Raw genomic sequence first — 112671 nt, 5'->3', positions numbered from 1 at the left:
GTTCGCATTCGCCCTCCAGTGCGTCGACGATCAGGCCATGCGGCTCAGCCGGGGTGCCAAGCACGACGATCGGCAACTCGGACGCGGCTGGCGCCGCGTCGCCACCCAGCAACTCGTTGGCCGCCAGCAGGCCGACGGCGCGGCCATTCAGCGAGACATGGCTGCGCCCCTCCAGCTGTGCAATCCGATCTGAGGCGACGCGCGCCGTGCACACCAAGCGGCTCAGTGGCAGCGCGTAAGCGGCCCCGCCTATACGCACGCGCAGTGCACGCAGCACCGACAACGCCAGCGGCAGCTGCAGCAGGAAGCGACATCCCGCCTTGGGTGTGCTGCTGACGCGCACATTGCCGCCAACGCGGCGCGCCAGCGACTGCACTGCATCCAGTCCCACGCCGCGCCCCGATACCTGACTGAGTTGCTCGCGCAGGCTGAAACCTGGCAGAAACAGGAACTCCAGCAGCTCCGGTTCAGACATGCTGCTGGCAAGGGCCTCGGTGCTGAGGCCGCGCCGCACGATGGACCGGCGCAGTGCGGCCAGGTCGATGCCTGCACCGTCATCGCTGACGCTGATGTGCAGAAGGCCGCCAACATGGCGCGCCTCCACCTGCACCAGACCCTCGGCGGCCTTGCCGCAAGCCAGGCGTTGCTCGGGAAGCTCGAGCCCATGGTCCAGAGCGTTGCCCAGCAGATGCGCCAGGGGGGCCTCCAACTGCTCAAGCAAATCGCGATCCACGCTGGTGTTGCTGCCCAGTATCTCGAGCCTGACCTGCTTGCCCAGCGAACGTGCCAACTCACGCACCATTCTTGGCAGGTTCTGCACCCCATCGGCAAAGGGGCGCATGCGGCAGTCCAGTGCCTGCTCGTACAGGCGGCGCGCCAGATCGCCGCTGCGCTGTTGCAGCGCCTGCTGCTCTTGCTGCTGGGCAGCCAGCGTCAGTGCGCTCTCGCTTAGTAGCTGCTGCATGCCCAGCAGGGCCCTTGTCAGCTCGGGCGAGGCCGGACCCTGGGTGCGCAGGCCCTGCGCCAGCTCGGCAAGGCCGCGTCCCAAAGCCTGCTGCTGCCGCTTGAGGCGCTGCAGCCCGGTGCCCAGCGAGCGCATGCGGCGTGCTTCGACCCGGGCCTCACCGGCCAGACTCAGCATCCGCCGCAGTTGCTCGGCGTTGACGCGCAGCACGCGCGCCTCGGCGGCAGCAGCGACCGTCGTAATCGGTTCGAGTTCGGGCAGCACCACGGTTCGATCGGGCGTGCCGCTGCCAGCCGCCTGCACGGCCTTTTGATAGGCCAGTGCCTGCGCATGATCGGCCTGGGCCCAGGCCGCCAGCGCCAGCTCGTCCAGCGCGCCGAGTGACTGCAGCAGATCAAGCCCGCGCAGCAGCAGATCGATCTCCGACTGGCCCAGCCGTCGCGTGCCGCCTTGTGCGGCTACTAACAGCTCCTCCATCTGGTGTGCAATCGTAACGCCGGCGTCCAGCCCTACGATGCGCGCCGCGCCCTTGAGCGAGTGTGCGGCACGCATGCAGGCGGCCAGCGGATCGGCCGCATCGGGCTGGCGTTCCAGCCGCAAGAGCCCCTCGGTGAGCACCTGGGCCTGGCTCTGCAATTCCATACGGAACAGCTCGAGCATGGAGTAGGCACCCAGCTCGCTCATGCCAGTGCCTCGTGCATGCGTGTCAGCAATATGGCCGGATCCAGCAGCCCTATGCTGATTTGGCGCCAGCTCAGCAGGCCCTGCGCGAAGGGTGCAGGACTATGGGCCAGATGGACCGGCAGGGCTTGCAGGTCGGCGTCGGCGTGGCGCAGCACGCCCAGCACCTCATCGACGCGGCAGGCCAGACGGCCCTGCTCGGCGTTCAGTATCAACAGCCTGGCAAGGCGCGCTGGCGCAACGGCTCCGGTCTGCAGCGTGAGCAGTCGCGCCAGGGCCAGGCACGGCAGCAGCTCGCCGCGCACATTGCACAAACCCTGCAGTGCACCATTGCGCCGGTGCGGCAAGGGGTGGATGTCGCGATCTTCCACCACCTCGGTAATGCAGTGCACTGGCAGAGCCAGGCATTCAGCCGCGATGCGAAAAGCCAGCACGGCACGCAACTGGTTGTTGGCCGGGCCGACGGCAGGCGCTGCCAGTTGAGCGCTTCTGTGCTCGCGATAGCCGCTGGGCGCAGGGCGTGCCAGGCGGGTATGCGCCGCATTGGCGTAGCTGGGGCAGTTGCGGCAGTGCACATGCACCGTCAGCTCCTTGCAGCTGCGGTCACCGGCAATGCCGATGCGTTGCCAGCAATATTCCATGGCAGCGCTCATGGTGCCGCCGCCCGGCGCGCCCGCAGCAGTTGTAGGCGCTGTTCGGCGCGCGCGGCTGCGGCATCACCGCGTGCGCGCAACTGCAGCACCAGCTGCGTCAGGGCTGGCTCATGCTCGGGGTTCAGGTAGAGCGCCTTGCGCAAGCAATCCAGGGCGGCATCTGCCTCGCCATCGGCGGCCGTGATCACGGCCAGCAATTGCCAGGCATCGGCATGGTTCGCCTGGGACTGCAGCAGGCGCTCGCAAAGCTGTCGCGCCAATGCCAGCTGACCGGCATTGGCGGCGGCGGTGGCGGCCTCCAGGCTTGCGGGCTGGGTTGGCAGGCTTGCTGCTGGCAATGTTGGCGCCGCTGCAAGCCTTGCTGCGGCAGGTGGCGGCCTCATGGTACGTGCCTGCGGCGTGGCCAGCACCACAGGTGGGGGCATGGCTTGGGGGTGCATGGCTGGCCGCGCTAAGGGCGCGTGCGGCCGGCTACGCTGAAAGGCAAACACGCCCGCCAACTCCCGGGTCTGGAAATGCTGGCGGGAGGGCAAGGCGGTTTCGGCAGGTGCGAGGAACAGCAGCCCATCCTCTTTCAACAGGGCGTGCAGGCGCTGCAACAGGCGCTGCTGCGCTTCGGGGCGAAGGTAGATCAGCAGATTGCGGCAGAACACCATGTCGTATGGCGGCTCGCCAGCGAGCAGCTGTGCGTCCAGCAAATTGCCATGCCGCCAACGCACTTGGCGGCGTATTTCGTCCTTGAGCCGCAGGCGTAACTGCTGCCTCGCCTGCGACGGCAGCGTTTCGAAGTGGCGGGCGCAGAATGCGGCGTCACAGCCGCGCAGGGCGTTGGGCCCGTATTCAGCCATTTGCGCACGCGCCAGGGCGGCCTGACTGATGTCAACGCCGTCGATGCTGAAGTCCTGCGCTGCCAGTCCGGCATCGAACAGCGCGATCGCCATGCTGTGCGGCTCTTCGCCAGCGGCACAGGGCAGGCTGGCCAGACGCAGCGGTGGGCCTGCGTGCCGGCGACGTTGCACGGCCAGGCGCCCGAGTGCGGCCAGTGCCTCGGGGTCGCGCATGAACCAGCTCTCCGCCACCACCGTCAGCTCCACCAGGGCCTGGAGTTCAAGCTCGCTGTGCTGCAACAGCTCCCAATACGCCCGGTGGTCGCTTGCGCCGCAGACACTCATGCGCTGCGTGACAAAACCTCGCAGGGTGGCCGAACTCATCACGCCAGCGTCCAGGCCCAGGCGCTGACGCAGCAGGGCTTCGGCCTGGGCCAGTGCCTTGTTCATGACAGGGCCGGCGCTGCAAACAGGCTGTCCAGCATTGCTTCGGGCAGCAGCCCTTGCAAGCTGACGCGCTGTACCAGTTCGCCCCCGGGCAGGCTGGCCAGCTCGCCCAGCCATGGCGCGCCGCGCAACTGGGCGGCACCGAACGCACCATCTTCCAGGCGCAGGGTGTCGGTGGCCTGCTCCACCAGCAAAGCCAGCCGGCGTGATGGCGGGCCCAGCTGCACCAGCAGCATGCGCGTGCTCAGCAACTCTGCCGCCGGGCGCCCCAGCGCCAGCATGCACAGATCCAGCACCGGCACCGACCGCCCGCGCAGATTGCAAAGGCCGGCGACGGGTGCCGGCGCATCGGGCCAGGCCCTCAGTAGCAGCATGGGCAGGACTTCCAGCACCTGGCATGCCGCCAGCACATAGCGGTCGGGGCCGAGTCTGAAGCTCAGGTACAGCATGGTCGGACGGACGGCGCGGGCCTGTTTCAGGCATGTAACTTGAAGCGCGACACGCCGTTGCGCAACCCCTGCGCGACACCGTCCAGGCTCTGTATCGCCTGCTCGGACTGCGAGAGTGCTTGCACCGTCTGACGCGCCGCCTCGCCCAGTTGGGTCAGGGCCTGGCTGATCTGGCCTGCGCCGTCCGTTTGAGTCTGCATGCCATTGTTGACACTGTCAAAACGCGGCGCCAGCGCCTGTGCCTGCTGGATGATTTCGCCCAGCTGGGCGCTCACATGTGCGGCCTCTTGGGTTCCGCGGCGCACCTCGTCGGCGAACTTGTCCATGCCCATCACGCTGGCGGACACCGCCGACTGGATCTCCTTGACCATCTGCTCGATGTCCTCGCTGGCAATCGCGCTCTGATCCGCCAGGCGGCGCACCTCGGTGGCGACCACCGCGAAACCGCGTCCGAACTCGCCCGCTTTCTCGGCCTCGATCGCCGCATTGAGGGAGAGCAAATTGGTCTGATCGGCCACCTTGGTGATGGTCGTGACGACCATGCCGATATTGGCGGCGCGTTCATTCAGCACCGTTAGCCGGGCATTGATGGCCTCGGTGGCGTTCATCACACCATGCATGCTGGCCTCCATGCGCGCCAGGCTGGCATGTCCTCCGCCGGCGAGTGCGGCGCTCTGCTCGGCCGCGTGCGCCAGCTCCTTGACGGTCTGCAGCAGGCCATGCGCGGTGTTGGCGATTTGATTCGAGGTAGCAGCGATTTCGCTGGTGGTGGCAGCCACTTCAACGGCGGTGGCCTGTTGTTGGCGCGTTGTGGCGGCAATCTCAACAATCGAGCTGCCGACATGCATGCTGGACTGCTGGATTTGCCCGACCAGGGCTGCCAGCTCGTCGCTCATGCGATTGAAGCCCTTGGCGAGCGTGCCGAACTCATCGCTGCGGTTGGCCGCAAGGCGCTGGCTGAAATCACCCTGGCGAATCGCGTCCAGCGCCAGCAGGACTTCCTGCATCGGCCGGCTGATGGCACTGAGCAGCCACCAGCCCATCAGCAGCGCAGCGCCGGCGCTGATGAGGGCCACCATGCCGATTTCCTGCTGCGTGTTGGCCACCTGCTCGCGGATCTGGCCCATGCTGCGCTTGGCCTCGCGGTCATTAAGGTCCAGCAATGCCTTGAGCTGCTGGTACAGGGCGTTCTGGGCATGTTCCTGCTCCGTCACGATGGCTGCGACGGCAGCATCGCCCGCCTTGTCGGTGAGTAGCTTGCTCAGGGTGTTGTTGAGCTCCTGGACCTTCTGACCGGTGTCCTGGACAGCAGCGAACACCCGCCGATCTTCTTCCAGGGTGATGGTCTTGGCGTAAGCCTCGCTCACCTGCTGGCGTTCCTGCCTGAGCGCGCTCAGACGCTCCTGCAGATTGCGGCGTTCTTCGCCACTCTTGGCGACTCGCATCTGCAGGCTCAGCACCTGCTCCTCGCGCCAGCGTGCACGCAGTGCGGCACCTTGACGTAGGCCGGCAATGGAATCCTTCTCGACCTTGGCGGTCTCCGCCGAAACCTGCAGCAGATGCCAATGCGTCAGGCCGCCCAGCAGGGCAATCAGCGCCAGCAGGAAACCGAAACTCGCGGCGATGCGCAGGCGCAGGGTCCAGGTTCTCATTCGGCAACTCCCTTTTGATGAGGGGAGTTTAGCGGCGAGCTGGCCCGGCCAAGGGTGCGAAACGGGAGAACTAGCCCTGCTGTTTCTCCCCGCCAACGTTCTTCAAACCGCCAGCAACTCCACCTCGAACAGCAGCGTGGCATTGGGCGGGATCACGCCGCCGGCGCCGCGCGCGCCATAGCCCAGCTCGGCCGGGATCACCAGCATGCGGGTACCGCCCACCTTCATGCCCTGCACGCCCTCGTCCCAGCCACGGATCACCTGGCCCTGGTCCAGATGGAAGCGGAAGGGATCGCCGCGGTCCTTGCTGGAATCGAACTTCTTGCCGCGCAGGCCGTTCTTGTAGAGCCAGCCGGTGTAGTGCACGGTGACGCGCTGGCCGGACTTGGCCTCGGCGCCTTCGCCCAGGGTCACGTCCTGGAACTGCAGGCCGGAGGCGGTGCTTTGCAGCTCCAGGCTGAGCTCGGTGTCGCCGCCCGCGAGGGCCAGCAGTTCCACCTCGAACATCAGCGTGGCATTGGGCGGAATCACGCCGCCGGCGCCGCGCGCGCCATAGCCCAGCTCGGGCGGGATCACCAGCACGCGCGTGCCGCCGATCTTCATGCCCTGCACGCCCTCGTCCCAGCCGCGTATCACCATGCCGCCGTCCAGCTCGAACTGGAAGGGGTCCTTGCGGTCCTTGCTGGAATCAAACTTGGCACCCTTGATGCCGTCCTTGTAGAGCCAGCCGGTGTAGTGCACGGTGACGTCCTGGCCGGGCTTGGCTTCGGCGCCGCTGCCGGTCACGGTGTCTTCGTATTGCAGGCCGCTGGGGGTGGTGTTCATGTCATGTCCTTTGCTGCGGAGGCCGGCATCATGCCATCAAACCGGCCCTACTTGGCGGTAAGGCCAGGCGGCCACGCCTTCGGCCAGGGCCTCGGACAGGCTGGCGGCCTGCAGTTGCAGGCCCAGCGGCAGGGCGGCGGCCTTGAGCGCGCGCAGCGGGTCGCTCAGGTCTGCGGGCAGGGCGCCATTCTGCTTGGAGAGCTTCTCGCCGTTCGCGCCCAGCAGCAGCGGGGTGTGCAGGTAGGCGGGCCGCGGGTAGCCCAGCAGTTGCTGCAGGCGGATCTGACGCGGCGTGTTGTCGGCCAGGTCCTCGCCGCGCACCACATGGCTGACGCCTTGCTCGGCGTCGTCCACCACCACCGCGAGCTGGTAGGCCCAGAGGCCGTCGGCGCGCTTGAGCACGAAATCGCCCACGCTATGGGTCAGGTCTTGCCTTTGCGCGCCCATGCGGCGGTCCTGCCAGGCTATCAGCAGTGCGCTGTCATCGTCGCCGAGGCCGGCGCTGCTGCGCAGCCGCCAGGCGCGCGGCGCGCGGCCCTGGGTGCCAGCGCGGCAGGTGCCGGGGTAGACCAGCTCGGCATGGCGCGGCCGGCCCAGGCTGGCCGCGGCGATGTCCTTGCGCGAGCAGGCGCAGCCATAGACCCAGCCCGCCGCCTCCAGCCTGGCCAGGGCCCGCGCATACAGCGCGCCGCGCTGCGATTGCCAGACCGGCGCCGCATCGGGCAGCAGGCCCAGGCGGGCCAGCTGGGCGAGGATCTGTTGGTCGGCGCCAGGCACGCAGCGTGGCAGGTCGACGTCCTCGATGCGCACCAGCCAGCGCCCGCCATGGGCGCGCGCGTCCAGCCAGCTGGCCAGCGCCGCCACCAGCGAGCCGGCATGCAAGAGGCCGGTGGGCGAGGGCGCGAAACGTCCCACGTAGCGTCCCACGTAGCTTCCCACATAGCGTCCCACATAGTGGAGGCTCACAGCAGCAGGCCCTCATGCTGCTCCAGCAAGGCGCGGCGCGTGGTGTCGCCCTGCAGCTGCTGCAGCCACCAGGCCAGGGCCTTGGGCGGTGGCTGACCGCCCGACCCGGCCTGGCGCCAGGCATAGTGCAGCGGGAATAGGCGGCGCTGCTGGTAGGTGCGCTTGTGCACCAGCCGGCCGGCCTCGATATGGCGGCGCACCATGGGTGCGGGCAGGGCGCCGCAGCCCAGGCCGCGCAGCATCGCCTCCAGCTTGGCGACCATCGAGGGCATGGTCAGCACCTCCTGACCGGGCATCACGCCCACCGTGATGGGCTCCATGCTGCGGGCGGTGTCGGCCACGGTGACGATGCGGTGCTCGGCCATGGTGGCAGCCGAGAGGGGTTCGGGCAGATTCGCCAATGGGTGATGCGGCGCGACGCAGAACATCATCTCCATCTCACCCAGCGGAGCACTCACCACCGCGCTGCCGGGCGCCTGGGCCGAGGTGCCGATGGCCAGGTCGGCCTGGCCTGACATCAGCGCCTCCCAGGTGCCGGCCATCACCTCCACGCGCAGCTTGAGCCGCGTGGGCGGCGCGCCGCCCCCGGGCAGGCGCTGGGCATAAAAGGCCTCCATCAGGTCGAACAGGGCGCGGCGGGCAATCGCATCGTCGATCGCGATGGTGAGCTCGCTTTCCCAGCCGGTGGCGATGCGGCGCACGCGATTCGCCACCGCGTCCATTTCCTGCAGCAGGCGGCGGCCCTCGCTGAGCAACTCCTGGCCGGCCGCGGTGAGCTGGGCCTGGCGCGAGCTGCGGTCGAACAGCAGCACGTCCAGCGCTTCTTCCAGCTGGCGCACGCTATACGTCAGGGCCGAGGGCACCTTGCCGATTTCGCGCGCGGCGGCGGCAAAGCTGCCGGTGCGGGCGATGCTGTCCATCATGGCGAGGGCTTCGGGGGTGAGGACGCGGCGTTTGTCTGACTGGGCCATGGTTTCATCTTATTTGAACGCTGGCTTCAAGGCCGTACCGTGCTGCCGCATGACTGCCACTCCTACAGTGGGGGCCAGGAGATCACCCAGCATGATTGAACTGATCAGGTCTTGCGAACGCGGCCATGCCGACCACGGCTGGCTGAAGAGCCATCACAGCTTCTCGTTCGCCGATTACCACGACCCGCGCCGCATGGGCTTCGGTGCGCTGCGCGTCATCAACGAGGACCGCATCGCCCCGGGCACCGGCTTTGGCACGCATGGCCATCGCGATATGGAGATCATCAGCTATGTGCTGGCCGGCGAGCTGGCGCACCGCGACAGCACCGACGCCGCCCGCACCGGCGTGCTGCGAGCCGGCGATGTGCAGCGCATGAGCGCCGGCAGCGGCGTGATGCACAGCGAGTTCAATCATGCCAGCGACAGCGCCACGCATTTCCTGCAGATCTGGATACAGCCCGATGTGCGCGGCGTGGCGCCCAGCTACGAGCAGATCCATGTGCCGGCCGAGCAAAAGCGTGGCCGCCTGCGGCTGCTGGCCTCGCCAGACGGGGATGAAGGCTCGCTGCACATGCATGCCGACGCCAGGCTCTATGCCGGCCTGTTTGATGGCAGCGAGGCCGCGCAGCTGAGCTTGAACGCCGCGTGCCTGGCCTATGTGCACCTGGTGCGCGGCGAGCTGACGGTGAACGGCCAGGCCCTGAAGGCCGGTGATGCGCTGCAGCTCAGCGCCGAAACGCAGCTCAGCCTGGGGCAGGGGCGGGACGCTGAGGTGCTGGTGTTCGAGCTCGCCGTGTAGGCGGCTGGGCGGGTCTGTTGTTAGGCCGCTGTTCAGAACGCTGGTGTTGACGTGACTAAGCGCCAAAGCGCGGGTGCCAGTGGAAAGAGCACGAAGATCGAGACGATGAAGCCTACGCAGAGCGTGATCGCCAAGAAGCCGTAGATCGCGTGCGCCCGCGCCTGCCGCTTGGCCGCCGTACCACGCAGCACAGCGGTCTTGACGAGTACAAGGTAGCCGACCGGCGGAAACACGGCAGCACGTCTGATGCGCGCGGACATCACCCAGAACCAAGCGGCAAGGGCCACACTGCAAACCAGGACTATCGCCAATACGCAGGCAACCACGAGGGCGAATCGCTGCTCTTGCAGGCTGGTGGTGGCAGCGCTGGCGATCCATGAACGAGCGGTCGGAAAGGCCCAGCGTTGCGACAAGTACTCGATGGCAATGGGCAGGGCGAGCAGGATTGCGAGAACCAGGAAGTCGATCTTGCCAGGCCGAACATGTTCAACCGGTGTGGAGGGCGGTGTTGCGGCTTTCACAATGGCTTTCCACTTGCTTGTGGTCGCGGATCAATGCAGCGAGCAGCTTGTTGTCTCGATGTGCGGGCGCTGGCCATCGCAGTCACGGGGCGCCGACGCAGCGGCCTTAGCCCGGCAGCGAGACCGCGTCCAGCAGCTCGCTCTCGATCTGCAGCTGCAGCTTGTTCTGCTGCAGCGCGGCGCCGTCCACCAAAAAGGTGTCCTCCACGCGTTCGCCCAGGGTGGAGATCTTGGCGAGCTGCAGATTGATGTGGTGGCGCGCCAGCACGCGCGCGATCGCGTAGAGCAGGCCGGCGCGGTCGCTGCTGCTGATCGAGAGCAGCCAATGTTGGGCGCGCTCGTCGGGACGTAGCGTCACGCGCGGGGTGAAGGGGAAGGACTTGACGCGACGCGACAGGCGCCCGCGGCGCGGCTCGGGCAGCGGGCCGGTGGCCGCCAGCGCCTGCGCCAGCTTGGACTCGACCAGCGAGACCAGATCACGGTGGTGCAGCTCCTGGTCCGGCGAGATGATTTGAAAAGTGTCGAGCGCAAAGCCCTGGCGCGTGGTGTGGACCTTGGCATCCAGGATGTTGAAACCGGCGCTGTCGAAATAGCCGCAGATGCGTGCAAACAAGTCCTGCTGGTCGGGCGCATAGACCAGCACCTGCAGGCCTTCGCCCACCGGCGAGGGGCGCGCGCGCACGATCGGCACGCTGCTGTGCACATGGCGCCATAGCGAGCGCGCATGCCAGGCCAGGTCGCTGGCATCGTGGCGGGCGAAGTAGCTGACCGTGAGCGTTTCCCACAAGGGTCCCTCGGTGCCCGGCAGCATGGAACGCAGGGCCAGGTCTTGCCTGGCCTCCTGCTTGCGCGCCTCGATCTCGACGTCCATGCTCACGCGCGCGCCGCCCAGCGCGCGCAGGCTCAGGCGGTAGAGGTCTTCCAGCAGCTTGCCCTTCCAGGCGTTCCAGACCTTGGGGCTGGTGCCGCGGATGTCGGCCACGGTCAGCAGATAGAGCGCGGTGAGGTGGCGCGCGTCGCCCATCTTGCCGGCGAAGGCCTCGATCACTTCGGGGGCGGAGAGATCCTCCTTCTGCGCCACGCGCGACAGCGTCAGGTGATGCTGCACCAGGAACTGCACCAGCTCGGCATCCGCCTTGGCCAGGCCATGCTCGCGGCAGAAGCGCCGCACCTCGCGTGCGCCCAGCTCGGAGTGGTCGCCGCCGCGGCCCTTGGCAACGTCGTGGAAGATCGCGGCGATATAGAGCAGCCAGGGCTTCTCGAACTGGGCCGCCAGCTGCGAGCAAAAGGCGTACTCATGCGCATGCTCGGGGATGAAGAAGCGCCGCACATTGCGCAGCACCATCAGGATGTGCTGGTCCACCGTGTAGACGTGGAACAGGTCGTGCTGCATCTGGCCGACGATGCGGCGGAACACCCACAGATAGCGCCCCAGCACCGAGGTCTGGTTCATGAGCCGGAAGGCGTGCGTCTGGCCCTCGGGCTGCTGCAGGATGCGCAAAAAGGTGGCGCGGTTCACCGGGTCGCGCCGGAAGGCGCTGTTCATCAGCTCGCGCGCGTTGTAGAGCGCACGCAGGGTGCGTGCCGACAGGCCGTTGATGCCGGGCGTGGCCTGGTAGACCACAAAGGTCTCCAGGATGGCATGGGGGTCGCGCTCGTAGAGGTCGTCGCTGGCCACCTCCAGCATGCCGGCGCGGTCCAGAAAGCGCGCGTCGATGCGGCGCATCGGCGCGTTCTGCGAGCCGTTCACCTGCTCTTCCAGGTTCAGCAAGAGGATCTGGTTGAGCTGGCTCACCGCCTTGGCGGCCCAGTAGTAGCGCCGCATCAGCACCTCGGAGGCGCGCTGGGCACGGCTGGCCTGGTAGCCGAAGCTCTCGGCCACGGCGTTCTGCAGGTCGAACACCAGGCGGTCCTCGCGCCGGCCCGCCACCACATGCAGGCGCGCGCGTATCAGCTTGAGCACGCCCTCGTTGCGTTGCAGCTGGCGGCTCTCGAAGGGCGTGATCAGGCCCTTGGCGGCCAGCTGGGTCCAGGTCTTGCCCAGGCCGGCGGCACGCGCGATCCAGATCAGCAATTGCAGGTCGCGCAGCCCGCCCGGGCTTTCCTTGCAGTTGGGCTCCAGCGCGTAGGGGGTCTCGTCGTACTTGGTGTGGCGCTGGCGCATCTCCAGCACCTTGGCGCGCAGAAAGGCGCGGGCGTCCATGGCCGCCGCGATGCGCTGCTCGAACTGCTTGAACAGCGGCTTGGCACCGGCCAGTAGGCGCGCTTCCAGCAGCGCGGTCTGCACCGTCACGTCGCCGGCGGCCTCGCTGACGCAATCGTCCACCGTGCGCACCGAGGAGCCAATCTCCAGGCCGATGTCCCAGCAGGCGGTGATGAAGGCCTCGATGCTGGCCTTCAGCGGCCCCGGCTGGTAGGGCTCCAGCCCCTCGGGCAGCAGCAGCAGCACGTCGACATCGGAGTAGGGAAACAGCTCGCCGCGGCCATAGCCGCCCACCGCGGCAAGCGCCGCGCCCGCGGGCAGGCCGGCCTGGCGCCACAGGGTCTGCAGGGTGGCGTCGACATGGCGCGCCAGTTTGCGCATCAGGCCGGCGGCGGCCCCCACGGTGGGCTCGGCGTCGCGGAAGGCCTGCAGCAGGCCGGTCTTGCCGGTCTTGAAGTGCTGCCTGAGTTCGGCAATGCCTATTTCAGGCATGACGCTCATGGGTGTCAGCCGGTGATGAAGGCGGGCGGCGGCGGGCTGCCGGCCGAGAGCGTCATGACCTCGTAGCCGGTCTCGGTCACCACCAGGGTGTGCTCCCATTGCGCGGACAGTGAGCGGTCCTTGGTGACGATGGTCCAGCCATCGCCCATCTCGCGGATCTCGCGGCGGCCGGCGTTGATCATGGGCTCGATGGTGAACACCATGCCGGGCACCAGTTCCTCCAGCGTGCCGGGGCGGCCATAGTGCAGCACCTGCGGCTCTTCATGGAACTTCTGGCCTATGCCATGGCCGCAGAACTCGCGCACGATGGCAAAGCCGGCGTTCTCGGCAAAGGTCTGGATGGCATGGCCGATATCGCCCAGGCGCGCGCCCGGCTTGACCTTGGCAATGCCGCGCCACATCGCCTCGTAGGTGAAGGCGCACAGGCGCTTGGCGGCGATCGAGCCCTCGCCGACGATGAACATGCGGCTGGTGTCGCCATGCCAGCCGTCCTTGATGACGGTGACGTCGATATTGACGATGTCGCCGTTCTTCAGCGGCCGGTCGTTCGGGATGCCATGGCAGACCTGATGGTTGATCGAGGTGCAGATGGACTTGGGGTAGGGCGTGTAGCCCGGTGGGCAGTAGTTCAGCGGCGCCGGAATGCCCTGCTGGACGTTCACGATGTGATCGTAGGCGAGGCGGTCGAGTTGGTCGGTGGTGATGCCGGGCTTCACATGGGGGGTGAGCATGTCCAGCACTTCGGAGGCCAGGCGGCCCGCCACGCGCATCGCGGCGATATCCGCCGCGGACTTGAGGGTGATCGTCATAGCCCGAATCTTAATCGGCCCAGCTCACCACCCCCGTCCAGGCGGTGGCCAAGACCACGATGCCAAAAGCGATGCGGTACCAGGCAAAGGGCACGAAGGTATGGCTGGAGATGTAGCGCAAGAGCCAGCGCACGCAGATCCAGGCGCTCACGAAGGACAGCAGCAGGCCCACGCCGAACAGCGGCAGGTCGGCCATGCTCAGCAGGGCGCGTTCCTTGTAGAGGCTGTAGACGCCCGCACCGATCAGGGTGGGCATGGCGAGGAAGAAGGAGTAGTCGGTGGCGGCCTTGCGCGACAGGCCCAAGAGCATGCCGCCGATGATGGTGGCGCCCGAGCGGCTGGTGCCGGGGATCATGGCCAGGCATTGCACCAGGCCCACCTTGAGTGCGTCCAGCGGGCCCATGCCGTCCACCTCATGGATACGCACCGCAGCCTGCGGCCGCTTCTCGGCCCACAGAATGATGAAGCCGCCCAGGATGAAGGTGCTGGCCACCACCGTGGGCGTGAACAGATGCGCCTTGATGGCCTTGCCGAACAAGAGGCCCAGCACCACCGCGGGCAGGAAGCCGATCGCCACGTTCAGCACGAAGCGGCGCGCGCGCACATCGTGCCCCAAGCCGGCGGCGGTAGCGGCCAGGCGCTGCCAGTAGACCAGGATGACGGCAAAGATCGCGCCGGTCTGGATGGCGATGTCGAAGACCTTGCTCTTGGCGTCGCTGAAGCCCAGCAGCGAGCCGGTCAGTATCAGGTGTCCGGTGGACGAGATCGGCAGGAATTCGGTCAGGCCCTCGACGATCCCCATGATCGCGGCCTTGAACAACAGCATGGCGTCCACGCGCACTCCAGATTGAGAAGCAGGGGCGCGATGATAGCCGGGGCAATGGAGGTGGCCGCCGTCTGGCGTCAGTCTTGACCCGCCGGAACGCGCCGCCTACATTACTGACCGGTCAGTCAGTATGAGCCCATGGCCAGTTCCAGCCCCTCGCCCCGTCAGCGCCGCAAGCAAGCCCGCCCGCAGGAACTGCTGGATGCGGCACTGAGCCTGTTCGTCGAGAAGGGCTACGCGGCCACGCGTTCGGAGGAGGTGGCGGCGCGTGCCGGCGTGTCCAAGGGCACGCTCTACCTCTACTACCCGTCCAAGCAAGAGCTGTTCAAGGCGATGGTGCGCGCCAGCCTGGCCTCGCCGATCGCCGAGAGCATGGCCGTGGCGGCGCAGTACCGTGGCAGCATGGCCAGCCTGTTGCGCACCCTGATGGCGGATTGGTGGGCGCGCATCGGCATGAGCCCGGCCGGCGGCATCACCAAGATCATGATGGCCGAGGCGCGCAACTTCCCCGAGTTGGCGCAGTTCTATGTCGACGAGGTGATACGGCCCACCCAGGAATTGCTGGCCGGCCTGCTGGCCAAGGGCGTGGCCAGCGGCGAATTCCGTCCGGTGCCGGTCGAGCACGCGGTGCATGTGCTGATCGCGCCGATGCTGCATCTCGTGTTACACCAGCACTCCTTTGGCGCCTGTGCCCTGCATGGCCCGCCGCTGGATGCCAAGGCGGTGCTGGAGGTGCAGCTGGACCTGGTGTTGCGCGGCCTGCTGGCGTCGCCGCGCTGATGCCAATCGATCAAAACAATCCCGCGGAGACGAACGCATGAAGAGCAAGCTTGGGTGGAAGATTGCTGTGCCGTTGCTGGCCCTGCTCATCGTGGGCGGCCTGGCTGCCAGCTATCTCAAGGGCAAGCGTGCCGCGCAGGCCGTGGCGCCCAAGTCCGCCACGGTGCTTGAGCTGGGCGCGCTGGATGTCGTCACCCTGCAGCCGCAGCGTTTCGCGCGCGGCCTGGCGATCTCGGGCAGCCTGCGCGCGGTGGACCAGGCGCTGCTGAAGGCCAAGGTGGCCGCCGAGCTGAAGAGCCTGACGGTGCGTGAGGGCGATGCGGTGCGCGCCGGCCAATTGCTGGGCCAGCTCGACGCCACCGAATTCGAATGGCGCCTGCGCCAGGCCGAGCAGAGCGCGCTGGCCGCCAAGGCCCAGCTGGACATCGCCAGCCGCAGTGCCTCCAACAACCGCGCCCTGGTGGGGCAGGGCTTCATCTCCTCGACGGCGCTGGAGGCGGCGCAGTCCAGCGAGGCCAATGCCAAGGCCAATCTGCTGGCGGCCGAGGCGGCCGTGGAGCTGGCACGCAAGGCGCTGGCGGACACCAGGCTGCTGGCGCCGATTGCGGGCCAGGTCTCGCAACGCCTGGCCCAGCCGGGCGAGCGCGTGGCGGTGGACGGCCGCATCCTGGAAATCGTCGACCTCGCGCGGCTGGAACTTGAGGCGGCGCTGCCGGCCGAGCAGGCCACCGGCCTCAAGGTCGGCGCGCCGGCCTCGCTGCAGGTGGAGGGCCTGGCCGCGCCGGTGCAGGCCCAGGTGGTGCGCATCAGCCCGAGCGCCCAGGCGGGCTCGCGCGCGGTGCTGGCCTATCTGCGCTTGGCCGGCCAGCCGGGCCTGCGCCACGGCATGTTCGCGCGTGGCCGCCTGGTGCTGGAAGAACGCGAGGCGCTGGCCCTGCCGACGGCGGCGGTGCGGATGGACCGTGCCCAGCCCTATGTGCTGCTGGCCGACGCCGGAAAGGTGCGCGCACAGCCGGTGCAACTGGGGGCTGCCGGCGAGCTGGACGGTGGCGTGCCGGCGCTGGAGCTGCGCGGCGGCCTGGCGGCCGGTGCCCAGGTGCTGACGGCCGCGGCCGGCCCTATCGCCGAGGGCAGCCTAGTGCGCGTGGCGCCCACGGCCAACTCTGCCGCCAGCGGCGCGGCGCGCTGAGCGCGGGACCCGACCATGTGGTTCACCCGCATCTCCATCCAGAACCCGGTGATGGCCGTGATGGTCATGCTCGCCTTCGTGGTGCTGGGCCTGTTCAGCTACCAGCGCCTGGCAGTCGACCAGTTCCCGAATATCGACCTGCCCACCGTGGTGGTGGCGATGGACTATCCCGGCGCCTCGCCCGAGATCGTCGAGGCCGAGGTCACCAAGAAGATCGAGGAGGCCGTCAACACGGTGGCCGGCATCAGCTCGCTGTACTCGCGCTCCTACGAGGGCACGGCGGTGGTGATCATCGAGTTCAACCTCGATATCGACGGCCGCAAGGCCGCCGAGGACGTGCGCGAGAAGGTGGCGCTGATACGCCCGCTGCTGCGCGACGAGGTCAAGGAGCCACGCATCTCGCGCTTTGATCCGCAGAGCGCACCGGTGTTCAACGTGGCCCTGTTGTCCGAGGACGGCAAGACCAGCACCCAGGACCTCACCACCTGGGCCACCCAGGTGCTGCAAAAACGCCTGGAGAACGTGCGCGGCGTGGGCTCGGTGCAGGTGGTGGGTGGCCTGCAGCGCCAGATCCAGCTCTTCCTCAAGCCCCAGGCCATGGAGGCGCTGGGCGTGGGCGTGGACCAGGTGCTGGCCGCGGTGCGCAGCGAGAACCAGGAACTGCCGATGGGCAATCTGCGCTCGCGCGAGCAGGAACGCGTGGTGCAGATCAATGCGCGGCTCAAGCGCCCCGAGGACTTCCGCGACATCGTGGTGGCGCGCAAGGCGGGCACCTCGGGTGTGGTGCCGATCAAGCTCTGGCAGGTGGCCGAGGTGGTGGACGGGCCGCAGGAGGTCGAGAGCCTGGCGCTCTACAACGGCCAGCGCACTGTGCTGCTGTCGGTGCAGAAGAGCCAGGGCGAGAACACCATCGCGGTGGTCGACGGGCTGATGGCGGCGCTCAAGGACGCGCAAGGCCTGACCCCCAAGGGCGTGAGGCTGGAGGTGAACCGCGACAACTCGCGCGCGGTGCGCGTCTCGGTGGCCAACGTCAAGCGCACCCTGTTCGAGGGCGCGGCGCTGACGGTGCTGATCGTGTTCCTGTTCCTGAACAGCTGGCGCTCCACCGTCATCACCGGCCTGACCCTGCCGATCGCGCTGATCGGCACCTTTTTGTTCATGTACCTGTTCGGCTTCACCATCAACAACATCACCATGATGGCGCTCTCGCTGTGCGTGGGCCTGTTGATCGACGATGCCATCGTGGTGCGCGAGAACATCGTGCGCCATGTGGCGATGGGGGTGAGCCCGCGCCAGGCGGCGTTGGACGGGACGGAGGAGATCGGCCTGGCGGTGCTGGCCACCACGCTGTCCATCGTCGCGGTGTTCCTGCCCATCGGCTTCATGGGCGGCATCGTCGGCAAGTTCTTCCACGAGTTCGGCATCACCATCGTCGCCGCGGTGCTGATCTCGATGTTCGTGAGCTTCACGCTGGACCCGATGCTGTCCAGCGTCTGGCACGATCCCCATGCCGGTCATTCCGGCCATGGCGCGCCCGAGGAAGGGCCGCTGAGCCTGTACGACCGCACGGTGGGACGCGTCACCGGGCAGTTTGACCGGCTGACGCTGTGGCTCTCGGACGTCTACCAGCTGATCCTGGCCTGGTCGCTGCGCCACAAGGGCAAGACCCTGCTGATCGCGCTCTCGACCCTGCTGCTGAGCTTTGTGCTGCTGGGCGGGGTGGGCAAGGAGTTCGTGCCCAAGGCCGACCTCTCCGAGACCCAGGTGAACTTCTACACCCCGGTGGGCTCATCGCTGGAGGTGACCGAGGCACGCGCCAAGCAGATCGACGCGCTGCTGCGCGCCATGCCCGAGGTGCGCTACACCGTCACCACCATCAACAGCGGCTTTGCCGCCGGCAAGATTTACGGCTCCATCTACGTGCGCCTGGTGGATCGCAAGGACAGGCAGCGCAGCGTGGCCGATCTCGCCACGCCGCTGCGCGAGAAGCTCGCCGCCATTCCGGGCATCACCGTCACCAATATCGGCCAGACCGATCTGGGCGGCGGCAAGAGCCTGCAGTTCTCGATCCAGGGCTCGGACCTGAAGGAACTGGAGCGCATCGCCAAGCGCGTTACCGAGAAGCTGCGCCAGGTGCCCGGCCTGGTGGACCTGGACAGCACGCTCAAGCCCAACAAGCCCACCGTCTCGGTGGAGGTGAGGCGCGACGCCGCCGCCGATGTGGGCCTGAACGTGAACGCGCTGGCGAGTTCGCTGCGCACCCTGGTGGCCGGCACCACGGTGGGCAACTGGCGCGCCCCGGACGGCGAGAACTACGACGTCATCGTGCGCCTGCCGCCCCAGCAGCGCGACAGCCTGGCCGATCTGCAAGACCTACCCCTCAATGTGGCGGCCGCCAGCGACGGCTCGGCGCGCGTGGTGCGGCTGGCCCAGGTGGCCGACATCCTGCCCTCCACCGGACCCAACCAGATCAACCGGCGCGACATGAACCGCGAGATCACCATCGACGGCAATGCCCTGGGGCGCAGTTCGGGCGAGGTTTCGGCCGACATCCAGAAGATCCTGCAGGAAAGCGACTTCCCGCCCGGCTACCGCTATGCCTTCGGCGGCTCGACCAAGAACATGAACGAGAGCTTCCAGTACGCGGTGGGCGCGCTGAGCCTGGCCATCATCTTCATCTACATGATTCTGGCCAGCCAGTTCAAGAGCTTCCTGCAGCCGCTGGCGCTGATGAGTTCGCTGCCGCTGACCCTGATCGGCGTGATCCTGGCGCTGCTGCTGTTCCGCTCCACGCTGAATATGTTCAGCGTCATCGGCATCGTCATGCTGATGGGCCTGGTGACCAAGAACGCCATCCTGCTGATCGACTTCGCGATCCGCTCGCGCGAGGGCGAGCATGGCCATGGCGTGGATGCCGAGCCGATGAGCCGCGATGCCGCGCTGCTGCACGCCGCGCGGGTGCGGCTGCGCCCCATCCTGATGACGACGCTGGCGATGGTGTTCGGCATGGTGCCGCTGGCCTTTGCGCTCTCGGAGGGCTCGGAGCAGCGCGCGCCGATGGGGCAGGCGGTGATCGGCGGTGTCATCACCTCATCGCTGCTGACCCTGGTGGTGGTGCCGGTGATCTACTGCTACCTGGACGATCTGTCGCAGTGGGCCAGGCGCAAATGGTCGCGCGGCATGACCGATGGCAATAGCGCAGCGCGCGCCGGGAAATAGAATCGCGCCGGAAGATTTGAGCCAAGGATGAGCATGAACTACGAACAAGCCCGCTTCAACATGATCGAACAGCAGATCCGGCCCTGGAATGTGCTGGACCAGGATGTGCTGGATTTGCTGGCCGCGGTGAAGCGCGAGGACTTTGTGCCCGCTGCCTGCCGCGCCATGGCCTTCTCCGACACCGAGCTGCCGCTGGGCGAGGGCCGCTTCACGCTGGCCCCGCGCGTGGAAGCGCGCCTGCTGCAGGAGCTGAAGGTGGCGCGGCATGAGAAGGTGCTGGAGGTCGGCACCGGCAGCGGTTTTGTCGCTGCCCTGCTGGGGCACCGCGCGGCACGCGTGGTGACGCTGGAGTCCAACCCCGCGCTGGCGCGTCAGGCGGCCGAGAACCTGCGCCGCGCCGGCCTCAGCAATGTCACGGTGCGCGAAGCGGCCGGCGCCCAAGGCCTGGTCGGCGAGGCGCCGTTCGACGCCATCCTGCTGTCGGGTTCGGTGGCCGAGGTGCGCGCGGCCCTGCTGGCGCAGCTGAAGCTGGGCGGGCGCCTGCTCGCCATCGTGGGCGAGGAACCGGTGATGCGCGCCACCCTCACTACCCGGGTGGGCGAGCAGGAGTACAAGAGCGTCGAACTGTTCGACACCGTAGCGCCGCGCCTGCCGGGCTTCGAAGCGGCCTCGGCCTTTGTGTTTTGATGGCGCCGGCGCGGCCCATCGTTGCCAATCGCCATCACGGCCTGCGAAGTCTGCAAGTCGTCGCATTTCTTAAGCCTTCGGGCCTGGATAGAGTCTATAAACTCGCCGGCGGCATCAAGGCCGGGTCTTGCGAGCAAGACCGCTGGATGCCTAGACATTGATACGAAGAACCCGCCCCGCCAGGGGATCCAACTATGCTGCAAGGAAGCGTCATGCCTGCTGACCGTGACAACAAGTCGAACAAGGCGCGCACCGCAATGCGCCTGAGCACCCTCGCCATGGCGCTTGGCCTCATCGGCGCGGGCGTGCAGGCACAGAGCCTGAACGAGCTGTATGACGCGGCGCGCGCCTACGACGCCAGCTATCTGGCCGCGCGCGCGCAGGCAGAGTCGGCGCAGTACAAGGCCGCGCAGGCCGATGCGCTGGCAAGGCCCAGCCTGGGCCTGGGCGCTTCCGCAACGCACCAGCGCGTTGATCCGCCCAACGGCGGCAATGTCAATTCCAACACCTTGCAGGCCGGGCTGAAGGGCAGCTATGCGCTCTACAACCGCGGCAACGCGCTCTCCATCGATCAGGCCCGGCGCGCCCTGGGCGTGGCGCAGGCGGATCTGGAGTCGGCCGAGCAGGACCTGATCTTCCGCGTGGCCCAGGCCTATTTCGACGTGCTGGCGGCCCGCGACACGCTGGCCACCACGCGTGCCAACAAGACGGCCATCAGCGAGCAACTGGCCTCGGCCAAGCGCAATTTCGAGGTCGGCACGGCCACCATCACCGACACGCGTGAGGCACAGGCCAAGTACGACCTGGCCACGGCGCAGGAACTGGCGGCCGACAACGATCTGCGCGTCAAGCGCGTCACGCTGGACCAGATCGTCGGTCGTGTGGGGGTGGAGCCCAAGCCCCTGGCGGTGCCGGTGGCCCTGCCGGCGCTGCCGTCCACCAATGTGGATACCTGGGTGGCGCAGGCCGACGAGCAGCATCCCGGCGTGCGCAAGGCGCGCCTGGGCCTGGAGCTGGCGCAGCTGGAGACGCAGAAGGCCAAGGCCGCCGAAGGGGTGACGGTGGACCTGAACGGCAGCCTGGGCGCGCAGAACCTGCACAACAACCTGAGCGGCATGGCCGCCATCCAGTCGGGCGTGGGCACGAGCAAGAACGCTTCGCTGGGCGTCACCGTGAGCTTCCCGCTCTATACCGGCGGTGCGACGCAGAACCGCATCAAGGAGACCCTCAAGCTGGAGGAGAAGTCGCGCAACGATCTGGACTATGCGCGACGCCTGGTGTCCGAGAAGACCAAGAGCACATTCTTCCGCTGGCAGTCCAGCATGGCCCAGGTGAAGGCCTATGAGGCCGCGGAGTCGTCCAGCAAGCTGGCCCTGGAAGCCACCCAGCTGGGCTACAAGGTCGGTGTGCGTGTCAACCTGGACGTACTGAATGCCCAGACCCAGCTCTACAGCACCCAGCAGAACCTGGCCAAGGCGCGCTACGACACCGTGCTGCTGAGCCTGGGCCTGCGCCAGGCCGCCGGCCAGCTGCGGCCCGACGATGTGGCCGCGGTGAACCAGCTGCTCGCCAAGTAAGCCGGGCCGCGCCCCGCTCAGCCGTCACGGCCGCCGGCCCTGGCGGTTTTTTCATGCTTGGGCGCGGGCGCGGGCTCGGTTGGGGTCAGGTCTTGCCAGGCCGGCCGCAGCGGCGCGTGCTCGCGCAGGCTGCGCAGGATGATGGCTGTGGAGGTCTCGGAGAGCGCGCAGTAGCGCTGCAGCACCTGCTCCAGATGCGCCACGTCGCGCACCGCGATCTCCAGGATCCAGCTGTCCTCGCCGGTGACGTTGTAGGCGGTCAGCACCTCGGGGCTGGCCTCGATGGCGCGGCGCATGCGCGGCTCGTCGCAGCGGCCCACGCGTATCACGCCGCGGATCGCATAACCCAGCTTGGCGCTGTCCACCACCGCACGGTAGCCGGTAATGACGCCCAGCGCTTCCAGCTTGCGCACCCGCTCGGTGACGGCGGGCTGCGAGAGAAACACGCGCCGGCCCAGCTCGGCCATGCTCAGGCGGGCGTCCGCCTGCAGTTCGGCAAGAATGCGGCTGTCATGGTGGTCCAGGTCATTGATCATGAGTTCAAAGGCAATATGGCTAAATTTCCATGAAGTTTAAGGAAAGTTCGCGCTGAAGTCTTGAAGATTGCATTCATGGGCGCGGCCTGTTTGCTTAGCATTTGGGCCATGAATCAAACCGCAAGCCTGCCCGCCGGCACGGGCCTCAGCCCGCGCATCCTGGCCTGCCTGGCCGCCACCTGGCTGGTCTGGGGCTCGACCTACCTGGCCATCAAATACGCGCTGCTGAGCTTCCCGCCCTTTTTCCAGATGGGCTCGCGCTTTCTGGTCGCGGGCCTGGTGCTGGCGCTCTGGATGCGCGGCCGTGGCGCACCCTGGCCGAAACCGCGCCAGTGGCTCAATGCCGCGGTGGTGGGCGGGCTGATGCTGGGCGGTGGCATGGGCGGCACGGCCACCGCGGAGCAAAGCGTGGGCTCGGGCCTGGTGGTGGCCTTCATCGCGGTGATGCCCCTGATGATCGCGGCGCTGAACCTGTTGTGGCGCGTGATTCCCTCGCGCATGGAACTGGCCGGCATCGCGGTGGGGCTGGTGGGCGTGCTGATGCTGACGCTGGGCCAGGGCTTCGGCGCCTCGCCGGCCGGCCTGCTGGCGATCACCACCGCATGCGCCTGCTGGGCGGTCGGCAGCGTGCTGTCGCAGCGTGTGCTGCCGCTGGCGCCGGGTGCGATGGGCTTCGCCAGCGAGATGCTGGCGGGCGGCCTGGTGCTGATGCTGCTGAGCCTGGGCAGCGGCGAAACGCTGAGCCAGCCGCTGCGTGCCGAGGCGGTGCTGGCCTGGAGCTATCTGGTGGTGTTCGGCTCGCTGATCGCCTTCAACGCCTACATGCTGCTGCTGGCCGAGGCCTCGGCCGCGCTGGCGTCCAGTTATTCCTTCGTCAACCCGGTGATCGCGATGCTGCTGGGGGTGGCGGTGGCGGGCGAGGTCATCAGCGCGTTTGAATGGCTGGCGGCGCTGGTGGTGCTGGTGGGGGTGGTGCTCTTGCTGGTGGGGCGGCGGCGCTGAGCGGCGCCCCTCCCGATCGGAGAGAATGCCGGGCGCCTTCACTCCGCCCGCCCATGCTCTATCTGCTTTCTCCCGCCAAGTCGCTCGATTACGAAACCCCGGTGCCCGCGGCCATCGCCAAGCTGGCGACCCAGCCGCAATTCGTGCCCGAGGCCCAGGCCTTGATCGATCTGCTGCGCCCCAAGAGTGCGGCCGAGGTGGGCGAGTTGATGGATCTCTCACCGGCGCTTTCCGAGTTGAACGTGGCACGCTACGCGGCCTGGACGCCGGCGTTCACGCCCGCCAACAGCAAGCCCTGCGTGCTGGCCTTCAACGGCGATGTCTACGACGGCCTGCAGGCGCGCAGCCTAGTCGCGGCGGATCTGCGCTGGGCCCAGCAGCACCTGGCCATCCTCTCGGGCCTCTACGGCGTGCTGCGTCCGCTCGACCTGATGCAGCCCTACCGGCTGGAGATGGGGACAGGTCTTGCCAACCCGCGCGGCCGCAATCTCTACGCCTTTTGGGGCGAGCGCCTGGCCGAGCATCTGAACCAGCGCGCCGCGGCCGAGCAGGTGCCGGTGATCGTCAACCTGGCCTCGCAGGAGTACTTCAGGGCGGCCGACCGGCCCAGCCTCAAGCCGCGCATGATCGAGTGCCAGTTCGAGGACTGGAAGAACGGCAAGTACAAGGTCATCAGCTTTTTTGCCAAGCGTGCGCGCGGGTTGATGGCGCGTTATGCGATCACCGAGCGCATCGACCGGCCCGAGGGCCTGTGCAACTTCGCGGCCGATGGCTATCGCTTCGATGCCGCCGGATCCACGCCCGAGCGCTTGTTGTTCCGCCGCCGCGTCGAGTAGCCTGCGCTTTGGGCAGAATGTCCGCCCATGAGTACGCAACAAACCATCACCGGCGAACTGCGGCGCTGGATTCAGGATCATGCGCAGGCGGGCACGGCGCGCGCGACGATTCTGCAGTCGATGTGCGCTAGCGGCTGGTCGCAAAGCGTGGCCTTGCAGGCCCTGGCCGAGACCCTGGACGGCGCCTCGCCCGAGCTGCCGCCGCCCTCGCCGGTGCCCGAGCCCGATCTGCGCGGCGCGCCGGCCGAGATCCAGCTGAGCGACCGGCGCGTGCAGGTGCTGCTGCGCGTCGAGCATCCGCGCGTGGTGGTGTTCGGCGGTCTGCTCTCGCATGAGGAATGCGACGCCATGGTGGCGGCGGCCACCCGGCGGCTGGCACGCTCGGAGACCGTGGCCAACGACAAGGATGGCAGCGAGGTCAACGCCGCCCGTACCAGCGAGGGCATGTTCTTCGAGCGCGCCGAGAACGAGGTCTGCGCCCGAGTGGAGGCGCGCATTGCCGAGCTGCTGCACTGGCCGGTAGAAAACGGCGAAGGCTTGCAGGTGCTGCATTACCGCGCTGGCGCCGAGTACCTGCCGCATTACGACTACTTCGACCCCGCCCATGCCAGCACGCCGGCGATCCTGGCGCGCGGCGGCCAGCGGGTCGGCACCCTGGTGATGTACCTCAACACGCCGGAGCAGGGCGGCTCGACGGTGTTCCCCGACATCAAGCTGGACGTGGCGCCCATCAAGGGCAATGCCGTGTTCTTCAGCTACGAGCGCGCGCACCCCTCGACCCTGACCCTGCATGGCGGCTCGCCGGTGCTGGCAGGTGAGAAATGGGTGGCGACCAAATGGATGCGCGAGCGCGAGTTCATTTGATCTGGCTACGCCAAGGCCCTGGTTTTCTGGCGCTAGACTGGCGCCGTTGGTGCAGCCGCACCTGTTTCCGATCCGGAGTTCCGATATGAAGAAATCGATGCTGGGCCTGGCCCTGAGCGCCCTCCTTGCCAGCGCCAGCTTTGCCCAGACCGCCACGCCTGTCATGCAGCCGCAGGCACCCGCCGTGCAGGGCTCGGTGATCACCGAGTCCGCCGCGCCGCAGGCCAAGGTCGCCAAGAAGGCGAAGAAGGTCAAGAAGGCGGGCAAGAAGGGTGCGAAGAAGGCGGCCGGCGTGCATGCCAAGCACGCCACGCATGCCAAGGCCAAGAAGCACCACAAGCTTCAGGCCTGAGCCTTCATCGCCTGAGCGGCAGCTGGCTCTGCTTGAGCTGCCGCAGCACGAAGCTGGACTTGCTGTGCCGGATGCCGGGAATCTTGTAGAGACGTTCGCGCAGCAGGCGCTCGTAGTCGCGCGTGTCCGCCACCGCGATGCGCACGTAGTAGTCGTAGTCGCCTGAGACCAGGAAGGCCTCCAGCACCTCGGGAATCTGCTCGAGCGCGCGGCCGAATTCGAACAAGGCCTCGTCCGAATGGCTTTCCAGCGTCACCTGCACGATCACGGTGTCGCCCAGCCCGATCAGCGCCGGGTTCACACGCACCGAATAGCCCTCGATCACCCCGGCCGCCTCCATGCGCTTGATGCGCGTCCAGCAGGGTGAGCTAGTCAGGCCCACCAATTCGCTGAGCTGCTGCAGGCTCATGCGCGCGTCCTGCTGCAGGGCGCTCAGGATGGCGATATCGAATTTGTCCAGGGGCATGCTGTGGTTTTATCGTTGCGCAGAATGATTTGCTGAATTCGGCGAATAGGCGCGGAAGAATAGCAGCCTTTGCTGCGGAGCTTGCGGCAAAGTCTTGGGCATGTCTGCTTCCCACGCCACGCCATGCAATGGCGCCCAATCGCTCATCGCCACCCTGCTGGCCCTGGGCGTCGATACAGTTTTTGGCTACCCCGGGGGTGCCGTGCTGCCGCTTTATGACGCCTTGCATGGCGAGCCGCGCCTGCGCCATGTGCTGGTCAGGCATGAACAGGCCGCCGTGCACGCGGCCGAGGGCTATGCGCGCAGCACCGGCCGGCTGGGCGTGGTGTTCGTGACCTCGGGGCCGGGCATGAGCAACACCACCACCGGTTTGCTGGATGCGCTGTGCGACTCGGTGCCGGTGCTGTGCATCAGCGGGCAGGTGGCAACCAGCGCCATCGGCACCGACGCCTTCCAGGAATGCGATGCCCTGGCCATCTCCAGGCCGGTGACCAAATGGAATGCCCAGCTGCGCGCCGCCGACGAGGTGGCGGCCGTCGTTGCGGAGGCCTGCGCGCGCGCCATGGGCGGACGGCCCGGCCCGGTGCTCGTGGACTTTCCGAAGGACGTGCAACTGGCGGAACTGCGGCAGCCGCGCCCGCTGCTATCGATGCCGGCCCAAGCTAGCAGCGCCGAGCCGCCGGCGGCGGCGCTGGTGCAGGCCGCGCTGGCGCTGCTGCGCCAGGCCCGGCGCCCGGTGTTCTATGGCGGCGGCGGGCTCATCAACGCCGGCCCGGCCGCCTGCGAGCTGTTCACGCAGCTGGTGCGTCGCAGCGGCGCGCCCTGCACGCTCACCTTGCTGGGCCTGGGCGCCTTCCCGGCCTCGGACCCGCAGTTCCTGGGCATGCTGGGCATGCACGGCACGCTGGAGGCCAACCTGGCCATGCATCATGCCGACCTGGTGCTGTGTGTGGGCGCGCGTTTCGACGACCGGGTCACCGGCCGGCTGGACGGCTTTTGCCCCGGCGCCAAGGTGATACACCTCGACATCGACCCGCGCTCCATCCACAAGGTGCGGCGCGCCGACGTCGCCTTACGCGGCGATTGCCTGCCCAGCCTGCGTGCCCTGCTGGCCGGATGCCCGGCCGCGCAGGATCTGGGCGCTTGGTGGGCGCGCATCGAGCGCTGGCGTGCCCAGCACAGCCTGGGCTTCGAGGACGAGCGCGATCGCATCCTGCCGCAGGCCCTGATGAGCCGGCTGCAGGCCGCGCTGGCCGGGCGCGATGCCATCGTCGCCACCGATGTGGGCCAGCACCAGATGTGGGCCGCGCAGCATCTGCGCTTCGAGCGTCCGCAGCGCTGGCTGACGTCGGGCGGCGCCGGCACCATGGGCTATGGCCTGCCCGCGGCGATCGGCGCGCAGATTGCGCATCCCGACCGGCTGGTGGTCTGCGTCAGCGGCGATGCGTCGGTGCTGATGAATGTCCAGGAGCTTTCCACCGCCGTGCAGCACCGCACGCCGGTCAAGCTGGTGCTCTCGAACAACGGCTATATGGGCATGGTGCGGCAGTGGCAGGAGCTGATCCACGGCGGCCGCTACAGCCACAGCTATACCGAGGCGCTGCCGGACTTCGTGGCGCTGGCGCGCGCCTTTGGCTGGCAGGCGCAGCGCGTCACGGCGCGAGGCGAGCTGGATGCGGCCCTGCGCGCCTGTCTGCAAGCCGAGGGGCCGTATTTTCTGGACGTGGCGGTGGCCGCGCAGGAGAACTGCTTTCCCATGATCCCGGCCGGCGCCAGCCATGCCGAGGTATGGCTGGGCAAGGACCGCATGTATCGCGAACCGGCATGAAAAAAGCACCCCACGGGGTGCTTCTTCTCGCTGCGCTGAGCCGCTGGCTCAGACGCGCTTGCGGTACTCGTGGGTACGCGTGTCGATTTCGATCTTGTCGCCCTGGGCCACGAAGATGGGCACCGGGATTTCGAAACCGGTGGAGATCTTGGCAGGCTTGAGCACCTTGCCCGAGGTGTCGCCCTTGACGGCCGGCTCGGTCCAGGTCACTTCGCGCACCAGCGAGGTGGGTAGTTCGACCGAGATGGCCTTGCCGTCGTAGAACACCACTTCCACGGGCATATTGTCTTCCAGGTACTGGATGGCATCGCCCATATTCTCGGCTTCCACCTCGAACTGGTTGTACTCGGAGTCCATGAACACATACATCGGGTCGGCGAAGTAGGTGTAGGTGCAGTCCTTCTTGTCCAGAATGATCTGGTCCATCTTGTCGTCGGCCTTGAAGACGACTTCGGTGCCCGAGTTGTTCAGCAGGCTCTTGAGCTTCATGCGCACGGTCGCGGCATTGCGGCCACCGCGGCTGTATTCAGTCTTGAGCACAACCATGGGGTCCTTGCCGTGCATGATCACGTTGCCGGCGCGAATTTCCTGAGCGATCTTCATGATGATTCCGAGAGATTGGGAGGCCAGATAGGGGCAGCTTGATGAGCACTGCCTAGGCGCACCCGCAAGCCTGGTCAGTAAGCCTGGTTTCGGGCGCGACGAAACCCGGCATTTTAGCCTGATTCGGCCACGAAACCCATGAGTTGGCTGCATAGATCCGCAGCCTTGCTCATTTCCTCACGCCAGCGCAAGGCCTGTTGCCGGCCGAGCTTGAGACGGGTCAAGCAGTCGCGCCCAGTGGCGGGCGTCCATGGTGTCAGGGCGTTCCAGGCGCGCCAGAGTTGGCGCATGGGTCCGGCCCAGTCGGCGTCGGCATGGGCCAGGTATTGGTCCATGAAGGCCTCGAGCTTGGGGCCGTGCGCACCATCGTCTTGTGGATAGATGTGCCACAGCAGCGGCCTGCCGGCCCAGAGGGCACGCACCAGCGAGTCTTCACCGCGCACCAGGTTCAGCTCGCAGGACCAGAGCAGGCGGTCGTAGTCGGCCTGGCTCAGATAGGGCAGCGGGATGCAACGTAGCTGCGCATGGCGCGCGGCCAGCTCCGGCACCTGCTGCCGCGCCGCGCCGGGGCAGAGCAGCAGCAGGGTGGGCGCCTCGGCCAAGCTGGCCAGCAGCTGGGGCCAGGCATTGTTGGCATAGCAGAACACGCTCACCACCCGCTCGCCATCGCGCGGCTGCCAGCCGCGCGCGGCCAGCCAGGCGGGTGCGTCGAAGGCCGCCTGGGCTTGCAGCAGGCCGGGCTCGCGTAGCAGGCCACCGGTGCGCGCGCTGAAGCCGGGGTAGAAGAACCATTTGTCCAGCCCGCGGCCCGGCCCCGCCAGCTGCGGCGAACGCAGGCTGTGCGAGCGTTCCACATAGGGCTCGGCGCTGAGGTATTCGAGGTTGATCCAGCAGGGCGGCTTGGGGCGTGCCGCCATGCGCTGCACAAAGGCCGCCGGCAGCTCGCAGCCAAAGGTCTCCACCACCACGTCGCCTGGCTGCGCCTCATGCTCGGCCTCGGCCCAGGGGCGCACGCGTAGGCCGGCCGGCAGGCCGTCGGCGGCCATCCAGTGCAGTGCCGCGGCGTCGTCGACCCACAGCCGCACCAGCTGGCCGCGCTGGGCCAGATCGCGCGCCAGCCGCAGGCACACGCCGATGTCGCCATAGTTGTCGACCACCCGGCAAAACACATCCCATTGCAGTGCAGAACTCATGGCGCAGGATTATGGGCGGTGCCCGCGGCACAATGCCGGCCCATGAGTGATGATGTGCCCGTCAAGCCGATTCCTAGCCAGTCCGACGCCCAGGTCGCCGAACTGGGCGCGCAGGCCCTGGCCGGTTGGGCCGAGGAGCGTGAGCAGGTCGAGGCGGCCGAGGCGCGGCGCGTGGCCGAGGTCGAGAAGGTGGCCCGCGAGCTGCGCGAGCAGGTGCTGGCCGAGGTGCTGGCGCTGCCGCCGCTGCCCGGCGTGTACCGCTACTTCGATGCCCAGGATCAGGTGCTGTATGTGGGTAAGGCCAAGAACCTGAAGAAGCGTGTCTCCAGCTATTTCCAGAAGGACCATGGCGGCACCCGCATCGGCCTGATGGTGGCGCGCATCGCGCGGCTCGAGACCACGGTGGTGCGCACTGAGGCCGAGGCCCTGCTGCTCGAGAACAACCTCATCAAGGCGCTGAACCCGCGCTTCAACATCCTGTTCCGGGACGACAAGAGCTACCCCTATCTGAAGCTCAGCGGCCATGCCTTTCCGCGCGTCAGCTACTACCGCGGCGCGGTGGATAGGCGCCATCGCTATTTCGGGCCCTTCCCGAGCGCCTGGGCGGTGAAGGAATCGATACAGCTGATCCAGAAGGTGTTCCGCCTGCGCAGCTGCGAGGACACGGTGTTCAACAACCGCAGCCGGCCCTGCCTGCTGTACCAGATCCGGCGCTGCTCGGGCCCATGCGTGCCGGCGGGCCAGGGGCCGGAGTACGCGCGCAACGTCGCGAATGCCGAGCGCTTTCTGCTGGGCGAGACCGATGAGGTGATGCAGGGCCTGCAGGCGCAGATGATGGCCTATGCCGATGCCATGCAGTACGAGCTGGCGGCCGAGGTGCGCAACCAGATCAGCTCGCTCGCCAAGGTGCTGCAGCAGCAGGCGGTGGACGAGAACAGCGCCAGCGGCCGCGACCGCGACGTCGACATCCTGGCGGTCAAGGTGCAGGGCGGGCGCGCCTGCGTCAATCTGGCGATGGTGCGCGGCGGCCGCCACCTCGGCGACCGCGCCTACTTTCCCAAGCATGTGGACGATGCCGCCGCCGTGCTGCTGGAGGACGATGAGGCGGCGGAAGGCGCGCGGCCAAGCGTCGAGCGCCAGGTGCTGGAGGCCTTCATCGCCCAGCATTACCTGGAGGCCGCCGTGCCCGCGCTGCTGATTCCCAGCGAGGCGGTGGATGAGGCGCTGGCCGCGGCGCTGAGCGAGCAGGCCGGCTACAAGGTCAGCACGCAGGCGCAGCCGCGCGGTCAGCGCCGCATCTGGCAGGAGATGTGCGTGAAGGGCGCCGAGCTGGCGCTGGCGCGCCTGCTGTCCGAGGAGGGCTCGCAGCAGGCCCGCACGCTCGCCCTGGTGGAGGCGTTGGACCTCAGCGTGCCCGAGCTCGACAAGTTCCGCATCGAATGCTTCGACATCAGCCATACCGCGGGCGAGGCCACCATGGCCTCCTGCGTGGTGTTCGAAGGCCACCAGATGCAGAGCGGCCAGTACCGCCGCTACAACATCGAGGGCATCACCGGTGGCGACGACTATGCCGCGATGCGCCAGGTGCTGACGCGCCGCTACAGCAAGCTGGCCGAAGCGGCGCAGCTGGGCACGGCACGGCTGCCGGACCTGGTGCTGGTGGACGGCGGCAAGGGCCAGGTGGCGATGGCGCGCGAGGTGTTCGAGGAGCTCGGCCTGGACCTCGGCCTGATCGTCGGCGTCGAGAAGGGCGAGGGGCGCAAGGTCGGCCTGGAAGAGCTGGTGTTTGCCGACGGCCGCGAGAAGGTCTATCTGGGGCGCGACTCCGCTGCGTTGATGCTGGTGGCGCAGATCCGCGACGAGGCGCACCGTTTTGCCATCACCGGCATGAGGGCCAAACGCGCCGCGCTGCGCACCGGCGGCTCGCGCCTGGAAGATGTGCCGGGCGTCGGCCCCAAGAAGCGCGCCCAGCTCTTGCAGCGCTTTGGCGGTGTGCGTGGCGTGGCCAGCGCCAGCGTGGATGAGATTGCCAGCGTGAAAGGCATCTCCAAGGAACTTGCCGAGGAAATCTATCGTGCCCTGCATTGATGATGTAGCGATGAAAAACAAGCGTGGCGGCCGCGGGCTCTGGTCCTGCCTGGGTCTGGGCCTGCTATTGGCAGGTTGCTCCTCGGGGCCGCCAGCGCCGCCCGCCGGGGAGGCGCCAGCAACGGCGGCAGCAGCGGCAGCGGCACAGCCGCAAGGCAACAAGGCACCTGCTCCAGCCGTGGCGAAGGGCGGGGCCGAAGCACTCGCGCCGCCCAAGCCGGTGCGCACGCACGACGAACTGCGCAAGCAGGCCGCGCTGCGCCTGGTGCAGGCCAATCCGGAGCGCACCTATATGGGCGAGGTGCCGGCGGTGTTGCTGGCCATCCCGGTGCTGGAGATCGAGCTGCGCCAGGACGGCAGCGTGAAGAACATCCATGTGCTGCGCAAGCCCGGTCAGGCCCTCGATACGGTGCAGCTGGCCATCGATGCGGTGCACCGCGCCGCGCCCTTCGGCAACCTCGCACGCCTGCCGCAGCCCTGGAAGTTCAACGAGGTGTTCTTGTTCAACGATGAACGCCGCTTCAAGCCGCGCACGCTGGACTGAGCTGCGTCAATAAAGCGACAAAGCCGAGATGGGCGCGGAGCGGAGCATGCTTTTGGGCACAATGCCCGCATGTTCTTCACGCTGCCAACCATCCTGACCTGGGCCCGCATCGTGGCCATCCCGCTGATCGTCGGGGTGTTCCACCTTGAGATCGCGCCGGCCCAGCAGAACCTGCTGGCCACGGTGCTGTTCGTGGCGGTGGCCCTGACCGATTGGCTGGACGGCTATCTGGCGCGCAAGCTCAACCAGACCTCGTCCTTCGGCGCCTTCCTGGATCCGGTGGCCGACAAATTCCTGGTCTGCGCCGCCCTGCTGGTGTTGCTGGAGCTGGGCCGCGTGAATGCCCTGGTGGCCCTGGTCATCATCGGCCGCGAGATCGCGATCTCGGCGCTGCGCGAATGGATGGCCCAGATCGGCGCCTCGCGCAGCGTGGCCGTGCACATGGTGGGCAAGCTCAAGACCACGGTGCAGATGGTGGCGATCCCCTTCCTGCTCTTCGATGGCCCCTTGTTTGGGGTGATCAATACGCATGTCTGGGGCACCGCCCTGATCCTGGCGGCGGTGGTGCTGACGATCTGGTCGATGGTCTACTACCTGCAGAAAGCCCTGCCCGAGATACGCGCCAAGGCGCGCTGAAACGCCGCCTGCCCACGATGTGTATCGGGGCTTTTCCCTGCTCGGTGGGGCTGTCGATTGCGTCTAGAATCCGCTTCCCGCGCTGCTTGCTCGGCGCCGGTTGGCAGGCGCTGAGCGGGTTGCGTCGTGCAGTGAAACCTACTGAGGGGTACCTTCGTGAACAAGTCCGAACTGATCGAGCACATTGCCAAGCAGGCCGACATTTCCAAGGCGGCGGCGGGGCGTGCGCTGGAGGCCTTGATTGGTGGTGTGAAGACCACGCTGAAGAAGAATGGCTCGGTTTCTCTGGTAGGCTTCGGCACCTTCAGCGTCACGAAGCGCGCCGCGCGTAGCGGGCGCAATCCGCGTACCGGCGACACGATCAAGATCAAGTCGGCCAAGGTGCCCAAGTTCCGCCCTGGCAAGGCGCTCAAGGACGCGGTGAACTGATCGACAGGTCAGCAGCAATTCCCGGAATACCGGGCGCTTAGCTCAGTTGGTAGAGCGGCTCCCTTACACGGAGTAGGTCGGCGGTTCGAGCCCGTCAGCGCCCACCATCCAGGCCCTCAAGAATGCGGGCATGGGCAGTGGCTAGAATGTCACCCGACGCAAAGGCGAACCAAGGTTCGCCTTTGTCGTGTTTGAGGCCGGGCGAGGGCGCTGCCGTTGGCAGTCGCATACCGATCCTGGGCCATGTTTACTCAGCGTTAGAACGCGTAGGCGTTAAGCCTGTCAGAGGTTCCCGATGTTTGATTTCGTACGCAAGCACAACCGACTGTTTCAGTTTCTGTTGCTGATACTGATACTGCCGTCGTTCGTGCTGCTGGGCGTGGAGGGTTACACCCGCTTCATGGACGGCTCAAATGCGGGGGTGGCCAGCGTCGACGGCCGCAAGATCACGCAGGTGGAGTGGGATGCCGCGCACCGCGACCAGGTCGAACGCATCCGGCGCCAGTCGCCGAACGTGGATCCCAAGCTGCTGGATGCGCCCGAGGTGCGCAAGGAAGCGCTGGAGGGCCTGGTGCGCGAGCGCGTGCTGCAGGCTGCAGCCCAGGCGCAGCATCTGGTGATCAGCGATGAGCGCTTGCAGAGCCTGTTCCGCACTGACCCGCAATTCGCCTTTCTGCGCAACCCGGATGGCAGCGTCAACAAGGGCATGCTGGCCGCCCAGGGCATGAACTCCGAGATCTTTGCCTACCGCTTGAGGCAAGACCTGACCCTGCGCCAGGTGCTGCAGCCGATCAGCGCATCCGGCCTGGCCGGCAATGCCAGCGCCGCATTGGCCTTCGATGCCTTGCTGCAGCGCCGCGAGGTGCAGGTGCAGCGCTTCGATCCCAAGGACTTCGCGGCCAAGCTCGCCCCCAGCGACGCGGAACTCGAAGCCTTCTACAAGGATCCCAAGAACTCCGCGCAGTTCCAGCTGCCCGAGAGCGCCAACATCGAATACGTGGTGCTGGATGCCGAGGCGCTGAAGGCGGGTGCGAGCTTCAGCGAAGAAGATCTGCGCAAGTATTACGAAGAGAACCAGTCGCGCTACAGCGTGGCGGAAGAGCGCCGCGCCAGTCACATCCTGATCAAGGCCGACAAGTCTGCGTCGGCGGACGAACGCGCCAAGGCCAAGGCCAAGGCCGAGGCCCTGCTGGCGCAGGCGCGCAAGAACCCGGCCGGCTTTGCCGACCTGGCCAAGACGAACTCGCAGGACGAAGGTTCGGCGACGCGCGGCGGTGATGTCGATTTCTTCGGCCGTGGCGCCATGGTGAAGCCGTTTGAGGACGCGGCCTTCGCGCTCAGGCAGGGCGAGATCAGCAATGTGATCGAAACCGACTACGGCTATCACATCATCCATCTGACCGGCGTGCGTGGCGGCGACAAACGCAGCTTCGAGTCGGTTCGGGCCGAGGTCGAGGCCGAGGTGCGCAAGGCGCTGGCGCAGAAGCGCTATGCCGAGGTGGCCGAGCAGTTCAGCAACACCGCCTACGAGCAATCCGACAGCCTCAAGCCGGTGGCCGAAAAGCTCAAGCTGACGATCCAGACGGCCACGGTGCAGCGCAAGCCCGCACCCGGCGCGGCCGGCCCGCTGGCCTCGGCCAAGCTGCTGGAGGCCGTGTTTGGCGTCGAGGCTTTGCGCAACAAGCGCAATACCGAAGCGGTGGAGACGGGCTCCAGCCAACTGGTTTCCGCGCGTGTCGTGCAGCACAACCCGGCGCGCCTGCAGGCCTTGGCGGATGTGCTGCCGCAGGTGCGCGAGCAATTGTTGCGCAAGCTGTCGCGCGAACTGGCGGCCAAGGCCGGCCAGGAGCGTCTGGCGGCCTTGCAAAAGGCGGACGATGTGACTGGTCTTGACGCTGCCATGCTGGTGTCGCGCGCCCAGCCGGGTAAGCTGAGTAGCAAGGCCCTCGAGGCGGTGCTGCGGGCAGATGCCAGCAAATTGCCGACCCATGTCGGCGTGGACGCGGAAGACGGCAGCTATCTGGTGGTGCGCATCAACAAGACCGAGGCGCGTGATCCTGCGGTGGTGGACGCCAAGCGCGCCCTGGCCCAGTACACGCAAGCCTGGACCGCTGCCGAGGGTCAGGCCTTCTATGGGGCCCTGAAGGTGCAGCACAAGGCGACGCTGAAGGTCCCGACCGCAGCGACTGCAGCCTCCGCGGCGAGTAATTGAAAATAGTGCTTCCCAAGAAGAACTATATCGGCCTATAATCGTAGGCTCTGCGGTGGCTGTAGCTCAGTTGGTAGAGTCCAGGATTGTGATTCCTGTTGTCGTGGGTTCGAGTCCCATCAGCCACCCCAAAGAACAATGAAGACGCCCACAAGGCCTTGATTCTTAACGGAATCAAGGCCTTGTTGCTTTGGCGACTAGGAGGCGCTGGCCCTGAGGCCTGCATCAAGGGATGCACGGCGCATCAGGGCATGGCGCATCAGCGGGCTGGCGTTGCCCGCGTGGGCACGCTGGCGCTGCAGATGTCCACATGCTTGGGGCTGTGGACGAACCAGCCGCCGCGGTGGCGGCGCGCGTCCAGTAGCGCGTTCCAGGTCTTGCTCTCGGTCCTCAGCACCTGCAGGGCAGGGCGATCGGACTCGGGCAGTTCGCTGGCCAGGCGCACACGCGTGATGCCGGTGCGCTGCTCGGCCTTGTCGTAGAAGCCCATGTTCGGGCCGCCGCGCTGCAGCGCAGACAAATACTCCATGCCCTTGAGCACGCGGCCCACCACGGTGATGTTGAGGTCCAGGCCGCGCGGTGCATGGCCGATCACCGCATAGAGCTCGGCGCCGGTGCTGGAGTCCACCGCATCGCTGCGGCCGGCACCCACCATGCCGTAGCAATGCGCCAGCCAGGCCTTGTCGGCCTTGGGGTCGGCGGCCACAGGGAAGCCGTCCACAAAGCCGCTCACCGGTGCCCAACCGTCCAGATCGGGAATCTTGTTGAACAGGGCGGGTGGCAGGCCCTTGTAGGCCACCGAGAACTCGGCCGCGATCTTCGCCTCGGCCTGGCCCAGGGGCTTGGCGGTCTTGGCATCGTCGCCGTTCGGGTCGCCCCACTGGGTGACGAAGTTGTCCTGCACGCGCACGATGGCCAGGCCGTCGTAATAGGCGCTGCGCGCCAGGGCGCGGATATTCGCGGCATGGCGGGGTGCGAAGCGTGGCGCCAGCTCGATCAGTATTTGCTGAGTGGCCTGACCCTGCGCGAGCTCCATCACCAGCATGTCCTCGGGTCTGACCTCGCGCCAGTCGCCGGCGGGCGCCTGGGCCAGGATCTCGGCGCTGCTCTTGGGTGGCGAGGCCGCTTTGGTCGCGGTCGCGGCCGGCTGCTTGGCTGCGATTGCAGCGCCGGCGGCCAGCGTGATGGCCAGGGCCAGGATGTGCTTGCGGTGCATGGTTGCCCTCTGTCTATGGACTGTGATGGCGCCGCAGCATACCCGCGGCCGGGCCTGCCGGCCCTCTCTACAATCCCGCAATGCCTTTTGTCCATCTGCGTACCCATACTGAGTTCTCCGTCGTCGACGGCACCCTGCGAATCGACGATGCCGCGGCCGCCGCGTCGCAGGACAAGCAGGTGGCGCTGGCCATCACCGATCTGGCCAATCTGTTCGGCGGGGTGAAGTTCTACAACGCCTGCCGCAAGGCGGGCGTGAAGCCCATTCTGGGCGCGGACTGCTGGATCGAGTCGGATGCCAGCGACAAGCCGCCTACCCGCGTGTTGCTGCTGGTGCAGAGCTACCAGGGTTATCTGAACCTCTGCGAGCTGCTGTCGCGCGCCTGGATACAGAACGTGCAGCGCAACCAGGCCTGCCTCAAGCTGGTGTGGATGGAGGAGCTGAGCGAGGGCCTGATCTGCCTGTCCGGCGCCCAGTTCGGCGCCATCGGCCAGGCCCTGATGCAGGGCGACCTGCCGCGCGCCCGCGAATGGGCCGAGCGCCTGGCCGCCCTCTATCCGCAGCGCTTCTACATCGAACTGCAGCGCGCCGGCCTGCCCGGCCAGGAGGCGCTGGTGCGCAGCTCGGTGCCGCTGGCGGCCGAGCTGGGCCTGCCGGTGGTGGCCACGCACCCGGTCCAGTTCCTCGGTGAGGAGGATTTCGACGCCCACGAGGCGCGCACCTGCATCGCCGAGGGCGAGACCCTGGCCAACCCCAAGCGTATCAAGCGCTTTCTGCCGGGCCAGTACTTCAAGCCCCAGGCCGAGATGGAGGCGCTGTTCGCCGACATTCCCTCGGCCATCGCCAACACGGTGGAAATCGCGCGCCGCTGCAGCCTCAAGCTCACGCTGGGCAAGCCGCAGCTGCCCAACTTCCCGACGCCCATCCTGGCGGACGGCACGACCATGCCCATGGAAGCCTATTTCCGTGAGCTGAGCTACGAAGGCCTGGAGCAGCGGCTCGTGCAGCTGTTCCCCGACGCGGGCAAGCGCGACGCCGAACGCCCGCGTTATGTGGAACGCCTTGAATTCGAGTTGGGCACCATCATCAAGATGGGTTTCCCGGGCTATTTCCTGATCGTGTCGGACTTCATCCGCTGGGCCAAGGCGAATGGCTGCCCGGTGGGGCCGGGCCGGGGCTCGGGCGCAGGCTCGCTGGTGGCCTATGTGCTCTCGATCACCGACCTGGACCCGCTGCAATACAACCTGCTGTTCGAGCGTTTCCTGAACCCCGAGCGGGTCTCGATGCCCGACTTCGACATCGACTTCTGCCAGGGCAACCGCGACCGCGTCATCGACTATGTGAAGGACAAATACGGCCGCCCAGCGGTGAGCCAGATCGCCACCTTCGGCACCATGGCGGCCAAGGCCGCGTTGCGCGATATCGGCCGCGTGCTGGGCATGGGCTTCGGCCATGTCGATTCGATCGCCAAGCTGATCCCGGCGCCGCCGGGCAAGACGGTGACCCTGGCCAAGTTGCCGCCGGACTTCGACCCCGAGAAGGCCAAGGTCATCTACGCCCGCCACGAGGCGCCCGAGATCGAGGAGCGCGAGCAGCAGGAGGAAGAGGTGGCCGAGCTGCTCAAGCTGGCCGCGCGGGTGGAGGGCATGGTGCGCAATATCGGCATGCATGCCGGCGGTGTGCTGATCGCGCCGGGCAAGATCACCGACTTCTGCCCCATGTACCAGCAGCCGGGCTCGACCAGCGCGGTGAGCATGTACGACAAGGACGACGTCGAGGCCATCGGCCTGGTGAAGTTCGACTTCCTGGGCCTGGCCACCTTGACCATCCTGGAGTTGGCCAAGAACTTCATCATTGCGCGCTACCCGGACCGGCAGGACTTTGACTGGGCCAAGGTGCCGCTGGACGACCGCAAGGTGTTCAAGCTCTTCGGAGATGGCTTCTCGGAAAGCGTGTTCCAGTTTGAATCGCCCGGCATGCAGCGCCTGCTCAAGGACGCCAAGCCCTCGCGTTTCGAGGATCTGATCGCGCTGGTGTCGCTGTACCGCCCGGGACCTATGGACCTGATCCCTTCCTTCGTGGCGCGCAAGCATGGCCGGGAGACCATCGAGTACCCGCATCCGCTGCTTGGCCAGGTGCTGGAGGAGACCTATGGCGTGATGGTCTACCAGGAGCAGGTGATGCAGGCGGCCCAGGTGCTGGGCGGCTACAGCCTCGGCGGCGCCGACATGCTGCGCCGCGCCATGGGCAAGAAGAAGGCCGAGGAGATGGCCATGCACCGCGAGATCTTCCGCAAGGGAGCCGCGGCCAAGGACATTTCGCAGGACAAGGCCGACGAGGTCTTCGACCTGATGGAGAAGTTCGCGGGCTACGGCTTCAACAAGTCACACGCCGCCGCCTATGCCTTGCTGAGCTACCACACGGCCTGGCTGAAGACGCATTACACGGCCGAGTTCTACGCCGCGAACATGACGATCGAAATGGACGACACCGACAAGCTCAAGGTGTTGCTCAATGATGCCAAGCTCTTCGCCATCGAGTTCCAGCCGCCCTGCGTGAATCGCGGCGTCTACCGTTTCGAACCCATCAGCAACAAGCTTGTCAACTACGGCCTGGGCGCCATCAAGGGCACGGGCCAGGGCGCCATCGATGCGATCGTGGCGGCGCGGCAAGCGGGCGGCCCTTTCAAGAGCTTCTTCGATTTCTGCGCCCGGGTGGACCGCAAGGCGGTCAACAAGCGCGTCGTGGAGGCCCTCATCAAGGCCGGCGCCTTCGACACCCTGGAGGCCGAGCGTGCGCGCCTGCTGGCCAGCGTGGCGCTGGGCTACACCTATGCCGATAAGTTGGCGCAGGACGCCGACCAGGGTGGGCTGTTCGACTTCGACGAGGGCGCCCATGGCTCGTCCACCGCCGAACCCGAGCTGGTGCAGGCTGCGCCCTGGAGCATCAAGGAGCGTCTGGGTCTGGAGAAAACCGCGATCGGCTTCTACCTCTCCGGCCATCTGTTCGACCAGAGCGGCGAGGAGGTGCGCCGCATGGTCAAGCGCCGCGTCGCCGATCTGCAAGACAGCCGCGAACCGGTGCTGGTGGCCGGCATCGTCTCGGACATGCGCATCATCAACGGCCACCGCGGCAAGGTGGCGATCTTCAAGCTCGACGACAAGAGCGATGCAATCGAGGCGGTGGCCAACGAAGAGCTCATCAACGCGCACAAGGAGGCGCTGGCCGAAGATGAACTCGTCATTGTCTCGGGCAAGGTGCAGAACGACCGCTTCTCGGGTGGCCTGCGCCTGAACATCCAGCAGCTGTGGAGCCTCACCGCGGCGCGCGCGCGCTTCGGAAAATTCCTGCGCCTGCAGGCCAACGGCGTGACGCCGCCGGTGGCCGAGGTGGTGGCGACTTGGCCGGCGCGCCGCGTGGACGCCGAGCAGGGCACCCTGGTGCAGGGCCTGTCGCTGCGTCTGGCCGTCAAGCGCGAGGGTGCCAGCGCCGAACTGGACCTGGGCGATGCGGCCAAGTTCTGGCCCTGCGACGAGGCCCTGGCGAAGCTGGGCGGTGCGCAAATCGTCTACGACTGAGGCCCCGCGCGGCGCTGTTGCGCGGCAGCGAATGGCCCCTCTTTTGAGCGTTTGGCGTAGCGGGGTTTTCGGGCATGATCGCCTCAAGCGACAGCCATGGACAACCCGGCGCCCAACCCTTCCACCCCCACTACCGGCCTGATCCTGACCGGTGGCGGTGCCCGCGCGGCCTACCAGGTGGGCGTGCTGGCCGCGATCGCGCAGCTGCGCCGCGACGCCGGCGTGAGTGCCGCCAACCCCTTTCCTGTGATCGCCGGCACCTCGGCCGGCGCCATTAATGCCGGCACCCTGGCCTGCCAGGCGGACGACTTCGATGGCGCCGTCGACGGGCTGATGCATATCTGGCAGAACATCCATGTCGATCAGGTCTATGCCGCCGATGCCTTTGGCGTGATACGCACCGGGGCGCGCTGGATGACCATGATGAGCCTGGGCTGGGCGGTGGCGCGCTGGCACCGCAGCAAGCCACGCAGCCTGCTGGACAACGAGCCGCTGGGCCGGCTGCTGCGCCGCTGGGTGCGGCTGGAGCGGCTGGACGAGATGCTGGCACAGGGCCATATGCGAGCGTTGGCGGTGAGCGGCTCCAGCTACAGCTCGGGCCAGCATGTCACCTTCTACCAGGCTCACGAGGCGCAAAAACCCTGGCTGCGCTCACAGCGCATCGCCACACCGACCAAGCTGAGCGTCGAGCATCTGCTGGCGTCCTCGGCGATTCCCTTCATCTTCCCGGCCCAGCTGCTGGACCTGGAAGGGCAGGCCGAATGGTTTGGCGACGGTTCGATGCGCCAGAGCGCGCCGATCTCGCCGGCCATCCACCTGGGCGCCGAGCGCGTGCTGGTGATAGGTGCGGGCCGCATGCATGAGCCACCCGGGCGCCGCAGCACCCTGGTGGAGGGCCATCCCAGCATGGCGCAGATCGCAGGCCATGCGCTTTCCAACATCTTCCTGGATGCGCTAGCGGTGGACGTGGAGCGCTTGCAACGCATCAACAACACGCTGAGCCTGCTGCCCGCCGAGGCGCGTGCAGCCACGCCGCTGAAGCCGGTGGAGGTGCTGGTGATCGCGCCCAGCCGCCGTATCGACGAACTCGCCGCCGAGCACCAGCACAGCCTGCCGCCGCCGATACGCGCGATGTTGCGCAGCGTGGGTGTGGCCGGCGAGGGCAAGGCTGCGACCGGCTCGGCGCTCACCAGCTATCTCTTGTTCGAACCCTCGTTCACCGGCGAGCTGATCATGCTGGGCATGTCCGACACCCTGGCCAAGCGCGCCGAGGTGCAGCGATTCTTCGGCTGGCCGGCGCAGGCGCCCAAGGTCGACCCGCGCTCGATGCGCAGACGCAGCGCCGGTTTCGCCGAGCTTCAGCCCGTCGCTCAGGCAGCAGCCGCCGAAGCGGCCTGAGCACCCCAGGCCCGGCCCTGCACGCGCAGGCCCTGGGCCGAGAGCTTGGCGGCCAGCTTGGGGCCTATGCCCGCGACGCGGCGACGCAGATCCTGCCAATCGCTGAAGGGCCGCGCCGCCAGCAGGCGCCCGGCCAATTCCGGGCCGATGCCGGCGAGCGATTCCAGCTCGGCGCGGCTGGCGCTGTTGAGCTCCAGCGGGGTCGGGTCTTGCGCCCAGGTAGGCGATGCCAGCAGAGAGCCTAGCAGTGCCAGACGCCGTCGCATGGTTCAGTCCGCAAACTGGGCCTGAACCATGGCGGCGTAAGCGCCGTCGCGCGCCACCAGCTCCGCATGGCTACCGCTCTCCAGTAGACGGCCCTGCTGCAGCACATGGATGCGATCGGCCGAGCGTATGGTGGAGAGGCGGTGCGCGATCACGATTAGGGTCTTGCGGCCCTGCCAGGCCTCGATGGCCTGCTGTACGGCGCGCTCACTCTCGGTGTCCAGCGCCGAGGTGGCCTCGTCCAGCACCCAGATCGGTGCATCCTTGTAGAGCGCGCGCGCAATTGCCAGGCGCTGGCGCTGGCCGCCACTGAGCTTGCTGCCGTTGGCGCCCACGGCGGTGTCCAGTCCCTCGGGCAGGGTCTGCACGAAGTCCCATAGATGCGCGGCACGCAGCGCCTGCTCCAGCCTGGCCGCGTCGCGCGGCTGGGCATAGGCGATGTTGTCGGCCACCGAGGCGTCGAACAGCACGATGTCCTGCGAAACCACCGCGAACTGGCGGCGCAGGCTGGCGCGCGTGAGTTCGTTGATGGGCGCGCCGTCCAGCAAGACCTGACCCTCATCGGGCTCGGCGAAGCCTAAGAGCAGGTTGACGATGGAACTCTTGCCCGAGCCCGAGGCACCCACCAGGGCGGTGGTCTGGCCGGCGGCAAAGCGCAGGTCCAGGGTGTCCAGCGCTGGCTGCTCGGCGCCGGGGTAGCGCAGCGTCACGGCTTGCAGCGCGATCTCGCCGCGGCATTCGGCCAACTCGCGGTTGCCGCGGTCGTTCTCGGCCGGTATGTGCAGCAGGCTCAGGCTGCCCTGGGCGGTGATGAGGGCATTGGTGATGGGCTGGGCCAGCTCGCTGAGATGGCGCAGGCGCGAGGTCAAGAGCAGCAGAGCGGCGATGAAGGCGGCGAACTCGCCCACGCCGCTCTGGTTCTGGCGCGCCTGCAGCAGCGCGAGGCTCAGGATGACCGACAGCCCGATGCTGGCGATCAGCTGCGAGACCGGCTGGGTCAGCGCGTTGGCGGCCGCGGTCTTGAGGGTGGCGCGCTGCACCTCGCGGGCGCGCGCGGCGAATTGCTCGCGTTCGTGGTCGGCGGCGTCGAAGCTGCGCACCACGCGCCAGGCTCGCGTCAGGTCGTCGACCTTGTTGACCAGCCTGAGCTGGGCGTCATAGGCCCAGCTGCCCATGCGGCGCACGCGCGCGTTGACGCGCTTGACCACCACCGCCATCACCGGGGTGGTGATCATCGACAGCAGGGTCAGCTGCCAGTTCAGCCACAGCAGATAGCCCAGCATGGCCAGCGCCGGCAGGCCGTCGCGCAAGAGGGTGATGAGGGCACCACCCAGCTGGGCGACGATCTGCTGCGGGTCGTTCACCACCTTGGTGACGGCGGTGCCCGGCTGCAGGCTGGTGTAGATGCGCGCGTCGGCCTTTAGCAAGGCGTCCAGCAGCGCGGCGCGCAGGTCGAACACGGTGCGCGAGACGGTCCAGTTCAGCAGGTACTGGCCGAGGAAGCTGAACAGGCCACGCGCCGCGAACAGACCGATCAGCACCACCGGCACCCACCACACCGAGAAGCTGTCGGCCTTGAAGCCCTCGCCCAGCACGGTCTTGAGCAGGTGCGGTATCAGCGGCTCGGTGCAGGCGGCACCGATATAGGCCAGGATGGTCGCCGCCACGCCTCGGCGGTGGGGCTTCAGGTAAACCGCCAGGCGGCGTGCGGTGTCGCTCAATGCTTCGGGCTGACTCATGGAATTGCTGGCGTGGCGAGGGGCCGATTGTCGCCGCTGCGCCGGCTTGGGCTGCCTGCCTATACTGCCGGCCATGTCTGAAAACAACATGGGCCTTGGCGCCGGGCCCCGGCGCGTGCTGCATTTCGTCACCGGCGGTTTTTCCGGTGCCACCCAGGTGGCGCTGGACCTGTGCCTGTCGGCACAGGCAAGCGAGCGCATGGAGGTGTTGCTGGTGCTGCGCCGCAAACGCAACACCGATGCGGCGCGGGTGGCAGCGATGCGCGCGCGCGGCCTGCGCGTGGAGGTGCTGCCGGGCTGGTCACATCTGGCGACGATCTGGGCGCTGTGGCGCCTGTGCCGCGCCTGGCGGCCCGAGTTGCTGGTGGCGCATGGCTTTCCCGAGCACCTGCTCGGCCGCTGGGCCGGACTGCTCGCCGGCGTGCCCAAGCTGGTGCAGGTGGAGCACAACTCGCGCGAGCGCTACACACGCTGGAAGCTGGCGCAGGCGCGCTGGCTGGCGGCGCGCAGCGCCAGGCTGGTGGCCGTGTCCGAAGGGGTGAAGGCGGCGCTGCTGAAGCTGGGCATGCCGGCGGACAAGACCATGGCCATACCCAATGGCGTGGACCTGCGGCCATTCGCCGAAGGCGCCGGCAAGCCCTTTGAGGAGCGCGTGGCCGGCATCGTGATGTCGGCCCGCTTTGCGCGCCAGAAGGACCATCTGACCCTGATACGCGCGCTGGGCCTGCTGAAGGGCCGCGGCCTGCGCCTGCCGCTGCTATTGGCGGGGGCGGGCAAGGCCGCCTATCACCAGCGCGCCGAGGCCGAGGTGGCTCGCCTGGGCCTGCAAGAGCAGGTGCAGTTCCTGGGTCATCACGGCGGCATGCCCGAGCTGCTGATGTCGCACGCGGTCTGCGTGCTGGCCACCCATTACGAGGGCATGCCGCTGGCCCTGGTGGAGGGCATGGCGGCAGGCTGTGCCTGCATCGCCTCCGACGTGGTGGGCGTGAGCGAGGTGCTGGCGCATGAGCGCAACGGCCTCCTGGTACCCGAGGGCGATGCCACGGCCCTGGCCGATGCGCTGGAGCGCGTGTTCTGCGAGCCGGGGCTGGGCCAGCGGCTGGCGGCGGCGGCGCGCGAGCGCGCGCTCGCCGAACATGGCGTGGAGCTGATGCGCCTACGCTACCAGGCCCTGCTCACGACGCTTTAGACAGCCACCAGCGCAACTGCAGCCAGCGCAGCCATTTGCCACGTTGCAGGTAGGCGCGCAGCAGTTGCTCGGGCGAGAGCGGCGAGCTGGCGCGCCACTGGCGCGCGAAACGCCGCAGCGCCTCGCTCAGGCCCTGCTGCCCGAGCCGGCTGCGCCGCTTGCAGGCGCGTACAAAGGTGCGGGCGCAGAAATGCGCGATCTCGAAGCGCGTGCCCTCGCTCAGCGTCGGCAGTTCGGCGGCATAGCCCTCCAAGGCGCCCATCCATTCATCCAGCCTGGCCGCGCTCAGGTTCGCGAGCGCGCTGCCGGCACGCTGCCGGTAGGCGATCCAGACCTCGGGCGCATGCACGAAGCGGCGCACTTGCAGCGCCAGGCGCGGGTAGACGGCGAGGTCTTCGAACACCCGGCCGACCGGGAAGCGCAGGCCCGCCGGCCAGATCGCACGGCGCACGATCTTGGACCAGGGGTGCAACTGCCCGGCCTGGAACAAGCCGCTCAACAGGCCATCCAGGTCCTCGCCTTGTGCAGCCCCGATGAAGCTGGGGATGTGCTGGTAGCGCGGCTTGGCGGGTTTGCTGCTGCCATCGTCGAAGGCACGGAAATCACACATCACCAGGTCGGGCGCCTGCTGCGCCAGCACTGCCTTGAGGCGGGCCAGCGCGCCCGGCTCCATCAGGTCGTCGGGGTCGACGAACCAGAGGTAGTCGCCACGCGCGGCGTCCAGCAGGGTATTGCGCGCCGCGCTGACGCCCTGGTTGTGCGCATGCCTGAGCAGGCGCACGCGCGGGTCACGGGCCTGCAATGACTCGACCAGTGCGGCCGAGCCATCGGGCGAGGCATCGTCCACAAACACCAGTTCCACGCCCGCATCGGCCTGATCGAGGATGGAGGCCGCGCAGGCAAGCAGGTAGGGCTCGACCCGGTAGACCGGCAGCAGGATGCTGAGCCAGGGCGCCGTCATGCGTGCAATTCCAGCAGGTGGGCGATGGCGCTGCCGCGCAGCCAACGGCCCTTGGCCAGGCCGCGCTCCAGCACCTGGCGGTCGCCGCCGCGCAGCTTGATCAGGGCCGGCAGGCGGCGCGGGCAGGGCGTGAGCGCGAGGCGGGCGTAGAGGTGGCGCTTGCGCCAGCGCAGCGCGGCCAGGTAGGCGAAGGCCGAGTCCTCGGCGCAAAGCAGGGCCAAACGGTAGGTCTCGGGCGCCCGGTCCAGCAGGTCCGAGGCGGCCACATGCATCAGCAGATAGCGCTGGAAGTCCGGGGTCAGGTCTTGCACCACGCGCGCCAGCCGGCCCTGTGCGCGCAACTCGTCCAGATAGGCTTCGGCGCCCAGATCCAGCGCATGGTCGAAGGCCTCGGCCAGATCGCGCACAAAGGCGCTGCCGGGCAGCGCGGCCATGCACCAGTTCTCGACGATGGGCAGCTCGGGCCGGCTGCTGTAGCGCTGGATGTAGAAGCCTGCGTACTCGGCCTGGGCGGCCAACTGCGCCTCGTGCAGCCAGGCCAGGTCGCGCGTCAGCAGGGTGGAGGCGTCCATCCAGATGCCGCCATGGCGGGCCAGCAATTGCACGCGCAGCCAGTCGGCCTGGCGATAGGGCGGCAGGCTGTCGAAATCCGGCCGCAGCGCCCTGGCAGGGATCCATTGCAACAGGCTTTGGCGGTCCAGCAGGCGCAGCTCGTGGTCGGGCGCGTGGCGCCGCCAGTTGGCCAGGCATTGCTGGATGAAAAGCGGCGCCGGCGCGGGATGCCAGTAGGTCCAGAGGATCTTGGGTATGCCAGCGGCGGCGCGCGGCGCGGCAGCGCCGATCAAGACCTCGCGTATCTGCGCCGGGGCCTGCGCACACAGGACCTGCCAGAGCTCGCGCCCCAGCAGCGCCAGCAGCAGGACCAGCAGCCCCAGCCAGATCATTCGCGCCAGTGCTCGGCGATCCAGTGCGCCGGGCGGGCGTGGCGCCAGTTGCCCATATTGCGACCGGCCAGCGCGTCGGGCGGATTCATCACGCCATGGAAGATCAGGATGCGTGCGCCCTTGGGGATGATGGGGTCGCGCCAGTAGCTGGTGGGCCAGGTCGGGATGCAGTGGTATTTGTAGCTGGCGCACCAGGCGGCGTCCCAGTACTTGAGCTTGCCCTGCGCGTGCATCTCGTTGGAGAGGTAGGCCTGCTCGTTGCGCACCTGACGGCGTATCGCCTCGGCCTCGCGGCGGAACTTGGCCAGCACATCGGCATGTGCACCCAGCTGGAAGCGGTACACCGAGCTGTTGCCGGTGATGCGCCAGGGGCGCTTCCAGTCATGGATGATGAGGAACTCGCCGGGCACCTCGAAGAAGGGCGTGATGTCGTCGACGATCACCACGTCCAGGTCCAGGAACAGCGCCGTGCCCTTGAGGCCGTGCAGGTCCGCTTCAAAGGTGGTGAGCTTGGTCCAGCCGCGCTCGGGGATGCCGGCAGGCAGCTTGAGCTCGGGGATGGGCAGGCATTGCACCTCGGCGCGTATACCCTCGCTGCGGTCGGTCAGGCAGACGAACTTGAAGGGCCCGTGCAGATGCCGCGCCACCATGGCATAGAGGCGGTTGACGTACTCGGGGCCGTACTTGGTGCCCCATTTCATGCACAGGATGACGCGATCGGTGCTGCTTGCTTGCATCAGAGCTCTTCAACGTGACGGGGCGGGTAGCTGTCCCAGTTCAGGCAGCCCGGGCATTGCCAGAAATAGTGCTGGGCCTCGAAGCCGCAGGCGGCGCAGCGGTAGCGCTGCAGCGGCCGGCCGGCACGCTCGATGGCGCTGCCCAGCAGAGTGGTCTCTTCATCGCTGAGCTGCGCCCCCGACTGCGCCAGCAGCTGGCGCGCGGCCGCCAGGCTGGGGTCCTGGCGCAGATGCGCCAGCAAGCGCTGGCGCTGCGCGGCCGCGGCCGGTTCCAGCTTGGCGATAGCCTGCAGTAGGTGCATGCCGGGGTGACGCTGGTACTGGCCTTGCAGGGTCTGCAGGGCGGCCGCGGCGGCGTCGCAGGCGAGTGCCGCGCTGGCGTAATCGCTGGCCACCAGATTGAAGGCCTCGGGGTTGGCGGCCAGCAGCTCGGCGTAGGCGGCCATGGCATGTTGGGGCTGTTCGCGGCGCATCAGCAATTGCCCAGCCAGCACATGGGCACGCGCGGCCTGGGGCGCCACCTTGCGGGCCTCGGCCAGCAGGGCCTGCGCCTTGTCGACGTCGCCCGCCTGGTTGCGCGCCTGCGCTTCCAGCGCCAGCTCGCACAGGTAATGCGCGATGCGCGAGGCAAAGGAGCCGGTGCCCACCTGCTCAAGATGCCTGGCCACCTCGGCGGCCTTGCGCCATTCGCGCGAGCGCTCGTACAGCGAGAGCAGGGCCAGTTCGGCTTCGCTCTCGAAGCTGCTGCCGCGCAGCACCGCAAAGGCCTCCTCGGCGCGGTCGAACAGGCCGGCCTTGTAGAAGTCCTGGGCCAGCGCGTACTGGGCGCGCTCGCGCTCGGCACGGGGCAGGTCGCCGCGCTGCAGCAGGTGCTGGTGCACGCGCACCGCGCGCTCGTATTCGCCACGGCGGCGGAACAGATTGCCCAGTGCGAAGTGCAGCTCGGAGGTGTCGGGGTCGGCCTGCACCGCCTCGATGAAGGCGTCGATGGCCTTGTCCTGCTGTTCGTTGAGCAGCAGGTTCAAGCCCTTGAAATAGGCCTTGGGTGCGTCGCGCTGCTCGCGCTTCCACTGGCGCGTGTCGAGCTTGGAGGCCAGCCAGCCAAGGCCGAACACCAGGGGCAATGCAATCAGCAGCCAGCTGAGATCGAAGCCCATCTCAGAGGCCGTCCCGCACGATCGGGGCGCTGGCGGGGTCAGGTGTTGCCGCTGCGGGCAGATCCTGGGCCAGTTGGCGAGATGCGGCGCGGCGGTGGTGCCACCAGGCCGGCACCATGGCCAGCACGCCCAGGGCGCAGCCGAGGCCGAAGGCGATCAGCACGATGATGACCAGGGGCGCGCTCCAGGCGCGGCCGAAGAACCAATGCACCACCACCTCCTGGCTGTTGTTCAGCGCGAAGGCGAAAAGGGCAAAAAAGAGGAAGGCCCGGAAGAGCCAGACAAAGAGACGCATTGGCGTGGATTCTAGGCGCCCTAGGCGCGCCAGCGGCTCAATCCAGGGTGCGCGGCAGTCCGACGTCGTCCAGCGGCAACTGCTCGTCCACCGCTTCGCGCAGGGCCTTGCCGGGCTTGAAATGGGGCACCAGCTTCTCGGGGATCAGCACCTGCTCGCCGCTGCGCGGATTGCGCCCCATGCGGGGTGGGCGGCGGTTGATGGAGAAGCTGCCAAAGCCGCGGATCTCGATGCGGTGGCCGCGGGCCAGGGCATCGGACATCGCGTCCAATATCGTCTTGACGGCGAACTCGGTGTCGCGCTGGGTGAGCTGGCCAAAGCGCTCTGCCAGATGGGCCACGAGGTCGGAACGTGTCATGACGATCGAATGCTGGTGAAAGAGGGGGAGGCAAGGAAATCAGGCTCGCCCTCGGGAGAGTGGCGAGCCTGAAATGTCAGCTACCGAGCCGCTAGGCTAACAGAGCCCAGGGTCCGGTGGCATTAGGCTTTATCAGCCCTGGTTGTCCAGCTTGGCACGCAGCAGGGCGCCCAGGCTGGTGGTACCGGCGTTCTCACGCTCGCTGGTAGCCGACAGACGCTGCATCGCTTCTTGCTGGTCCGCGCTGTCCTTGGCCTTGATCGACAGCTGGATGTTGCGCGTCTTGCGGTCGATGTTGACGATCACCGAGGTGACTTCGTCGCCTTCCTTCAGCACGTTGCGGGCATCTTCCACGCGGTCGCGGGAGATTTCCGAGGCGCGCAGGTAGCCGGTCACGTCGTCAGCCAGTTCGATCTCGGCGCCACGGGCGTCGACCGTCTTGACCTTGCCGGTCACCGTCATGCCGCGGTCATTGACCGAGGTGTAGGTGGTGAACGGGTCGCTGTCCAGCTGCTTGATGCCCAGGGAGATGCGCTCGCGCTCCACGTCCACGGCCAACACGATGGCTTCGACTTCCTGGCCCTTCTTGAAGTTGCGCACGGCAGCTTCGCCAGTTTCTTGCCACGACAGGTCGGACAGGTGCACCAGGCCGTCGATGCCTTGCGCCAGGCCAACGAACACGCCGAAGTCGGTGATCGACTTGACGGGGCCCTTGACGCGGTCGCCGCGCTTGACGTTCTCGGCGAACTCTTCCCAAGGATTGGCCTTGCACTGCTTCATGCCCAGGGAGATGCGACGCTTGTCTTCGTCGATTTCCAGGACCATGACTTCGACTTCGTCGCCCAGGGAGACGATCTTCGAAGGAGCCACGTTCTTGTTGGTCCAGTCCATTTCGGAGACGTGCACCAGGCCTTCGATGCCGGGTTCGATTTCCACGAACGCGCCGTAGTCAGCAATGTTGGTGACCTTGCCGAACAAACGGGTGTTGGTGGGGTAGCGACGTGCCACACCGAACCAGGGGTCGTCGCCCAGCTGCTTCAGGCCCAGCGAGACGCGGTTCTTCTCGGCGTCGAACTTCAGGACCTTGGCGGTCAGTTCCTGGCCAACCGTCACCACTTCGCTCGGGTGACGCACGCGGCGCCATGCCATGTCGGTGATGTGCAGCAGGCCGTCGATGCCGCCCAGATCCACGAAGGCACCGTATTCGGTGATGTTCTTGACCACGCCCTGGACGATCGCGCCTTCCGACAGCGTTTCCAGCAGCTTGGCGCGCTCTTCGCCCATCGAAGCTTCGACCACGGCACGGCGCGACAACACGACGTTGTTGCGCTTGCGGTCCAGCTTGATGACCTTGAATTCCATGGTCTTGCCCTCGTAGGGGCTCATGTCCTTCACCGGGCGGGTGTCGAGCAGCGAACCGGGCAGGAAGGCGCGGATGCCGTTCACCAGGACGGTCAGGCCGCCCTTGACCTTGCCGGACACGGTACCGGTCACGAAGTCGCCCGACTCCAGTGCGGTTTCCAGCGACAGCCACGAGGCCAGACGCTTGGCCTTGTCGCGCGACAGGATGGTGTCGCCGTAGCCGTTTTCGATCGCATCGATCGCCACCGAGACGAAGTCGCCGACGTTGACTTCGAGCTCGCCCTGGTCGTTCTTGAACTCTTCGATGGGCACGTAGGCTTCAGACTTGAGGCCGGCGTTGACCACCACAAAGCTGTGCTCGACACGCACCACTTCGGCGGAGATGACCTCGCCGGCGCGCATGTCGGAGCGCTGCAGCGATTCCTCGAACATGGCTGCAAACGAGTCCATGGCGGGGGTGGCGTTCTGGGTTTGGGACATGGTATTTCCTGAGCCGTCTGGCAAGGCGTTTGCCCGTCGGCAGTTGCAAGCAAGCTTGCGGGTTAAGGTTGTAGAGTTCGCCGCCCTCAATGAACTGTCGTTCGGAGGGAAGGGCGGCGGGCCCGGATGCTGCTCTGATTCAACGCTGTCTCAGAACGGCCTGCGCTCGGCCCACCAAGCCAGCACCAGATCACGAGATTCTTCGATGGTCTGGGCCGAGTTGTCGAGGCTTTGCGCGTCTTGCGCGGGCTTGAGAGGCGAGGCGCTGCGACCCTTGTCGCGCGCGTCACGTGCCTCAAGATCCGCACGCAAGCCTTCCATGCTAGCCGAGATTCCCTTGGAAATCAACTGCTTATAGCGCCGCTCGGCACGCGTGGCTGCACTCGCGGTGAGGAAGACCTTGAGCGCCGCGTCGGGGAACACGGTCGAGCCCATGTCGCGGCCATCGGCCACCAGGCCGGGTACGCGGCGGAAGTCCAGCTGCAGCTGGTTCAGCGCGCTGCGTACCTGGGGATGGGCGGCGACCTGCGAGGCCATCAGGCCGGCGGCCTCGGCGCGCAGGGCCTCGGTGATGTCTTCCTCGCCCAGGGTGACGCGGCCCTTGCGGAAATGCAGGTCCATCGCCGGCACGACGGCGGCCACGGCCGCGCCGTCGTCCAGGTCCAGGCCGGCGCGGTGGGCGGCCAGGCCGGTGGCGCGGTACAGCATGCCGGAGTCGAGGATCACATAGCCCAGCTCATGCGCCACCTCATCGGCCAGGGTGCCCTTGCCGGAGGCGGTGGGGCCGTCTATGGTCAGCACCGGGATGTCCTCGGGGCGTGCCGTCACCACCTCGAACAGGGTCTCGAAATAGTCCGGGAAGGTCTTGGCCACGCAATGCGGCTCCAGAATGCGCACCGGCACCGCGGCGTCAGCGACCAGGCCGTTGAAGGCCGCGAGCGAGAAGCACATCGCGACGCGGTGGTCGTCGTAGGTGTGGATGCTGGCGGGCTTCCAGGTGCGCAAGGGGTGCACGCGCAGCCAGTCCGGGCCTTCCTCAACGCTGGCGCCGAGCTTGCGCAGCTCGGTGGCCATGGCGGCGATGCGGTCGGTCTCCTTGACGCGCCAGCTGGCGATATTGCGCAGCTTGCTGGGGCCGTCGGCATAGAGCGCCATCACCGCCAGCGTCATGGCGGCGTCGGGGATATGGTTGCAGTCCAGGTCCAGGGCCTTGAGCGGCCAGGCGCCGCGCTTGACCTCCAGCGCATTGGCCTCGGCACGCACCTCGGCGCCCATCGCCTGCGCGGCCTCGACAAAGCGCACATCGCCCTGCAGTGAGGCACTGCCCACGCCTTCGATGCGGATCGGTGCCTCGGTGGCGGCGATGGCGCCCAGCGCCACGAAGTAGGAGGCCGAGGAGGCATCGCCCTCCACATGCACCTCGCCCGGCGAGCGGTAGCGGCTGCCGGCGGGAATCGTGAAGCGCTGCCAGCCGTCCGCGCGCACCGCGATGCCAAAGCGCTTCAGCAGCTCCAGGGTGATGTGCACATAGGGCTTGGAGATCAGCTCGCCGACCACCTCGATCACCACGTCCTGTGTGGCCACCAGCGGCAGGGCCAAGAGCAGGGCGGTGAGGAACTGGCTCGAGACATCGCCGCGCACCCGCACTGGCTCGGCCAGCTTGAGCTTGCTGGGCCCGGTCAGGCGCAGCGGCGGATAGCCTTCGTTGCCCAGGCAGGCGATCTCGCAGCCCAGTTCGCGCAGGGCATCGACCAGGTCGCCGATGGGCCGCTCGTGCATGCGCGCCACGCCGGCCAACTCGAAGCTGCCGCCCTGGGTGGCGGCCAGCAGCGCCAGCGCCGCGGTGAGCGGCCGCATCGCGGTACCGGCATTGCCGAGAAAGAGCTGCGCATCATGGTTGACCAGGCGTGCGCCCAGGCCGGTGATCTTGAGCGGGCCGCCGGGCAGCTGCTCTATTTGGCAACCCAGCGTCTTCAGCGCTGCCAGCATCACGGCGGTGTCGTCGGAGTCCAGCAGGTCATGCACCAGGGTCTGGCCTTCGGAGAGGCCGGCCAGCAGCAGCACTCGGTTGGAGATGCTTTTGGAGCCCGGCAGGCGCACGGTGCCGGCGGCTGCGCGCAGCGGCGGCAGGTCGAGGAAGGGGATCTTGAACATGGCGGGGAGAATGCGGAGTCAGTTGCGGGTGCGGGGCACACCCATCTGCCATTGGCTGCGGCCTTCGGAGGCCTGCCTGAGCAGGGTCTCGAGGCCCTGTGCGTCGTCGTTCTGTATCACCTGTTCCAGCAGGTCCAGCATGTCGCGAAAGCGCTTGGACTGCGCCATCACCTCGGCCTTGTTGGCCAGCAGGATGTCGCGCCAGATGGCGGGATCGCTGGCGGCGATGCGGGTGAAGTCGCGAAAGCCCGGGCCGGCCAGGCTGAGGTAATCGCGCGCTGCGGGCTGCTTGGCGACGGCGCTGAAATAGGCGTAGGCAAGCAGATGCGGCAGATGGCTGACGGCGGCAAAGGCGGCGTCATGGTTCTGCGGCGTCATCTTCAGCACCTGGCAACCCAGCGCCGACCAGACGTCGGTGGCCTTCTGCACCAGCGCCGCATTGGTCTGCGGCAGCGGCGTCAGGATGACCTGGCGACCCTGGTAAAGCCCGGCATCGGCGTTCTGCACGCCGGCCGATTCCTTGCCGGCAATCGGGTGCGCGGGCACGAAGGAGCCGAACTGCCTGCCCAGCACGCGGCGCGCGGCGTCGACCACATCGCATTTGGTCGAGCCCACGTCCATGAAGAGCACGCCGGGGTCCACCATATGCTTGACGGCCTTCAGCGTCGCCTCGGTGGCGGCCACCGGCACGGCCAGCAGCACGATGTCCGATCCCGAGACCGCCAGCAGGGCCGATTCGGCGGCGATGTCGATCACGCCCAGCTTCTTGGCGGCCTCGGTGGTGGAGGGCGACTTGCTATAGCCCACCACCCGCTTCACCAGCCCGGCCTTTTTGAGTGCAAGCGCGAAGGAGCCGCCCATCAGGCCGCATCCGATCACGCCGAGTTGCTGAAACATGCTCAGGCTTTCACTGGATAGGTGCCGATCACCTTGTAGAAGGCGCACAGCTGTCTCAACTCTGCCAAGGCAGCCGCCACATGCGGCTCGGAGGGGTGGCCTTCCAGGTCGATGTAGAAGTAGTACTCCCATTGGCCGGTGCGCGCCGGGCGCGACTCCAGCCGCGTCATCGACACGCCATGGTTCTTCAGTGGTACCAGCAGGTCGTGCATGGCGCCGGGGCGATTCGTCACCGAGACGATCAGGCTGGTGCAGTCGCGGCCGGTGGGCGGCGGCACGTCCATGGTCTGCGGCAGGCAGATCACCGCAAAACGGGTGCGGTTGTAAGCCTCGTCCTGCACCGCATGGGCCACGATGTGCAGGCCGAACAGGGTGGCAGCGCGCTCGCTGGCGATGGCCGCCCATTCCGGATGCTCGGCCGCCAGGCGGGCGCCCTCGGCATTGCTGGAGACGGCGCGGCGCTCGGCGTCGGGCAGGTGCTTGTTGAGCCAGTTCTGGCATTGCGCGAGTGCCTGCGGATGCGCCAGCACCGCCTTGATGCCGCGCAGCGAGTTGTCCTTGCACAGCAGGTTGTGGCGAATCAAGAGGCTGACCTCGCCCACCACATGGGTGGGCGTGTGCAGGAACAGGTCCAGCGAACGCGTCACCACGCCCTCGGTCATGTTCTCCACGCCCACCACGCCGTACTGGGCGCTGCCGCTGGCGGTGGCATGGAAGACCTCGTCGAAGCTGGAGCAATAGATCAGGTCCGCAGCGCCACCGAAATACTCGATCGCCGCCTGCTCGCAGAATGTGCCCACCGGGCCCAGCACGGCCACACGCTGCGGCGATTCCAGCGCCAGGCAGGCCGACATGATCTCGCGCCAGATCGCGGCCACATGCTCGTTGCGCAAGGGGCCCTGGTTGGCCTGCTGGATCTTGGTGATCACCTGGGCCACGCGGTCGGGACGGAAGAAGGGTGTGCCGTCGCGGCGCTTGATCTCGCCCACCTGCTCGGCCACATGGGCGCGGCGGTTCAGCAGCTTGAGCAGCTCTTGGTCGAGGCTGTCGATCTGGTCACGCAGTTTCAGCAGGGCCGGGTCGGCGACCGGCGGGGAAAGGTTAGGAGGAGTCGCGGGGGCTCCATCAGCCATGTTGTGCCTCAAAGTCTCTCAGATACGCCGTCAGGGCTTGCACACCCTCGAGCGGCATGGCGTTGTAGATCGATGCACGCATGCCGCCCACCGACTTGTGGCCTTTGAGTTGCAGCAGTCCGCGCTCCTTGGCACCGGCCAGGAAGGCGTCGTTCAGACGTTCGTCGCGGAGATAGAACGGTACGTTCATGCGCGAGCGGCAGTTCGCCGCCACGCGGTTTTCAAACAGATTCGAGCCGTCGAGCGCGGCGTACAGCAGTTGCGCCTTGTCGATATTGCGCTGCTCGATCGCGGCCAGGCCGGTCTTGCCGGCATAGGCAAAACCCTTCAGCCACTTGAACACCAGGCCGGCTACATAGATGCCGAAGGTGGGCGGCGTGTTGTACATCGACTGGGCCTCGGCCACGGTCTTGTAGTCGAAGGCGCTGGGGCAGATTGGCAGGGCATGGCCCAGCAGATCCTCGCGCACATAGACCAGGGTGAGGCCGGCCGGGCCGATGTTCTTCTGTGCGCCCCCAAAGGCCAGGCCGACGCGCGACCAGTCGATGCTGCGCGAGAGCTGGTGCGAGGAGCAGTCGATCACCAGCGGAGCGTCTGAGCCCAGCGCCTTGAGGTCCGGCAGCTCGTGGAACTCCAGCCCGTCGATGGTCTCGTTGCTGCAGACATGCACATAGGCCGCATCGGGCCGCAGCCGCCACTGGGCCGCCGGCGCCAGCTGGCGCCGGCCGTCGGCCGAGTTGTCGGCGGCGATCTGCACATCGGCATAACGCCTTGCTTCCTGGGCGCTCTTGGCGGACCAGGAACCGCTCACCACCACATCCACCTTGCCGCCACGCGAGAGGTTCATTGGCACGATGGCGTTCTCGCCCAGGCCGCCACCCTGCACGAAGAGAATGCGGAAGTTGGCCGGCACCTGCAGCAAGTCGCGCAGGTCGGCCTCTGCCGCCTCCGCGATCGAGATGAACTCGCGGCCGCGGTGGCTCATCTCCATCACGCTCATGCCCGAGCCGTGCCAGTCCAGCATTTCCTGCGCCACCAGCGTCAACACCTCTTCGGGCAAGGCGGCCGGGCCGGCGGAAAAATTGAAGGGGCGTGACGTCATGGCGGGGCTGCGGGCGTGAACGGCTTGGGCCGGGGATTACTTCTTGGCGGGGGTGCTGCCGGTGGCGGGCTTGCTGGCTGCGGGCGGCGGGCTGATGCCCAACTGCTTGGCCACGCTGGCGCGCAGCGCGTTGAACTTGCCTTCCAGGCCGGGGCCCACTTCCGCCATCAGCTTCTGGCCCAGCGCGGACTGCATGTCGCCGCCCATCTGCACATACTTTTTGTTGACGGGCGAGTCCAGGATGGCAACGAGCTGACGCAACTCATCCTCGGTGAACCGCTCGTCGAGCATGTTGCCAATGGTGCTCGGGGCGAGCTTCAGTGCCGCATTGCGCAACACCGGCGTGTTTTCCTCAACGAACTTCTTGATGTCGGCTTCGATGGCTTTGGCGGTAGCCTCGCGCTTTTCGGGCGCGACCTGGTTTTGCAGTGCGGCACCGGCGCCCTGCATCAGATTGCCAATGGGTTGCTGCAAAACGCCGCGGGCCAGGCCCTCGATGGCGGGCTGCTGCAGCTGCAGCACCTTGGCGATCAGCTCCTTCTTGGCGGGCGAGCTGGCAGGGGCCGAGGCCGATTGGGCGAGGGCCGGTACGGCGCAGGCGGCAATGACAGCGGCGGCGCAGATCTTCAACAGCGAGGTGTTCAAACTCATTCCTTGTTAGCGTCGTCGGCGTTCGGATCGCCTTCAGCGGGATTGTCGGTGCCGGCTTCCGCCGCACCATCGATGGTGCCTTCATTGGCATCGTTCTCGACGATGCGTTGCAGGCCGGAGAGCTTGGAGCCATCGTCCAGCGCGATCAGGGTCACGCCCTGGGTGGCGCGGCCGAGTTCGCGAATCTCGGCGACCCGAGTGCGCACGAGCACGCCGCGGTCGGTGATCAGCATGATCTCGTCCTCCGGGCGCACCAGGGTGGCGGCCACCACGCGGCCATTGCGCTCGCTCTGCTGGATCGCAATCATGCCCTTGGTGCCGCGGCCATGGCGCGTGTACTCGATGATGGAGGTGCGCTTGCCATAGCCGTTCTCGGTGGCGGTGAGCACGCTCTGCGTCTCGTCCTCTGCCACCAGCATGGCGATCAGGCGCTGCTCGGGCTCCAGCATCATGCCTCGCACGCCGCGTGCCTGGCGACCCATGGGGCGCACATCGTCTTCGTCGAAGCGCACCGCCTTGCCACCATCGCTGAACAGCATCACATCGTGCTTGCCGTCGGTCAGCGCCGCGCCGATCAGGAAATCGCCCTCGTCCAGGTCCACCGAAATAATGCCGGCCTTGCGCGGGTTGCTGAAGTCCTTCAGCGAGGTCTTCTTCACCGTGCCCAGTGCCGTGGCCATGAAGATGAAGTGGTCCTCAGGGAAGCTGCGGAACTCGCCGGTAAGCGGCAGCACCACGGTGATCTTCTCCTCGGCCTGCAGCGGGAACATGTTGACGATGGGCTTGCCGCGCGAGTTGCGCGAGCCCTGCGGCACCTCCCAGACCTTGAGCCAGTAGACCCGGCCGCGGTTGCTGAAGCACAGGATCCAGTCGTGCGTGTTGGCGATGAAGAGCTGGTCGATCCAGTCGTCGTCCTTGGTGGCGGCGGCCTGCTTGCCGCGGCCACCGCGGCGCTGCGCGCGGTATTCGCTCAGCGCCTGGCTCTTGATATAGCCGGTATGCGAGAGCGTCACCACCATATCAGTGGGGGTGATCAGGTCTTCGGTGCCGAGTTCCTGGGCGTTGTGCTCGATCACGCTGCGGCGCGCGCCCAGCTTGGTCTGGCCGAACTCCTGGCGCACCTGCACCAGCTCCTCGCTGATGATGGTGGTGACGCGCGCCGGCGTGGCCAGGATGTCCAGCAGATCGGCGATCTGCGCCATCACGTCGCGGTACTCGCCGACGATCTTGTCCTGCTCCAGGCCGGTGAGGCGCTGCAGACGCATCTGCAGGATCTCGCTGGCCTGGTCGTCGGAGAGACGGTAGAGGCCGTCTTCCTGCATGCCATACATGGCGGGCAGGCCCTCGGGGCGGAAGGCGCCGCGGCCGCCTGGCGTGGCCTCCTCGGCGCGCACCAGCATCTCGCGCACCAGCGAGGAATCCCAGCTCTTGGCCATCAGCGCGGCCTTGGCCACCGGTGGGGTGGGCGAGTTCTTGATGGTGGCGATGAACTCGTCGATATTGGCCAGCGCGACGGCCAGGCCTTCCAGCACATGGCCGCGCTCGCGTGCCTTGCGCAGCTCGAAGATGGTGCGGCGGGTCACCACCTCGCGGCGGTGCTCCAGGAACACCGTGATCAGGTCCTTCAGGTTGCAGAGCTTGGGCTGACCGTCGATCAGCGCCACCATATTCATGCCGAAGGTATCTTGCAGCTGGGTCTGCTTGTACAGATTGTTCAGCACCACCTCGGGCACTTCGCCGCGCTTGAGCTCGATCACCACGCGCATGCCGGACTTGTCGCTCTCGTCCTGGATATGGCTGATGCCTTCGATCTTCTTTTCGTGCACCAGCTCGGCAATGCGCTCCAGCAGCGTCTTCTTGTTGACCTGGTAGGGGATCTCGTCAACGATGATGGCCTGGCGCTGGCCGCGGTCGATGTCCTCGAAATGCACCTTGGCCCGCATCACCACCTTGCCGCGTCCGGTGCGATAGCCGTCGCGCACGCCCGAGAGGCCGTAGATGATGCCGGCGGTGGGGAAGTCGGGCGCCGGAATGATTTCCATCAGCTCGTCGATCGAGGCTTCCGGATTGCGCAGCGCATGCAGGCAGGCGTCCACCACCTCGTTCAAGTTGTGCGGCGGGATATTGGTGGCCATGCCCACCGCAATACCCGAGGCGCCATTCACCAGCAGATTGGGCAGGCGGGCCGGCAGAACCAGGGGTTCCTTGTGGCTGCCGTCGTAGTTAGGCCCGAAATCGACCGTTTCCTTGTCGATATCGGCCAGCAATTCATGGGCGATTTTGTCCAGGCGAATTTCGGTGTACCGCATCGCCGCGGCGTTATCGCCGTCGATGGAACCGAAGTTGCCTTGCCCGTCGATCAACATATGTCGCAGGCTGAATGGCTGTGCCATGCGCACGATGGTGTCGTAGATGGCCGAATCTCCGTGCGGGTGGTACTTACCCATGGTCTCACCGACGGCCTGCGCACTCTTGCGGTACTTGGCGTTGTAGGTGTTGCCCATCTCGTTCATCGCGAACAGCACGCGGCGGTGCACCGGCTTCAGGCCATCGCGGGCATCGGGGAGGGCACGGCCGACGATCACGCTCATCGCGTAATCGAGGTACGAACGCCGCATCTCCTCCTCAAGGCTGATGGGCAGTGTTTCCTTGGCGAACTGGGTCATGCGCGGGCGCGGCTGCGGCTCGGGAGAGCTTGCCGTCATCATTTAGGACAGGAAGCGGGATTCTAATTGCTCGGCCATGTAGTACTTGCGCAACATTGATTGAGAGTGGTGCGTGCAGCGCCGCCAGAATAGAGCCGTCCCATCACCCTATGGCACAATCATTTGGTCCCTAGGAGAAACCCGCGCATGCGGTTTTTTCCTTAGGTTTTAGTTCCAGTTCTGGACATTTCGCAGGGCATCTGCGGCTTTCCTTGGAAGGAGAATCATGAAGAAATTGAACCGAGTGGCGACGCTGGTGTCCGTGGCCGCAATCGCTGCCGTGGCCTCGTCGGGCGCTTTCGCCCAGACCGTGGACAACTGGCGTGCCACCGACGGTACCGTCTGGAAGAACGGCACCAACGAACTGTGCTGGCGCGATTCCAACTGGACGCCTGCGACGGCTGCCAAGGATTGCGATGGCGCGCTGAAGCCCGCCCCCAAAGTTGAGGCACCCAAGCCTGTGGCCCCGCCTCCTCCGGTGGCTCCTCCGCCCGCTCCCAAGCCCGCTCCTGTGCCTCCCGCTCCCGTGAGCGAGAAGGTGACCTTCGCCGCTGACGCCTTCTTCGACTTCGACAAGGCTGTGCTCAAGCCCGAAGCCAAGGCCAAGCTGGACGACCTGGTCAGCAAGACCGGTGGTATCAATCTGGAAGTCATCATCGCGGTCGGTCACACCGACAGCGTGGGCTCCGATGAATACAACCAGAAGCTGTCGGTGCGTCGCTCCGAAGCCGTGAAGGCCTATCTGGTGTCGAAGAACGTGGAAAAGAATCGCGTCTACACCGAAGGCAAGGGCGAGAAGCAGCCCGTGGCCGACAACAAGACCGCCGAAGGTCGCGCCAAGAACCGCCGCGTCGAAATCGAAGTGGTTGGTACGCGCAACAAGTAATCGCTACGCTGCGCCGAGTGCGCAGCAGCGACTCAAAGCCCCGCATAGCGGGGCTTTTTCGTTGCTGCGCCCGGCAGCTTGCACCCACTTGCTGGACGGGCTTGTGTAGCTGTATGGATATACAGTAAAGTCGTGTCCATGCTTGCCGCGAGGCAAGGGCAAGTCGAGTGGGCCTGCGGCCCGCTCCAGTGTTGGAGCGACATGATGCAAGTGAAACTGGGCAAACCGATCTCCCTGGTGAAGTTGGCCAAGGATCCGCAGAACTGGATCAGTTTAATGGCGGTGCTGACGCTGCTGGGGCTGTGCGGCGGGGTCTTCGATCCGCATGAGGTGCCGCAAGAGGCGCAAATGGCGCAGGCGGACGCCTCAGTCCGCTTGATGGTCGTGCAGGCGGATGGAGCGCGTGAGCGGCTCTAGACTAGGCCCTGCTTGCTGGCCAGAACGGCGGCCTCGGCGCGGCTCGACACGTTCAGTTTCTTGTAGATCGACTTGATGTGGTCGTTCACGGTGAACCACTTGATGCCCATCAGGTTGGAGATTTCCTTGATGGTGAAGCCCTTGCTGAGGTAGGTCAGCACTTCGTTTTCACGCGGCGTCAGGCGCTCCCATTCGGGTGCGGGGTCCAGCACCACGCCGCGGTTGCTATGGGTCGCAGCACTGGAAGACAGGCTACCAAAACCGGAGTTCAGGCCCATCGGCCCGCTGTCACCGGTGGATCCGGGGCGGAAATGCGAGAGCAGGCGGCGCGCGATCGCGGGCGACAGCGGCGGTTGGCCGCGCACGATGCGCTGCAATTCCTCCACCAGCACCTCAAAGCGGTCTTCCTTGAGCAGATAGCCATCGGCGCCGCATTGCAGTGCCGGGAAGAGGTGGTCGTCGTCGGAGTAGAGCGTGGTCACGATCTTCACCGCGGGCGTGCCCACCAACTCGGCAAGGAATTCCATGCCATTGCCATCCGGCAGTTCGAGGTCCACCAGAATGAGCTTGAAGCCGAGCTCGGGATTCTCGTGATTCAGCTTGGCGACCTGACGGCGAGCGCCCTCCAGGTCGCCGACCTCGATGATTTCCATGGCATCACTGAAGCTCTCGCGCACCACGCGGCACAGAAAACTGCGCGCAACCGGGTTGTCTTCGATGATGAGTACTTTGACTGCCATGGCCTGAGATTGAGCTGGTTGCCGGATCCTAGCGCACATGGCCAGGCTTGCATGCCCCGTGAAGAAGGGAGGGGGTGTTGCTTCGAAGTCATTCTCCGCCGCCCAGCAGCAAGCCGTGTTATTCGTTGGTAAGCACAAGTTTTCCCACCACCTGGCGCGAACTCATGCGCTCGAAGGCTGCGGGCAGCTGTGCCATCGGCAGCACCCGGTCGAGCACCGGTTTCACCAGGCCCCGCGCATACCACTCGGCCAACTGTCCCAGCATGTGCGCATTGCGCTCGGGTTCGCGCTTGGCAAATTCGCCCCAGAAGACGCCGACGATGGAGGCGCCCTTGAGAAGGGCCAGGTTCAAGGGCAGGGCAGGGATTTCGCCCTGCGCAAAACCCACCACCAGGTAGCGACCGCGCCAGGCGATGGAGCGGAAGGCTTGCTCGGCCAGGCTGCCGCCCACCGGGTCGTAGATCACATCGGGGCCCTTGCCGCCGGCGAGTGCCCTCAGTTCGTCGCGCAGGCTGGCGCTGCTGTAGTTGATGCTCGCGTCGGCCCCCAGTTCGATACAGCGGGCGCATTTGTCGTCGCTGGATGTGGCCGCGATGACGCGCGCGCCCGCGGCCTTTGCTATCTGGATGGCGGCCGTGCCGACACCGCCCGCCGCACCCAGGATCAGCACGGTTTCGCCGGCCTGCAGGGCGGCGCGATCCATCAGCGCATGATGGCTGGTGGCATAGGTGCAGATGAAGGCGGCGGCATCGGCGAATGCAAAGCCCGGGGGCAGCGGCAGCGCCAGTGCGGCGGGGATGCAGGCATGACTGGCGAAGCCGCCGGTGCCGGCAAAGGCCGCGACCGCATCGCCGGGTTTGAAGCCCTTCACGCCCTCGCCAAGGGCTTCGACCACACCGGCGAATTCGGTGCCAGGCACGAAAGGCAGCGGCGGTTTCATCTGGTATTTGTTCTGGATGATCAGCAGGTCCGGAAAGTTCAGGCTGGCGGCCTTGATGGCGATGCGCAACTGTCCGGCTTGCGGCTCGGGTGTGGGCATGTCGGTCCAGCACAGGGCGTCGACGCCGGTAGGGTTTTCGCACAACCAGGCTTGCATGGCTCGCTCCTCGATGATGGGACGGCGGATCATAGGCAGGCACGGCGACGCCGGTGGTCGCTCAGGTGACGCCGCGCCTGCCTACAATGCGCCGCATGCGCATACTGATCGCCAATGATGACGGCTATTTGGCCCCCGGCCTCCAGGCTCTGGTGAAAGCCTGTGAGGGCTTGGGGCAGATCGAGGTGATTGCCCCCGAACAGAATGCCAGCGGCACCTCGAACGCGCTGACGCTGACGCGGCCCTTGTCGGTGTTCACCGCGTCGAATGGCTTTCGCTACGTGAACGGCACGCCCTCGGACTGTGTTCACGTGGCACTTACCGGGCTGTTGGACTACAAGCCGGATCTGGTGCTTTCGGGTATCAACAATGGCGCCAATATGGGCGACGACACGCTGTACTCCGGCACCGTGGCCGCGGCCACGGAGGGCTTTCTGTTCGGCATTCCCTCGATCGCTTTTTCCCAGGTGGAGAAGGGCTGGGGGGAGTTGGATGCCGCAGCGGCGCTGGCACGCGAACTGATCCAGCAGGTGGTGGCAGGCGGCCTGGGCCGACCCTTTCTCTTGAATGTCAACATCCCAAATCGCGCCGATGCCGTGGACCTGCCTCGGCTGGTGACGCGCCTCGGGCGTCGTCACGCCAGCGAACCGGTGATCAAGCAGTCGAGCCCGCGCGGCGAGCCCATTTACTGGATCGGTCCGGCCGGCGATGCGCGCGAGGCTGGCGAGGGCACCGACTTTCATGCGACCGCGGCGGGCGCCGTTTCCATCACGCCCTTGCAGGTTGATCTCACCGATCATGCAGCGCTGCCTGCCTGGCGCGCCGGCCTGGCGTTGAACGGCGGAGCGCGTACTTGAACTCGCCCGGAGCACGCGGCAAGCGCTTTCCGCTGGCCTTGGACAAGGTCGGTGCCCGCGCTGGCGGCGGCGTGGCGCGCGAGGTGCTGATGCCGCAGCGTCATTTGCAGCAGGCGGCGGCCGATGCGGCGCGTCTGACCACCCCCAGCGGGCTTGGCCTGGACTCGGCCGGCGTGCGTCAGCGCATGGTGCAGCGCCTGCACCTTGATGGCCTGCGTGATGAGCGCGTGCTGGCTGCCTTGGCGCAAGTGCCGCGCCACGAATTCGTCGACACCGCGCTGGCGACCCAGGCCTACGAGGACACCAGCCTGCCGATCGGGCATGGCCAGACCATCTCCAAGCCGTCGGTGGTGGGGCGCATGATCGAGCTGATGTTGGCCGCGCCCGGCGCACAGCGGCGCGGCCATCTGGGCAAGACCCTGGAGATCGGCACCGGCTGCGGCTATCAAGCGGCCGTGTTGGCACAACTCGCCAGGCAGGTGGTGTCGATCGAGCGTCTGCGGCCACTGCATGACAAGGCCCGCGTCAATCTCGCCGCCATCAAGGCCCTGCACATACGCCTGCTCTATGGCGATGGCATGTTGGGGCATGCGCCGGCGGCGCCTTATGACAGCATCATCGCCGCCGCCGGTGGCGACGATTTGCCGGCGGCCTGGCTGGCGCAGTTGGCCCCCGGGGGGCGATTGGTGGCACCGATGACGGCGCCCAGCGGGCGTGGCCAAGTGCTGGTGGTGGTGGACCATGTGGTGGAAGCCGGCGTTAGCCAATTCGTACGAAGCCTGCAGGAGTCGGTGCTTTTCGTGCCCCTAAAATCCGGTGTCTTGTAGGCCGCTGACCGGGCCCATGCGGGCCCTGCTTCAGTCTCGCCCCTCAGCCTTTTGCAATCGAGAGCGCATGCAACAGATCTTGAATCGTCGATGGACCTCCCTGGCGGCTGGCGTGCTGTTGCTGGCCGGCTGTGCCTCGCCCAGCCACCGTGCCCCGGTCGAGGAGCGCGCCGTCGGCGCTCAACCCAAGCCGACGGCCGCAAGCGCGCCGACCAGCGCCGCGAGCACCGCGCCCGAGAGCAAGCTGCCGGCCGGCAGCGACAACGCCGGCAAGCCCGGTTACTACACGGTCAAGCCGGGCGACACGCTGATTCGCATCGCGCTGGAGAACGGGCAGAGTTGGCGCGACCTGGTGAAGTGGAATGGTCTGGAAAATCCAAATCTGATCGAGGTGGGTCAGGTCTTGCGCGTGCTGACGCCAGGGGTGGACGGCGCGGGCGTGAATGCGCGCCCTGTCAGTTCGGCCAAGGTCGAAAGCAAGCCGCTGGACGGCAAGCCGGCCGCGGCCAGCGCGGCATCGGCGGCCAGTGCCGGCGCATCCGTGCAGTCACCGGCGCCGGTGGTCAAGGAGGGGGATGATGAGCCGCAGTTCGGGTGGCCCGCCAGCGGCGGCATTTTGGTCGGCTTTGACGAGGTCAAGAACAAAGGTCTTGCCTTTGCGGGCAAGGCCGGCGATGCTGTGCTTGCCGCCGCCGACGGGCGCGTGATGTATGCAGGATCTGGCTTGCGAGGCTATGGCAACATGATCATCATCAAGCACAACGCCACCTATCTGACGGCGTATGCCCACAACCAGACCCTGCTGGTGAAGGAAGACCAGCCGGTGCGCAAGGGCCAGAAGATTGCCGAAATGGGTTCCAGCGATGCAGACCAGGTCAAGCTGCATTTCGAGGTGCGCAAGCAGGGCAAGCCCATAGACCCGGCCAAGCTCTTGCCGGCCCGTTGAAGGATGAAGGCGCCGCGTCATGTCACTGCATCGCGTTGCCTCTACCAGCCCGACCCGGCCGCCCATCGACCTGGCCGAGTTCGATGCCGAGGTCAAGCCGGCGCCGGATGACGACGACGTGCAGGCGCTGCGCCTGCCGGTCACGAATGGCGCCGATGTCGAACTTGGCAATGCGCTACAGGCCTATCTGCGCGACATCCGCCGCACCCCGCTGCTGACCCCGCAACAGGAATACGACACGGCCGTGCGTGCGCGTGCCGGCGAGTTCGAGGCGCGGCAGGCGATGATTCAGCACAATCTGCGGCTGGTCGTCAGCATTGCGAAGAACTACCTTGGCCGCGGCCTGCCGATGAGCGATCTCATCGAGGAGGGTAATCTCGGCCTTATGCACGCGATCGGTAAGTTCGAGCCCGAGCGCGGCTTCCGCTTTTCTACCTACGCAAGTTGGTGGATACGTCAGAGCATCGAGCGCGCGCTGATGCATCAGGCGCGGCTAGTGCGCCTGCCGGTGCACATCGTGCGCGAGCTCAACCAGGTGCTGAAGGCGCGGCGCGCACTGGAGGCGCTGGCGAGCCAGAACGGTGGCGAGGCGCAGGTGCGAGCCGACGAGGTGGCCACGGCGCTTGGGCGTCCACTCAGCGAGGTCTCCGAGTTGCTGGCCTATGCCGAGCTGCCCAGCTCATTGGATTCGCCCGTGGACCGCAATGGTGAGGGCGGCGAGTCGATGATGGATCTGGTGGCCGACGAGCAGGCCGTGGATCCGTTGGGCCTGCGGCTCAGCCATGAGCTGGAGGAGTTGCTGGCCCATGGGCTGGCGGCGCTGAATGAGCGCGAGCGCGAGGTGCTGGCGGGGCGCTATGGCCTGGCCGACCGCGAGCCCGAAACCCTGGATGTGCTGGCGATCCGCCTCAAGCTCACGCGCGAGCGCATCCGCCAGATCCAGATCGAGGCGCTCAACAAGCTCAAGCGCAATATGATGCGCCACGGCATCAGCCGCGACGCGATCTTCTGAGGCCGTGAGGCCAGGCGCGGGGCTGGGATAATGCCGCCCCATGACGCAAGTATCTGAATGGCTCAAGGTCGAATCGCTGGACCTGGAAGCCCAAGGTGTGGCCCACAACGAAGAGGGCAAGGTGGTATTCATCGAGGGCGCCCTGCCCGGTGAAGAGGTCCAGGTCCAGGTCGGCCGCAAGAAGAACAACTGGGAGCAGGCCACGATGCTGGCGATGCGCCGCGAGAGTTCGCAGCGCGTGCGCCCAGGTTGCCCGAACTTCGGTCTGCATGCGGGTGCCTGCGGGGGCTGCAAGATGCAGCATCTGCATGTGGCCTCGCAGGTGGCGGTGAAGCAGCGTGTGCTGGAGGACAACCTCTGGCACCTCGGCAAGGTCAAGTCCGAAATGATGCTGCGCCCGATCGAGGGGCCGGCCTGGGGCTATCGCTATCGTGCCCGCCTGTCGGTGCGCTATGTGGCCAAGAAGGGCCAGGTGCTGGTCGGCTTCCACGAGCGCAAGAGCCGCTACGTGGCCGATATGCAGGTCTGCAAGGTGCTGCCGCCGCGCGTCAGCGACATGCTGCTGCCGCTGCGCGAGCTGATCGCCAGCATGGACGAGCGCGACCGCCTGCCGCAGATCGAGCTGGCCATCGGCGAGTCCAGCGGCACGCTGGTGATCGCGCTGGTGTTGCGCCATCTGGAGCCCCTGGGTGACGCCGACAAGGCACGCTTGCGTGCCTTCGGGGCGCAGTACGAGGTGCAATGGTGGCTGCAGCCCAAGGGACCGGACACGGTGCATCTGCTCGACGAGGGCGGCCCCGAGCTGGCCTACACCTTGCCTGAATTCGGCATCGTGATGCCCTTCAAGCCCACCGATTTCACCCAGGTCAACCACCACATCAACACCGCGCTGGTCGGGCGCGCCTTGCGTCTGCTGCAGGTGCAGCCAGGCGAGCGCGTGATCGACTGGTTCTGCGGCCTGGGCAACTTCACCCTGCCGCTGGCCACGCAGGCGCGCGAGGTGCTGGGCATCGAGGGCAGCGAGGCGCTGGTGGCGCGTTCGCGCGAGAACGCCAAGCGCAACGGGCTGGATCACAAGAGCCGTTTCGTGGCGCGCAATCTGTTCGAGATGACGCCGGAGATTCTGGTGGCCGATGGGCAATCGGACCGCTGGCTGGTGGATCCGCCGCGCGAGGGGGCGTTCGCGCTCTCCAAGGCGCTGGCCGATGTCGTGCAGGATCCTTCGTTGGCGCCGGGCTGGACGCCGCCCAGGCGCATCGTCTATGTCAGCTGCAACCCGGCGACGCTAGCGCGCGACGCCGGCCTGCTGGTGAACCTGGCGGGTTACCGCTGCACCTCGGCTGGCGCGGTGAACATGTTCCCGCATACCTCGCATGTGGAGTCGATCGCGGTATTCGAGCGCTGATCAAAATAGGGAAGGGCTCCAATCGGAGCCCTTCGTTTTGCGCCGCGCAGCCGGCGCCCCATCACACAGAGCCCGCAGATCCGGCTCTGCCGGTCTGCCGGGCTCGCCCCCTTGAGGGGGCGCGCGCAGCGCGTAGGGGGTGGTTCAACTACTCGCGTTCGCCACCGAAAATGCCCAGCAGCGACAGCAGGCTCTGGAACACGTTGTAGAGGTCCAGGTAGATCGCCAGCGTGGCGCTGATGTAGTTGGTCTCGCCGCCATCGATGACGCGCTTGATGTCATAGAGCATGAAGGCGGAGAACACCGCCATGCACAGCACCAGCAGGGTCAGCATCAGAGCCGAGGATTGCACGAAGGCGTTCACGATGCCTGCCACCATGATGATGATGGCGCCGATGAACAGAAACTTGCCCATGCTGGACAGATCGCGCTTGATCAAGGTCGCCAGGCTGGCCATGGCGAAGAAGATCGCGCCGGTGCCGGCAAAGGCCGTCATGATCAGCGAGCCGCCGTTCTTGAAACCCAGCACCGCGGCCAGCAGGCGCGAGAGCATCAGGCCCATGAAGAAGGTGAATGCGAGCAGGGCGGCCACGCCGGTGCTGGAGTTCTTGGTCTTCTCGATCACGAACATCAGGCCGAAGGCGCCGGCGAAGAACACGATCATGCTCATCCCCGTGCCCATGCTGGCGAGGATGCCGGTGCTGACGCCAATCCAGGCGCCCAGCACGGTGGGCAGCATGGACAGGGCGAGCAGCCAGTAGGTGTTGCGCAGCACTCGCTGGCGATCGACCGCCAGGGCGCTGCCAAAGGTGGTCGTACCGTATTGGGTATTCAAGCTGTCGTTCATCGTGGAGTCCTCCGGACCTTGGGTGGCGCAATTCTAGGCGGCTTTGCGCGCGCAACAGTTTTGCGCCGCTGCCACCCAATCGCACAGCGCCTGTCGCTAAAGTGGCGGCTTCCATTCCAAATTCAAGCCCGATCATGAAGACCAAGCCCTATCTCTGCCTGGACGATGTCAAGCGCATCGCCGCCGCTGCCGAAGCCGAGGCGCTGGCCAACCAATGGGCGGTGAGCATTGCCATCGTCGACGACGGCGGCCACCTGCTATGGCAACAGCGCCTGGACGGCGCGGCCGCCATTTCGGCCCAGATCGCGCCCGCCAAGGCGCGCACCGCAGCGCTGGGGCGCCGCGAGTCCAAGGTCTACGAGGACATGATCAACCAGGGCCGCACCTCCTTCCTGAGCGCCCCCGGCCTCGACGGCCTGCTGGAGGGTGGTGTGCCGGTATTGGTGGATGGCTGTTGCGTGGGTGCGGTGGGTGTCAGCGGCGTGAAGTCCATAGAGGATGCGCAGATCGCCAAGGCGGGTATTGCGGCCTTGGCTTGAAGCCTCGTGGCCAGGGCGGCTGCAGGCGGAGGCGCCAAGCCTGCCGCGTTTCTTTGCGCAAAATCTTCTCGGTGATTACCCTGGTCGGGTATACTTAGCAGGTTTACCCGCAACCTACCGCTACCCTAGCGAAACTCCCCCGTTTCCTCCACCGGATTCAGGCTCTTCCATGGCATCTGCCGTGGGTACAGGAGCAGAGCTGGGCGCGCGCACAACAACGGAGTTACCCGTGCTGCCCGACCTGCCTCAATTCATGAATGCGGCGCCTGCCGCGATCCTCGCCCTGGCAGACGGCACGGTCTTCAAAGGCAGCTCTCTCGGCGCTGCCGGCCACACGGTTGGCGAAGTGGTGTTCAACACCTCGCTCACCGGCTACCAAGAAATCCTCACCGACCCCAGCTATTGCCGGCAGATCGTGACGCTCACGTATCCGCACATCGGCAACTACGGCGTCAATGACGAGGATGTCGAGGCCACGAAGATCTTTGCCGCTGGCCTGATCATCAAGGAAGCGCCCATCCTTGATTCCAACTTCCGCAAGACGCGCAGCCTCGCCCAGTATCTGCAGGACGAAGGCACGGTGGCGATCTCTAACATCGACACCCGCCGCCTGACCCGCGTGCTGCGCACCAGCGGCGCCCAGAACGGCTGCATCCTGGCTCTGGCCGCTGGTGAGGCCATCACCGAGGCTCATATCGCCGACGCGATTGCCAAGGCCAAGGCCGCGCCCAGCATGGCGGGCCAGGATCTGGCCAAGGTGGTGAGCACCGGCGCGAGCCTGAACTGGACCGAAACCGAATGGACCCTGGGCAAGGGCTATGGCGAGCTCGCCAACCCGCGCTTCCACGTGGTGGCCTACGACTTCGGTGTGAAGCGCAACATCCTGCGCATGCTGGCCTCGCGCGGCTGCAAGATCACCGTGGTGCCGGCGCAGACGCCCGCATCCGAAGTGTTTGATCTGGAGCCGGACGGCGTCTTCCTGTCCAACGGCCCTGGCGATCCGGAGCCTTGCGATTACGCCATCAAGGCGGCGGCACAGCTGATCGACGCCGGCATACCGACCTTCGGCATCTGCCTCGGTCACCAGATCATGGCGCTGGCCTCGGGCGCCAAGACCTTCAAGATGAAGTTTGGCCACCACGGCGCAAATCATCCGGTGAAGGACCTGGACAACGGCCGCGTCTCTATCACCAGCCAGAACCACGGCTTCGCGGTGGACGCCGATTCGCTGCCAGCCAACCTGCGCCCCACCCATATCAGCCTGTTCGACGGCACTCTGCAGGGCCTGGCGCGCACCGACAAGCCGGCTTTCTGCTTCCAGGGCCACCCCGAGGCCAGCCCCGGCCCGCATGACATTGCTTATCTGTTCGACCGCTTCATCGGTCTGATGGCCAAGGCCTGACCCGGCACGGATGGAGTAGAGATCACAAAATGGCAAAACGCACAGACATCAAGAGCATCCTCATCATCGGCGCCGGCCCCATCATCATCGGCCAAGCCTGTGAGTTCGACTATTCCGGCGCCCAGGCCTGCAAGGCCCTGCGCGAGGAAGGCTACAAGGTCATCCTGGTCAACAGCAATCCGGCCACCATCATGACCGACCCGGACACGGCGGATGTGACCTATATCGAGCCCATCACCTGGCAGGTGGTGGAGAAGATCATCGCCAAGGAGCGGCCCGACGCGGTGCTTCCCACCATGGGCGGCCAGACCGCGCTGAACTGCGCGCTGGATCTGCACAAGCATGGCGTGCTGGAGAAGTACCAAGTCGAGATGATTGGCGCCAATGAAAAGGCGATCGAGAAGGCCGAGGACCGGCTGAAGTTCAAGGACGCGATGACCAAGATCGGCCTGGATTCGGCCAAGTCGGGCATCGCGCATTCGCTAGAAGAGGCCTGGGGTGTGCAAAAACGCATCCATGCCGAGATCGGCGGCAGCGGCTTCCCGATGGTCATCCGCCCCAGCTTCACGTTGGGTGGCACGGGTGGCGGCATCGCCTACAACCCCGAGGAATTCGAAGAGATCTGCAAGCGCGGCCTCGACCTCTCGCCCACCAACGAGCTCCTGATCGAGGAGTCGCTGATAGGCTGGAAGGAGTACGAGATGGAAGTGGTGCGCGACAAGGCGGACAACTGCATCATCGTCTGCTCGATCGAGAACCTCGACCCGATGGGCATCCATACCGGCGACTCGATCACCGTGGCGCCCTCGCAGACCCTCAGCGACAAGGAATACCAGCTGCTGCGCAACGCCTCGATCGCGATCCTGCGCGAGATCGGCGTGGACACCGGCGGCTCCAATGTGCAGTTCTCCATCAACCCGCGCGACGGCCGCATGGTGGTGATCGAGATGAACCCGCGCGTCTCGCGCTCCTCGGCACTGGCCTCCAAGGCCACCGGCTTCCCGATCGCCAAGATCGCCGCCAAGCTGGCGGTGGGCTACACGCTGGACGAGCTGAAGAACGACATCACCGGTGGCGTGACGCCGGCGTCCTTCGAGCCCTCGATCGACTACGTCGTCACCAAGATCCCGCGCTTTGCCTTCGAGAAATTCCCGATGGCCGATTCGCACCTGACTACGCAGATGAAGTCGGTGGGCGAGGTGATGGCGATGGGGCGGACCTTCCAGGAGAGCTTCCAGAAGGCCTTGCGCGGCCTCGAGACCGGCATTGACGGCCTGACCGAGCGCAGCAGCGATCGCGAAGAGATCGTGCAGGAGATCGGCGAAGCCGGCCCCGAGCGCATCCTCTTCCTGGCCGACGCCTTCCGCATCGGCATGAGCTTGCAGGAGGTGTTCGACGAGACCGCCGTGGACCCCTGGTTCCTGGCGCAGATCGAGCAGCTGGTGCAGATCGAGCAGAGCATCGCCGGCCGTGCGCTGGAGAGCCTTTCGACCGAAGAGCTGCGCTTCCTCAAGACCAAGGGCTTCTCCGACAAGCGCATCGCCAAGCTGCTGACCACCAACCAGCATCTGGTGCGTGAGAAGCGCTGGGCCGAGGGCGTGCGTCCGGTCTACAAGCGCGTGGACACCTGCGCGGCCGAGTTCTCCACCGAGACGGCCTATATGTACTCCACCTATGACGAGGAGTGCGAGGCCGAGCCCAGCGACAAGAAGAAGATCATGGTGCTGGGTGGTGGCCCGAACCGCATCGGGCAGGGCATCGAGTTCGACTACTGCTGCGTGCATGCCGCGCTGGCGATGCGCGAAGACGGTTACGAGACCATCATGGTCAACTGCAACCCCGAGACCGTCTCCACCGACTACGACACCAGCGACCGCCTCTATTTCGAGCCGGTGACGCTGGAGGATGTGCTCGAGATCGTGGCCAAGGAACAGCCGGTCGGCGTGATCGTGCAGTACGGCGGCCAGACGCCACTGAAGCTGGCGCTGGACCTGGAGCGCGCCGGCGTGCCCATCATCGGCACCACGCCCGACAGCATCGACATCGCCGAAGACCGCGAGCGCTTCCAGAAGCTGCTGCACGAGCTGGGCCTGAAGCAGCCGCCCAACCGCACCGCGCGCACCGAAGAGGCGGCGCTGCAGCTGGCGCAGGAAATCGGCTATCCGCTGGTGGTGCGCCCCAGCTATGTGCTGGGCGGCCGCGCGATGGAAATCGTCCACGGCGACAAGGACCTGGAGCGCTATATGCGCGAAGCGGTGCGTGTCTCCGACAAGTCGCCGGTGCTGCTGGACCGCTTCCTGGAGGACGCGCTGGAGGTCGACGTCGACTGCATCAGCGATGGTGAGGATGTGATGATTGGCGGCATCATGGAGCACATCGAGGCGGCCGGTATCCACTCCGGCGACTCGGCCTGCTCGCTGCCGCCCTACACGCTGTCCAAGGCGTTGCAGGACGAGTTGCGCCGCCAGACCGCGGCGATGGCCAAGGCGCTCAAGGTGGTCGGCCTGATGAATGTGCAGTTCGCCATCCAGGGCGACGTGACCAAGGGTCTGGAGGCCGCGACGGTCTATGTGCTGGAGGTGAATCCGCGTGCCTCGCGCACCGTGCCCTTCGTGTCCAAGGCCACCGGCCAGCAGCTTGCCAAGATCGCGGCGCGCTGCATGGCGGGCCAGAAGCTCAAGGATCAGCGCGACCGCCTGGGCCGCGTGCCGGCCGAGGTGATACCGCCTTACTTCAGCGTCAAGGAAGCCGTCTTCCCCTTCAACAAGTTCCCCGGCGTGGACCCGATCCTGAGCCCGGAAATGCGTTCCACCGGCGAGGTGATGGGGGCCGGCCGCAGCTTCGGCGAGGCGATGCTGAAGAGCCAGCTGGGCGCGGGCTCGCGCCTGCCGCGCCAGGGCAATGTGCTGATCACGGTGAAAAACTCCGACAAGGCGCGCGCCGTGGCCGTGGCCAAGGATCTGGCTGCGCTGGGCTTCGGCGTGGTGGCCACCAAGGGCACGGCCGCGGCGATCGCCGAGGCCGGCGTGCCGGTGCGCGTGGTCAACAAGGTCAAGGACGGCCGCCCGCACATCGTCGACATGATCAAGGGCGGCGACATCCAACTGGTGTTCACCACCGTGGATGAGACCCGCACCGCGATCGCCGACAGCCGCCACATCCGCCAGGCCGCCCTGGCCAACCGCGTGACCTACTACACCACCATGGCCGGCTGCGAGGCCGCCGTGGAGGGCATGAAGCACAAGGATGGTCTGCTGGTGCAATCCCTGCAGGAACTGCACGCGGAACTCGTCTAAACTCCGCCAACGTCAGTAGATTCCGCCGCCGCGGCTCAGGCTTTTCCTGAGCGGCTGCGGCGGTTTGTTTTGTCTCTCAAGGTTTACACATGGCCACGATCCCTTTGACCGTACGCGGCGCCGAAAAGCTCAAGCAGGAACTGCATCAACTCAAGTCGGTTGAGCGCCACGCCGTGATCAACGCCATTGCCGAAGCCCGCGCCCAGGGCGATCTGTCCGAGAACGCCGAGTACGAAGCGGCCAAGGACAAGCAGGGCTTCATCGAAGGCCGCATCCTCGAAATCGAGGGCAAGCTGGCCGCCGCCCAGGTCATCGACCCCGCCTCGGTGGATGCCGGCGGCCGCATCGTGTTTGGCACCACCGTCGATCTGGAAGAAGAAGCCAGCGGCGCCGAAGTGACCTACCAGATCGTTGGTGACGACGAGGCCGATCTGAAGCTGGGCCTGATCTCGATCAGCTCGCCGATCGCGCGCGCGCTGATCGGCAAGGAGGCCGGCGACGTGGCCGAGGTGCAGGCACCAGGTGGCGTGAAGCGCTACGAAATCGTTGAAGTCCGCTACGTCTGAGCGGATGCGCAAGCTGTACCGCGCTCGCGCGCTGCTGGCCGCCCTCTGGGGCGGCCTTCTGCTTTGCGTGGCCGGCGTGGCCGCGCCCAGCGCCTTTGCGGTGCTGGAACGGGCCCAGGCCGGCAAGCTGGTGGGGCGCATGTTCGAGCTGGACGCCCAGCTCGGCCTGGCCGCGGGGCTCTTGCTGCTGATGATGGAGCGCCGTCTGCAGCGCGACGCCGACGTGCCCGGCAAGGTGCTTACCGCCGAGCTGCTGCTGCCCCTGCTTGCGCTGTTCTGCGTGGTGGCCGGCTAGTACGGCCTGCAGCCGCTGCTGGAGGCGGCGCGTGCAGGGCAGGGTGCTTGGTCCTTCGGCGCGCTGCACGCGGCCTCCAGCCTGCTGTTCGGGCTCAAGACCCTGGCGGTGCTGCTGCTGGCCTGGCGCGCGTCCCGCGCGCCGGCCTGAAGAAAAGTTCAGTCGGCGACCGTCTTCTTCACGCTGGTGATGCGGCGCTTGGCGCGCTTGATCTCGCCACCCTGGGCGACGCGCTGATTACCCAGCACCTGGACCTTCTTGATCTGCGGGCGGTGGTTGCCGCTCTTGGAGAACTTGACGATCTTCACGACCTTGGGGCCGCGCCTGGAGTCGTCGCGCTCGGCCTCTTCCTTTTCGGGCATCGGGCGCCACAGCACCAGCAGCTTGCCGATGTGCTGGATGGGCGCTGCGCTGAGCTGCTCGGCCAGGGCCGCGAAAATGCTCTCGCGGTTGGCACGGTCGTCAGACAGTACGCGCACCTTGATCAGCCCATGGGCATTCAAGGCGGCGTTGGTTTCCTTCACGACGGCGGGCGTGAGTCCGTCCGCGCCTATCATCACCACGGGGTCCAGATGATGGGCGTCGGAACGTTTTTCCTTGCGCTGGGCAGGGGTCAATTGAATCGCAGGCATAGTCGCATTATCGCGTCTCGCGCCAGACATCATGAAAATCGATAGCAAAAGCAAGAAGATCAACAAGGCCTGGCTGCACGACCACATCTCTGATCCTTATGTGAAGCTGGCGCAGCGCGAGGGCTATCGGGCCCGCGCCGCCTACAAGCTCAAGGAGATCGACGAGGAGTTGAAGCTGTTCCGGCCGGGCCAGGTGGTGGTCGATCTGGGCTCGGCGCCGGGCGCCTGGAGCCAATACCTGCGGCGCCGCTTTGCCCCCAAGGAGGCCGGCGTGGGCGGCGCGGCGGTCGGCGAGCTCAACGGCACCATCATTTCGCTGGACCTGCTGGAGATGGAGCCGATCGAGGGCGTGCACTTCATCCAGGGGGATTTCCGTGAGGAAGAGGTGCTGCAGCAATTGGAGGCGGCGCTGGCGGGGCGTGCGGTGGATGTGGTGGTGTCGGACATGGCGCCCAATCTGTCCGGCATCGCGTCCACCGATGCGGCGCGGGTGGAACTGTTGATCGAACTGGCCATCGACTTCGCGCGCCATCACCTCAAGGCCGACGGCGCCTTGGTGGCCAAGGTCTTCCATGGTGCCGGCTACAACGAGCTGGTCGAGCTCTTCAAGCAGAACTTCAAGAAGGTCAAGCCGATCAAGCCCAAGGCCTCGCGCGACCGCTCCTCGGAGACCTTTCTGGTGGGCATAGGCCTCAAATAGTCACGCAGCTTGTGCAGGACTATGGTCAAGCTTCAGAAAGCCAATCAGGCTTGGTGGCTTGACTGCAATAGAATCAACCCCATATGCCGGGCATTGATCGCACAGTGGCGGTCGGTGTGACATCGAATAAGGAGTCGCGGTGAACAATCAGTGGTTCTCGAAAGTAGCTGTTTGGATGGTGATAGCCCTGGTGCTGTTCACCGTCTTCAAGCAGTTCGATCGGGGCGCGGCCCAGGGGAACCAGATCGGTTACTCCGATTTCCTCGAAGAGGTGAGAGCGCGTCGCATCAAGCAGGTGACCTTGCAAGAGGGCAATGGCGGTACCGAGATCATCGCCACCACCAATGACGACAAGAAGCTGCGCAGCACGGCCACCTATCTGGACCGTGGCCTGGTGGGCGACCTGATCAACAACGGCGTCAAGTTCGATGTGCGCCAGCGTGAGGAGCCTTCGCTGCTGATGAGTCTCTTGGTCAGCTGGGGCCCGATGCTGCTGCTGATCGGCGTGTGGGTCTACTTCATGCGCCAGATGCAGGGCGGCGGCAAGGGCGGCGCCTTCAGCTTCGGCAAGAGCAAGGCGCGCATGCTGGACGAGGCCAACAATTCCACCACCTTCGCCGACGTCGCCGGTTGCGACGAGGCCAAGGAAGAGGTCAAGGAACTGGTGGACTTCCTCAAGGATCCGCAGAAATTCCAGAAGCTGGGCGGCCGCATTCCGCGCGGCGTGCTGCTGGTCGGCCCTCCGGGTACCGGCAAGACGCTGCTGGCCAAGGCCATCGCCGGTGAGGCCAAGGTGCCGTTCTTCTCGATCTCTGGCTCCGACTTCGTCGAGATGTTCGTTGGCGTGGGCGCGGCCCGTGTGCGCGACATGTTCGAGCAGGCCAAGAAGAGTGCGCCCTGCATCATCTTCGTGGATGAAATCGACGCCGTCGGCCGCCACCGTGGTGCCGGCCTGGGCGGCGGCAACGACGAGCGCGAGCAGACGCTGAATCAGATGCTGGTCGAGATGGACGGCTTCGAGACCAATCTCGGTGTCATCGTGATGGCCGCGACCAACCGTCCGGACATCCTGGATCCCGCCCTGCTGCGTCCCGGCCGTTTCGACCGCCAGGTCTATGTGACCCTGCCGGACGTGCGTGGCCGTGAGCAGATCCTCAACGTGCATATGCGCAAGGTGCCGGTGGGGCAGGACATCCGCGCCGACATCCTGGCCCGTGGCACGCCCGGTTTCTCAGGTGCCGATCTGGCCAATTTGGTCAACGAGGCCGCCCTCTTTGCCGCACGCCGCAATGGCCGTGTGGTGGAGATGGTGGACTTCGAGAAGGCCAAGGACAAGATCATGATGGGCCCCGAGCGCAAATCCATGGTCATGCCCGAGGAAGAGCGCAAGAACACCGCCTACCACGAGGCCGGCCATGCCCTGGTGGCGCGGCTGATGCCCAAAACCGATCCGGTGCACAAGGTGACGGTGATCCCGCGTGGCCGTGCCCTCGGCGTGACCATGCAATTGCCCGAAGGTGATCGCTACAGCATGGACAAGGAGCGCATGCTCTCCACCATCTCGGTGCTGTTCGGTGGCCGTATCGCCGAAGAGGTGTTCATGAACCAGATGACCACCGGTGCCAGCAACGACTTCGAGCGCGCCACCCAGATTGCCCGCGACATGGTGACGCGCTACGGCATGACCGACGAGCTGGGCCCGATGGTCTATGCGGAGAACGAGGGCGAGGTCTTCCTGGGCCGCTCGGTCACCAAGACCACCACCATGTCGGAAGAGACCATGCGCAAGGTTGACCAGGTCGTGCGCCGCATCATCGATGAGCAATACGGCATTGCCCGCAAGCACATCGAGGAGAACATGGAGAAGATGCACGCGATGGCCAAGGCCTTGCTGGAATGGGAAACCATCGATGCCGACCAGATCGACGACATCATGGGCGGCCGCCCACCGCGCCCACCCAAGGACTGGACCCCGCCCAGTGGTGGCAAAAACGATGGCAATGCCACCGCGCTGAGCGCCGGCAACGCGCACGCCGCGGCCTGACGCAAGAAGCATCAAGCATCCCGATGGGGCCGTCTGCAAGGACCGGCCCCTTTTCTTTTCATGGCACCCGCATGGCTCACTGGCAGACCACACGCTTTCGCATCGCGCTCGACAAGCCCCTGGTGATGGGCATCGTCAACGTCACTCCCGACTCCTTCTCGGATGGCGGCCAGCATGGCGAGGCGCATGCGGCGATCGCGCATTGCGAGCAGCTGCTGGCCGAGGGTGCCGATCTGCTGGACATCGGCGGCGAATCCAGCCGTCCGGGAGCACCGGCGCTGGGCCCGCAGGAGGAATGGGCGCGGATCGAGCCGGTGCTGAAGGCCGCGCTGCAGCTGGGGGTGCCGGTCTCGGTCGATAGCTACAAGCCCAGCACCATGCAGCGCGCCTTGGATCTGGGCGTGGACATCGTCAACGACATCCAGGCCCTGCAAATGCCCGGCGCGGCCGAACTGGTGGCCGCCCATCCGAGCTGCGGCATGTGCCTGATGCATATGCGTGGCGATCCAGCCAGCATGCAGGGCCTGACCGGCTACGGCGACATCACCGGCGAGGTGGCCGCGTTTCTGGCGGCCCGCGCCGATCATCTGCGCCGGCTCGGCGCCGCCGCCGATCGCATCCTGCTGGACCCGGGTTACGGCTTCGCCAAGACGGTGGAGCAGAACTTCCAGCTGCTGCGCGAGCAGGCGCGTTTGCTGGAGCTGGGCTATCCGCTGCTGGTGGGCTGGTCGCGCAAATCATCGCTGGGCGCCATCACGGGCCGGCCGGTCGACGAGCGCCTGGCCGCCAGCCTCGCCGCCGCCTTGGCCGCGGTGGCGCAGGGTGCGCGCGTGCTACGTGTGCACGATGTCGCGGCCACGGTCGATGCCATCAAGGTGTGGGGGGCGGCGGGTGGCAGTACCGGCCCGGCGATCGGCGAGAATCCGGCCATAGAGATTTCAGGAGGATGCTCGCAATGAGCCGTACGTATTTTGGAACCGATGGCATCCGTGGCACCGTGGGCCAGTCGCCGATCACGCCTGACTTCATGCTGCGCCTGGGCCATGCGGTGGGCCGCGTGCTGCGCAAGGGCGGTGGCCGGCCCACCGTGCTGATTGGCAAGGACACGCGTATCTCCGGCTATATGCTGGAGTCGTCGCTGGAGGCGGGCTTTGCCTCGGCGGGCGTCGATGTGCTGCTTACCGGCCCCCTGCCCACGCCCGGCGTGGCCTATCTGACGCGCGCGCTGCGGCTGGATCTGGGGGTGGTGATCTCGGCCTCGCACAATCCCTTCGCCGACAACGGCATCAAGTTCTTTTCCGCCAAGGGCGAGAAGCTGCCCGACGCCTGGGAGCTGGCCGTGGAGCAGGCGCTGGAGGAGGCGCCGACTTGGGTGGACTCGGCCAATCTCGGCCGCGCCCGCCGCCTGCAGGACGCGCGTGGCCGCTACATCGAGTTCTGCAAGAACAGCTTCGGCTCGGACCTGACCCTCAAGGGCCTGAAGATCGTGGTGGATGCCGCCAACGGCGCGGCCTATCACGTGGCGCCCGATGTGTTCCACGAGCTCGGTGCCGAGGTCGTCTCGATCGGCTGCAGCCCTGACGGCTTCAATATCAACGACGGTTGCGGCGCCACCGCACCGGCGGCGCTGGTGAAGGCGGTCAAGGAGCATGGCGCGCATTACGGGGTGGCGCTGGACGGCGATGCCGACCGCCTGCAACTGGTGGACGCGCAGGGCCGGCTCTACAACGGCGACGAGTTGCTTTATGTGATGGTGGCCGACCGCCTCAACCAGGGCCTGCGTGTGCCGGGCGCGGTGGGCACGCTGATGACCAATATGGCGGTGGAGCTGGCGCTGAAGAGCCGCGACGTCGAGTTCGTGCGCGCTAAGGTGGGCGACCGCTATGTGCTGGAGGAGCTCAGCGCACGTGGCTGGCAACTGGGCGGCGAAGGCTCGGGCCATTTGCTGGCGCTGGACAAGCACACGACCGGAGACGGTATCGTCAGCGCGCTGCTGGTGCTGCAGGCCATCAGCCGCACCGGGCGCAGCTTGGCCGAGCAGCTGCAGGGGGTGGACCTGTTCCCGCAGACCCTCATCAATGTGCGCCTGCAGACCGGCCAGGATTGGAAGAGCAATGGCGCGCTGGCCCAGGCCCAGGCCGAGGTCACGGCCGAGCTGGCCTCGCGTGGCCGGGTGCTGATACGCGCCTCGGGCACAGAGCCGTTGCTGCGCGTGATGGTGGAGGCCAGCGACGCCTCGCTGGCCAGGAGCTGCGCTGAGCGTCTGGTGGACGCCGTGCGCGCCTGAGCGAGCGCCTCGCTGCATCGAGAAGGGCCACCTCGCGGTGGCCCTTTCGCATGTGTGTCTTCTTTACTTCTTCGGCGGCGTCAGCACGCGATCGATCACATGGGCGACACCGTTGGTGGCCATGATGTCGGCCTGTTGCACCATCGCGTCCTCGACCGTCACGAACTCGCCGGCGCGGGCCAGTGCCACAGGGGCGCCCTGCACGGTTTTGGCGTTGCCGGTCTGCACATCGGCGGCGGCCAGCTTAGCGTTCAGCAGGTGGTAGTTCAGCACCGCCTTCAACTCTGCGGGGTTGGCGGCCAGGGCGTCCAGGGTCTTGGCCGGCACGGCCTTGAAGGCCTCGTCGGAGGGGGCGAACACGGTCAGCGGGCCGGCGGCGCGCAGCTGCTCCTGCAGGCCGGCCTGCTGCACCAAGCGGTTGAAGGTGCTGAGTTGCGGGTTGCGGGCCAGGGTGTCGGCCAGGGGGGCGGGCGCAGGCGTGCTGGCGCAGGCGGCGATCAGGCAGGCCAGAGCGGCGGCGGCAAGTCGATAAAGCTGGTTCATGAGGGGTCTCCTTCGGCTAAACGGGTTCTGACAGGGGCCCATTCCCCCGCTTCTTCCCCTTTGCGGCCAGCTTATTCAGGCTTTGTGACAGACCCGTGAACCGAATGTGACGCTTTGGCCCGCCACGCGCCGAGTGACAGGCCTGTCACTGGCATGTCATATTGGGGTCATAGCATCCGCTCCATCGCCAACCAACCCCTTGCGATAGGACCTGTATGACCTTGAAGAAGCAACTCCGAGTCGGCTTGATCTTTGCGGCTTGCGCCTGGGCCCTGCCTGCTGCACAGGCGCAGGACGTCACCGGTGCTGGCGCCTCCTTCCCGGCACCTATCTATGCCAAATGGGCGGATGCCTACAACAAGGCCAGCGGTGCGCGCATCAACTACCAATCGGTCGGTTCGGGCGCTGGGATCCGCCAGATCAAGGCCAAGACGGTGGACTTCGGCGCCTCCGACGCGCCGCTGAAGGACGAGGAGCTGGCCAAGGACGGCCTGGTGCAGTTCCCCACCGTGATCGGCGGCGTGGTGCCGGTGGTCAATGTGAAGGGTATCGCCCCGGGCCAGCTGCGTTTGACCGGCCAGGTGCTGGGTGACATCTATCTGGGCAAGATCACGAAGTGGAACGATGCGGCCATTGCGGCGCTGAATCCCGGCGTGGCCCTGCCCGACGCTGTGATCGCGCCGGTGCGCCGCGCCGATGGCTCGGGCACCAGCTTCCTGTTCACCAACTACCTCTCCAAGGTCAACGCCGAGTGGAAGGGCAAGGTGGGCGAGGGCACGGCGGTCAACTGGCCGACCGGCGCGGGCGGCAAGGGCAATGAGGGCGTGTCGGCCTTCGTTATGCGCCTACCCAACTCGATCGGCTATGTCGAGTACGCCTATGCCAAGCAGAACAAGATGTCCCATGTGCTGCTGAAGAACCAGGCCGGCAACTTCGTCGCGCCCGCCGACAGCGCCTTCAAGGCCGCAGCCGCCGGTGCTGAGTGGACCAAGAGCTTCTACCAGGTGCTGACCGAGCAGCCCGGCAAGGACAGCTGGCCCATCACCGGCGCCACCTTCATCCTGATGCACAAGCAGCAGGATAAGCCGGCCAATGCAGCGAACGCACTGAAGTTCTTCGACTGGGCCTATGCCAATGGCGACAAGTCCGCCGACGACATGGACTATGTGCCGCTGCCGGCCTCGGTGAAGGATCTGGTGCGCAAGCTCTGGGCCGACAATCTGAAGGATGCCGCCGGCAAGGCCGTCAGCTTCAAGTGATGCCCGGGCGCCTGGTGTCCGCAGAAGGGTTCCAAGGCCCCCTGCGACCGCCAAGGCGCCACTTTGTTTTCCTCAGCGGAGGTCCCGTGGCCGCCATACTCCCAGCCAATCCCATCAGCAGCGACCCCAGTCTGGAGCGCATACGGCCCCAGGGCAACCCGCCGACCCGCAAGGTGGTGGCGCCCTGGGCCGACGCCTTGTTTGCCATCCTGGCCCAGGGCGCGGCCTGGCTGACCCTGTCACTGCTAGTGGGCATCCTGGTCTCGCTGCTGTTCGGCGCGGCGCCGGCTATCGAGAAGTACGGCCTGAGCTTTCTCTGGACCAGCGACTGGGACCCGGTGCAGGAAAAGTTCGGCGGCCTGGTGATGATTTACGGCACCCTCACCACCTCGCTGATTGCCCTGGTGATCGCGGTGCCGGTGAGCTTCGGCATTGCCGTGTTCCTGACCGAGCTTTCGCCCAGCTGGCTCAAGCGTCCGCTGGGTATCGCCGTCGAGTTGCTGGCCGCCGTGCCCTCCATCGTCTATGGCATGTGGGGCCTGCTAGTGTTCGGCCCCATCCTCGCCACCTATGTGCAGCAGCCGCTGCAAAGCCTCTTGAGCGGCGTGCCCTATCTGGGCGCCCTGGTGTCGGGCCCGCCGGTGGGCATCGGCATCCTCTCGGCCGGCATCATCCTGGCCATCATGATCATTCCCTTCATCGCCTCGGTGATGCGCGACGTGTTCGAGGTCACGCCGCCGATGCTCAAGGAATCCGCCTACGGCCTGGGTGCCACCACCTGGGAGGTGGTCTCGCGCGTGGTGCTGCCCTATACCAAGACCGGCGTGATGGGCGGCGTGATGCTGGGCCTGGGCCGGGCGCTGGGCGAGACCATGGCCGTGACCTTCGTGATCGGCAATATGAACCAGCTGAATTCACTCTCGGTGTTCGAGGCCGCCAACAGCATCACCTCGGCGCTGGCGAATGAGTTCGCCGAAGCCGGCGAGGGCCTGCACCAGGCCTCGCTGATCTATCTGGGCCTGGTGCTGTTCTTCATCACCTTTGTGGTGCTGGCGTGCTCCAAGGTCTTGCTGGCCCGTCTCAAGAAGAGCGAAGGAGCGCGCGCATGAGTGCCAGCATCTCCGCCTCGCGCCTGCGCATGCATGCCAGGCGCAAACGCGTCAACGCGATCGCGCTGACGCTGTCGTTGGCCGCCATGGCCTTCGGCCTGTTCTGGCTGTTCTGGATCCTGTTCGAGACGGTGCGCCTGGGCTTTGACGGCCTCAACCTGGCCACCTTCACCGAGATGACCCCGCCCCCGCAGGCCGAGGGCGGTGGCCTGGCGAACGCCATCTTCGGCTCCATCGTGATGGTCGGCCTGGCCACGGCGCTGGGCACGCCGATCGGCGTGCTGTGTGGCGTCTATCTGGCCGAGTATGGCCAGAAGACCTGGCTGGGCAGCACCGTGCGCTTCATCAACGACATCCTGCTGTCCGCGCCCTCCATCGTGGTGGGCCTCTTCATCTATGCGGTGGTGGTGGCAAGGCTGAAGAGCTTCTCGGGCTTCGCCGGCGTGCTGGCGCTGGCCCTGATCGTTATCCCGGTGGTGATACGCACCACCGAGAACATGCTGAGCCTGGTGCCCAATGCCCTGCGCGAGGCCGCCTATGCCCTGGGCACACCGAAGTGGAAGGTGATCCTCTCCATCACCCTGAAGTCGGCGCGCGCCGGTGTGATCACCGGCATCCTGCTGGCGCTGGCGCGCATCTCGGGCGAGACCGCGCCGCTGCTGTTCACCGCCCTGTCCAACCAGTTCTGGACCAGCTCGCTGGCCGAGCCCATGGCCAGCCTGCCGGTGACGATCTTCAAATTCGCGATGAGCCCCTACGAGAACTGGCAGAAGCTGGCCTGGGCGGGGGTCTTCCTCATCACCATGGGCGTGCTGCTGCTGAATATCCTGGCGCGCGTCCTGTTCAAGAACAAGCACTGAAGCGAGACCCGACCATGGACGCCAAAGTTGACCTGCCCGTGAGCGAGAAAGCCAAGCTCTCGGTGCGCGACCTGAATTTCTATTACGGCAATTTCCACGCCCTCAAGAGCATCAACCTGGACATCCCCGAGAAGAAGGTCACCGCCTTCATCGGCCCCTCGGGCTGCGGCAAGTCCACGCTGCTGCGCACGCTCAACCGCATGTTCGAGCTCTACCCCGAGCAGCGCGCCGAGGGTCAGATCTTGCTGGACGGCAACGACATCCTGTCCAGCGGCGAGGATGTCTCCCTGGTGCGCGCCAAGGTGGGCATGGTGTTCCAGAAGCCCACCCCCTTCCCGATGTCCATCTACGACAACATCGCCTTCGGCGTGCGCCTGTTCGAGACCCTGCCGCGCGTGGAGATGGACGAGCGCGTGGAATGGGCGCTGAAGAAGGCGGCGCTCTGGACCGAGGTGAAGGACAAGCTCAACCAGAGCGGTTCGGGCCTCTCCGGCGGCCAGCAGCAGCGCCTGTGCATTGCACGTGGCATCGCCATCAAGCCCGAGGTGCTCTTGCTGGACGAACCCTGCTCGGCGCTGGACCCGATCTCCACCGGCAAGATCGAGGAGCTCATCCATGAGCTCAAGAACGACTACACCGTGGCCATCGTGACCCACAACATGCAGCAGGCGGCGCGCTGCTCGGACTACACGGCCTATATGTACCTGGGCGACCTGATCGAGTTCGGCCCTACCGCCGAGCTCTTCATGAAGCCCAAGCGCAAGGACACGGAAGACTACATCACGGGCCGCTTCGGCTGAATCAAGAGGAGGATCACCCCATGGTTGACAAGCATCTCTCGACCCAGTTCGACGCCGAGCTCAGCGGCATCTCCACCCGTGTGCTGGAGATGGGCGGCATCGTCGAAGCCCAGGTGGCGCATTCGGTGGAGGCGCTCACCACCTACAGCAGCGAGCTGGCCGACGCCGTGCTCAAGCAGGAAGAGCGCGTGAACCAGATGGAGGTGGAGATCGACCGCGACCTCTCCACCATCATCGCGCGCCGCCAGCCCACCGCGCGCGATCTGCGCCTGCTGATCGCCGTGTCCAAGACGATTGCCAATCTCGAGCGCGTGGGCGACGAGGCCGCGCGCATCGCGCGCACCGTGCAAAGGCTGGTGAACTCGGGCGTATCGAGCCGCCTTCGCCTGCCGATGTCGGACCTCTCCTACGAGGCCGAGCTGGCGATCGCGCAGCTGCGCAAGGCGCTGGACGCCTTCGCGCGCCTGGACGTGGAGCGTGCGCTGGAAGTGCTGAAGCAGGATGACCAGATCGACAAGGAATTCGAGGGCCTGATGCGCAAGCTCATCACCTACATGATGGAAGACCCGCGCACGATTTCCTCCAGCATCGATCTGGTGTTTGTGGCCAAGGCGATCGAGCGCGTGGGCGACCACGCCAAGAACCTGGCCGAAGTGATCATCTACGTGGTCAAGGGCACAGACGTGCGGCACAACACGCCCGACGCCGTTGAGAACATGGTGCGCTGAGGCGCGCCTTGCGAGGAGCAATACGCATGAGTCGTGTACTGGTGGTCGAGGACGAATCGGCGATTGCCGAGCTGATTTCCATCAATCTGCGCCACGCAGGTTTCGACGTGACCCTGGCCGGCAGCGCCGACCAGGCCCAGCTGGAGGTGGACCGGGTGCTGCCCGATCTGGTGGTGCTGGACTGGATGCTGCCCGGCGCTTCGGGCCTCAGCCTGGCGCGTCAATGGCGTGGCCAGGCGCGCACCCGCGAGCTTCCCATCATCATGCTGACCGCGCGTGCCGAGGAGACCGACAAGGTGTCAGGTCTTGACGCCGGCGCCGACGACTACCTGACCAAGCCTTTCTCCACCAACGAGCTGCTGGCGCGCATACGCGCGGTGCTGCGGCGCAAGGCGCCCGAGGCGCTGGACAGCGTGGTCGAGGTCGGCGGCCTGAGCCTGGACCCGGGCACGCGCCGCGTCGGCCGCGAGGGCGTGGAGGTGAAGCTGGGCCCCACCGAGTTCCGCCTGCTGCACTTCTTCATGACCCATCCGGAGCGCGTGCACAGCCGCTCACAGCTGCTGGACCGCGTCTGGGGCGACCATGTCTTCATCGAGGAGCGCACGGTGGACGTGCATGTGAAGCGCCTGCGCGAGGCACTCGAGAAGGTCGAGTGCCAGCGCATGATAGAGACCGTGCGCGGCGCCGGTTACCGGCTCACGCAGCAGGCCGGCGCGCTGTCTGCCTGAGCGCGCCGTGAGCTGGCTGCTGTCTCGCATCATTGTCTCGGCCATCGTGGCCGTCCTGGGCGGACTGCTGGGCCTGTGGGTCGGGCAGTGGCTGGGAGTACCGCTGCTCTCGCACCTGCTGGGCGCTGCCATGGCCGTGGTTGCGCTGGTGATGCTGGATGCGGTGCGCGCCCATCGCCTCATCCAATGGCTGCGCGGCGCCCAGGAGGGCGATGCGCCGCGCGGCACCGGACTTTGGGGCGAGCTGGGATACCGCTTCGAGCGCGCGCTGCGCGAGCGCGAGCGCCAGCTGCAGCGCGAGCGCCTGCAGCTGGACCAGTTCTTGTCCGCCATCGAGGCCTCGCCCAACGGTGTGCTCTTGCTGGATGCGCAGGACCATATCCTCTGGTGCAACAGTGTCGCGGCGGATCATTTCTCGCTTGACCCGGTGCGCGACCGGCAGCAGCGCATCACGAACCTGGTGCGCTACCCGTCCTTTGTTGCGCACCTGCAATCAGGCCAGTATGCGCAAGGCCTGACCCTGACGAATGCGCGCGGTCGTGCGACCCTGCAGGTGATCGTGCGCGGCTACGGCGAGGGCATGCGCCTGGTGCTGTCGCTGGACGTCACGGAACGCGAGCGTGCCGAGGCGATGCGGCGCGATTTCGTCGCCAACGTCTCGCACGAGATCCGCACGCCCTTGACGGTGCTGGCCGGCTTCATCGAGACCATGAGCTCGCTCAAGCTCACCGAGGCCGAACGCCGCCGGGTGCTGCAGCTGATGGGCCAGCAGACCCAGCGCATGCAGAGCCTGGTGAGCGATCTGCTGACCCTGGCCCAGCTGGAGGGCAGTCCGCGGCCGGCCGCCGATCAATGGATCAATCTGGACAAGCTGCTGGCGCGCGTGGGCGCCGATGCCCTGGCGCTGTCGGCGGGCCGCCATCGGCTGACCCTGCCCGGCGAACAGCATGTGGAGCTGGCCGGCGTGGAGGCCGAGGTGCTGAGCGCGGTGAGCAATCTGCTCAGCAATGCGGTGCGCTACACGCCGGAGGGCGGCGCCATCACGCTTGGCTGGCGCATCCAGGCCGATGGCTCGGGCGAGCTCTGCGTCAGCGACAACGGCCCGGGCATCGCACGCGAGCACCTGCCGCGCCTGACCGAGCGCTTCTACCGCGTGGACGGCAGCCGCTCACGCGATACCGGTGGCACCGGCCTGGGCCTGTCCATCGTCAAGCATGTGCTGCAGCGCCATGGCGGTGAGCTGGACATCCAGAGCGAGCCGGGCGCAGGCTCACGCTTCCGGCTGGTGTTCCCGGCCGCGCGCGTGCGCATGAATGACGATCTGGCGATCGGCGCCGAGGCCGCCATGATGGGCGGCGGACCCTGATGGCTCAGCGCCCGGCCTGGCGTGCCAGCACGACCAGGCTGGCGTTGCGCTCGGTCGGGCGCTTGACCGTGCCGACCACCTGCCAGCTGGCGTCGGCCCGGGTGGCGGTGTCGACGCTGACGACCGCATGGGCGCAATCGCTTTGTGCCAGCGCCTTGCTGGCGTCAACCGCCCAGCCGCCCTGGAATTCCATCGCCGCCAGCACATGCAGGGGCAGCCCCGGCGTCGCCACGCAGCCCGCCTGCCTGGGCAGATGCGCGGCCAGGCGCTGCACCAGGGGCAGATTGCTGCGCGCATAGTCGATCGGCGGCAGGCCCAGCGTCATCAGCAGCAGCCAGCCCAGGGCCACGCCGCCGGCGGGCAGTACCAGGCTCTTCCACAAGGCATGCTGGTGGCGCGCGGTGCGCCAACGCACCAGGGCCAGCCAGGCCAGGCTGCCGAGCAGGGCCAGCGCGAGGGCGGCAGCGCTCCATTGCGGTTTGAAGCCATCGGCGAGGCGGCGGATATTCGCCAGCGGGGTGGCCGGCCAGCCCGTCTGCATGGACAGGTAGTAGAGCCAGATGAACAGCACCACGGCGCTGAAAAAGAACACCGAGAACCAGTCGATCGCCGCCGACACGCCGCGGCGCAGCGTCGGCAGGGCAAAGGCCGCCAGCACCGCCATGGGCGGCAGGGCCAGCAGCATGGCGCGGTCGGAGGCGTTCATCAGCAGGCTGCTGAGCAGGGGCACGGCCGCGATCACCAGGGGCACGCGGATATGGCGGCGCATCAGGTGGCCGCGCCAGCGCCATAGCGTCCAGGCCGCCAAGGGCCAGGCCGGCCAGCTGAACCAAGCCAGCAGGCTGAGGTAGCGCGGCAGCAGTTCCCAGGCCCAATGCGCGTGCAGGCGCCAGGCCCAGCCTTCCATTGGCCAGGCGGCCAGTGCGGCGAGGGCGCTGGACAGCAGCAGCCAGGGCAGCAGCTTGCGCACCGTTTCGTAGTGGCTGCCGCGGCATACCAGCGCGCCCGCCAGGCCCAGGCCCAGGGCCACGGCCGGCGCACCACTCATCGCCAGCATGGGCAGCGCCAGCAGGCTGGCAAGCAGGCTCTTGCGCGGCCGGAACGGTGCGGCCGCCAGCGCATAGGCATACAGGGCCGTGGCCAGCAGCTGCACGATCTCGGGCGTGGTCTCGTGGCCCAGTTGCAGCAGGCCCAGGCTGGCCATCATGGCCAGCAGGGCGCCATCGGCGAGCGCGCGCGCGTAGTCGGTGGCATGGGCCTCGCCGCCAAAGGCAAAGGCCACCGGTTGGGCGGCCTCGGTGCGTGCCAGATGGAATGTGGCGTACCAGACCAGGGCCAGCACCCCCGCCAAGGCCACGCCAAAGGGCAGGCGGGCCGCCAGATCGGCGGAGAGAAAGGGCAGCAGCTTGATCGCCAGCGCGCCGACCCAGTAGGGCAGCAGGCCGCCATCGGCCGGGATGCCCGCGATCGCCGGCACATGCCAGGGCGCATGACCCTGGGCCACGCTGGCCATGAAGCCAAAGGCGCTCAGATCCGCGTTGCGCCATGGGCCGCGCCCCAGCAGGCCGGGCAGCACATAGGCGGCGCAAAACAGCAGCAGTATCCAGCGCGGGATGCGCTGGGCGCCGCGCTCGGCAACGATGGCAGGGGTGGGCAGGGTCACACGCGGATCTGTTCGTTGGGGTTGCGGTCCGCATGATGCCTGAGCCGGACCTGAAGTCGCCATGAAAAAAGGCAGCCGAGGCTGCCTTTGTGCAAGTCGATGTTGAATCGACCCGAGTCGACGCTGGTCTTACTTCTTGATGCCAAGGCGTGCGAACTTGGTGCGGAACTTCTCGACGCGGCCGCCCAGGTTGTCGATGCTCTTTTGCTGGCCGGTGTAGAAGGGGTGCGATTCGCTGGTGGTTTCCAGCTTGACCAGCGGCAGCTTACGGCCGTCCGCGAGTTCCACGCTGTCCTTGGTCTGCACGGTCGAACGCGTGATGAACTGGAAGCCGTTGGATTGGTCCACGAAGGCCACTTCGCGGTAGTTGGGGTGAATGCCGTCTTTCATGGAGAACCTCTCGCTGCAGTGCCGGGAGCCACACCACACCATGTGGCGCACTTTCCGACAGCGGAAAACCGCGGATTATAGACTGAACTTTGGTGGCTGCGCCCAACCTCGTTTGCTAGAGGCCAGGCCGCCGGCGCCGCATGGGCTCCGGCCGGGTTCCTCAAATCAACCGCCGCGCCTCATCATGTCGAAGAAGTCGTGGTTGTTCTTGGAGGCCTTCATCTTGTCGAGGATGAACTCCATCGCCTCGATCTCGTCCATGTTGTAGAGCAGCTTGCGCAGGATCCAGCTCTTTTGCAGGATCTCGGGCTTGAGCAGCAGCTCCTCGCGGCGCGTGCCGGACTTGTTGATCAGGATCGAGGGATAGACGCGCTTCTCGGCCATGCGGCGATCCAGATGGATTTCGCAGTTGCCGGTGCCCTTGAACTCTTCGTAGATCACCTCGTCCATGCGGCTGCCGGTGTCGATCAGGGCCGTGCCGATAATGGTCAGCGAGCCGCCTTCCTCGACATTGCGCGCCGCACCGAAGAAGCGCTTGGGGCGCTGCAGGGCGTTGGCATCCACGCCACCGGTCAGCACCTTGCCGGAACTGGGCAGCACGTTGTTGTAGGCGCGGGCCAGGCGGGTGATCGAGTCCAGCAGGATCACCACGTCCTTCTTCAGCTCCACCAGGCGCTTGGCGCGCTCGATCACCATCTCGGCCACCTGCACATGGCGTGCGGCGGGCTCGTCGAAGGTCGAGCTGATGACCTCGCCGCGCACGGTGCGCAGCATCTCGGTCACTTCCTCGGGGCGCTCGTCCACCAGCAGCACCATCAGATGGGCGTCGGGGTGGTTGGCGGTGATGGCATGCGCGAGCTGCTGCATCATCACCGTCTTGCCGGTCTTGGGCTGGGCAACGAGCAGGGCGCGCTGGCCTTTGCCGATCGGCGCGATCAGGTCGATGATGCGGCCGACGATGTTCTCGTCGCCCTTCATCTCGCGCTCCAGCTTGAACTGCTCCTTGGGGAACAAGGGCGTCAAGTTCTCGAACATGATCTTGTGCTTGCTCTCCTCCGGCGTCAGCTCGTTGACGCGGTCCACCTTGACGAGGGCGAAGTAACGCTCGCCGTCCTTGGGCACGCGCACCTCGCCTTCGATCATGTCGCCGGTGTGCAGATTGAAGCGGCGGATCTGGCTGGGCGAGAGGTAGATGTCGTCGGTCGAGGCCATATAGCTGGCATCGGGCGAGCGCAGGAAGCCGAAGCCGTCGGGCAGCACTTCGAGCACACCGTCGCCGAAGACCTGTTCGCCAGCCTTGGCGCGCTTCTTCATGATCGCGAACATCAGCTCCTGCTTGCGCAGGCGTGCGACGTTGTCGATCTCCAGCTCCTCGCCCATCTTGATGAGGGCGGAGACGTGAAGCGCTTTCAGTTCAGAAAGATGCATGGGGGAAACCCGGTTGGGTCGTCCAGGGCCAGCCAAGAACCCAGGACACAAACTACGGCAACCAGAGCCCTGTGCCCGATCGATTCGCGCATCAGCGCGTGGGGCACGTCAACAAAACACTAGGGAGCTTGGTGCCGAGTCCACGCGCCAAAACCTGGTGAGGCTGGGCGTGGTGGCTAGTCTGCTGCCGGGCGCTCTTCGCATGAAGCGCACCCGGCAGTTGGAGAGGATTATAGGTTAGCGTCGAGGAAGGACGTCAACTGGGCCTTGGAGAGGGCGCCGACCTTGGTGGCAGCGAGCTGGCCGCCCTTGAACAACATCAGCGTCGGGATGCCGCGGATGCCGAACTTGGCGGGTACTTCGCGGTTCTCGTCGACGTTCATCTTGGTGATCTGCAGGCGCTCGCCATATTCCTTGGACACATCGTCCAGGATGGGGGCGATCATCTTGCAGGGGCCGCACCATTCGGCCCAGTAATCCACCAGCACGGGCTTGTCGGCTTGGATCACGTCGGCTTCGAAGGACGCGTCGGAAATGTGTTTGATCAGTTCGCTGCTCATGGATGGGTCCTTGGTCGGCAGGCCGGACGGCCGCCTGGGCCTGAAGGGTTGACCTCACGCCGCCTCCTGTATGGGCTGGCAAGGTCTGAGATCAGTGCACAATGATTCTGACACAAAGCCTGCAGGCCTGCGGGCGCACAGGCCAATCCGTAGATTGAGGGATTTCATGCAGACGATGCGCTTGCCGCTGGACGCGCGCCATGCGGCAGATCAATTTTGGCTGCGTGTGGCCGAGGCGGGCGAACTGTGGCTCGCCCAACAGGGGCTGGCCAGCCGCGACGCCGTGCTGCTGCTGCCCTTTGCCCAGCATCTCGCGCCCGCCCGCCGCGCCTGGATGCGCCTGGCGAGTTGGCCGCCGCGCATCGAGACCACCACCAGCCTGGCCTCGTCGCTGGGCCCCAGCCCGCTCTCGCAAGGTCTGCAGATCAGTTTCGACGCGGCCATCGATGCCCTCAACGCGCGCCAGTTGCTGGCCGGGCAGAGCTGGGCCGAGGCCCTGCGTCAGCGCGACCAGCGCGCCTATCAGCTGGCCTTGCAGCATCTGGTGGAGGCGGCCCAGGCCTTTGCCCGCCATGCCCAGACCTTGGGGCCGGGCGGGCGCGCCGCCTTCTGGCCGCAGGCGCGCCATGCCCTGCTGAACGGTGGGTTGAACGGCGGGCCGGCCGAACTGGAGCAGGCGCTCGCCCTGGTAGCGCTGGAATGGGCCGCCAGCGACGCCCGGGTACCGGCCGCGGACGCCTTGTTCGGGCTGCGCCCCAGTGCCTGGCTGCTGCTGCGTGCCGGTGGTGCCGATGCGCTCGGCGATGCCTTGCTGCGCGCGGCCGACGCCCAGGGCGTGGCCTGCCTGCTGCTGGATGCCGATGCCAGCCTGGAGGAGCTGCAGGCTCCGCCGGCTGCGCTGCGGGAAGCCGTCTGCAAGGATCGCGAGGACTTGGCCCAGTGCACGGCCGCGGCCGTGCTGGCGCACCTCGGGCGCCGCGAGGCGCCGGTGGCCCTGATCGCGCAGGACCGCGTGCTGGTGCGTCGGGTGCGCGCCCTGCTGGAGCGCCAGGCCGTGCGCCTGGGCGATGAAACCGGCTGGACCCTGGCGACCACGCCCGAGGCCGCCCAGCTGATGGGGTTGCTGCGCGCCGCCCAGCCGCGCGCCACGGTGGACGAGTTGCTGCAATGGCTCAAGGGCGCGCTGGGCCGCAGCGTGCGCGAACGCTGCGGGGCCGCCGCCGTCGATCAGCTGGAGGCGCAATGCCGGCGCCTCGGCTGGGTGCAGGCGGGCGCCGTGCAGGCCGACAAGCTCAAGGGCGCCGCCGCTGGCCTGTGGCGCGAGGCCCAGGAGCAGTTGGCCCTGCTGCGCGCGGGCAGCGCACAGCGCAGCCTGGCGCAATGGCTGGAGCAGCTGGGCTGGCTGCTGGAGCGCCTGCAGGCCAGCGCCTGGCTCGACGAGCAGCCCGGCGGCCGCCAATTGCTGGCGGCGCTGTGGTTGCAGCGCGCACCCTGGCCGGATTCCGCACACGAGCTGGCGCTGCAGGGCACACAGCTCGGCAGCGCCGACTTCCTGGCCTGGGTCAATGAGACGCTGGAAGCGCAGCAGTTCGTGCCGCCGCTGCCGCAGGACTTGCAGGTGCTGATCACGCCGCTGTCACGCGCCATGCTGCGCCCCTTTGCCGCGGTGGTGCTGCCCGGCGCGGATGCGCAGACCCTGGGCGCGGTAGCCGCCGGGCCGGTGCTGCTGCCGGATCGGCTGCTGCGCAGTCTGGGCATGGCCGAGCAGGCGACGCGCCGCGCGCAATTGACAGCCGGTTTCGTGCAGCTGCTGCGTGCGCCTGCGCTAACTCTGCTGCGTTGCGGCTTTCTTGGCGCCGAGCCGCTCGCGGCGAGTCCCTTGCTGGAGCGCCTGGCCGCCGTGCGCGAGCGCGCCGGCCAGGGGCCGCTGCCGTGCTGGGACGACGCGCGACCAAGCCGCGCGCTGCAGGCTCAGGCGACGCAGCGTGCCCAGGCCCTGGCCGCCGGTCAGCTGCCGCGCCGCCTCAGCGCCAGCGGCCTGGATGCGTTGAGAAATTGCCCCTACCAGTTCTTCGCCCAGCAGATCCTGGGCCTGCGCGAGGAAGACGAGCTCAGCGAGGAGCTGGACAAGCGTGACTATGGCAACTGGCTGCATGCGGTGCTGCACCGCTTTCATCGTGAACGGCTGGAGCAGGATACGGGCGCCAGCGCTGACGCGCTGCTGGCAGCGGCCGAGGCCGAGCGCGCGCGCATGGGGCTCTCGGAGGCAGAGTTTCTGCCCTATCTTGCCAGCTTCCGTCGCCTGTTGCCGCGCTATCTGGACTGGCTGGCCTCGCATGAGGCCGAGGGCTGGCGCTACCAGGCCGGTGAGGAGGCGCGCGAGTGCCAGCCCTGGACTCACGCGGCGCTGCGCGCGCTGAGCCTGCAGGGGCGGCTGGACCGCCGTGACGGGCAGTCCGGCCAGCCCGGCCGGCGCCTGCTGCTGGACTACAAGACCGGTTCGGTGGAGGGGCTGAAGGCCAAGCTCAAGCGGCCGCTGGAAGACACACAGTTGGCGGTCTATGCGCTGTTGGTTGCGGACGATGACGAGGGTATGGCCGAGCCGGCGCAGCTGGCTGCTGCCTATCTGGCGCTGGACGACAGCCGTGGCCTGCAGCTGATCGAGCACCCCGAGGTGGCGCAGACGGCCGAGCTGCTGCGCCTGGGCCTGGAGGCCGACCTGGCCGAGCTGCAGGCCGGTGCGGCGCTGCCGGCCCTTGGCGAAGGCAAGGCCTGCGGTTTCTGTGCGGTGCGCGGCCTGTGCCGCAAGGACGATTGGTGGGAGGGCGCGGTCTGATGCCGGTGGAGTTGCTTATGAACGAAGGCCGGCTGGCCGCCTACACCATCGACGGCCAGCTGCGGCCGCGCGAGCGCTTTTACGAGCTTGCCTGCGACCCGCGCCGCAGCGTGGTGGTCGAGGCCTGCGCCGGCGCGGGCAAGACCTGGATGCTGGTTTCGCGCATCCTGCGCGCCTTGCTGGACGGGGTCGAGCCGCAGCAGATCGTGGCCATCACCTTCACGCGCAAGGCGGCCGGCGAAATGCGCCAGCGCCTGGCCGAGTGGCTGGCCGATTTCGCGCGCGGCAGCGAGGCGCAGCGCGTCGAGGCGCTCGTGCAGCGTGGCATGGCCGAGGCGGAGGCGCGCGCCGCCGCGCCAGCGCTGCAGGGCCTGCAGCAGCGTCTGCTGGAGGGCGGGCGGCCGGTGGAGATACGCACCTTCCATGCCTGGTTCTCGCAGCTGCTGCGCGCCGCGCCGATGGCCCTGCTGCAGCAGCTGGGCATTGCGCCCGAGCTGCAGCTGCTGGAGGACGAGAGCGAGCTGATGCCCGAGATCTGGCGCGGCTTTCATGCGCAGTTGCTCGCCGATGCCGAGCTGCTGGCGGACTACCAGGCCCTCATCGACGAATGCGGGCGCAGCACCGTGCTGCGCTGGCTGCTGGCGGGCTTCGACAAGCGCGTGGAGCTGCGTCTGGCGCAGGAGCAGGGCCTGTTGATGGAGAGTGTGGGCGGCGCGGCTGAGGTGTCGCCACGTTTCGCGGCGGCCGCGCCCTTGGAGGTGTTTGTCGGCCTGCGCGGCCAGTTGCAGGCCCTCGCGATCGAGCTCGGCCAGGGCCGCAACGAGACCATGCGCAAGGCCGCCACCGCCATCGAGCAGGCGCTCAGCGCGCAGCTGGCGCCGGCCGCGCTGTTTGAGTTGGTGCGCGGCAAGCTGCTGACCAAATCGAACACGCCCGTCAAGGCGCTGGCCAGCAGCCCGCTGGCGATGGCCCTGGCCGACGAGGTCGAGCTGGTACTGCGCGGGCTGGAGCAGGAGCATGCGCGGGCGCTGCATCAGCGCCTGGCGCGTCTGAGCCTGCAGCTGATTGCCAGCTTCGATCGCCTCAAGCAAGGCCGTGGCCTGGTGGACATGAACGACCTGGAGCGCGGCGCGCTGGCGGTGCTGGGCAATGCCGAGCTGGCGGGCTGGGTGCAGGAACGGCTGGACGCGCAACTGCGCCATCTGCTGATCGATGAGTTCCAGGACACCAGCCCCTTGCAGTGGCAGGCGCTATATGCCTGGCTGTCGGGCTATGGCGGTGCGGGCGGTGGCGGCAGCGGGCAGCGCCCGCTGTCGGTCTTCATCGTCGGCGATCCCAAGCAGAGCATTTACCGCTTCCGGCGTGCCGAACCGCGCGTGTTCGCGGCGGCTCGCGACTTTGTGCGCGACGGCCTGGGCGGCGCGGTGCTGGCCTGCGACCACACGCGCCGCAATGCGCCGGTGGTGCTGGCGGCGGTGAATGCCGCCCTGTCCGAGGCACAGCGCCTGGGCGAGTACGAGAACTTCCGCGCCCATTCCACCGAGGTCGGCGCGGCCGATGCCTTGGAGGGCTTCCTGCGCCTGGACGCCGAAGAGCAGGGCGCGGATGATGACGCGGCTAGCGCTGCGCAGGCAGCGGATGCCTGGCGTCCCAGCCTGCGCGAGGCGCGTCACGAGCCCGAGCTGCAGCGCCGTGCCGCCGAGGCCGGGCGCATTGCTGAAGCCCTGGCCGAACTGATCCATGGCCAGGGCCTCAAGCCGGGCGAGGTGTTCGTGCTGGCGCGCAAGCGCGAGCCTCTGCGCGTGCTGGCCCAGGCGCTCAAGAGTCTGGGCATCCCGCATGTGGCGCCCGAGGAGCAGAGCCTGCTTGACGCGCCCGATGTGCGCGACCTGCTGGCCCTGCTGGACGCGCTGGCCTCGCCCGCGCATGACCTCTCGCTGGCCCATGCCCTGCGCAGCCCGCTGTTCGATGTCAGCGAGGCTGGGCTGTTGCAGCTTTCGCAGGCAGCCGGCGCGGTAGAGCGCCTTAGTGCGGTCGGGCAGGATCAACCGGAACGCCGCACGTTCTGGCAGGCCTTGCTGGCCGCCGACGAAGCGGCGCTAGAGCCGGCTTTGCAACGCGCGCGCCGGCTGCTGCAGGCCTGGAGCGAGCGCGTGCAGCAATGCACGCCGCAGGAGCTGCTGGACCAGATCCTGCACGAGGGCGATCTGCTGGCCCGGGTGGCGGTGCGCGTGCCGCCCAGCGAGCGGCGCGCGCGCCTGCATGCCTTGCAGGCCCTGCTGGGCCTGGCGCTGGACCTGGACGGCGGGCGCTACATCACCGTCTACGGTTTTGTGCGGGCCTTGCGCCAGCGCGCGCTGAAGCTGCCGGCCTATAGCGAGGCCGATGCGGTGCAGCTGCTGACCGTGCATGGCGCCAAGGGCCTGGAGGCGCGTGTGGTGGTGCTGATGGACAGCGATGCCGCGGCGGCGCGGGCCGATCATGCAACCCTGTTGATTGACTGGCCGGTGCAGCAGCCCTGGCCGCGGCGCGTTGCCTTCCTCGGCTCGGAAAGCCGCCCGCCGCCGGCTCTTGCCGAGCTGATGCGCGTGGAGCAGGGGGAACGCCAGCGCGAGGAGCTGAATGCCCTGTATGTGGCGATGACACGTGCCAAGGCGCGCCTGGTGCTGAGCCGCAGCCCCTCCGCCAAGGCCGGGCCGGCAGGCAGTTGGTGGGCCCGGCTGCAGGCGCTCGCACCCGCCTGGGTGCCTGCGGCAGCGGCAGCCGCCGACCTGGGCAGCGCCGAGGTGCGCCTGTTAGAGCTGCCCCGGCTGCCGCCCGAGGCGGCCGGGTCGGCCATGCCCGAACCTGCCGAGTTGGTGGTGCGGACGGCCGAGCTGGACGAGATGGCCGCCCTGGGTGAGGCCATGCACCGGGTGCTGGAATGGGTCAGCGGACCAAATGGTCAGTGGCAGGGGCAGGGTCAGGTCTTGCCAGCGCTGCTGGGCGCGGCGGCGCAGATGTACGGCCTGGACGCCAAGCGCAGCGAGCGCCTGGCGCGCGCGGTGCACGCCATCCTGGGCGGTGCGGATTGCGCCCCCTTCTTCGATGCGGCGGCGCTGCTGTGGGCCGGCAACGAGGTGGTGGTGAGCCACGAGGGCCGCGACCTGCGGCTGGACCGCCTGGTGCAGCGCGCCGGCGGCGCGGCCGGCCGGCCGGAGTGGTGGGTGTTGGACTACAAGCTCAACGATGCGCCACAGCGCCAGCCCGAGTATCTGGAGCAGCTGCGCATCTACCGCGCCGCGGTGCAGCGGCTGCAGCCGGGCGAGCCGGTGCGCAGCGCCTTCATCACCGCCCAGGGGCGCCTGATTGAGGTGGGCTGAAACTGTTTTTCGGGCGGGGCTGAAATCCGGGCTACAATGGTCGGCTTAGTCGGGGCGTAGCGCAGCCTGGTAGCGCATCTGCTTTGGGAGCAGAGGGTCGCGAGTTCGAATCCCGCCGCCCCGACCATGTCTTGACACCCTGCCAACCCGCTGTGGACACCGTCCCCAGCGGGTTTTGCTTTTTGAAAAGGGCTGCGCCGAGCATGCGCCCCCAGGTCAACCCGGACAGCCAGCGTTGACCGCGGCTGGGACAATCCGCGCGCACCGCGACAAGCTCGGTCGCCCGCCTGGCCACAAGCCGGCGCGCGGCCTGCCCCCAGATTCAACAGATCGATCAAGCACAGCATGGCGATACAACAGCTCAGCGACGAACAGATCCACACCTGGACCCGCGCCCAGAAGGACGAGTGGTGGTTCAAGAACATCTACCGCGGCGACATGGCGCAGCTGAGCCTGCGCTCGGGTCTGACCGGCTTCCTGCTGGGCGGCGTGCTGGCCGCCACCAGCCTCTATATCGGTGCCAAGACCGGCATCGGCATCGGTGTGGGCCTGACCTCGGTGATCCTGGCCTTTGCGATGTTCCGCATGATGCATGCCGCGGGCTGGGCCTCGGACTACACGGTGTTGGAGAACAACTGCACCCAGTCTATCGCCACCGCCGCCGGCTATGTGGTCTCGCCGCTGTTCTCCAGCATGGCGGCCTATATGCTGGTGAGCGGCAAGATCATCCCCTGGTGGCAGCTGATGATCTGGATCGCGGTGATCTCGACGCTGGGCGTGCTGGTGGCCTTCCCGATGAAGCGCCGCTTCATCAACGAAGACCAGCTGCCCTTCCCCGAGGGGCGTGCCTGTGGCGTGGTGCTGGATTCGCTCTACACCGGCGAGGCCGGCGAGGGCATGTACAAGGCGCGCCTGCTCGCCAAGGTGGCGGTGCTCACCGCCGCCTACCAGGCCATCGTCAGCGACGGCTGGATGAAGCTGCTGCAGTTCAAGCTGCTGCGCATGGATCAGTGGGCCGGCATGAAGGAGCCCTGGACCTTCCACGAGCGCCTCGATCAGTACTACTACCAAGCGGCGGTGAAGGCAGAGCTGTGGATCCCCAAGATCCTCGGCACCGATTTCCGCGCGCTGGGCCTGCGCTTCACGCTGGACGCCGCCATGCTGGGCGTGGGCGGCCTGATGGGCATTGCCGTGGCCACCAGCTGCTTGCTGGGTGCCTTCATCAACTTCGTGATCCTCGCGCCCATCATGATCCAGGCCGGCGACATCGTGCAGCGCGTCGCGCCCAGCGGTGCCATCGTGCCGATCTCGCGCGCCGAGATCGTCAACCAATGGTCGATGTGGTGGGGTGTGGCGATGATGGTGACGGGCTCGCTCGTGAGCCTGGCCGCCAAGCCCGAGCTGTTCACCGCCGCCTTCAAATCGGTGACCGGCAAGAAGGCCAAGGCCGATGCCGGCACCGATCTGCTGGCGCATATCGAGGTGCCGCTGTGGGTCTCCTATATCGGCGTGCCGGTGTTTGGTGTGCTGGGTGCCTGGATCACGCATGAATTCTTTGGCGTGCCGCTGCTGCTGGCCCTGGTCTCGCTGCCGCTGATCTTTGTGCTGACGGTGATCTGCACCAACTCGATGGCGCTGACCTCGTGGACGCCCACCGGTTCGCTCTCCAAGATCACCCAGTTCACGATGGGCGCGATCGACAGCTCCAACCCGGCCAGCAATCTGCTGCCCGCGGGCATGACCTCGGAGATCGCCTCCAACGCCGCCAACCTGCTGTCCGACATCAAGCCCGGCTATATGCTGGGCGGCAAGCCGCGCCACCAGGTGGTGGGCCATCTGATCGGCATCGTTGCCGGCGTGCTGGCCTGCGTGCCGCTGTTCTTCCTGCTGTTCCTGCCGCCGGATGTGAACGGCGTGCGCTCGGTTGCCACCCTGGTGTCCGAGCAGTTCGCGATGCCCGCCGCGATCCAGTGGAAGGGCGTGGCCGAAATCATCGCCAAGGGCCTCAAGGGGCTGCCGAGCTCGGCCCTGATCGCGATGGGCTTCGCGGTCGTCAGCGCCATCATCCTGGAAGTGGCGCGCATCGCCAGCAAGGGCCGTTTCCAGATCTCCGCCGTCTCGGTGGGCCTGGGCGTGGTGCTGCCTCCCGAGTCGACCCTGGCCATGTGGCTGGGCGCGCTGCTCTTCTGGCTGCTGTCCAAGCGTTTTAAGGACGCCCGCAGCGCTGGCTACAAGCGCTGGGTGGAAGGCTGCGAGCCGATCTGCGCGGGCCTGATCTCGGGCGCGGCGCTGATGGGCATAGGCAACGCCATCGTGAACGTGCTGATCGGCTGATCGGCACCCTGGGCCTATCCGAGGCCCGTGGCACAATTCAAAGGCATCAAGAGCAAGGCCTGCGTGGGAACGCAGGCCTTGTTCGCACACACTGCCCGTAGCTCAACTGGATAGAGCAGCTGCCTTCTAAGCAGCAGGTCGGGGGTTCGAGTCCCTCCGGGCAGGCCAGTCAATGATGCTTGTACTGCGTGTCGCCGAATAGCATTTCGCGCGCCCTGTCGTCAAGCAAGGGCTTGCGCTGCTGGGCCAGCACCTCGACGCCGCGCTGCACCGCTGGGCGCGAGGCGATCTCGTCGAACCAGCCCTTGAGGTGGGGATAGTCCTTCAACTCCACGCCCTGGTTCTTCCACGAGCGCAGCCAGGGGAAGATGGCGATGTCGGCGATGCTGTAGGCCTTGCCGCCGATGTAGCGGCTGGAGGCCAGACGCTTGTTGATGATGCCGTACAGGCGCTTGGCCTCGTTGCTGTAGCGCTCGATCGCGTAGGCTATCTTCTCGGGCGCATAGATGCGGAAGTGGTGGGCCTGGCCCAGCATGGGCCCCACGCTGCCCATCTGGAACATCAGCCACTGCAGCACCTCGTACTTGCCGCGCGTGTCGGCGGGCAGCAGCCGGCCGGTCTTGCCGGCCAGGTAGAGCAGGATGGCACCGGACTCGAACAGCGAGATGGGCGCGCCGTCGGGACCCTGTGGGTCGACGATGGCGGGGATCTTGTTGTTGGGGCTGATGGCCAGAAATGAGGCATCGAACTGTGCCCCCGTGCCAATGTCCACGGGGATCACCCGATAGGGCAGCGCGCATTCTTCCAACATGATGTGAACCTTGTGGCCGTTGGGCGTGGCCCATGAATACACTTCGATCATTCGGTCGCTCCATCCTGCACTGGTGATGGTTCTCACGCTGTCATCGCATTGTCACGTCTCATGGTAATTAAGCAAGTCAAGCAATGGTTTGTGGCACGTGCCAACGCGGCGCGCTGGAAGCCCATCGCCGAATGGGCCGAGGGCCGCGGCGGCACGCTGCGCCATTCGCGCGACGGCGAGGGTTTTGTGCTGGAGTTCCCGCGCGCCTTACCCGGGCCCTTGCGCATCGAGTGGGGCCCATCGCAGCGCGGCTATCTGCCGGGCCATGAACTGCGCATGCGCTGCGAGCTACGCCTGAGCAGCGATCTGCAGATGATGGTGCTGTGCCGCCAGCTGATGGAGACGCTGGAGAAGACCGTCTTCGAGGCCTATACCGACACGCTCAAGACTCGTGTCGATACCGACACGCCAGAGGAGATGCGCTGGCTGGTGATGTTCCCGAAGTTCAATGGCTTCACGTCCAAGCTGGTGCGCCAGCGCTTCGGCGCCCTGGGGGTGACGCGCGAACTGCCGGCCGCCTGGTTGGAGGGCGAGCTGAACGAGGCGCTGGCCCAGGCCAGCCAGGACCTGCTGCCAGACGAGCGGCCCTTTGTGATGATGAGTCTGCGCGGCAATCTCTATCTGCGCACCACCATGGCCGAGGCCTCGCTGCCGCAGATCCAGTCGCTGGTGAAGCTGCTTGAGGTGGCCTGCCATGCGGCCCAGCGTGTCAACCTGCGCGTGAGCGAGTCCGGGCCCTGGCCCACCACCACCTCGGTGGCCTGGCAGAGCCAGACGCCCGAGGATGAGCCGCCGCTGGCGCGGCCGGCGCACTGAAGGTCCGCACTCAAGCGCGCTGCGCGAACTGCCAACCGAGCTCGGCCAGCGGCCGCGCGCCAGCGCCGGCCTCGCGCGCCTGGGCGCTGGAGGCGGTGCCGTCTTCGGCGCGCTTGGCAATGCCCTGCAGGATGGCGGCGATACGGAACAGGTTGTAGGCCAGGTAGAAGTTCCAGTCCTTCGTCACCAGCGCCGGGTCGACGCGGCCGGTGCGCTCGCAGTAGCGGCGCACATAGCTCTGCTCGTCGGGGATGCCCAGCGCAGCGATGTCCACGCCGCCCAGGCCGCGTGCCGTGCCCGAGGTGCGGATGTGCCAGGACATGCAGTGGTAGCTGAAGTCGGCCAGCGGGTGGCCCAGGGTGGAGAGCTCCCAGTCGAGCACCGCCAGCACGCGCGGCTCGGTCGGGTGGAACACCAGGTTGTCGAGGCGGAAGTCGCCATGCACGATGGACACCTCGCGCTCGTCGCGCGCCGACGCGGGGATATGCGCCGGCAGCCATTCGATCAGGCGGTCCATGGCCTCGATCGGCTGGGTGATGGAGGCCTGGTACTGCTTGCTCCAGCGCCCGATCTGACGCTCGAAGTAGTTGCCCGGCTTGCCGTAGCCGGCCAGGCCCACCGCCTGCACATCGACCTTGTGCAGCGCGGCGATGACGCGGTTCATCTCCTCGTAATGCGCGGCGCGTTCGGCATTCGTCATGCCGGGCAGGGACTGGTCCCACAGCACCCGGCCCTGCACGAACTCCATGATGTAGAAGGCGCGGCCGATCACGCTCTCGTCCTCGCACAAGGCCAGCATGCGCGGCACCGGCACGTCGGTGTCCTGCAACGCGCGCATCACCATGTATTCGCGCTCGATCGCGTGGGCCGAGGGCAGCAGCTTGGCCGCCGGCGCCGGCTTGGCGCGCATCACATAGGTCTGGCCCGGCGTGACGAGTTTGTAGGTGGGATTGGACTGGCCGCCCTTGAACTGCTCGACGCTGAGCGGGCCGGCAAAGCCTGGCACCTGGCTGCCAAGCCATGCGGCCAGGGCCTCGTTGTCGATCGCATGTGAGGGGGCACGAGTGCCGGTGAACGCTTCCATGGGTCTCCTGATTGCAGTGAATTCAGTGCGGCGACCCGGGCGGCGTGACCGGGTTCGCTACTTGGCGGCGATCGCCATCAATTTCTCCTTGCTCAGCACCACCAGGCGAGTTGGCTCGACGCGGACCGCGCCGTCGCGCTCGAAGCCCTTGAGTTCCTGGTTGACGCGCTGGCGCGAGGCGCCCAGCATCTGCGCCAGGTCTTCCTGCGCGAGCTGCAGGCCGATGCGGATTTCCTCGCCCTGCGGCACGCCGTAGCTGCGCGCCAAGAGCAGGATCTGCTTGGCCAGGCGCGAGGCCAGCGGCCTTGTATTGAGGTCTTCCACCACGTCGAACATCAGGCGCAGGCGCCGGCAGTTCAGGCGCAGCAAGGCCTCGTAGAGTTCGGAGTGGCGTGCCAGCAGGTCTCGGAAGTCGGGCTTGCGCACCACCAGCAGGGTGGTGTCGCCATGCGCGGTGGCGTCGTGGGTGCGCGGCAGGCCGTCGAACAGCGAGATGTCGCCGAACCAGGTGCCGGGTTCCACATAGGTGAGGGTGATCTGCTTGCCCGAGAGCGAGACCGAGCTGATGCGCACCGCGCCCTTGGCCACGCCCACCCATTCCTCGGCCGGCTCGCCACGGCAGGAGAGCAGTGCGTCGTCGTTGAGGCGTCGGACCGTGGCACGGGAGAGGATGTCGCTGCGCAAGGGCAGTGAGAGTTTTGAGAACCACGACCCCGACTCGATGTTGCTGCGTTCGGGAATTGTAAGAACCGGGCTATTCATGCTTAGTCGCTGACGTGACAGCTCCACATGGCTGTCCTTGCCTATTGTGTATGACTTACCCAAACCCACTGAAGCAGGAGACCAAGATGCCCGCAGATGCCCAGCAACTCGAGGGTCAGCAGCGTTTCGGCGCGGCCGAATGGGGCTTGCGGGTGGACCTGGCGGCGGCCTACCGTCTGGTGGCGCTGTTCGGCTGGGACGACCTCGTCTTCACCCACATCAGCGCGCGCCTGCCCGGCCAGCACGATCAGTTCCTCATCAACCCCTACGGCATGATGTTCGAGGAAATCAGCGCCTCCAGCCTGGTGAAGGTCGACATGCAGGGCAACAAGCTGGACGACAGTCCCTATCCGGTGAACCCGGCCGGCTTCATCATCCACAGCGCCGTGCACGCGGCGCGCGCCGATGCCGGTTGCGTGTTGCACACGCACACGCTCAACGGTGTGGCAGTGTCGGCGCAAAAGGCGGGTGTGCTGCCGCTCTCGCAACAGTCGATCTTCGTGCTCTCCAGCCTGGGCTATCACGACTACGAGGGCGTGGCGCTGCGCGAGGACGAGAAGCCACGCCTGGTGGTCGATCTGGGCGCCAAGAACTACCTGATGCTGCGCAATCATGGCCTGCTGACCCTGGGCCCCAGCGTGGCCGATGCCTTTCTGGCGATGTATCTGTTCGAGAGCGTGTGCGCGATCCAACTGCGCGCGCAAAGCGGCGGTGGCGAGCTGGTGAAGGTGCATCCCGACATCATCGGTGGCGCCCAGCAGCAGGTAGCGCAAGTGACCAAGGGCCTGGGCGGAGCGCTGGCCTGGCCGGGCCTGCTGCGCCGGCTGGACCGCCGCCTGCCTGGCTACGCCAGCTGAGGTTTCAACAGCCCGACTGTGGGCGTAGCGAAACAGCGCGCGGCCCGCTGCGCGTTCCAGCGGCCCTGCGGCGGGGCCTCATGCTAGAGTGCCCCGCAGAACAACACAGACCCCGGGAATGGACCGAGCCAAACCAGCACCGCAGGCCGGCGCTGCGTCCGCCAGACTGAGTGCCCTCTTGCTTGCACTGCTTGCCGGCGGATCGACCAATGCCCATGCGGTGGGGGTGGGGCGCCCGCTGACGCTGTCGGCCCTGGGTCAACCGCTGAGCCTGACCTTTCCCTTGCAACTGGCGCGCGGCGAAACGCTGACACGCGATTGCGTGCGTGCCGAGGTGCTGGCTGGCGATGCCCGCGTGCCGGCCAATCTGGTGCAGTTCCAACTCGAAGGCGAGGACGAAGGCTCGGTGCATGCGGTGCGCTTGCAGACGGTGGTGCAGATCGACGAGCCGTTGGTGTCCGTGAACCTCGCGCTGGGCTGCCCGGTGCGTTTCACGCGCCAGTACACCGCCTTCATCGATCCGCCCGGCAGTGCTGCGACCAGCTTGCCTGATGCAGGCGGCACACGCATGCCCAGTGCCGAGTTGCGCGAGTATTCGCCAGCCCTGCAGGCGGCGCTGAATACATCCAATGCCAAGCCGGCAAGCCTGCTGGCGCCGCAGGAGCTGGCCGCCGCATGGGCGCCCGATCAGGCAGCAAGCGCGGTGGCTGCGCCGTCGAAGCCTCGCGCCAGGCGTGGCTCGACTGCGGGCAGCATGGTGATCGATTCACAGGCCGCCAAGTCCGCCACACCGGTCAAGCCCAGGCGCAGCAGCGCGGCTGCTCGCCAGGCCGTGGCGGCTGCGATGGTGGCCGCGAAAGCCCCGAAAGCCAGCGGAGGAAGGTTGAGTCTCGAGGCGCCCGAGGCCTTGGTTGAATCGAGCTCCTTGCTGGCGGCCAACGCCGCCAGCGCCGCCAGTGCAGCCGCCGAGGCGAGCGAACGCATGGTCAAGCTGGAGCAGAGTTTTGCCAAGCTACAGGCCGAGCAAGGCCAGACGCAGGATCGACTGGTGGCGATGCGCGCCCAATTGGAGCAGGCCCAGCGCGCACAGTACAGCAACCCGCTCAGTGTGGCGTTGTTGACCCTATGCCTGGCCCTGGCTGGCGCCAGCGTCTACTTGGGCCTGGCCTTGCGGCGCGAGCGGCGCCAGCGCGACGAAGCTTGGTGGTCAGGCTCGAAAGCCGATGCGAGCGCGGCGGTGGCCGCGCCAGTGGCCCAAGCCATGCCGGCAAGCCAGCCTGCCGCGCTGGCGTCATTCTCCCAGGCGCCGGACTCGACCATGCCCGGCGCGCTCTCTACGCAGCCCGACGAACGCACCATGGCCTTGCCCGGCCTGCTGGATCGGGGTGGCCACGGTGTCGCCGGCGAGCAGGAACCGCTCAGTGTGCAACTGATCAGCCAGGGCCTGGTCACGCAACCGGCTGCCTTGCATGCGTCCGGCGCAGCGCAGGCGTTCGATACGCAACAGCGCATGGTAGCGGTGGAGGAGTTGATCGACCTGGAACAGCAGGTGGACTTCTTCCTCGTGCTGGGCCAGGAGGATGCTGCCGTCGAACTGCTCACTGAGCGTCTTGATCAGGCGGAGGGCAACGGTCTGCCCTATCTGAAGCTGCTGGAGATTCACCAGCGCCGCGGCGACCATGCCGCCTTTGATGCCGTGGCCGAGCGCTTTGCGGAGCGCTTCGGCGCGCGGGCGCCGGCGTGGAGCGAGGACCTGAACGAGGGTCGAGGCCTGGAAGCCTATCCCGAGGTGCTGCAGCGCCTGCAAGCCAATTGGCACGATGCCGGTGTGAGCATGGCCGCCGTGCAGGCGCTGCTCGCGCGCGACACGCTTGGCGAGGCCGGCCTGGACCTGCCGGCCTACCGCGATCTGCTGATGTTGTACGCGGTGGCGCGCGACATCTCCGAGCACGAGGTGCGCGGCGATGACATCGATGTGTTCCTGCCGCTGGACGGATCGGGCGGTGCCGCCGCGGCCGGCGCGGGCATGATGGCCACCATGGTCTGGCAGGGCACACCGCAGGCCAGTGCGGCCATCGATGTGGATATCTCGCTGGACGAGCCGGCCGCGCCGCCGGCGCGCAATGCTCAGAGTTCGTAGTCGCTGGCCTGGCCGTTCAGGGCGCGTTGCAGCAGGTGCTTGTTGAGGCGCTCGGACAGCAGTTCTGCAAAGGCATAGACATAATTGCGCAGATAGGCGCCGCGCTTGAAGGCGATGCGGGCCACGTTCTGGCCGAACAGATGGCCCAGCGGCTTCGCCACCAGCTCGCCGCCTGGCGGATCGTCGCGCACCGCCATCTCGGCCACGATGCCCGCGCCCATGCCCAGGCGCACATAGGTCTTGATGACGTCGGAGTCGATCGCCTCCAGCACGATATTGGGTTGCAGGTGGCGCGCGGCAAAGGCGCGGTCGATGCGGGTGCGGCCGGTGAAACTGGGGTGGTAGCTCACCAGGGGCTCGGCCGCCAGTTGCTCCAGCGTGGGGCGCTCGACCAGCGCCAAGGGATGGCCAGCGGGCACCACCAGCACATGCTGCCATTCGTAGCAGGGCAGGGAGATCAGTTCCTCGAACTCGCTGAGCGATTCGGTGGCGAGGCCGACATCGGCGGTCTCGTCGACCAGCATGCGCGCGACCTGCTCGGGGTTGCCCTGGTGCAGGCTCACATTGACCTGCGGGTACAGGCGCCGCAGCTGCGCCACCGGCCCGGGCAGCACATAGCGCGCCTGGGTGTGGGTGGTGGCGATGGAGAGCGTGCCGGCATCCTGCTTGGAATACTCCTCGCCGATGCGCTTGAGGTTGCCGACCTCGCGCATGATGACCTCGATGGCCTTGAGCACCTGCTGGCCGGGTTCGGTGATGCTGCGCAGGCGCTTGCCATGGCGCGAGAAGATGTCGACGCCGAGCTCCTCTTCCAGCTCCAGGATGGCCTTGGAGACGCCAGGCTGGGAGGTGAACAAGGCCTTGGCGGTCTCGGTGAGGTTGAGGTTGCGGCGCGCCGCTTCCTGGACAAAACGGAATTGATGCAGGTTCATGGCGCGTGGCCCTCGTTCGCCGAGCCGGCGTTCAGCAGCCCCAGGCTGAGATCGGCCATCGCCTGCATCAGCGCCTCCTGCTCGCCGATGGCGGGATGCAGCAGCCATTGCACGCGCTCGCCCCAGGCGGCGCGCAATTTGTCCACCAGCGGCGGCACGTCGCGCCGCACATGGCCGCTGGCGCCGAGGAAGAGCGGCACGATGTGCACGCGCGTGCAGCCGGCCTCGGCCAGCCGCAGCGCGGCGCTTTCGATATCCGGCTGCATCAGCTCCAGAAAGGCCAGCTGCAGCGGCAGCGCTGGGCGCGCCAGGCGGATGCGGCGCGCCACTTCCTCAAAGGGGCGGGCCCAGGCGGGGTCGCGGGCGCCATGGGCAAACAGGAGCAGGCCATCCATCGTCGTCACCGGTACCGCACCAGCCAGCCGAAGGCGGCCAGCGAGATGCCCATGTAGAACAGACTGGGCGCCGCGGCCACCGCCCAGGGCGTCCAGTTCTTCAGCAGGCCCAGATGGCCCGCCAGGTTGTTGATCAGCACGAAGCTGATGCCCAGCATGATGCCGCCAAACACCTTCAGGCTGATGCCCCCAGCGCGGCCGTGCAGATAGGCAAAGGGCAGGGCCAGGGCCACCATCACCATGCAGGCGATCGGGTAGAAGGCCTTGCGCCAGAACTGGATGTTGTGCGCCTGGGCCGACTGCTCCTGGGCCGAGAGATGCTCGGTGTAGCGGTACAGCTCCAGCGTCGACATATTGGCCGCGGGTAGCACCGCGGCCGTCACCACACCCAGCGTGAGGCTGCTGTGCCAGGGCAACTGCGCCAGCTTGTATTCGCGCAGGTCGGTCGGCGATGGCGTGGGCCCAGCTCCTGCCAACACACCAGGTGCCAGGCTCAGCAGCGGGCCAGCCACCTGGCGCCATTGGGTGGCACTCACGCCCTCGAGCGTCCAGACGCCGAGGCTCGAGACGGTGGCTCGCTCGGCCGACAGGCGTGTCACCAGGCCGCCATGGGCATCGAACTCGAAGATGCGTATCTGCTCCAGCAAGCCGCCGGCACGGGCGCGCTGCACATGCACCGAATAGCTCCACTCACCGTCCGCCGTGCCGAGCTTGTCCTTCAGCCAGGCGCCGCTCTCGCTCACCGCCGCGCCGGCATTGCGTGCGCGCGCCACCATGGCCTCGCGCCCGGTCAGTGGGGCGATGTAGTCGCCGATCACGAAGGTAAGGGCCGCGAACATCAGCGCCAGGCTGGCGAGCAGGCCCAAGGCGCGCCCGGGCCCGAGGCCGGCGGTACGCAGAATGGTGAACTCGCTCGACTGCGCCAGGCGTGCCAGGCTGTAGATGGTGCCGATCAGGATGGCGAAGGGCGCCAGCTCGTAGATATTGCCTGGCACCTTGAGCAGCGACAGCCAGGCCGCCTGCGCCGCGCCGGCGCCGACCCGGTTCATGCGGTCCAGGTCGTCGACGAAGTCGACAAAGAAGAACAGCGACAGAAAGCCCAGCATCACGAAGGACACGGCGCCGAACACATCGCGGTAGAGCAGGCGGCGTACCGTCCTCATGCGCCGCCCTCGGCCAGACGGGGCTTGCGCCTGGGCAGGCACAGGCGGTTGCCCTGGTCGCGCCACCACAGCAGACCCAGGGCCAGCGCGAAGCCGCTGCCGTGCACCGCCAGCAGCGCGCCGGCCATGCTCATGCGGCCGCTGGCGACCCAGGACTGCGAGAGGTTGATGAGGTTGAAATAGACCACGAAGCCGAGCAGGGCAAACAGCAGGTTCCAGTTGCTGGCGCGGCGCGGATTGCTGGCCGAGATGCCGATGCCCAGCAGCATCAGGTTGACGCAGCCCAGCGCCATGCCGAAGCGCCAGGTCAGTTCGCCCTGGTTGCGCGGGATCGGTCTGTCCAGCAACTCGAGGGTGCCGATCGCCTTGGGCGGGCGTTGGTCGGTGGCGCGCATGGCCTGGTTGTCCACAAGCAATTTGTATTCCTCGAAACGCGCCAGGGCCTTGGCGCCCGATTGGGGGTCCTGTTCATTGCGCTGGCCCTGCTCGAGCACCAGAAAGCGCTGCTCCTGGTTCGCCTCGATATGGCCCTTCAGCGAGGTGGTGACCGATTCGCTGCGCTCGGAATTCATCAGGATGAAGACATTGCGCGCGGTCTTGTCGTCGGCGCTGTCGCGCTCGATGAAGAACACGCGCGAGCCATCGGCCGAACTCTGGAACTGGCCGGGCGCGACCCGTGACAGATCACTGCGCTGCTCGTACAGTTCGCGCAACTGGCTGCTGTTCTGGTTGCCCCAGGGCCAGATGATCATCATCAGCACAGCCACCGCCAGCACCACCGGCCAGGCGGTGCGCAGCACCGGCTTGACGAAGCGGCCCAGCCCGACGCCGCTGGCAAACCAGATCGTCATCTCGGATTCGCGGTACATGCGGCCCAGCGTGGCGACGATGGCGATGAACAGCGACAGGCTCAGCATCGTGGGCAGATGCGCCAGCGACATATAGCCCAGCAGGTAGAGCACATGCTGGGGGGCGACATTGCCGCCCGCCGCCAGGCCCAGGGTCTTGATCAGCATCATCGTCAGCACGATGGTGAGGATGACGACGAGGGTGACGCCGAAGCTTCTGGCCAACTCCTTGCGTACGGTGGAATCGAATAACATCCGGGCACTTTATCTATTTCTCGACATTATGGACTTCCGTACTCAGACTGCGTCCCTGGATGCATTGGCCAATGTGTCAGCGGATGCGCTGGTGGTGATCGTGGCGGGCGAGGCCGTGCCGGCTGGTTTGGACGCAGCCCTGAGCGCCCTGCTCAAGGATGCGGTCAAGCTGGGGGATTTTGAATTCAAGGCCGGCAAGGCCCTGACCTTGCTGCGCCCGGCCGGCGTGAAGGCCGCGCGCGTGGTGTTCGCGGCCGCCGGCAAGGCCTCGGTCAAGGCAGCACGCGCCGCGGTGCAGAACGCGGTGGGCCAGCTCAAGGGCCGTGGCGCCGCGCATGCGGCGATCGCCTTCGCTGGTTTCGACGCTGTGAGCGACGCGCTGGTAGAGCAGACCGTGCTGGCCGTGCGCGATGCCGTCTACGTCTACCGCCACACCAAGCCGAGCGCGCCCAAGGCCGGCGCCTTCAACAAGGTGAGCCTGCTGGCTGGCAAGGACGATGCCAAGGCCGTGAAGACGGGCCTGGCGCGTGGTCTGGCGATTGCCGAGGGCATTGAGCTGGCACGCGAGGCCGCGAATCGTCCGGGCAACTACTGCACGCCCAGCTATCTGGCCGACGAGGTCAAGGCCCTGGGTCGCACGCATGGGCTGAAGGTCGAGGTGCTGGATCACAAGGCCTGCGAGAAGCTGGGCATGGGCTCCTTCCTGTCGGTGGCCAAGGGCTCGGACGAGCCGCTGCGCTTCATCGTGGCGCGCTACGAGGGCGCGGCCAAGACGCAGGCGCCGGTGGTGCTGGTGGGCAAGGGCATCACCTTCGACTCGGGCGGCATCTCGCTCAAGCCGGGCGCCGAGATGGATGAGATGAAGTTCGACATGGGCGGTGCGGCCAGCGTGCTGGGCACGCTGCGCGCCGTGGCCGAACTCAAGCCCAAGATCAATCTGGTGGCCATCATCGCGGCCTGCGAGAACATGCCCAGCGGGCGCGCGCTCAAGCCGGGCGATGTGGTGACCTCGATGTCGGGCCAGACCATCGAAATCCTCAACACCGATGCCGAGGGCCGCCTGATCCTGTGCGACGCGCTGACCTATGCCGAGCGCTTCAAGCCGGCGGTGGTGGTGGACGTGGCCACGCTGACGGGCGCCTGCGTGATCGCGCTGGGCGGCGTGCGCAGCGGCATGTACGCGAGTGACGACGAGTTGGCTGCCGCGCTGCTGGCGGCGGGCGAAGCCGCGCAAGACCTGTGCTGGCGCATGCCGCTGGACGAGGAATACGACGAAGGCCTGAAGAGCAACTTTGCCGACGTGGCCAATGTGGGTTCGCGCGCGGGCGGTTCGATCACCGCGGCCATGTTCCTCAAGCGCTTCGCCAGCAAGTACCGCTGGGGCCATCTCGACATCGCCGGCACGGCCTGGAAGGGCGGCGCCGCCAAGGGCGGCACCGGCCGCCCGGTGGGCCTGTTGACGCACTTCGTGCTGTCGCAGGTTCGTTGAGCGAGCATGGTGGCAGGAGTCGGCGCATGGCGGAGGTGAGCTTCTACACCAATGTGGCCGACCGCCTGCCCTATGTGTGCCGCTTGCTGCGCAAGGCGCAGCTGAGCGGCGCACACGTCGGGGTGCTGGGGCCGGCGGCCATGCTGGAGCGGCTGGATGCCGCGCTCTGGACCTTTGAGCCGACCGAGTTCGTCCCGCATGTGCGCGTGGCGGACGCGCCGCTCGCGGCCCCGATGCTGCACACTCCCGTGGTGCTGGCTGAGCGCGTGGAGTTGATCCCGCATCGCCATATGCTGCTCAACCTCGGCGTGGATCTGCCACCGTCGTTCGATGCCTTCGAGCGCGTGCTGGAGGTCGTGTCGCGCGACGAGCAGCAGGTACAGGCGGGTCGCATGCGCTTCAAGCGCTACCGCGAGCTGGGCTGCCAAGTCGCACATCACGTCGTCAGCGACTGATTCTGCCGCCGGGGTCAGGTCTTGCCCCTCGCGCGCAGCGGGCAAATCCGGTACACGCCTGCCGCATATCGATGCAGCGCTTGCGAAACTACCCGGGTAAGTACGGGTAAACGACAGCCGCAACGCATCAGACTGCAGATGGTTTTCCAGAGTTTCCCCCTGGAGTAAGGGGTGGAATTGGGGTATGTTTGCGCTCGTTGAGAATTCAACGTCAATAAGCTCTCCTTCTTCCAACTCGGAGGTAATACATGCAAGTCAAGTTGAATGTGATCGTGGGTGCTGTGGCTGCCGTGCTGTGCGGTACGGCGATGGCGCAAGACCTGGTCGTGAAGATCGGCCACGTCGGCCCCACCAGCGGCGCGATTGCCCACCTGGGCAAGGACAATGAGTTGGGCGCCCGC

The 112671-nt window shown here is 66.9% G+C and carries 98 protein-coding genes, 4 tRNA genes and 2 pseudogenes (1 of these 104 only partly in view); 55 read left to right on the top strand and 49 right to left on the bottom strand.

The annotated features are described in order from the left end of the window. The 9 genes and pseudogenes from WG898_RS20020 to WG898_RS19980 form a co-directional block, all read right to left on the bottom strand. A protein-coding gene (locus WG898_RS20020) for a hybrid sensor histidine kinase/response regulator (protein WP_339604539.1) crosses the window boundary here: on the bottom strand, nt 1-1648 show its 5' portion. The gene continues 560 nt to the left of window position 1, outside the view; 1648 of the gene's 2208 nt are visible here — the first part of the coding sequence; its start codon is at nt 1646-1648; the stop codon falls past the left edge of the window. Beyond that, complete coding sequence (locus WG898_RS20015; RefSeq protein ID WP_339604538.1) at nt 1645-2286, bottom strand: chemotaxis protein CheW; 642 nt, start codon at nt 2284-2286, stop codon at nt 1645-1647. The genes WG898_RS20020 and WG898_RS20015 overlap by 4 nt, the downstream gene beginning before the upstream one ends. Before the next feature lie 8 nt (nt 2287-2294). Next, nucleotides 2295-3575, bottom strand: coding sequence for a CheR family methyltransferase (locus WG898_RS20010; RefSeq protein ID WP_339604537.1), 1281 nt, complete (start codon nt 3573-3575; stop codon nt 2295-2297). Further along, the gene (locus WG898_RS20005; RefSeq protein ID WP_339604536.1) at nt 3572-4021 is read right to left on the bottom strand and encodes a chemotaxis protein CheW; all 450 of its coding nucleotides are present in this window, start codon (nt 4019-4021) and stop codon (nt 3572-3574) included. Before WG898_RS20005 ends, WG898_RS20010 begins: the two co-directional genes overlap by 4 nt. Nucleotides 4022-4047: 26 nt before the next feature. Then, complete coding sequence (locus WG898_RS20000) at nt 4048-5673, bottom strand: methyl-accepting chemotaxis protein (RefSeq protein WP_339604535.1); 1626 nt, start codon at nt 5671-5673, stop codon at nt 4048-4050. 102 nt (nt 5674-5775) lie between these two features. After that, nucleotides 5776-6123 carry an FKBP-type peptidyl-prolyl cis-trans isomerase gene (locus WG898_RS19995; RefSeq protein WP_285235670.1) on the bottom strand — a complete coding sequence of 116 codons (348 nt, stop codon included), beginning with the start codon at nt 6121-6123 and terminating at the stop codon, nt 5776-5778. Nucleotides 6124-6153: 30 nt separating this feature from the next. After that, nucleotides 6154-6498: pseudogene (locus WG898_RS19990) on the bottom strand (FKBP-type peptidyl-prolyl cis-trans isomerase); the annotation flags it as partial. Between the two features lie 36 nt (nt 6499-6534). Continuing rightward, entirely contained in the window at nt 6535-7464 is a 930-nt protein-coding gene (gene gluQRS / locus WG898_RS19985) for a tRNA glutamyl-Q(34) synthetase GluQRS (protein ID WP_339604534.1), read from the bottom strand. Then, nucleotides 7461-8435, bottom strand: a complete 975-nt coding sequence (locus WG898_RS19980; RefSeq protein WP_339604533.1) for a LysR family transcriptional regulator — start codon at nt 8433-8435, stop codon at nt 7461-7463. The genes gluQRS and WG898_RS19980 overlap by 4 nt, the downstream gene beginning before the upstream one ends. Nucleotides 8436-8526: 91 nt before the next feature. On the opposite strand from WG898_RS19980, the gene WG898_RS19975 reads away from it, so the two are divergent. Next, a complete protein-coding gene (locus WG898_RS19975; RefSeq protein ID WP_339604532.1) occupies nt 8527-9234 on the top strand; it encodes a pirin family protein in 708 nt (235 codons plus the stop codon). Between the two features lie 32 nt (nt 9235-9266). Here the strand turns inward: WG898_RS19975 and WG898_RS19970 are convergent, their stop codons facing one another. The 4 genes from WG898_RS19970 to WG898_RS19955 form a co-directional block, all read right to left on the bottom strand. Next, nucleotides 9267-9755: a hypothetical protein gene (locus WG898_RS19970; protein WP_339604531.1), complete on the bottom strand. Its 489-nt coding sequence runs from the start codon at nt 9753-9755 to the stop codon at nt 9267-9269. 106 nt (nt 9756-9861) lie between these two features. Next, entirely contained in the window at nt 9862-12459 is a 2598-nt protein-coding gene (locus WG898_RS19965; RefSeq protein ID WP_444718975.1) for a [protein-PII] uridylyltransferase, read from the bottom strand. Between the two features lie 5 nt (nt 12460-12464). Further along, the gene (gene map, locus WG898_RS19960; RefSeq protein ID WP_339604530.1) at nt 12465-13268 is read right to left on the bottom strand and encodes a type I methionyl aminopeptidase; all 804 of its coding nucleotides are present in this window, start codon (nt 13266-13268) and stop codon (nt 12465-12467) included. Between the two features lie 10 nt (nt 13269-13278). Beyond that, the gene (locus WG898_RS19955) at nt 13279-14103 is read right to left on the bottom strand and encodes an undecaprenyl-diphosphate phosphatase (protein ID WP_339604529.1); all 825 of its coding nucleotides are present in this window, start codon (nt 14101-14103) and stop codon (nt 13279-13281) included. Nucleotides 14104-14232: 129 nt separating this feature from the next. Between WG898_RS19955 and WG898_RS19950 the strand changes: the two genes are divergently transcribed. The 5 genes from WG898_RS19950 (at nt 14233) to WG898_RS19930 (ending at nt 21546) form a co-directional block, all read left to right on the top strand. Then, entirely contained in the window at nt 14233-14874 is a 642-nt protein-coding gene (locus tag WG898_RS19950) for a TetR/AcrR family transcriptional regulator (protein ID WP_339604528.1), read from the top strand. A 37-nt stretch (nt 14875-14911) separates the two neighbouring features. Then, nucleotides 14912-16063 (top strand): efflux RND transporter periplasmic adaptor subunit, encoded by a 1152-nt coding sequence (locus WG898_RS19945; RefSeq protein ID WP_339604527.1) that lies wholly within the window; start codon nt 14912-14914, stop codon nt 16061-16063. 15 nt (nt 16064-16078) lie between these two features. After that, nucleotides 16079-19282 carry an efflux RND transporter permease subunit gene (locus WG898_RS19940; RefSeq protein ID WP_339604526.1) on the top strand — a complete coding sequence of 1068 codons (3204 nt, stop codon included), beginning with the start codon at nt 16079-16081 and terminating at the stop codon, nt 19280-19282. A 33-nt stretch (nt 19283-19315) separates the two neighbouring features. Then, a complete protein-coding gene (locus tag WG898_RS19935) occupies nt 19316-19969 on the top strand; it encodes a protein-L-isoaspartate O-methyltransferase family protein (protein WP_339604525.1) in 654 nt (217 codons plus the stop codon). Between the two features lie 212 nt (nt 19970-20181). Then, complete coding sequence (locus tag WG898_RS19930) at nt 20182-21546, top strand: TolC family outer membrane protein (protein WP_339604524.1); 1365 nt, start codon at nt 20182-20184, stop codon at nt 21544-21546. Nucleotides 21547-21563: 17 nt separating this feature from the next. Here the strand turns inward: WG898_RS19930 and WG898_RS19925 are convergent, their stop codons facing one another. Then, nucleotides 21564-22082: an Lrp/AsnC family transcriptional regulator gene (locus WG898_RS19925; protein ID WP_339604523.1), complete on the bottom strand. Its 519-nt coding sequence runs from the start codon at nt 22080-22082 to the stop codon at nt 21564-21566. Nucleotides 22083-22190: 108 nt separating this feature from the next. Here WG898_RS19925 and WG898_RS19920 point away from each other — a divergent pair, with 108 nt between their 5' ends. The 4 genes from WG898_RS19920 (at nt 22191) to WG898_RS19905 (ending at nt 25136) form a co-directional block, all read left to right on the top strand. After that, complete coding sequence (locus WG898_RS19920; protein ID WP_339604522.1) at nt 22191-23084, top strand: EamA family transporter; 894 nt, start codon at nt 22191-22193, stop codon at nt 23082-23084. A gap of 53 nt (nt 23085-23137) precedes the next feature. Further along, on the top strand, nt 23138-23920 hold the full coding sequence (yaaA, locus tag WG898_RS19915) for a peroxide stress protein YaaA (protein ID WP_339604521.1): 783 nt from the start codon (nt 23138-23140) through the stop codon (nt 23918-23920). A 27-nt stretch (nt 23921-23947) separates the two neighbouring features. After that, nucleotides 23948-24784 carry a 2OG-Fe(II) oxygenase gene (locus tag WG898_RS19910; protein ID WP_339604520.1) on the top strand — a complete coding sequence of 279 codons (837 nt, stop codon included), beginning with the start codon at nt 23948-23950 and terminating at the stop codon, nt 24782-24784. An 85-nt stretch (nt 24785-24869) separates the two neighbouring features. Then, nucleotides 24870-25136, top strand: a complete 267-nt coding sequence (locus WG898_RS19905) for a hypothetical protein (RefSeq protein WP_339604519.1) — start codon at nt 24870-24872, stop codon at nt 25134-25136. 4 nt (nt 25137-25140) lie between these two features. On the opposite strand, the gene WG898_RS19900 is transcribed toward WG898_RS19905, so the two are convergent. Beyond that, nucleotides 25141-25602: an Lrp/AsnC family transcriptional regulator gene (locus WG898_RS19900; protein WP_339604518.1), complete on the bottom strand. Its 462-nt coding sequence runs from the start codon at nt 25600-25602 to the stop codon at nt 25141-25143. Nucleotides 25603-25702: 100 nt separating this feature from the next. Here WG898_RS19900 and ilvB point away from each other — a divergent pair, with 100 nt between their 5' ends. Beyond that, a complete protein-coding gene (ilvB, locus tag WG898_RS19895; RefSeq protein WP_339604517.1) occupies nt 25703-27430 on the top strand; it encodes a biosynthetic-type acetolactate synthase large subunit in 1728 nt (575 codons plus the stop codon). A gap of 48 nt (nt 27431-27478) precedes the next feature. Here the strand turns inward: ilvB and efp are convergent, their stop codons facing one another. Next, nucleotides 27479-28033, bottom strand: a complete 555-nt coding sequence (gene efp / locus WG898_RS19890) for an elongation factor P (protein WP_285232540.1) — start codon at nt 28031-28033, stop codon at nt 27479-27481. 113 nt (nt 28034-28146) lie between these two features. Further along, on the bottom strand, nt 28147-29226 hold the full coding sequence (earP, locus tag WG898_RS19885) for an elongation factor P maturation arginine rhamnosyltransferase EarP (protein ID WP_339604516.1): 1080 nt from the start codon (nt 29224-29226) through the stop codon (nt 28147-28149). 42 nt (nt 29227-29268) lie between these two features. Here earP and uvrC point away from each other — a divergent pair, with 42 nt between their 5' ends. The 7 genes from uvrC (at nt 29269) to WG898_RS19850 (ending at nt 35263) form a co-directional block, all read left to right on the top strand. Beyond that, nucleotides 29269-31314 (top strand): excinuclease ABC subunit UvrC, encoded by a 2046-nt coding sequence (gene uvrC / locus WG898_RS19880; RefSeq protein ID WP_339604515.1) that lies wholly within the window; start codon nt 29269-29271, stop codon nt 31312-31314. A gap of 10 nt (nt 31315-31324) precedes the next feature. Next, a complete protein-coding gene (locus tag WG898_RS19875) occupies nt 31325-31858 on the top strand; it encodes a hypothetical protein (protein WP_339604514.1) in 534 nt (177 codons plus the stop codon). Nucleotides 31859-31927: 69 nt separating this feature from the next. Next, entirely contained in the window at nt 31928-32494 is a 567-nt protein-coding gene (pgsA, locus tag WG898_RS19870) for a CDP-diacylglycerol--glycerol-3-phosphate 3-phosphatidyltransferase (RefSeq protein WP_339604513.1), read from the top strand. A 156-nt stretch (nt 32495-32650) separates the two neighbouring features. Beyond that, on the top strand, nt 32651-32923 hold the full coding sequence (locus WG898_RS19865) for an HU family DNA-binding protein (RefSeq protein ID WP_282825557.1): 273 nt from the start codon (nt 32651-32653) through the stop codon (nt 32921-32923). Nucleotides 32924-32954: 31 nt separating this feature from the next. Continuing rightward, nucleotides 32955-33030 (top strand) — tRNA-Val (locus WG898_RS19860). A 188-nt stretch (nt 33031-33218) separates the two neighbouring features. Continuing rightward, nucleotides 33219-35135: a SurA N-terminal domain-containing protein gene (locus WG898_RS19855; RefSeq protein ID WP_339604512.1), complete on the top strand. Its 1917-nt coding sequence runs from the start codon at nt 33219-33221 to the stop codon at nt 35133-35135. Nucleotides 35136-35187: 52 nt separating this feature from the next. Next, nucleotides 35188-35263: transfer RNA gene (locus WG898_RS19850), tRNA-His, on the top strand. 128 nt (nt 35264-35391) lie between these two features. Here WG898_RS19850 and WG898_RS19845 read toward each other — a convergent pair. After that, on the bottom strand, nt 35392-36348 hold the full coding sequence (locus WG898_RS19845) for a peptidylprolyl isomerase (protein WP_339604511.1): 957 nt from the start codon (nt 36346-36348) through the stop codon (nt 35392-35394). An 80-nt stretch (nt 36349-36428) separates the two neighbouring features. On the opposite strand from WG898_RS19845, the gene dnaE reads away from it, so the two are divergent. Continuing rightward, entirely contained in the window at nt 36429-39926 is a 3498-nt protein-coding gene (gene dnaE, locus WG898_RS19840) for a DNA polymerase III subunit alpha (RefSeq protein ID WP_339604510.1), read from the top strand. A gap of 96 nt (nt 39927-40022) precedes the next feature. Beyond that, nucleotides 40023-41324: a patatin-like phospholipase family protein gene (locus WG898_RS19835; protein WP_339604509.1), complete on the top strand. Its 1302-nt coding sequence runs from the start codon at nt 40023-40025 to the stop codon at nt 41322-41324. Here WG898_RS19835 and WG898_RS19830 read toward each other — a convergent pair. Together WG898_RS19830 and msbA are read right to left on the bottom strand one after the other, a co-directional pair. After that, nucleotides 41297-41590: a ComEA family DNA-binding protein gene (locus WG898_RS19830; protein WP_339604508.1), complete on the bottom strand. Its 294-nt coding sequence runs from the start codon at nt 41588-41590 to the stop codon at nt 41297-41299. The two genes, WG898_RS19835 and WG898_RS19830, sit on opposite strands and share 28 nt — an antisense overlap. A gap of 3 nt (nt 41591-41593) precedes the next feature. Next, complete coding sequence (gene msbA / locus WG898_RS19825; protein WP_339604507.1) at nt 41594-43327, bottom strand: lipid A export permease/ATP-binding protein MsbA; 1734 nt, start codon at nt 43325-43327, stop codon at nt 41594-41596. A gap of 73 nt (nt 43328-43400) precedes the next feature. Here msbA and WG898_RS19820 point away from each other — a divergent pair, with 73 nt between their 5' ends. Beyond that, nucleotides 43401-44516 carry a glycosyltransferase gene (locus WG898_RS19820; protein ID WP_339604506.1) on the top strand — a complete coding sequence of 372 codons (1116 nt, stop codon included), beginning with the start codon at nt 43401-43403 and terminating at the stop codon, nt 44514-44516. Here the strand turns inward: WG898_RS19820 and WG898_RS19815 are convergent. From WG898_RS19815 to gyrA, 13 genes are all read right to left on the bottom strand, one after another. Continuing rightward, a complete protein-coding gene (locus WG898_RS19815) occupies nt 44503-45477 on the bottom strand; it encodes a glycosyltransferase family 2 protein (RefSeq protein ID WP_339604505.1) in 975 nt (324 codons plus the stop codon). The two genes, WG898_RS19820 and WG898_RS19815, sit on opposite strands and share 14 nt — an antisense overlap. After that, nucleotides 45474-46421, bottom strand: coding sequence for a glycosyltransferase family 32 protein (locus tag WG898_RS19810; RefSeq protein ID WP_339604504.1), 948 nt, complete (start codon nt 46419-46421; stop codon nt 45474-45476). Before WG898_RS19810 ends, WG898_RS19815 begins: the two co-directional genes overlap by 4 nt. Next, nucleotides 46418-47158 carry a glycosyltransferase gene (locus WG898_RS19805; protein ID WP_339604503.1) on the bottom strand — a complete coding sequence of 247 codons (741 nt, stop codon included), beginning with the start codon at nt 47156-47158 and terminating at the stop codon, nt 46418-46420. The genes WG898_RS19810 and WG898_RS19805 overlap by 4 nt, the downstream gene beginning before the upstream one ends. Continuing rightward, nucleotides 47158-48315: a lipopolysaccharide assembly protein LapB gene (gene lapB / locus WG898_RS19800; protein ID WP_339604502.1), complete on the bottom strand. Its 1158-nt coding sequence runs from the start codon at nt 48313-48315 to the stop codon at nt 47158-47160. The genes WG898_RS19805 and lapB overlap by 1 nt, the downstream gene beginning before the upstream one ends. A gap of 1 nt (nt 48316) precedes the next feature. Then, nucleotides 48317-48610, bottom strand: a complete 294-nt coding sequence (locus WG898_RS19795; protein ID WP_339604501.1) for a LapA family protein — start codon at nt 48608-48610, stop codon at nt 48317-48319. 37 nt (nt 48611-48647) lie between these two features. Continuing rightward, complete coding sequence (locus WG898_RS19790; protein ID WP_339604500.1) at nt 48648-48968, bottom strand: integration host factor subunit beta; 321 nt, start codon at nt 48966-48968, stop codon at nt 48648-48650. A gap of 132 nt (nt 48969-49100) precedes the next feature. Further along, a complete protein-coding gene (gene rpsA / locus WG898_RS19785) occupies nt 49101-50810 on the bottom strand; it encodes a 30S ribosomal protein S1 (RefSeq protein ID WP_339604499.1) in 1710 nt (569 codons plus the stop codon). 150 nt (nt 50811-50960) lie between these two features. Further along, complete coding sequence (locus tag WG898_RS19780) at nt 50961-52964, bottom strand: bifunctional 3-phosphoshikimate 1-carboxyvinyltransferase/cytidylate kinase (RefSeq protein WP_339604498.1); 2004 nt, start codon at nt 52962-52964, stop codon at nt 50961-50963. An 18-nt stretch (nt 52965-52982) separates the two neighbouring features. Next, entirely contained in the window at nt 52983-53861 is an 879-nt protein-coding gene (locus WG898_RS19775; RefSeq protein ID WP_339604497.1) for a prephenate dehydrogenase, read from the bottom strand. Nucleotides 53862-53863: 2 nt separating this feature from the next. Then, nucleotides 53864-54994 carry a prephenate dehydratase gene (gene pheA / locus WG898_RS19770; RefSeq protein ID WP_339604496.1) on the bottom strand — a complete coding sequence of 377 codons (1131 nt, stop codon included), beginning with the start codon at nt 54992-54994 and terminating at the stop codon, nt 53864-53866. Further along, nucleotides 54987-56096 (bottom strand): 3-phosphoserine/phosphohydroxythreonine transaminase, encoded by a 1110-nt coding sequence (gene serC / locus WG898_RS19765; RefSeq protein ID WP_339604495.1) that lies wholly within the window; start codon nt 56094-56096, stop codon nt 54987-54989. Before serC ends, pheA begins: the two co-directional genes overlap by 8 nt. A gap of 36 nt (nt 56097-56132) precedes the next feature. Then, nucleotides 56133-56747, bottom strand: coding sequence for a DUF2059 domain-containing protein (locus tag WG898_RS19760; RefSeq protein WP_339604494.1), 615 nt, complete (start codon nt 56745-56747; stop codon nt 56133-56135). After that, a complete protein-coding gene (gyrA, locus tag WG898_RS19755; RefSeq protein ID WP_339604679.1) occupies nt 56744-59413 on the bottom strand; it encodes a DNA gyrase subunit A in 2670 nt (889 codons plus the stop codon). Before gyrA ends, WG898_RS19760 begins: the two co-directional genes overlap by 4 nt. Before the next feature lie 265 nt (nt 59414-59678). Here gyrA and ompA point away from each other — a divergent pair, with 265 nt between their 5' ends. Beyond that, nucleotides 59679-60338 (top strand): outer membrane protein OmpA, encoded by a 660-nt coding sequence (ompA, locus tag WG898_RS19750; RefSeq protein WP_339604493.1) that lies wholly within the window; start codon nt 59679-59681, stop codon nt 60336-60338. Between the two features lie 204 nt (nt 60339-60542). Beyond that, nucleotides 60543-60755: a hypothetical protein gene (locus tag WG898_RS19745; RefSeq protein WP_339604492.1), complete on the top strand. Its 213-nt coding sequence runs from the start codon at nt 60543-60545 to the stop codon at nt 60753-60755. Here the strand turns inward: WG898_RS19745 and WG898_RS19740 are convergent. Further along, nucleotides 60752-61495, bottom strand: coding sequence for a LuxR C-terminal-related transcriptional regulator (locus tag WG898_RS19740; RefSeq protein WP_339604491.1), 744 nt, complete (start codon nt 61493-61495; stop codon nt 60752-60754). The genes WG898_RS19745 and WG898_RS19740 overlap by 4 nt on opposite strands. A 118-nt stretch (nt 61496-61613) precedes the next feature. Next, on the bottom strand, nt 61614-62591 hold the full coding sequence (locus WG898_RS19735) for an NADPH:quinone oxidoreductase family protein (protein WP_339604490.1): 978 nt from the start codon (nt 62589-62591) through the stop codon (nt 61614-61616). 95 nt (nt 62592-62686) lie between these two features. Here WG898_RS19735 and surE point away from each other — a divergent pair, with 95 nt between their 5' ends. The 5 genes from surE (at nt 62687) to rlmD (ending at nt 67638) form a co-directional block, all read left to right on the top strand. Next, nucleotides 62687-63448, top strand: a complete 762-nt coding sequence (surE, locus tag WG898_RS19730; protein ID WP_339604489.1) for a 5'/3'-nucleotidase SurE — start codon at nt 62687-62689, stop codon at nt 63446-63448. Next, nucleotides 63445-64275, top strand: coding sequence for a protein-L-isoaspartate(D-aspartate) O-methyltransferase (locus WG898_RS19725; RefSeq protein ID WP_444718974.1), 831 nt, complete (start codon nt 63445-63447; stop codon nt 64273-64275). The genes surE and WG898_RS19725 overlap by 4 nt, the downstream gene beginning before the upstream one ends. Before the next feature lie 67 nt (nt 64276-64342). Next, nucleotides 64343-65221 (top strand): peptidoglycan DD-metalloendopeptidase family protein, encoded by an 879-nt coding sequence (locus WG898_RS19720; protein WP_339604488.1) that lies wholly within the window; start codon nt 64343-64345, stop codon nt 65219-65221. Nucleotides 65222-65240: 19 nt separating this feature from the next. Then, a complete protein-coding gene (gene rpoS, locus WG898_RS19715) occupies nt 65241-66233 on the top strand; it encodes an RNA polymerase sigma factor RpoS (RefSeq protein ID WP_339604487.1) in 993 nt (330 codons plus the stop codon). A gap of 40 nt (nt 66234-66273) precedes the next feature. Beyond that, nucleotides 66274-67638: a 23S rRNA (uracil(1939)-C(5))-methyltransferase RlmD gene (rlmD, locus tag WG898_RS19710; protein WP_339604486.1), complete on the top strand. Its 1365-nt coding sequence runs from the start codon at nt 66274-66276 to the stop codon at nt 67636-67638. A 148-nt stretch (nt 67639-67786) separates the two neighbouring features. Here the strand turns inward: rlmD and WG898_RS19705 are convergent, their stop codons facing one another. Next, complete coding sequence (locus WG898_RS19705; protein ID WP_339604485.1) at nt 67787-68485, bottom strand: Bax inhibitor-1/YccA family protein; 699 nt, start codon at nt 68483-68485, stop codon at nt 67787-67789. Nucleotides 68486-68619: 134 nt separating this feature from the next. Between WG898_RS19705 and WG898_RS19700 the strand changes: the two genes are divergently transcribed. The 5 genes from WG898_RS19700 to WG898_RS19680 all read left to right on the top strand — a co-directional run bounded on the left by WG898_RS19700 (nt 68620) and on the right by WG898_RS19680 (nt 74583). Then, entirely contained in the window at nt 68620-69024 is a 405-nt protein-coding gene (locus WG898_RS19700) for a GlcG/HbpS family heme-binding protein (protein WP_339604484.1), read from the top strand. Nucleotides 69025-69277: 253 nt separating this feature from the next. Beyond that, a complete protein-coding gene (gene carA, locus WG898_RS19695; RefSeq protein WP_339604677.1) occupies nt 69278-70426 on the top strand; it encodes a glutamine-hydrolyzing carbamoyl-phosphate synthase small subunit in 1149 nt (382 codons plus the stop codon). A gap of 29 nt (nt 70427-70455) precedes the next feature. Continuing rightward, nucleotides 70456-73722, top strand: coding sequence for a carbamoyl-phosphate synthase large subunit (gene carB / locus WG898_RS19690; protein ID WP_339604483.1), 3267 nt, complete (start codon nt 70456-70458; stop codon nt 73720-73722). An 89-nt stretch (nt 73723-73811) separates the two neighbouring features. Further along, nucleotides 73812-74288: a transcription elongation factor GreA gene (greA, locus tag WG898_RS19685; protein ID WP_285232524.1), complete on the top strand. Its 477-nt coding sequence runs from the start codon at nt 73812-73814 to the stop codon at nt 74286-74288. Between the two features lie 4 nt (nt 74289-74292). Then, the gene (locus WG898_RS19680; protein WP_339604482.1) at nt 74293-74583 is read left to right on the top strand and encodes a DUF4149 domain-containing protein; all 291 of its coding nucleotides are present in this window, start codon (nt 74293-74295) and stop codon (nt 74581-74583) included. A gap of 158 nt (nt 74584-74741) precedes the next feature. On the opposite strand, the gene WG898_RS19675 is transcribed toward WG898_RS19680, so the two are convergent. Further along, a complete protein-coding gene (locus tag WG898_RS19675; RefSeq protein WP_339604481.1) occupies nt 74742-75215 on the bottom strand; it encodes a YhbY family RNA-binding protein in 474 nt (157 codons plus the stop codon). Nucleotides 75216-75246: 31 nt separating this feature from the next. On the opposite strand from WG898_RS19675, the gene WG898_RS19670 reads away from it, so the two are divergent. The 4 genes from WG898_RS19670 (at nt 75247) to glmM (ending at nt 80246) form a co-directional block, all read left to right on the top strand. Further along, the gene (locus tag WG898_RS19670) at nt 75247-75915 is read left to right on the top strand and encodes an RlmE family RNA methyltransferase (protein ID WP_339604480.1); all 669 of its coding nucleotides are present in this window, start codon (nt 75247-75249) and stop codon (nt 75913-75915) included. Nucleotides 75916-76054: 139 nt separating this feature from the next. Beyond that, nucleotides 76055-77959, top strand: a complete 1905-nt coding sequence (ftsH, locus tag WG898_RS19665) for an ATP-dependent zinc metalloprotease FtsH (protein ID WP_339604479.1) — start codon at nt 76055-76057, stop codon at nt 77957-77959. 71 nt (nt 77960-78030) lie between these two features. Beyond that, a complete protein-coding gene (gene folP / locus WG898_RS19660; RefSeq protein ID WP_339604478.1) occupies nt 78031-78918 on the top strand; it encodes a dihydropteroate synthase in 888 nt (295 codons plus the stop codon). Next, a complete protein-coding gene (gene glmM, locus WG898_RS19655; RefSeq protein ID WP_339604477.1) occupies nt 78915-80246 on the top strand; it encodes a phosphoglucosamine mutase in 1332 nt (443 codons plus the stop codon). Before folP ends, glmM begins: the two co-directional genes overlap by 4 nt. A gap of 63 nt (nt 80247-80309) precedes the next feature. Here glmM and WG898_RS19650 read toward each other — a convergent pair whose 3' ends face one another. Further along, the gene (locus tag WG898_RS19650) at nt 80310-80789 is read right to left on the bottom strand and encodes a fasciclin domain-containing protein (protein WP_339604476.1); all 480 of its coding nucleotides are present in this window, start codon (nt 80787-80789) and stop codon (nt 80310-80312) included. Between the two features lie 215 nt (nt 80790-81004). On the opposite strand from WG898_RS19650, the gene pstS reads away from it, so the two are divergent. The 7 genes from pstS to phoR all read left to right on the top strand — a co-directional run bounded on the left by pstS (nt 81005) and on the right by phoR (nt 87639). Continuing rightward, the gene (pstS, locus tag WG898_RS19645) at nt 81005-82048 is read left to right on the top strand and encodes a phosphate ABC transporter substrate-binding protein PstS (RefSeq protein ID WP_339604475.1); all 1044 of its coding nucleotides are present in this window, start codon (nt 81005-81007) and stop codon (nt 82046-82048) included. Nucleotides 82049-82179: 131 nt separating this feature from the next. After that, on the top strand, nt 82180-83157 hold the full coding sequence (gene pstC, locus WG898_RS19640) for a phosphate ABC transporter permease PstC (protein WP_339604676.1): 978 nt from the start codon (nt 82180-82182) through the stop codon (nt 83155-83157). Then, entirely contained in the window at nt 83154-84017 is an 864-nt protein-coding gene (pstA, locus tag WG898_RS19635; RefSeq protein ID WP_339604474.1) for a phosphate ABC transporter permease PstA, read from the top strand. Before pstC ends, pstA begins: the two co-directional genes overlap by 4 nt. A 14-nt stretch (nt 84018-84031) precedes the next feature. Further along, nucleotides 84032-84817 carry a phosphate ABC transporter ATP-binding protein PstB gene (gene pstB / locus WG898_RS19630; protein ID WP_285232514.1) on the top strand — a complete coding sequence of 262 codons (786 nt, stop codon included), beginning with the start codon at nt 84032-84034 and terminating at the stop codon, nt 84815-84817. Between the two features lie 20 nt (nt 84818-84837). After that, on the top strand, nt 84838-85545 hold the full coding sequence (phoU, locus tag WG898_RS19625) for a phosphate signaling complex protein PhoU (RefSeq protein ID WP_339604473.1): 708 nt from the start codon (nt 84838-84840) through the stop codon (nt 85543-85545). Nucleotides 85546-85571: 26 nt separating this feature from the next. Then, on the top strand, nt 85572-86273 hold the full coding sequence (gene phoB / locus WG898_RS19620) for a phosphate regulon transcriptional regulator PhoB (protein WP_339604472.1): 702 nt from the start codon (nt 85572-85574) through the stop codon (nt 86271-86273). A gap of 7 nt (nt 86274-86280) precedes the next feature. After that, on the top strand, nt 86281-87639 hold the full coding sequence (phoR, locus tag WG898_RS19615; RefSeq protein ID WP_339604471.1) for a phosphate regulon sensor histidine kinase PhoR: 1359 nt from the start codon (nt 86281-86283) through the stop codon (nt 87637-87639). A gap of 4 nt (nt 87640-87643) precedes the next feature. Here phoR and WG898_RS19610 read toward each other — a convergent pair whose 3' ends face one another. The 4 genes from WG898_RS19610 to trxA all read right to left on the bottom strand — a co-directional run bounded on the left by WG898_RS19610 (nt 87644) and on the right by trxA (nt 91680). Then, entirely contained in the window at nt 87644-89302 is a 1659-nt protein-coding gene (locus WG898_RS19610; protein WP_339604470.1) for a hypothetical protein, read from the bottom strand. A 129-nt stretch (nt 89303-89431) separates the two neighbouring features. Further along, the gene (locus WG898_RS19605; protein ID WP_339604469.1) at nt 89432-89692 is read right to left on the bottom strand and encodes a type B 50S ribosomal protein L31; all 261 of its coding nucleotides are present in this window, start codon (nt 89690-89692) and stop codon (nt 89432-89434) included. Nucleotides 89693-89857: 165 nt separating this feature from the next. Next, nucleotides 89858-91120 (bottom strand): transcription termination factor Rho, encoded by a 1263-nt coding sequence (rho, locus tag WG898_RS19600; protein WP_285232508.1) that lies wholly within the window; start codon nt 91118-91120, stop codon nt 89858-89860. Between the two features lie 230 nt (nt 91121-91350). Next, on the bottom strand, nt 91351-91680 hold the full coding sequence (gene trxA / locus WG898_RS19595) for a thioredoxin TrxA (protein ID WP_339604468.1): 330 nt from the start codon (nt 91678-91680) through the stop codon (nt 91351-91353). Nucleotides 91681-91846: 166 nt separating this feature from the next. Here trxA and WG898_RS19590 point away from each other — a divergent pair, with 166 nt between their 5' ends. The 5 genes from WG898_RS19590 (at nt 91847) to WG898_RS19570 (ending at nt 100380) form a co-directional block, all read left to right on the top strand. Next, a complete protein-coding gene (locus WG898_RS19590; protein WP_339604467.1) occupies nt 91847-94516 on the top strand; it encodes a PD-(D/E)XK nuclease family protein in 2670 nt (889 codons plus the stop codon). 17 nt (nt 94517-94533) lie between these two features. Continuing rightward, complete coding sequence (locus WG898_RS19585; RefSeq protein WP_339604466.1) at nt 94534-97878, top strand: UvrD-helicase domain-containing protein; 3345 nt, start codon at nt 94534-94536, stop codon at nt 97876-97878. Between the two features lie 50 nt (nt 97879-97928). Continuing rightward, nucleotides 97929-98005 (top strand) — tRNA-Pro (locus tag WG898_RS19580). A 218-nt stretch (nt 98006-98223) separates the two neighbouring features. Beyond that, nucleotides 98224-100212 (top strand): OPT family oligopeptide transporter, encoded by a 1989-nt coding sequence (locus tag WG898_RS19575; protein WP_339604465.1) that lies wholly within the window; start codon nt 98224-98226, stop codon nt 100210-100212. 91 nt (nt 100213-100303) lie between these two features. Beyond that, nucleotides 100304-100380: transfer RNA gene (locus tag WG898_RS19570), tRNA-Arg, on the top strand. 1 nt (nt 100381) lies between these two features. Here the strand turns inward: WG898_RS19570 and WG898_RS19565 are convergent. Continuing rightward, nucleotides 100382-101074 (bottom strand): glutathione binding-like protein, encoded by a 693-nt coding sequence (locus WG898_RS19565; RefSeq protein WP_339604464.1) that lies wholly within the window; start codon nt 101072-101074, stop codon nt 100382-100384. Nucleotides 101075-101134: 60 nt separating this feature from the next. Between WG898_RS19565 and WG898_RS19560 the strand changes: the two genes are divergently transcribed. Next, nucleotides 101135-101890, top strand: coding sequence for a hypothetical protein (locus tag WG898_RS19560; protein WP_339604463.1), 756 nt, complete (start codon nt 101135-101137; stop codon nt 101888-101890). A gap of 10 nt (nt 101891-101900) precedes the next feature. Here the strand turns inward: WG898_RS19560 and WG898_RS19555 are convergent, their stop codons facing one another. Both WG898_RS19555 and WG898_RS19550 read right to left on the bottom strand, forming a co-directional pair. Then, a complete protein-coding gene (locus WG898_RS19555; RefSeq protein ID WP_339604462.1) occupies nt 101901-102974 on the bottom strand; it encodes a phosphotransferase in 1074 nt (357 codons plus the stop codon). 57 nt (nt 102975-103031) lie between these two features. Next, nucleotides 103032-103736, bottom strand: coding sequence for a Crp/Fnr family transcriptional regulator (locus WG898_RS19550; RefSeq protein WP_339604461.1), 705 nt, complete (start codon nt 103734-103736; stop codon nt 103032-103034). An 86-nt stretch (nt 103737-103822) separates the two neighbouring features. Here WG898_RS19550 and WG898_RS19545 point away from each other — a divergent pair, with 86 nt between their 5' ends. Further along, nucleotides 103823-104593, top strand: a complete 771-nt coding sequence (locus tag WG898_RS19545) for a class II aldolase/adducin family protein (protein WP_339604460.1) — start codon at nt 103823-103825, stop codon at nt 104591-104593. A gap of 178 nt (nt 104594-104771) precedes the next feature. Then, a complete protein-coding gene (locus WG898_RS19540) occupies nt 104772-106733 on the top strand; it encodes a type IV pilus assembly protein FimV (protein ID WP_339604459.1) in 1962 nt (653 codons plus the stop codon). On the opposite strand, the gene WG898_RS19535 is transcribed toward WG898_RS19540, so the two are convergent. Genes WG898_RS19535 through lptF form a run of 4 tightly spaced genes read right to left on the bottom strand, consistent with a single transcriptional unit; the run spans nt 106721 to nt 110326 of the window. Continuing rightward, nucleotides 106721-107665 (bottom strand): CysB family HTH-type transcriptional regulator, encoded by a 945-nt coding sequence (locus tag WG898_RS19535; protein WP_339604458.1) that lies wholly within the window; start codon nt 107663-107665, stop codon nt 106721-106723. The two genes, WG898_RS19540 and WG898_RS19535, sit on opposite strands and share 13 nt — an antisense overlap. Continuing rightward, nucleotides 107662-108060: a sirohydrochlorin chelatase gene (locus tag WG898_RS19530; RefSeq protein WP_339604457.1), complete on the bottom strand. Its 399-nt coding sequence runs from the start codon at nt 108058-108060 to the stop codon at nt 107662-107664. The genes WG898_RS19535 and WG898_RS19530 overlap by 4 nt, the downstream gene beginning before the upstream one ends. A gap of 5 nt (nt 108061-108065) precedes the next feature. Next, nucleotides 108066-109223 carry an LptF/LptG family permease gene (locus WG898_RS19525; protein WP_339604456.1) on the bottom strand — a complete coding sequence of 386 codons (1158 nt, stop codon included), beginning with the start codon at nt 109221-109223 and terminating at the stop codon, nt 108066-108068. Then, on the bottom strand, nt 109220-110326 hold the full coding sequence (gene lptF, locus WG898_RS19520; RefSeq protein ID WP_339604455.1) for an LPS export ABC transporter permease LptF: 1107 nt from the start codon (nt 110324-110326) through the stop codon (nt 109220-109222). Before lptF ends, WG898_RS19525 begins: the two co-directional genes overlap by 4 nt. Before the next feature lie 28 nt (nt 110327-110354). Between lptF and WG898_RS19515 the strand changes: the two genes are divergently transcribed. The 3 genes and pseudogenes from WG898_RS19515 to WG898_RS19505 all read left to right on the top strand — a co-directional run. Next, nucleotides 110355-111815: a leucyl aminopeptidase gene (locus WG898_RS19515; RefSeq protein ID WP_339604454.1), complete on the top strand. Its 1461-nt coding sequence runs from the start codon at nt 110355-110357 to the stop codon at nt 111813-111815. A 26-nt stretch (nt 111816-111841) separates the two neighbouring features. Further along, nucleotides 111842-112270, top strand: coding sequence for a DNA polymerase III subunit chi (locus WG898_RS19510; RefSeq protein WP_339604453.1), 429 nt, complete (start codon nt 111842-111844; stop codon nt 112268-112270). Nucleotides 112271-112518: 248 nt separating this feature from the next. Continuing rightward, a pseudogene (locus WG898_RS19505) lies at nt 112519-112671 on the top strand (branched-chain amino acid ABC transporter substrate-binding protein); the annotation flags it as partial.

The sequence above is a fragment of the Paucibacter soli genome, from assembly GCF_037482845.1.
Taxonomy (GTDB): Bacteria; Pseudomonadota; Gammaproteobacteria; order Burkholderiales; family Burkholderiaceae_C; genus Paucibacter_B; species Paucibacter_B soli.
Note: the sequence above shows the minus strand (reverse complement) of the source record. Positions and strands in the feature narration are given on the sequence as shown.

What these genes read in the sequence shown, in the direction of transcription:
- WG898_RS20015 (WP_339604538.1), bottom strand. Translation starts at nt 2,286, where the DNA reads ATGGAATATTGCTGGCAACGCATCGGCATTGCCGGTGACCGCAGCTGC.
- WG898_RS20010 (WP_339604537.1), bottom strand. Translation starts at nt 3,575, where the DNA reads ATGAACAAGGCACTGGCCCAGGCCGAAGCCCTGCTGCGTCAGCGCCTG.
- WG898_RS20005 (WP_339604536.1), bottom strand. Translation starts at nt 4,021, where the DNA reads ATGCTGTACCTGAGCTTCAGACTCGGCCCCGACCGCTATGTGCTGGCG.
- WG898_RS20000 (WP_339604535.1), bottom strand. Translation starts at nt 5,673, where the DNA reads ATGAGAACCTGGACCCTGCGCCTGCGCATCGCCGCGAGTTTCGGTTTC.
- WG898_RS19980 (WP_339604533.1), bottom strand. Translation starts at nt 8,435, where the DNA reads ATGGCCCAGTCAGACAAACGCCGCGTCCTCACCCCCGAAGCCCTCGCC.
- WG898_RS19975 (WP_339604532.1), top strand. Translation starts at nt 8,527, where the DNA reads ATGATTGAACTGATCAGGTCTTGCGAACGCGGCCATGCCGACCACGGC.
- WG898_RS19965 (WP_444718975.1), bottom strand. Translation starts at nt 12,459, where the DNA reads ATGAGCGTCATGCCTGAAATAGGCATTGCCGAACTCAGGCAGCACTTC.
- map (WP_339604530.1), bottom strand. Translation starts at nt 13,268, where the DNA reads ATGACGATCACCCTCAAGTCCGCGGCGGATATCGCCGCGATGCGCGTG.
- WG898_RS19950 (WP_339604528.1), top strand. Translation starts at nt 14,233, where the DNA reads ATGGCCAGTTCCAGCCCCTCGCCCCGTCAGCGCCGCAAGCAAGCCCGC.
- WG898_RS19945 (WP_339604527.1), top strand. Translation starts at nt 14,912, where the DNA reads ATGAAGAGCAAGCTTGGGTGGAAGATTGCTGTGCCGTTGCTGGCCCTG.
- WG898_RS19940 (WP_339604526.1), top strand. Translation starts at nt 16,079, where the DNA reads ATGTGGTTCACCCGCATCTCCATCCAGAACCCGGTGATGGCCGTGATG.
- WG898_RS19935 (WP_339604525.1), top strand. Translation starts at nt 19,316, where the DNA reads ATGAACTACGAACAAGCCCGCTTCAACATGATCGAACAGCAGATCCGG.
- WG898_RS19930 (WP_339604524.1), top strand. Translation starts at nt 20,182, where the DNA reads ATGCCTGCTGACCGTGACAACAAGTCGAACAAGGCGCGCACCGCAATG.
- WG898_RS19925 (WP_339604523.1), bottom strand. Translation starts at nt 22,082, where the DNA reads ATGATCAATGACCTGGACCACCATGACAGCCGCATTCTTGCCGAACTG.
- WG898_RS19920 (WP_339604522.1), top strand. Translation starts at nt 22,191, where the DNA reads ATGAATCAAACCGCAAGCCTGCCCGCCGGCACGGGCCTCAGCCCGCGC.
- yaaA (WP_339604521.1), top strand. Translation starts at nt 23,138, where the DNA reads ATGCTCTATCTGCTTTCTCCCGCCAAGTCGCTCGATTACGAAACCCCG.
- WG898_RS19910 (WP_339604520.1), top strand. Translation starts at nt 23,948, where the DNA reads ATGAGTACGCAACAAACCATCACCGGCGAACTGCGGCGCTGGATTCAG.
- WG898_RS19905 (WP_339604519.1), top strand. Translation starts at nt 24,870, where the DNA reads ATGAAGAAATCGATGCTGGGCCTGGCCCTGAGCGCCCTCCTTGCCAGC.
- WG898_RS19900 (WP_339604518.1), bottom strand. Translation starts at nt 25,602, where the DNA reads ATGCCCCTGGACAAATTCGATATCGCCATCCTGAGCGCCCTGCAGCAG.
- ilvB (WP_339604517.1), top strand. Translation starts at nt 25,703, where the DNA reads ATGTCTGCTTCCCACGCCACGCCATGCAATGGCGCCCAATCGCTCATC.
- efp (WP_285232540.1), bottom strand. Translation starts at nt 28,033, where the DNA reads ATGAAGATCGCTCAGGAAATTCGCGCCGGCAACGTGATCATGCACGGC.
- earP (WP_339604516.1), bottom strand. Translation starts at nt 29,226, where the DNA reads ATGAGTTCTGCACTGCAATGGGATGTGTTTTGCCGGGTGGTCGACAAC.
- uvrC (WP_339604515.1), top strand. Translation starts at nt 29,269, where the DNA reads ATGAGTGATGATGTGCCCGTCAAGCCGATTCCTAGCCAGTCCGACGCC.
- WG898_RS19875 (WP_339604514.1), top strand. Translation starts at nt 31,325, where the DNA reads ATGAAAAACAAGCGTGGCGGCCGCGGGCTCTGGTCCTGCCTGGGTCTG.
- pgsA (WP_339604513.1), top strand. Translation starts at nt 31,928, where the DNA reads ATGTTCTTCACGCTGCCAACCATCCTGACCTGGGCCCGCATCGTGGCC.
- WG898_RS19855 (WP_339604512.1), top strand. Translation starts at nt 33,219, where the DNA reads ATGTTTGATTTCGTACGCAAGCACAACCGACTGTTTCAGTTTCTGTTG.
- WG898_RS19845 (WP_339604511.1), bottom strand. Translation starts at nt 36,348, where the DNA reads ATGCACCGCAAGCACATCCTGGCCCTGGCCATCACGCTGGCCGCCGGC.
- dnaE (WP_339604510.1), top strand. Translation starts at nt 36,429, where the DNA reads ATGCCTTTTGTCCATCTGCGTACCCATACTGAGTTCTCCGTCGTCGAC.
- WG898_RS19835 (WP_339604509.1), top strand. Translation starts at nt 40,023, where the DNA reads ATGGACAACCCGGCGCCCAACCCTTCCACCCCCACTACCGGCCTGATC.
- WG898_RS19830 (WP_339604508.1), bottom strand. Translation starts at nt 41,590, where the DNA reads ATGCGACGGCGTCTGGCACTGCTAGGCTCTCTGCTGGCATCGCCTACC.
- msbA (WP_339604507.1), bottom strand. Translation starts at nt 43,327, where the DNA reads ATGAGTCAGCCCGAAGCATTGAGCGACACCGCACGCCGCCTGGCGGTT.
- WG898_RS19820 (WP_339604506.1), top strand. Translation starts at nt 43,401, where the DNA reads ATGTCTGAAAACAACATGGGCCTTGGCGCCGGGCCCCGGCGCGTGCTG.
- WG898_RS19815 (WP_339604505.1), bottom strand. Translation starts at nt 45,477, where the DNA reads ATGACGGCGCCCTGGCTCAGCATCCTGCTGCCGGTCTACCGGGTCGAG.
- WG898_RS19810 (WP_339604504.1), bottom strand. Translation starts at nt 46,421, where the DNA reads ATGATCTGGCTGGGGCTGCTGGTCCTGCTGCTGGCGCTGCTGGGGCGC.
- WG898_RS19805 (WP_339604503.1), bottom strand. Translation starts at nt 47,158, where the DNA reads ATGCAAGCAAGCAGCACCGATCGCGTCATCCTGTGCATGAAATGGGGC.
- lapB (WP_339604502.1), bottom strand. Translation starts at nt 48,315, where the DNA reads ATGGGCTTCGATCTCAGCTGGCTGCTGATTGCATTGCCCCTGGTGTTC.
- WG898_RS19795 (WP_339604501.1), bottom strand. Translation starts at nt 48,610, where the DNA reads ATGCGTCTCTTTGTCTGGCTCTTCCGGGCCTTCCTCTTTTTTGCCCTT.
- WG898_RS19790 (WP_339604500.1), bottom strand. Translation starts at nt 48,968, where the DNA reads ATGACACGTTCCGACCTCGTGGCCCATCTGGCAGAGCGCTTTGGCCAG.
- rpsA (WP_339604499.1), bottom strand. Translation starts at nt 50,810, where the DNA reads ATGTCCCAAACCCAGAACGCCACCCCCGCCATGGACTCGTTTGCAGCC.
- WG898_RS19780 (WP_339604498.1), bottom strand. Translation starts at nt 52,964, where the DNA reads ATGTTCAAGATCCCCTTCCTCGACCTGCCGCCGCTGCGCGCAGCCGCC.
- WG898_RS19775 (WP_339604497.1), bottom strand. Translation starts at nt 53,861, where the DNA reads ATGTTTCAGCAACTCGGCGTGATCGGATGCGGCCTGATGGGCGGCTCC.
- pheA (WP_339604496.1), bottom strand. Translation starts at nt 54,994, where the DNA reads ATGGCTGATGGAGCCCCCGCGACTCCTCCTAACCTTTCCCCGCCGGTC.
- serC (WP_339604495.1), bottom strand. Translation starts at nt 56,096, where the DNA reads ATGACGTCACGCCCCTTCAATTTTTCCGCCGGCCCGGCCGCCTTGCCC.
- WG898_RS19760 (WP_339604494.1), bottom strand. Translation starts at nt 56,747, where the DNA reads ATGAGTTTGAACACCTCGCTGTTGAAGATCTGCGCCGCCGCTGTCATT.
- gyrA (WP_339604679.1), bottom strand. Translation starts at nt 59,413, where the DNA reads ATGACCCAGTTCGCCAAGGAAACACTGCCCATCAGCCTTGAGGAGGAG.
- ompA (WP_339604493.1), top strand. Translation starts at nt 59,679, where the DNA reads ATGAAGAAATTGAACCGAGTGGCGACGCTGGTGTCCGTGGCCGCAATC.
- WG898_RS19745 (WP_339604492.1), top strand. Translation starts at nt 60,543, where the DNA reads ATGCAAGTGAAACTGGGCAAACCGATCTCCCTGGTGAAGTTGGCCAAG.
- WG898_RS19740 (WP_339604491.1), bottom strand. Translation starts at nt 61,495, where the DNA reads ATGGCAGTCAAAGTACTCATCATCGAAGACAACCCGGTTGCGCGCAGT.
- WG898_RS19735 (WP_339604490.1), bottom strand. Translation starts at nt 62,591, where the DNA reads ATGCAAGCCTGGTTGTGCGAAAACCCTACCGGCGTCGACGCCCTGTGC.
- surE (WP_339604489.1), top strand. Translation starts at nt 62,687, where the DNA reads ATGCGCATACTGATCGCCAATGATGACGGCTATTTGGCCCCCGGCCTC.
- WG898_RS19720 (WP_339604488.1), top strand. Translation starts at nt 64,343, where the DNA reads ATGCAACAGATCTTGAATCGTCGATGGACCTCCCTGGCGGCTGGCGTG.
- rpoS (WP_339604487.1), top strand. Translation starts at nt 65,241, where the DNA reads ATGTCACTGCATCGCGTTGCCTCTACCAGCCCGACCCGGCCGCCCATC.
- rlmD (WP_339604486.1), top strand. Translation starts at nt 66,274, where the DNA reads ATGACGCAAGTATCTGAATGGCTCAAGGTCGAATCGCTGGACCTGGAA.
- WG898_RS19705 (WP_339604485.1), bottom strand. Translation starts at nt 68,485, where the DNA reads ATGAACGACAGCTTGAATACCCAATACGGTACGACCACCTTTGGCAGC.
- WG898_RS19700 (WP_339604484.1), top strand. Translation starts at nt 68,620, where the DNA reads ATGAAGACCAAGCCCTATCTCTGCCTGGACGATGTCAAGCGCATCGCC.
- carA (WP_339604677.1), top strand. Translation starts at nt 69,278, where the DNA reads ATGAATGCGGCGCCTGCCGCGATCCTCGCCCTGGCAGACGGCACGGTC.
- carB (WP_339604483.1), top strand. Translation starts at nt 70,456, where the DNA reads ATGGCAAAACGCACAGACATCAAGAGCATCCTCATCATCGGCGCCGGC.
- greA (WP_285232524.1), top strand. Translation starts at nt 73,812, where the DNA reads ATGGCCACGATCCCTTTGACCGTACGCGGCGCCGAAAAGCTCAAGCAG.
- WG898_RS19680 (WP_339604482.1), top strand. Translation starts at nt 74,293, where the DNA reads ATGCGCAAGCTGTACCGCGCTCGCGCGCTGCTGGCCGCCCTCTGGGGC.
- WG898_RS19675 (WP_339604481.1), bottom strand. Translation starts at nt 75,215, where the DNA reads ATGCCTGCGATTCAATTGACCCCTGCCCAGCGCAAGGAAAAACGTTCC.
- WG898_RS19670 (WP_339604480.1), top strand. Translation starts at nt 75,247, where the DNA reads ATGAAAATCGATAGCAAAAGCAAGAAGATCAACAAGGCCTGGCTGCAC.
- folP (WP_339604478.1), top strand. Translation starts at nt 78,031, where the DNA reads ATGGCTCACTGGCAGACCACACGCTTTCGCATCGCGCTCGACAAGCCC.
- glmM (WP_339604477.1), top strand. Translation starts at nt 78,915, where the DNA reads ATGAGCCGTACGTATTTTGGAACCGATGGCATCCGTGGCACCGTGGGC.
- WG898_RS19650 (WP_339604476.1), bottom strand. Translation starts at nt 80,789, where the DNA reads ATGAACCAGCTTTATCGACTTGCCGCCGCCGCTCTGGCCTGCCTGATC.
- pstS (WP_339604475.1), top strand. Translation starts at nt 81,005, where the DNA reads ATGACCTTGAAGAAGCAACTCCGAGTCGGCTTGATCTTTGCGGCTTGC.
- pstA (WP_339604474.1), top strand. Translation starts at nt 83,154, where the DNA reads ATGAGTGCCAGCATCTCCGCCTCGCGCCTGCGCATGCATGCCAGGCGC.
- pstB (WP_285232514.1), top strand. Translation starts at nt 84,032, where the DNA reads ATGGACGCCAAAGTTGACCTGCCCGTGAGCGAGAAAGCCAAGCTCTCG.
- phoU (WP_339604473.1), top strand. Translation starts at nt 84,838, where the DNA reads ATGGTTGACAAGCATCTCTCGACCCAGTTCGACGCCGAGCTCAGCGGC.
- phoB (WP_339604472.1), top strand. Translation starts at nt 85,572, where the DNA reads ATGAGTCGTGTACTGGTGGTCGAGGACGAATCGGCGATTGCCGAGCTG.
- WG898_RS19605 (WP_339604469.1), bottom strand. Translation starts at nt 89,692, where the DNA reads ATGAAAGACGGCATTCACCCCAACTACCGCGAAGTGGCCTTCGTGGAC.
- rho (WP_285232508.1), bottom strand. Translation starts at nt 91,120, where the DNA reads ATGCATCTTTCTGAACTGAAAGCGCTTCACGTCTCCGCCCTCATCAAG.
- trxA (WP_339604468.1), bottom strand. Translation starts at nt 91,680, where the DNA reads ATGAGCAGCGAACTGATCAAACACATTTCCGACGCGTCCTTCGAAGCC.
- WG898_RS19590 (WP_339604467.1), top strand. Translation starts at nt 91,847, where the DNA reads ATGCAGACGATGCGCTTGCCGCTGGACGCGCGCCATGCGGCAGATCAA.
- WG898_RS19585 (WP_339604466.1), top strand. Translation starts at nt 94,534, where the DNA reads ATGAACGAAGGCCGGCTGGCCGCCTACACCATCGACGGCCAGCTGCGG.
- WG898_RS19575 (WP_339604465.1), top strand. Translation starts at nt 98,224, where the DNA reads ATGGCGATACAACAGCTCAGCGACGAACAGATCCACACCTGGACCCGC.
- WG898_RS19565 (WP_339604464.1), bottom strand. Translation starts at nt 101,074, where the DNA reads ATGATCGAAGTGTATTCATGGGCCACGCCCAACGGCCACAAGGTTCAC.
- WG898_RS19560 (WP_339604463.1), top strand. Translation starts at nt 101,135, where the DNA reads ATGGTAATTAAGCAAGTCAAGCAATGGTTTGTGGCACGTGCCAACGCG.
- WG898_RS19555 (WP_339604462.1), bottom strand. Translation starts at nt 102,974, where the DNA reads ATGGAAGCGTTCACCGGCACTCGTGCCCCCTCACATGCGATCGACAAC.
- WG898_RS19550 (WP_339604461.1), bottom strand. Translation starts at nt 103,736, where the DNA reads ATGAATAGCCCGGTTCTTACAATTCCCGAACGCAGCAACATCGAGTCG.
- WG898_RS19545 (WP_339604460.1), top strand. Translation starts at nt 103,823, where the DNA reads ATGCCCGCAGATGCCCAGCAACTCGAGGGTCAGCAGCGTTTCGGCGCG.
- WG898_RS19535 (WP_339604458.1), bottom strand. Translation starts at nt 107,665, where the DNA reads ATGAACCTGCATCAATTCCGTTTTGTCCAGGAAGCGGCGCGCCGCAAC.
- WG898_RS19530 (WP_339604457.1), bottom strand. Translation starts at nt 108,060, where the DNA reads ATGGATGGCCTGCTCCTGTTTGCCCATGGCGCCCGCGACCCCGCCTGG.
- WG898_RS19525 (WP_339604456.1), bottom strand. Translation starts at nt 109,223, where the DNA reads ATGAGGACGGTACGCCGCCTGCTCTACCGCGATGTGTTCGGCGCCGTG.
- lptF (WP_339604455.1), bottom strand. Translation starts at nt 110,326, where the DNA reads ATGTTATTCGATTCCACCGTACGCAAGGAGTTGGCCAGAAGCTTCGGC.
- WG898_RS19515 (WP_339604454.1), top strand. Translation starts at nt 110,355, where the DNA reads ATGGACTTCCGTACTCAGACTGCGTCCCTGGATGCATTGGCCAATGTG.
- WG898_RS19510 (WP_339604453.1), top strand. Translation starts at nt 111,842, where the DNA reads ATGGCGGAGGTGAGCTTCTACACCAATGTGGCCGACCGCCTGCCCTAT.